The organism is Mesorhizobium sp. P2_H9, assembly GCF_056403215.1.
The window spans coordinates 113,693-222,759 of the sequence record NZ_JBFUFX010000011.1 but is presented as its reverse complement, the minus strand read 5'-3'; the positions used below and the strand labels follow the sequence as shown (position 1 = coordinate 222,759).

Sequence of the window (109,067 nt, the reverse complement as noted above, 5' to 3'; positions counted from 1 at the left end):
CCTGACCAAGTCGGGCGGCCGCAACAATTACGGTCGCATCACGGCTCGCTTCATCGGCGGCGGTCACAAGCGTTCGTACCGCATCATCGACTTCAAGCGCCGCAAGTTCGACGTCGTCGGCACGGTCGAGCGCATTGAATACGATCCGAACCGCACCGCTTTCATCGCGCTGATCAAGTATGACGATGGCGAGCTGTCCTACATCATCGCTCCGCAGCGTCTGGCTCCCGGCGACAAGATCATTGCCGGTGAATCGGTCGACGTGAAGCCGGGCAATGCGATGCCGCTGGCCTCGATGCCGGTCGGCACGATCGTCCACAACATCGAGCTGAAGCCCGGTAAGGGCGCTCAGGTCGCTCGTTCGGCCGGCGGCTACGGCCAGCTGGTCGGTCGCGACCAGGGCATGGCGATCCTTCGTCTCAACTCGGGCGAACAGCGTGTCGTGCACGGTTCGTGCATGGCCACTGTCGGCGCCGTGTCCAATCCGGACCACGGCAACATCAATGACGGCAAGGCCGGTCGCACCGTCTGGCGTGGCAAGCGCCCGCACAATCGCGGCGTGACCATGAACCCGGTCGACCATCCGCATGGCGGCGGCGAAGGCCGCACTTCGGGTGGCCGCCATCCGGTTTCGCCCTGGGGCAAGCCGACCAAGGGCAAGAAGACGCGGTCCAACAAGGCGACCGACAAGTTCATCCTGCGCTCGCGCCATCAGCGCAAGAGCTAAGAAGAGGTAACGCCAAGTGACTCGTTCGATTTGGAAAGGCCCCTTCATTGACGGCTACCTTCTCAAGAAGGTGGACAAGGTTCGTGAAGGTGGTCGCAATGAGGTGATCAAGATGTGGAGCCGTCGCTCCACCATCCTGCCGCAGTTCGTCGGCTTCACCTTCGGTGTCTACAACGGCCAGAAGCATGTTCCCGTTTCGGTGAACGAGGACATGGTCGGTCACAAGTTCGGTGAATTCGCTCCGACCCGGACCTATTACGGTCACGGCGCGGATAAGAAGGCGAAGAGGAAATAATCATGGGCAAGGCCAAAGCTCCGCGCAGGCTTGCTGACAACGAAGCGCGCGCCGTATTGCGCACGATCCGTATCAGCCCGCAGAAGCTGAACCTCGTTGCCGCGCTGATCCGCGGCAAGAAGGTCGCGACAGCGCTTTCCGATCTCGAATTCTCGGCCAAGCGGATTTCCGGCACGGTCAAGAAGACGCTGGAATCGGCGATCGCCAACGCGGAAAACAACCACGACCTCGACGTCGATGCACTGATCGTGGCGGAAGCCTATGTCGGCAAGTCGATCGTCATGAAGCGGTTCCATGCCCGTGGCCGTGGTCGCGCCAGCCGTATCGAGAAGCCGTTCTCGCACCTCACGATCGTCGTTCGTGAAGTCGAAGAAAAAGGGGAGGCCGCATAATGGGCCAGAAAGTCAATCCGATCGGTCTGCGCCTCGGCATCAACCGCACCTGGGATTCGCGCTGGTTCGCGAACACCGGCGAGTACGGCAAGCTGCTGCATGAGGACATCAAGATCCGCAAGTATCTCGAGAAGGAGCTCAAGCAGGCTGCCATCTCGAAGGTCGTGATCGAGCGTCCGCACAAGAAGTGCCGCGTCACCATCCATGCGGCGCGCCCGGGTCTGATCATCGGCAAGAAGGGCGCCGACATCGAGAAGCTTCGCAAGAAGCTGATGGAGATGACGAAGTCCGAGACGCACCTCAACATCGTTGAAGTGCGCAAGCCCGAGATCGACGCGACCCTCGTCGCCCAGTCGATCGCCCAGCAGCTCGAGCGCCGTATCGCGTTCCGTCGTGCCATGAAGCGTGCCGTTCAGTCGGCGATGCGTCTCGGTGCCGAAGGCATCCGCATCAACTGCGCCGGCCGTCTCGGCGGCGCCGAGATTGCGCGCATGGAATGGTACCGCGAAGGCCGCGTGCCGCTGCATACGCTGCGCGCCGATGTCGACTACGGCACGGCCGAGGCGCACACGGCTTACGGCATCTGCGGCGTCAAGGTCTGGGTGTTCAAGGGCGAAATCCTCGAGCACGACCCGATGGCTTCGGAACGTCGCGCGACCGAGGGCGATCATGCGCATGGCGGTGGTGGTGGTGAGCGCGAACGCGGTCGCCGTCGCGAAAACGCCTAAGACAGTTGAGAATTTGGAGTTAGAACGATGCTGCAGCCAAAGCGCACAAAGTTCCGCAAGCAGTTCAAGGGCCGCATCCACGGTACCGCCAAGGGCGGCACCAACCTGGATTTCGGCGGTTTCGGGCTGAAGGCGCTTGAGCCGAACCGCGTCACCGCGCGCGAGATCGAGGCGGCCCGCCGCGCGATCACTCGTGAGATGAAGCGTGCCGGCCGCGTGTGGATCCGTATTTTCCCGGATGTGCCGGTGACCTCGAAGCCGACCGAAGTCCGCATGGGCAAGGGCAAGGGCGCGGTCGATTACTGGGCAGCTCGCGTCAAGCCGGGCCGCATCATGTTCGAGATCGACGGCGTCAACGAAGAAACCGCCCGTGAGGCGCTGCGTCTCGGCGCGGCCAAGCTCTCGGTCAGGACGCGCTTCGTACAGCGCATCGCAGAATAAGGACGGGCTGATCATGAAAGCCGAAGATATCCGGACCAAGACCCAGGACCAGCTGACCGACGACCTGGCCAGCCTGAAGAAGGAGCAGTTCAACCTGCGCTTCCAGAAGGCCACCGGCCAGCTCGAGAAGACCGCGCGCGTGAGACAGGTCCGTAAGGACATTGCGCGTATCAAGACCATCGCTGCGGAAAAGTCCGCGGCTAAGAAGGCTTAAGGACGAAAACCATGCCAAAGCGCATTCTGCAGGGCACCGTCGTCAGCGACAAGAACGAGAAGACGGTTGTCGTCAAGGTCGAACGGCGCTTCACGCATCCCGTGATGAAGAAGACCGTGCGCATGACCAAGAAGTACAAGGCGCACGACGAGAACAACGCCCACAAGGTTGGCGATCAGGTGTTCATCCAGGAATCGAAGCCGATTTCCAAGGACAAGCGCTGGATCGTCGTATCTTCGGATCAGGCGTAAACAAACGAATTTTGGACAGACCGGGGAGGGGCTTTGAGCCCATCCCGTTAGAAGAGAAGAAGGCGGCCAGTCATGATTCAGATGCAAACAAACCTCGACGTCGCGGATAATTCCGGCGCCCGTCGTGTCATGTGCATCAAGGTGCTGGGCGGCTCGAAGCGGAAATACGCTTCCGTAGGCGACATCATCGTGGTGTCAATCAAGGAAGCCATTCCGCGCGGCCGCGTCAAGAAGGGCGATGTGATGAAGGCGGTCGTGGTTCGCACGGCCAAGGACATCCGCCGCCCGGACGGCAGCGTGATCCGTTTCGACAAGAACGCAGCCGTTCTCGTCGACAACAAGAAAGAGCCGATCGGCACGCGTATCTTCGGACCGGTTCCGCGCGAACTCCGCGCCAAGAACCACATGAAGATCATCTCGCTCGCGCCTGAAGTGCTGTAAGGAGCCGGACCAATGCAGAAGATTAGAAAAGGCGACAAGGTCGTCGTGCTGGCCGGCAAGGACAAGGGCCGTTCGGGCGAAGTCCTCTCGGTACAGCCGAAGGAAGACACCGCGCTGGTGCGCGGCGTCAACATGATCCGTCGTCACCAGAAGCAGTCCCAGTCCCAAGAGGGCGGGATCATCACCAAGGAAGCGCCGATCCAGCTGTCGAACATCGCGCTGGCCGACCCCAAGGATGGCAAGCCGACCCGCGTCGGCTTCATCTTCCAGAAGGACGGCAAGAAGGTGCGCGTCGCCAAGCGCTCGGGAGAAGTCATCAATGGCTAAGGCTCAAACCACGAAGCCCAAGGCTGAAAGCAAGCAGTCCAAGGCCCAGAACACGCCGCGTCTCAAGCAAGTCTACAACGAGACCATCCGCAAGGCGCTGCAGGAGCAGTTCGGCTACGAGAACGAGATGCAGGTTCCGCGCATCGACAAGATCGTGCTGAACATGGGCGTCGGCGAAGCGACCGGCGATTCGAAGAAGCCTTCGATCGCTGCCGAAGACCTGGCGATGATCGCCGGCCAGAAGGCCGTCGTCACCCGGGCCCGCAATTCGATCGCCGGCTTCAAGGTCCGCGAAAAGATGCCGATCGGCGCCAAGGTCACGCTGCGCAAGGAACGCATGTACGAGTTCCTCGACCGTCTCGTGAACATCGCGCTGCCGCGCGTCCGCGATTTTCGCGGACTGAATCCGAAGAGCTTCGATGGCCGTGGCAACTATGCCATGGGCATCAAGGAACACATCGTGTTTCCGGAGATCAACTACGACAAGGTTGATCAGATCTGGGGCATGGACGTCATCGTTTGTACGACTGCGAAGACGGACGACGAAGCCAGGGCATTGCTCAAGGCCTTCAACTTCCCCTTCCGCCAGTAACGGCAGCGAGAAAAGGAAAAATCTGAAATGGCAAAAACCAGCTCAGTCGAGAAGAACAACAGGCGCCGCAAGCTTGCCGACCAGTACGGTCCCAAGCGCGCTGCCCTCAAGGCGATCATCATGGATCAGTCCAAGCCGATGGAAGAGCGTTTTCGCGCTCAGCTCAAGCTTGCTGCCTTGCCGCGCAACTCGGCCAAGATCCGCATCCGCAACCGCTGCGAAGTTACCGGCCGTCCGCGCGCCTACTATCGCAAGCTCAAAGTATCGCGCATCGCGCTCCGTGATCTCGGCAATAACGGCCAGATTCCGGGCCTGGTCAAGTCGAGCTGGTAAGGAGGACATAACATGTCATTGAGCGATCCTCTCGGCGATATGCTGACCCGCATCCGCAACGCCTATGGCCGCAAGAAGTCGAGCGTTTCGACGCCGGCCTCGCGCCTGCGTACCCGCGTCCTCGACGTGCTGAAGGCTGAAGGCTATATCCGCGATTACAGCCAGACCGACTTCGACAACGGCAAGTCCGAGATCGAAATCGAGCTGAAGTATTTCGACGGTGCGCCGGTCGTGCGCGAAATCTCGCGTGTCTCGAAGCCGGGCCGCCGCGTTTACGTTTCGGCCAAGTCGATCCCGCACGTCGCCAACGGCCTCGGCATCGCCATCCTTTCGACACCGAAGGGCGTGATGGCCGACCACGAAGCGCGCGAACAGAATGTCGGCGGCGAGATCCTCTGCCAGATCTTCTGATCTGGCAGCTGACCGCAAAGTGGAATCCGGTCTTCGGATCGTTTCCGAAGACAGAGACCTGAAACAAGAGAAGTGACGAGGACAACAAAATGTCTCGTATTGGTAAGAAACCCGTTTCGCTGCCGCAGGGCGTGACCGCGACCGTCAACGGCCAGACCGTGACGGCGAAGGGCCCCAAGGGCGAGCTGAAGTTCGTGGTGAACGACGAAGTGCTGGTCAAGATGGAAGGCAGCGAAATCGCTGTGCAGCCGCGCGACCAGACCAAGACCGCCCGCTCCAAGTGGGGCATGTCGCGCACGCAGATCGTCAACATCCTGCAGGGCGTCAAGGACGGTTTCGAGAAGAAGCTCGAGATCACCGGCGTTGGCTATCGCGCAGCGCTTCAGGGCAAGAACCTGCAGTTGGCGCTCGGCTTCAGCCATGACGTCATCTACCAGACGCCGCAGGGCATCACGATCACCGTGCCTAAGCCGACCGAAATCACCGTGGCCGGCATCGACAAGCAGCAGGTCGGCCAGGTTGCCGCCGAGATCCGCGAATACCGCGGTCCCGAGCCTTACAAGGGCAAGGGCGTCCGTTACGCTGGCGAGAAGATCGTCCGCAAGGAAGGCAAGAAGAAGTAATTGTAACGCCGCGGGGAGCGGTCGCGGGAGGCGCTTTCGCCTACCGCATATGGCGGTCCCCGTTTTTTGAAGGCAGGGAAGACTATCATGGCTAACAAAGAATCCATCCAGCGCCGCGCGCAGCGCGTCCGCCGTCAGATCAAGAAGGTCGCCGGCGACCGTCCGCGCCTGTCGGTCCATCGCACGTCGAAGAACATCTACGTGCAGGTCATCGACGACGCCAAGGGCCACACCATCGTTGCCGCCTCGACGCTCGAGAAGGACCTCAAGGGTTCACTCAAGACCGGCGCCGACACCGCGGCTGCCGCTGCGATTGGCAAGCTGATCGCCGAGCGGGCTGCGAAGGCCGGCGTCAAGGAAGTCGTTTTCGACCGCGGCGCCTATATCTATCACGGCCGCGTCAAGGCGCTGGCCGAGGCTGCCCGTGAAGGTGGCCTGAGCTTCTAATTTTCGCCCCCGGCGACCCATAGAGGCGCGCCGGATCTTATCATCAACCGTGCTTCCGGAAAAAAACAAGGAACAGGATATGGCACAGGAACGTAGGGATGGCGGCCGCGGCCGTGATCGCGAAGAGCGCGACGATGGCATGGTGGACAAGCTCGTCCACATCAACCGCGTCGCCAAGGTCGTCAAGGGCGGCCGTCGCTTTGGTTTTGCAGCACTCGTCGTCGTCGGCGACCAGAAGGGCCGCGTCGGCTTTGGTCACGGCAAGGCGCGCGAAGTGCCTGAGGCGATCCGCAAGGCAACTGAATCGGCCAAGCGCGACATGATTTTCGTGCCGCTGCGTTCGGGCCGCACGCTGCACCACGACGTCGAAGGACGCTGGGGCGCCGGACGCGTGCTGCTGCGCGCTGCCAAGCAGGGTACCGGCATCATCGCCGGCGGCCCGATGCGCGCTGTCTTCGAGACGCTCGGCATGCATGACGTGGTCGCCAAGTCGATGGGTTCGTCGAACCCGTACAACATGGTTCGCGCCACTTTCGACGCGCTGAAGAGCCAGATGCATCCCAAGGATGTGGCTGCTGCGCGCGGCATCAAGTACTCGACCCTTCAGGCCCGCCGCGGCACCGCCGTTGCGGCTGAAGAATAGTCGACGCTGACCAGGGATTTTGACCATGGCCAAGAAAGCAACCAAGACCGTCACCGTTGAGCAGATCGGTTCGCCGATCCGCCGGCCGAAGGAGCAGCGCGCAACGCTGGTCGGCCTCGGCCTCAACAAGATGCACAAGCAGCGCACGCTGGAGGATACTCCTTCCGTGCGCGGCATGATCGCTGCCGTCCAGCATCTCGTCCGCGTCGTGGACGAGGGCTGAACAGAAGCGCAGGAGAACCCAGATGAAACTCAACGATCTGCGTGACAAGGACGGCGCGACGCACTCCAAGAAGCGTCTCGGCCGCGGCATCGGTTCCGGCTCGGGGAAGACCGCCGGTCGCGGCGTCAAGGGCCAGAAGGCGCGCTCCGGCGTTGCCATCAACGGCTTCGAGGGTGGCCAGATGCCGCTCTACAGGCGTCTGCCGAAGCGTGGCTTCAACAACATCTTTGCGAAGAGCTTCACGGTCGTGTCGCTGGCTCGCATCCAGGTTGCGCTCGACGCCAACAAGCTCGATGCCAAGGCGACCGTGACGGCTGAAGCGCTGGTCGCTGCCGGCGTTATCCGCCGCGTCAAGGACGGCGTGCGCATCCTCTCCGACGGCGAGATCAAGGCGAAGCTCGCCTTCGACGTTGCCGGCGCCTCCAAGGCCGCGATCGAGAAGATCGAAAAGGCTGGCGGTTCGGTGAAGCTGCCGGAAAAGGCAGCCGCCGAGTAACGACAATTTGAAGCGCGATCAGCAAGGATGTTTATCGTTTTTGCCTTCGATCGCACTTTGATCCAAGCAATATGGCGGCCGCGTCAACGCGGCCGCTTGCATGTTTACAGTCCGGAGCTTATCTCGTGAGCTTCGGTGACACGCGCCGCCTGAGCTGCGGGCATCGAGCGTGACCAAGCGGAGAATCAGGCATGGCTTCGGCTGCTGAACAACTAGCCTCGAATCTGAATTTCTCGGCCTTCGCCAAGGCGGAGGACCTGAAGAAGCGCATCTGGTTCACCATCGGCGCGCTGCTCGTCTATCGTCTCGGCACCTATATTCCGCTGCCCGGCATCAATCCCGACGCTTTTGCCCAGGCCTTCTCGTCGCAGAGCAAGGGCGTGCTTGGCATGTTCAACATGTTCGCCGGCGGCGCCGTGCAGCGCATGGCGATCTTTGCGCTCGGCATCATGCCCTACATCTCCGCCTCCATCATCATGCAGCTGATGACTTCGGTCATCCCGTCGCTGGAAGCGCTGAAGAAGGAAGGCGAGCAGGGCCGCAAGATCATCAACCAGTACACGCGCTACGGCACCGTGCTGCTGGCGCTGGTGCAGGCCTATGGCATTTCGGTCGGTCTGGAAGGCGGCAACGGCATCGTCAACGATCCCGGCGTGTTCTTCCGCATTTCGACCGTCGTGACGCTGGTTGGCGGCACCATGTTCCTGATGTGGCTGGGCGAGCAGATCACCGCGCGCGGCATCGGCAACGGCATTTCGCTGATCATCTTCTCCGGCATCGTCGCCGGCCTGCCGCGGGCTATCTCCGGCACGCTGGAGCTTGGTCGCACCGGCGCGCTGTCGACGGGCCTGATTCTCGCGATCATCGTGCTGGCGATCGTCGTTATCGCGCTCATCGTGTTCTTCGAGCGCGCCCAGCGCCGCCTGCTGATCCAGTATCCGAAGCGCCAGGTCGGCAACCGCATGTTCCAGGGCGATACCTCGCATCTGCCGCTGAAGCTCAACACCTCGGGCGTCATTCCGCCGATCTTCGCCTCGTCGCTGCTGTTGCTGCCGGCAACCGTCGCCGGCTTCTCGCAGACGACAAACATGCCGGCCTGGGCAAGCACCATCCTGGCTTCGCTCGGCCATGGCCAGCCGCTCTACATGGCGTTCTATGCGGCGATGATCGTGTTCTTCGCCTTCTTCTACACGGCAATCGTCTTCAACCCGAAGGACACGGCAGATCAGCTCAAGAAGCATTCCGGCTTCATCCCGGGCTACCGGCCGGGCGAGCGCACCGCGGACTACATCGATTACGTTCTCACCCGCATCACTGTCGTCGGCGCCGTCTATCTGGTGCTGGTGTGTCTGTTGCCCGAGTTCCTGATTTCAGCGACTGGCGTACCATTCTACCTTGGTGGCACTTCGCTTCTGATCGTGGTCAGTGTAACGCTCGATACGGTGGCGCAGATTCAGGGTCACCTGATCGCCCATCAGTATGAGGGCCTGATCAAGAAGTCGAAGCTGCGCGGGGGGAAGAAAGCCAGATGAGGTTGATATTGCTTGGGCCGCCGGGGGCGGGCAAGGGGACGCAAGCACAGAGACTGGTAGATAAACACGGCATACCCCAGCTTTCCACGGGTGACATGCTGCGTGCTGCCGTCCAGGCCGGCACGGAAGTCGGCAGGCGCGCCAAAGCGGTGATGGATGCCGGCGAACTGGTCTCCGACGCCATCGTCAACGCCATCGTGGCCGAGCGTATCGACCAGGCCGATTGCACAAAAGGTTTCATCCTTGACGGGTACCCGCGCACCCTGGTGCAGGCGGATGCGGTTGAATCGATGCTCGCGGATCGTGGTCAGGCTCTCGACGTCGTCATCGAGCTTGTCGTCGATGACAAGGCGCTGGTTGGTCGTATCGTCAAGCGCGCCGAAGAGGCAAACGCCGCGGGCCAGCCCGTGCGCAAGGACGACAATCCGGTGGTGTTCGAAGAGCGCCTGCGCGAGTATTACAAGAAAACGTCGCCGTTGATCGGCTACTACTACGCCAAGGGCAAGCTCCAGGGCGTGGACGGCATGGCGGACATCGATGCGGTGACCGGGCAGATCGAAGCGGTGCTGACGGCGGCCACACACGGAAAATAAACGATTGCGCTTGACTGGAGCGGTTCGCTGGGGTATGGCGGCCCGTCTTCCTATCAGGCATGAGGCTTGCTTGTCCGCAAGGGCAAGGCAGCCGCTTTGAACTGGAAACTCCCGCATGGGCCGGCCTCCACCGGACGCGGGGCAACTCAGACAGCGCCGGGCCTGCCTTTTTTCAAGGTTGGCCGGCCCACATGGAGAAGAGAAGAATATGGCTCGTATAGCCGGCGTCAACATTCCGACCAACAAGCGCGTCGTCATTGCGCTTCAGTACATTCACGGCATTGGCAAAAAGTTCGCCCAGGAGATCGTCGACAAGGTCGGCATCCCGGCCGAGCGTCGCGTCAACCAGTTGACCGACGCGGAAGTGCTGCAGATCCGCGAGACGATCGACCGCGATTACCAGGTCGAGGGCGACCTGCGCCGCGAAGTGTCGATGAACATCAAGCGGCTCATGGACCTCGGCTGCTACCGCGGCCTGCGTCACCGCCGCTCGCTGCCGGTTCGCGGCCAGCGCACGCATACCAATGCGCGCACCCGCAAGGGCCCGGCCAAGTCGATCGCCGGCAAGAAGAAGTAAGTCAGCGAATAGCGAGTAGCCATTAGCGAGTAGGGGTCCTATTCGCTAATCCCTACTCACTACTCGCTTTCAAAGGTGGAGCCGCTGGCATTACGGCGGTGTAGAGATCAACTGAAAGGACTATCATGGCCAAGGAAGCCGCTCGTGTTCGCCGTCGCGAACGCAAGAACATCTCGTCGGGCGTTGCCCACGTCAATTCGACCTTCAACAACACGATGATCACCATCACCGACGCGCAGGGCAATTCGATTGCCTGGTCGTCGGCCGGTGCCCAGGGCTTCAAGGGTTCGCGCAAGTCGACCCCGTTCGCTGCCCAGATGGCTGCCGAGGACGTTGCCAAGAAGGCCCAGGAACACGGCATGCGCATGCTGGAAGTCGAGGTCTGCGGACCTGGCTCCGGTCGTGAATCGGCGTTGCGCGCCCTGCAGGCGGCCGGCTTCACCATCACCTCGATCCGTGATGTGACGCCGATCCCGCACAATGGCTGCCGCCCGCGCAAGAAGCGCCGCGTCTAAAAAGAATTACCGAACGCCGCGCGAGCGCCCCATGGGCGCTCCTCCACGGCATTCCAGGTCGCCCGCCACGATTGGATGGTGGCGGGTAAACGGAAGGAAAGCATCATGATCCAGAAAAATTGGCAGGAACTGATCAAGCCAAACAAGATCGAATTCTCGTCGAAGAAGAAGACGCTGACCACGCTGGTCGCCGAGCCGCTCGAGCGCGGCTTTGGCCTGACGCTCGGCAACGCGCTGCGCCGCGTGCTCCTGTCTTCGCTGCGTGGCGCGGCTGTGACCGCCGTGCAGATCGACGGCGTCCTGCATGAATTCTCGTCCATCGCCGGCGTGCGCGAGGACGTGACCGACATCGTGCTCAACATCAAGGAAATCGCCATCCGCATGGAAGGCGACGGCCCCAAGCGCATGGTCGTGCGCAAACAGGGACCAGGTGCGGTTCTCGCCGGCGACATCCAGACGGTTGGCGACGTCGAGATTCTCAATCCCGACCACGTCATCTGCACGCTGGATGAAGGCGCTGAAATCCGCATGGAATTCACCGTCGACACCGGCAAGGGCTACGTGCCGGCTGACCGCAACCGCGCCGAAGACGCGCCGATCGGCCTGATTCCGGTCGACAGCCTCTACTCCCCGGTCAAGAAGGTCTCCTACAAGGTCGAGAACACCCGCGAGGGCCAGGTTCTCGACTATGACAAGCTGACCATGACGATCGAGACCGATGGTTCGATCACCGGCGAAGACGCGGTGGCTTTCGCCGCCCGCATCCTGCAGGACCAGCTTGGTCTGTTCGTCAACTTCGACGAGCCGCAGAAGGAAGTCGCTGCCGAGGCCGTCACCGAGCTCGCCTTCAACCCGGCGCTGCTCAAGAAGGTCGACGAGCTCGAGCTTTCGGTGCGTTCGGCCAACTGCCTGAAGAACGACAACATCGTCTATATCGGCGACCTGATCCAGAAGACCGAAGCCGAGATGCTGCGCACCCCGAACTTCGGCCGCAAGTCGCTGAACGAGATCAAGGAAGTTCTCGCGGCGATGGGCCTGCACCTCGGCATGGAAGTGCCGGATTGGCCGCCGGAAAACATCGAAGACCTCGCCAAGCGTTACGAAGACCAATATTGAGCATGAATTCCAAGGATCGGCGGCGTGGGCCGCTCGATCCGACGGTCATGCGGAAAACCATCAGAGGCTTTGGCCTCTTGAGCAACTGAAGAAGGAAAAGAGCCATGCGCCACGGTTTCAAAGGCCGCCGCTTCGCCCGAAGCATTAGCCATCGCAAGTCGATGTTCGCCAACCTCGCCGTGTCGCTGCTCGAGCACGAGCAGATCGTCACCACCCTGCCGAAGGCGAAGGATTTGCGTCCGATCGTCGAGAAGCTGGTGACGCTCGGCAAGCGTGGCGACCTGCACGCCCGCCGCCAGGTCATTGCCCAGATCGGCAATGAAGGCGTCGTCAAGCGTCTGTTCGACACCATCGCGCCGCGCTACGCCAACCGCAACGGCGGCTACCTGCGCATCATGAAGGCGGGCTTCCGCCACGGTGATAATGCAGCCATGGCTGTCATCGAGTTCGTCGACCGCGACACCTCGGCCAAGGGCGCCGGCGACCGCGCTCGCATTGAGGCCGAAGGCGCCGACGAGGAAGCCGCAGCTGCATAAGCTCGTCTATCCCAAGTGTTTCAAAAAGGGGCCTGCGGGCCCCTTTTCCTATTCTGGAAGCAGCAATGGGCGGCCGTGCCGAATTCGCGGTCCAAACCGTAGAGTTTTAGCCAAAATAATCGGATTTCAGCGGCTTAGCCTTTTATTTTGCACAATCGTCGGGACAGATGGCGCCCGACTTGGAGGATTCGGAATGCGCTTCAAACGGTTGTCCCTTGTTCTGCTCTGCGCCGTGATGGCGCTGGTGCCGGCGGCGAGGCAGGCGTTGGCCGAAGACGCCGCCAAGACGGATCCGGGCCTCTCCGATGTGCTGACCGACCTGCTGCACGGCGTCGAGGGCGAAAATTCCACCTCCGGTCCCGACAAGCGCGTGCCGTTCGGCCGCGAAGAGGTGCAGCTGTCCTTCGCGCCGCTGGTCAAGCAGACGGCACCGGCGGTGGTCAATGTCTATGCCTCGCAGACGGCCAAAGTGACGTCGCCTTTCGAAGGCGATCCTTTCTTCGAGGAGTTCTTCGGCCGGGCGCAGCCACGCGCACAGTCCTCACTGGGCTCTGGCGTGCTGGTCGATCCCAGTGGTGTCATCGTCACCAACTACCACGTCATCAAGGACGCCGACGAGGTCAAGGTGGCGACCGCGGACGGACGCGAATTCACCTCGAAGGTCATGCTCAAGGACGAGACGCTCGATCTTGCCGTGCTCAAGATCACCTCGGACAAGCCGTTTCCGGTGATAGCCATCGGTGATTCCGACGCGCTCGAGGTTGGCGATCTATTGCTGGCCATCGGCAATCCGTTCGGCGTCGGCCAGACCACCACCAGCGGCATCGTTTCAGCACTTGCCCGCAGCCATATCGGCGTTTCGGATTCGGGCTACTTCATCCAGACAGACGCCGCCATCAATCCCGGCAATTCCGGCGGCGCGCTGATCAACATGGGCGGCCAGCTGGTCGGCATCAACACGGCGATCTATAGCCGCAGCGGCGGCTCGATCGGCATCGGCTTTGCCATTCCTTCCAACATGGTGCGCGCCTTCGCCGACGCGGCCAAGGCCGGGCTCGATTTCTTCGAGCGGCCCTATATCGGCGCGGAATTCGAGGCAGTGACGCCGCAGATCGCCGAATCGCTCGCCATGGAGAAGCCGACCGGCGCGCTGGTTTCTTCGGTTGAAGAGGCCGGGCCGGCGGCCAAGGCAGGGCTGAAGCCCGGCGACGTCGTGCTGCAGCTCAACGGCACGCCTGTCGAGAGCATCGAGGCGCTGGATTACCGGATGGCGACGCTGTCGATCGGCACCAAGGCCAGCTTCGCGGTGCTGAGCAAGGGCCAGCAGGCGACGATGGACATCGCGCTGGAGCGCGCGCCGGAAGGCGCCAAGGCCTCGGAAGTGACGCTGCATGGCCGCAGCCCGTTCTCCGGCGCCAAGGTCGCGGAATTGTCGCCCCGGCTTGCCCAGCGGCTTGGCCTGCGCACGGACCTCAAGGGCGTCACCGTGGTCGACATCAACCGCGATTCGCCCGCCGCCGATTTTGGCTTCCAGCCAGGCGACATCGTGCGTGAAGTGAACGGCACCACCGTCGACACGGCAGCAACGCTGGCGCAGCTCGCCCAGCAGGATACGCGCTGGTGGCGCTTTACCGTCGAGCGCGGCGGGCAGATACTGCGCCAGGTGTTGCGTTACTGAGTTCGATCTCCGGCATTTCCGAAGAGGTCGCGCTCCAACCAAAAGAACTGCATGGCCGATCTGTTCAGCGTCGATGAACCGGAAAAGGCGCCGCCCGGGCGGCCGCTGGCCGACCGGCTGCGCCCGAAAAACCTTGGCGAGGTCGTCGGCCAGGAGCATCTGACCGGACCCGACGGTGCGCTGACACGGTTGATCGGGTCTGGCTCGCTCGGCTCGATGATTTTCTGGGGCCCGCCCGGCACCGGCAAGACCACGGTCGCCCGGCTGCTTGCCGGTGAGACCAGCCTTGCTTTTGAGCAGATATCGGCGGTTTTTTCCGGCGTTGCCGACCTGAAGAAGGTGTTCGAGGCGGCAAAGCTGCGCCGCTCCAATGGCCGCCAGACGCTGCTGTTCGTCGACGAGATCCATCGCTTCAACCGCGCCCAGCAGGATTCTTTTCTCCCCGTCATGGAGGACGGGACCGTCGTGCTGGTTGGCGCGACAACGGAAAACCCGTCCTTTGAGCTGAACGCCGCTCTGCTGTCTCGGGCGCGGGTGCTGGTCTTCCATTCGCTTGGCGAGGAGAGCATCGCAAAGCTCCTGGCGCGGGCTGAAGAGACCGAGGGCAGGGCGCTGCCGCTCGACGACGAGGCGAGGGCGATGCTGGTCCGCATGAGCGACGGCGACGGCCGTGCATCGCTGACGCTGGCCGAGGAAGTCTGGCGCGCCGCCAAGCCCGGCGAGGTGTTCGGTGCCGAGGGGCTGCAGCGCATCGTCCAGCGCCGCGCGCCGATCTACGACAAGGGCCAGGACGGCCACTACAATCTGATCTCGGCGCTGCACAAATCGGTGCGCGGTTCCGACCCCGACGCAGCGCTTTACTACCTGGCACGCATGTTCGATGCCGGCGAGGATCCGCTCTATCTCGGCCGCCGGCTGGTGCGCATGGCGATGGAGGATATCGGCCTCGCCGATCCGCAGGCGCTGGTCATCGCCAACGCCGCCAAGGACGCCTATGACTATCTGGGTTCGCCCGAGGGCGAACTGGCCTTCGCCGAGGCCACCGTCTATCTCGCCACGGCGCCGAAATCCAACGCCGTCTACACTGCCTTCAAGGCAGCCACGCAGGCTGCCAAGGAATTCGGCTCGCTGCTGCCGCCGAAGCACATCCTCAACGCGCCGACCAAGCTGATGAAAGAGGAAGATTACGGCTCGGGCTACCGCTATGACCATGACGAGCCCGACGCGTTTTCCGGGCAGGACTACTTTCCGGAAAAGATGGGACGGCAGACCTTCTACGATCCGCCGGAGCGCGGTTTTGAGCGCGATATCAGGAAGCGGCTGGACTATTGGGCAAAGCTGCGCGCCGAGCGAGCAAGGTAGGCTGCTTAGCTAGGCCGGGTCGGCAAACGGGGTATCCGCATCGCTGACGTAGAACAGAACCATGCGTGCCACCTGCCGCGCGTCCAGATTCCGCCCAGTCATCTTGACCAGGGGTGGTTCGACAAAAATCTCGCCAGCCTTGACCGTAACCGCTTCTTGCCCATCCAGTTCCAAGGTGAACGCTCCCTCCAGCATGTAGACCGTCACCGGAAATCGATGTGAATGATAAGGTGTGCGATCACCGGGTTCGAGCGTTGCCAGAAGCACGCGGATTTCCTGGTCGCGTGCGGTGGGTAGTGCCGCCGTTACCTGGCGGTGCAGCACTCTCAGCTTGGCGGCGCCGGTTTCCTGCGCCGAAGTGGTTATGCCGACCGTCAGGCCGGAGATCGCCGAGCTGACGTCCATGATCTTGTGCATTGTCGTTCTCCATTTCACCAGACGGCCGAGTTTAATCTGGGCCCTGCGCGTGCGGCAGCGGCAAGGTTGCGGAGCGAGCGTGCAAGGATGCATAACAGGCGATGTTCGATTGGAGCGACCTTCGCTATTTTCTGGCCGTGGCGCGCCATGGCAGCACGCTTGCCGCATCAAGGGCGCTCGGCGTGAACCAGTCGACGGTGCATCGGCGTATTGCCGAACTCGAGCGGCGCATTGGCGGTACGCTTATGTTGCGCCACCCCAGCGGTTACCGATTGACAGAGTTCGGCGAGGTGCTGCTTCCAACGGCCGAGGCCGTGGAGGCGTCCGTCATTGCACTCGAACGCCGGATCCTTGCCTATCGCAGCGATCTGGTCGGAACCATTCGGCTGACGGTACCCGAACCGCTTGTTTCACGCATCATGGGTTCGCCGCTGCTCGACCTGTTTCATGCGCGCTATCCAGCGTTGCGCATCGAATTCGTGATGAGCGACCGCTATCTTGACCTGTCGAAGGGCGAGGCCGATATCGCGCTCAGGTCCGGCGAGGCCGACGACGAAACCCTGGTCGGCCGAAAGATCGCCGACTCCGTCTGGGCCGTCTATGGAAGCCGCAACTATGTCCAGCAGCACGGTGCGCCGCAACGCATCGAGGATATCGGCCGTCACGCGATCGTCGGATTTGATGGCATGTTGGCCAATCACCGGGCGGCAAAATGGCTCGCAACCATAGCGCCAGGCGCCAATGTCGCGGCGAGCAACAACAGCGTGCTCGGTGTCCTGCATGCCGTCAAGTCGGGTATCGGTATTGCTCCGTTGCCGACGACCATCGCCGATATGCATGAGGATCTGGTTCGTATCCTGCCGCCGGTGCCGGAACTTGCAAGGGGCTGGTACCTACTGACCCATCCAGAGCTTCGGCAAACGCCACGCATCCGCGCTTTCTTCGATTTCGTCGTCGAGAAGCTGGACGTGGTCCGTCCAATCCTGATGGGCTGACGGACGAACTGGTCTGCCGGCGGTTAGCCGAGGCAGCACGATCAGCGTTGTGCGAGGAACCAAAAAATCTTATCAAGGCGCACGACCGGGCGGTGGTCGCTGCCAAGACCTCTGGCGAATCATTCGGAACAGGAATCGCGCCCGGCGCGAACAAAAAATGACAAAAACGCTTCGCAAATCCCTTCGCCAGCTGGTCATAGCGGTGCCGCTGCTGGCGCTCGGCTTCTACTTCATTCCGATCCTGACCACGATCTGGATCGTCTGTGGCCTAATCGACGTGCTGCGAAACGCCAACAAGGATTTGTCGCTGTTTCGCGGCTATTTCCTTGGCAACGGTATCTTCACCTGGCTGCTATCGCCCTTCAACCTTCTGGTCGACCTGCTTTGCTACAGGAACCCGGGCGTGTGGAAGCTGGAGCAGTTTCCTGAGGGCTACCAGCGCGAGGTCAACGAGGTTCTCGACGTCTTCAAGGCGCGCAAGGACGAGATCATTGCCGATATCGACGCCAATTTCGGCACCGGCCGGCGCGGCATGTATGTCTATCAATGGTACGGCAAGCACCAGATCGACAATGTCGCCGAGTTCAACAAGGATTTCAAATACATCAAGACGATTGCCGTATCGGTTTTCAGGGGACAGGAATCGACCTCCTGGCATTTCGGGCCGCTGCGGCTCAGCCTGCGCATTCTCTACAATCTGATCCCGGTGAAGGCCGAGGTTTTCGTCGAGTGCAACAACGTCAAGAACTACTGGCACGACAATCCACTGTACATTTTCGACGACACGCTGCTGCACCGCTCGGTCAACGAATATGATGGACGCCGTTATTGCGTGTTCATGGACATCATCCGGCCGTCGCCATTTCCGGGCCTGATCTCAGCCCTTCTGGCCATCGTTTCGGTCAGCGTCGAGCGCATCAATTCCATGTTCTACAAGAACTGGAAGATGATCGGCTCAAGCAAGGCGAAGAAGGTCGAGACGACCTGAACCTGACTGCAGGCGACATTGCTCTGAAGGCGAATAGGCTGCACTGCGCATCTCGGTTGCCCTTGAACCATTGTCTTATAGCGACATCGGCCACCGATCCCGTAGAACGCGGTGATGCGAGCACGGCGCCAGGGGATTGAAGCGCCATGCTCCGGGAGGATGAGGTGAGCGGACAGCCGGCCCATCATGCCGATGTCGTGCAGGCAGCGATCGCCACCAGCGATGCCGCCCGCTCGGCATTGATCGCTTCCTGGAGGCGCTCGCTTACATTGCATCGGCTCGACCCAGCCGAGCGCAAGGCGCCGAGACGTCTGACCGAAAGCGAGCTCAGGCAGGCGCGGCAGCGCATGGAGCCACTGCTGCGCGCCGCGGATGCAAGCCTCGATCGGCTCTATCTGGCGGTTGGAGGCATCGGCTGCTGCGTGATGCTTGCCGATCGCGAAGGCATTCCGCTAGAGCGCCGGGGTGCTTCCGCGGATGACGATACGTTCGACGAATGGGGTCTTTGGACCGGCACGGTGTGGAGTGAGGACAGCGAAGGCACCAACGGGATCGGTACCTGCCTTGCCGATCAGCGCGCCCTCACCATTCACCGCGACCAGCACTTCTTCTCGCGCAACACGCTGCTGAGCTGCACGACGGCGCCGATCTATGATCACGAGGGCAATCTGGCGGCTGCGCTCGATGTGTCATCTTGCCGGTCGGATTTGACCGAAGACTTCGTCAACCTGATCGCCATGGCGGTGGGTGAGGCCGCTCGCCGCATCGAGGCGGAGAATTTTCGCCTGGCTTTTTCAAGCGCCCGCATCCTGCTGGCACCGGTGGGCGAGCGCAGCGCCAGCGCGCTGATCGCCGTCGATGCCGACGATCTCGTGGTCGGTGCGACCCGCTCGGCGCGACAGGCTCTCGGCATCACGCAACAAACGCTGACCAGGGGATTGCCGGCCGCCGATGTCCTCGGCGACTGCGCGAAAGCCACCGAAGAGCTGGACGAGGCAGAGCGCGGTGTGGTCCAGCGCGCGCTCGCCCGCGCCGAAGGCAACGTCTCGGCCGCCGCACACAATCTCGGTATTTCCCGCGCCACGCTGCATCGAAAACTGGCGCGATTCGGCATTCGCCGCACGCATTGAGTTTTCGAACCCGAACCTGTCGCAGAACTGCGACAGTCGGCGCCGGCGACTGCCTGGCCGGGGCTGACAAGCGAGCCGCCATCCGCCAACTCTTCCTCATCACGTGCCGCATCCCGCGGCCGTTTCATGGGAGGAAGACAATGAACAAGGTTGAATTTTCTCGCACCGCCAAGATCCCCTTCGCCAAGCGCTACGACAACTTCATCGGCGGCAAATGGGTCGCGCCGAAATCCGGCAAGTACTTCGAGAACATCTCGCCGGTAAACGGCCAGCCGCTGGGCGAAATTGCCCGCTCCGACGCCAGCGATATCGAGGCTGCACTCGACGCTGCGCACAAGGCCAAGGATGCCTGGGGCAAGACAAGTGCCGCCGCCCGCGCGCTGATCCTCAACCGGATCGCCGATCGCATGGAGGACAATCTCGACCTCCTGGCGCTGGCCGAAACCTGGGACAATGGCAAGCCGATCCGCGAAACGACTGCTGCCGATCTGCCGCTCGCCATCGATCATTTCCGCTATTTCGCCGGGGCGGTGCGCGCCCAGGAGGGCGGCATTTCGGAAATCGACCACGACACCGTCGCCTACCACTTCCATGAGCCGCTCGGCGTCGTTGGCCTGATCATCCCGTGGAATTTCCCACTGCTGATGGCGGTGTGGAAGCTGGCTCCGGCGCTCGCCGCCGGCAACTGCGTCGTCCTGAAGCCGGCCGAACAGACGCCGGCGACCATCATGCTGTGGGCGGACCTGGTCGGTGACCTGTTGCCGGATGGCGTGCTCAACATCGTCAACGGCTTCGGCCTCGAAGCCGGCAAGCCGCTGGCCTCGTCGAACCGTATCGCCAAGATCGCCTTCACCGGCGAGACCACGACCGGCCGGCTGATCTCGCAATATGCCAGCCAGAATCTCATCCCGGTGACGCTCGAACTCGGCGGCAAGTCGCCCAACATCTTCTTCCAGGACGTGACATCGGAAGACGACGATTTCTTCGACAAGGCGATCGAGGGTTTTGTGATGTTCGCGCTCAACCAGGGCGAGGTCTGCACCTGTCCCAGCCGGGCGCTGGTGCATGAGAAGATCTACGACAAGTTCATGGAAAAGGCACTGAAGCGCGTCGAAGCGATCGTCCAGGGCGATCCGCTGGATCCGGCAACGATGATCGGTGCGCAGGCGTCGAGCGAACAGCTGGAGAAGATACTGAGCTACTTCGACATCGGCCGGAAAGAGGGGGCCGAGGTGCTGATCGGCGGCGAGCAGAACCATCTGCCGGGTGACCTTGCCGGCGGCTACTACGTCAAGCCGACCGTGTTCAAGGGCCACAACAAGATGCGTGTCTTCCAGGAGGAGATTTTTGGGCCGGTGGTTTCGGTGACGACCTTCAAGGACGACGACGAGGCTCTGTCGATCGCCAACGACACTCTCTACGGCCTCGGTGCCGGCATCTGGAGCCGTGACGCCAATCGCTGCTACCGCTTCGGCCGCGCCATCCAGGCCGGCCGCGTGTGGACCAACTGCTATCACGCCTATCCCGCGCATGCGGCATTTGGCGGCTACAAGCAGTCGGGCATCGGCCGCGAGACCCACAAGATGATGCTCGACCACTATCAGCAGACCAAGAACATGCTGGTCAGCTACAGCCCGAAGAAGCTCGGCTTCTTCTGATCGCCCGCAAAGGCGCACGATCAGGCGGTGCGGCCCACAGGCCGCGCCGCCGTACCGGCTTCCCGGGAGGATTTTTTGATGCTCGACAAGGTGTCCAAGGAAAAGGTTTCCGCAACGCCCGAAGCAGTGGCGTTTTTGGCCGAGATCATCGCCGATCACGGTCCGGTGCTGTTTCACCAGTCCGGTGGCTGTTGCGACGGCTCGTCGCCCATGTGCTATCCGCAAGGCGACTTCATCGTCGGCGACAATGACGTCATGCTGGGCGAGATCGGTGAGACGCCGGTCTATATCAGCGGCTCGCAATACGAAGTGTGGAAGCACACGGATCTCATCATCGACGTCGTGCCGGGCAGGGGTGGCATGTTCTCGCTCGACAATGGGCGCGAGAGACGGTTTTTGACGCGTTCCACGGTCTGTGTTGTCCCGGCAAACAATCGGGATTGACCGAACCGCCCTTGTGAGGGCAGTAAACTTCCATGTTCAATCTGCTTCTCGTTGTCGTCGGCGGTGGTATCGGCGCCGGCATTCGCCATCTCACCAACATGGGCGCACTGCGCCTTGCCGGGCCGAACTTCCCGTGGGGCACGATGGCGATCAATATTGTCGGCTCCTTTGCGATGGGCCTGTTCATCGCAGTGCTGGCGCGGCGCGGCGGATCGAATGAACTCAGGCTGTTCGTGGCCACCGGCATTCTTGGCGGCTTCACCACCTTCTCGGCCTTTTCGCTCGATTTCGCGACGCTGTGGGAGCGCGGCGCCACGCTGCCGGCATTCGGATATGCCCTTGCCAGTGTTATTGGCGCCATTATCGCCCTGTTTCTGGGACTTTGGCTCGCAAGAACCGTTTCATAGTGCTATTGCCGCGCTTCGAAATGGATAAGCGAAAAAAACATGGCAGGCGTTGAACAGATCACGGTGGAGGCCGGCGAGGCGGGCATGCGGCTCGATCGCTGGTTCAAGACCCATTTCCCGGGCCTTGGCTTCGGCCATCTGCAGAAGCTCTTGCGCTCCGGCCAGATCCGCGTCGATGGCGGCCGGGTGAAGGCCGATACGCGTGTCGAGCCGGGCCAGATGGTTCGTGTGCCGCCGCTGGAAGTGGACAAGAAAGGCGAGAGCGCGCTCACCGGTCACTCGATCCGCAACCAGGGCGACGCCGATGTGCTCGCCAAGATGCTGATCCATGAGGATCCAAAAGTCTTCGTCTTCAACAAGCCGGCGGGTCTGGCCGTGCAGGGCGGCTCCGGCGTTACCCGCAATGTCGACGACATGCTGGAGGCCTGGCGCAACCAGAAGGGCGAGAAGCCGCGCCTGGTGCACCGGCTCGACCGCGACACGTCAGGCGTGCTGGTCGTCGCCCGCACAAGACTGGCCGCCATGAAGCTTGCCGAAGCGTTCCGCGCCCGCGAGACCAAGAAGACCTACTGGGCGCTGGTCAAGGGCGTGCCGCCGAAGCGCGAGGACAAGATCTCGACCTGGCTGATCAAGGAGCCGACGCCGGACGGCGACCGGGTGCGCGTCGCCAAGCATGGCGAAAAGGGCGCTGATCACGCCGTGTCCTACTACCGTGTCATCGAGCAGGCTGCCCAGACGATGACCTGGCTGGAGATGGAGCCCTACACCGGCCGTACTCACCAGCTTCGTGTCCATGCCGCCTACATCGGCTGCCCGATCATCGGCGACCCCAAATATTTCGAGGCCGACACCAATTGGGACTTTCCGGGCGGCATGCAGAACCGCCTGCACCTGCATGCGCGCCGCATCATCATTCCGCACCCGGACAAGGGTGTCATCGATGTCACCGCGCCGATGCCGCCGCATATGCGCCAGAGCTGGAACCTGATCGGCTTCGACGACGCCAGTGCTGAGGATTAGGCGGCGCTACAGCAACACAACAGGACGTCAGCATGCGCGATATCCTCAACGACCTCGAAGCGGGAAAGCAGCTTTCCGACCCGGATCCGGTGCGCCGTGCCCAGATCCAGATGAAGACGCATCTGCCGAAACGCTTCTACAAAGCAGTGTCGATCGCACCGGTTGAGGATGGATTTGCCGTTCATCTCGACGGCAAGCCGGTACGCACGCCAGGCAAGGCGCTGCTGGCGCTGCCGACCGAAAAGGCGGCCAGCCTGGTCGCCGAGGAATTCGCCGCGCAAGGCGAAACCATCAACCCGGTGACGATGCCTGTGCTGCGGCTGGTCAATACGGCCATCGACGGCGTCGCCAGCGACCCGCAGGCGGTGCTGGAGGACATATTGCGCTTCGCCTCATCCGACCTTCTCTGCTACCGGGCCGACGCGCCGCAAGGGCTCGTCGACCGGCAGAACCAGCATTGGGACCCGCTGATCGACTGGGCGCGCGGCACGCTTGGCGCCCGCTTCAACCTCGCCGAGGGAATCATCCATGTCGAACAGCCGCGCGAGAGCATCGCCGTGCTCGGTATTCATCTTGCCCAGCGTGCCGAGCCGCTGCGGCTGGCCGCCATCCATGTCATGACCTCGCTGACAGGTTCGGCACTGCTGGCGCTGGCCGTCGATTTCGGCGAGCTCGACGGCGATGCGGCCTGGGCGGCCGGCCATGTCGACGAGGACTGGCAGATCGAGCAGTGGGGCCAGGATGCCGAGGCTATGGCGCGCCGCTCGGCCCGCAACCGCGACATGATGGCCGCCGTGAGCCTTCTCGAAGCGCTCAAAGGCTGACACCAATTCTCCATCGATTTCGCACTGCACATTAGACCAAAGTCATAATCCCAAAGGCTCTCTGCCTTTCCCGGGTGCTTTCTGTCATTTCTTGCGCCGATGGCAGCACCTGAGTCCGCGCTCGGAGGAGAACGCGGACGAGGACGTGCAGCCTCGAAGAGGACGGGATCTCACGGGAGGACATATCAATGGCAATGGCATCGACCGCCGGCAGAGCAAGCGGCGGCATGACGCGGGAAGAGAAGAAAGTCATCTTCGCTTCCTCGCTCGGCACCGTTTTCGAATGGTACGATTTCTATCTCTACGGTTCGCTGGCCGCCTTCATCGGCGCCACTTTCTTCAGCCAGTATCCGGAAGCGACGCGCAACATCTTCGCGCTGCTGGCTTTCGCCGCAGGCTTCCTGGTGCGCCCGTTCGGCGCGCTGGTGTTCGGCCGTATCGGCGATCTCGTCGGCCGCAAATACACCTTTCTTGTCACCATCCTGATCATGGGCAGTTCGACGTTCCTGGTCGGCCTGCTTCCCGGTTCGGCGAGCTGGGGCATCGCGGCGCCCATCATCCTGGTTGGGCTTCGCATGCTGCAGGGCCTGGCTCTCGGCGGCGAATATGGCGGTGCGGCAACCTATGTCGCCGAGCACGCGCCCGACGACCGCCGTGGCTTCTACACCTCGTGGATTCAGACGACGGCAACGCTCGGACTGTTCCTGTCACTGCTGATCATCCTCGGCGTTCAGGCGATGTTGAGCAAGGAAGACTTCGCCGCCTGGGGCTGGCGCATTCCGTTCCTCGTCTCGGTTATCCTGCTCGGCATATCGGTCTGGATTCGGCTGACGCTGAGTGAATCGCCAACCTTCCAGCGCATGAAAGACGAGGGCAAGGGTTCCAAGGCTCCGCTGACGGAAGCCTTCGGGCAGTGGAAGAATGCCAAGATTGCCATCCTGGCCCTTCTTGGCCTGACCGCCGGCCAGGCCGTGGTCTGGTATTCCGGCCAGTTCTACGCACTGTTCTTCCTGCAGAACGTGCTCAAGGTCGACCTGCAGACGGTCAACATCCTGATTGCCATCGCCTTAGGGCTCGGTTCCATCTTCTTTGTCGTCTTCGGCTGGCTCTCCGACAAGATCGGCCGCAAGCCGATCATCATGGCGGGGCTGGCTCTGGCGATCTTCACCTACTTCCCACTGTTCAAGGCATTGACCTGGGCGGCCAATCCGACGCTGGCAGCCGCGCAGCAGAACACGCGTGCGACGGTTACCGTGGCGCCCGGCGACTGCAAGTTCCAGTTCAATCCGGTCGGCACGGCCAAGTTCACCACGTCGTGTGACATCGCCACGTCGTTCCTGGCCAAGAGCTCGGTGCCGTATGACATCGTCACCAGCGCGGCGCCTGGGACCGCGGCAACGGTGAAGGTCGGCAATGAGACGGTCGAATCCTACGACGCCATCGCCGCCGGCGATCAGGCCAAGGCCAAGGACGGCGCCTTCACCAAGGCGGTCAACATGGCACTCAAGGATGGCGGCTATCCGCTGAAGCGCGCCGCTTCAAAGGTCGCCGATCAGAAGCTTGACGCCTTCGTCGCGGCCAATCCTGAACTGAAGCTCGATGCTGTCGCTATTCGCGCCGGCGAGAAGGCGACGGTTCCGGTCGCCCAGGCGGTCAAGGACAAGGTGCTGACGGCCGATGAAGCCGCTGGCGCCACCGACGTGACCGTCTACAGCATTCCAGCGTCCGGCGCGTTCGCCATGTTTGCCGACCCCGCGCAGGTCAACTGGACAAAGGTCGTCGGCATTCTGTTCATCCTGATCCTCTACGTGACCATGGTTTACGGACCGATCGCGGCGATCCTGGTCGAGATGTTCCCGACCCGCATCCGCTATACCGGCATGTCGCTGCCCTATCACATCGGCAATGGCTGGTTCGGCGGCCTGCTCCCGGCGACAGTCTTCGCCCTGAGCGCGGCCAAGGGCGACATCTACTATGGTCTCTGGTACCCGATCGTGATCGCGGCGATGACGCTGATCATCGGCATGATCTTCGTCAAAGATACGCTGGGAACCGACCTGCACGCCAAGCAGTAGTCGACAGCTCCAGAGACAAAGAAAAAGCCCGGCGCGAGCGATCGCGCCGGGCTTTCCGATTCATCGGAATCGAAGGAAGAGTTCAGCTCTTCCGATCGTGTTGCGCTTCCTCGATGGCGGCCTCGTGGTACCAGCCGCTGCCGAAATCTGAGAGATGATCGCGCATGGAGGCAAGCTCTGCCGCGAACTTAGCCTTTCCGCTTAAATTTGAGGCAGAAGGACGGGCTGCCACCGGGAACATCAGGATTTTGGCCGACGGACGGGCAGAAACGATTTCCATGGTCGGGCTCCTTTCTTTTGCCGAAGCTTGTCGATTCAGCTTTCCAGCAAGATAGGGCCTGCAATCCGTTTAGGCAAGATGCCTAAAGAAAGATCAGTATTTGCCTGTTATTTAAGCAGATTTGGCTTTTGATCGATCCCGGCGCATTGCTTAGACGGCTTGGCCGCATCGCCGGGATGAATGGGCACTTTTGACGCACCCCGCGCAGCGGAAATGGCACATGACTTGCATTTTATGGACCGGCAGCCGGCCTGCCGGATGGCTCGGCATGCGCCGGCGCTATCCAGCTTCGGTGATCAAGCAACGAGAGGCTCTAGAATGACGAAATACAAGCTCGAGTACATCTGGCTCGATGGATACACCCCGGTCCCCAATCTGCGCGGCAAGACCCAGATCAAGGAATTCGCCGAATTCCCGACGCTCGAGCAGCTGCCTCTGTGGGGCTTCGACGGCTCCTCGACCCAGCAGGCCGAAGGCCACAGCTCCGACTGCGTGCTGAAGCCGGTCGCGGTGTATCCGGACCCGGCCCGCACCAATGGCGTGCTGGTGATGTGCGAAGTCATGATGCCCGATGGCGTCACGCCGCATGCGTCCAACAAGCGCGCCACCATCCTCGATGACGAGGGCGCCTGGTTCGGCTTCGAACAGGAATATTTCTTCTACAAGGACGGCCGCCCGCTCGGCTTCCCCGAGAGCGGCTACCCCGCGCCCCAGGGTCCGTACTACACCGGCGTCGGCTACTCGAATGTCGGCTCCGTCGCCCGCCAGATCGTCGAGGAGCATCTCGACCAGTGCCTTGCGGCCGGCATCAACCACGAAGGCATCAACGCCGAAGTGGCCAAGGGCCAGTGGGAATTCCAGATTTTCGGCAAAGGCTCCAAGAAGGCCGCCGACCAGATGTGGATGGCCCGCTATCTGATGCAGCGCCTGACCGAGAAGTACGAAATCGACATCGAATACCACTGCAAGCCGCTCGGCGACACCGACTGGAACGGTTCGGGCATGCACGCCAACTTCTCGACCGCCTATATGCGCGAAGTCGGCGGCAAGGGGTATTTCGAAGCGCTGATGGCTGCCTTCGACAAGAACCTGATGGATCACATCGCCGTCTACGGCCCGGACAACGACAAGCGTCTGACCGGCAAGCACGAGACCGCGCCGTGGAACAAGTTCAGCTACGGCATCGCCGACCGCGGCGCCTCGATCCGCGTCCCGCACTCCTTCGTCAAGAACGACTACAAGGGCTATCTGGAAGACCGCCGTCCAAACTCGCAGGGTGACCCCTACCAGATCGCCTCGCAGATCCTGAAGACGATCGCCTCGGTGCCGGCCAGCGCGCAGGTTTCGGCGGCCGCGTAAGCATTCGACGCGGCGTAGATCTGAGTGTCTACGCCGTGGCCCGTTCTTCCCCCTATCAGCGGCTGATCAAAGAAAAACCCCGGCGTCTCCGCCGGGGTTTTTCTTTGTCGCTTAGGCGGTCCGCTCAGACCGAATAGTACATGTCGTATTCGACCGGATGCGGGGTCATTTCGAAGCGCATCACTTCGGCCATCTTGAGCTCGATATAGCTGTCGATCTGGTCGTCGTCGAAGACGCCGCCGGCTTTCAGGAAGCCGCGGTCCTTGTCGAGGCTCTGCAGGGCTTCGCGCAGCGAGCCGCAGACGGTCGGGATCTTCTTCAGCTCCTTCGGCGGCAGGTCGTAGAGATCCTTGTCCATCGGCTGTCCCGGGTGGATCTTGTTCTTGATGCCGTCGAGGCCGGCCATCAGCATGGCTGCAAAGGCGAGGTAGGGGTTCGCGCCCGGATCGGGGAAGCGGACCTCGACGCGCTTGGCCTTCGGCGACGAGCCGAACGGAATACGGCACGAGGCCGAGCGGTTGCGCGCGGAATAAGCCAGCAGCACCGGCGCTTCATAGCCTGGCACCAGGCGCTTGTAGGAGTTGGTCAGCGGGTTGGTGAAGGCATTGATCGCCTTGGCATGCTTGATGATACCGCCGATGTAGAACAGGCAGCTCTCCGACAGGCCGGCATATTCGTTGCCGGCGAAGGTCGGCTTGCCATTCTTCCAGATCGACTGGTGGACGTGCATGCCCGAGCCGTTGTCGCCGAAGATCGGCTTTGGCATGAAGGTGGCCGTCTTGCCATAGGCATTGGCAACCTGGTGGACGACGTATTTGTAGATCAGCATCTTGTCGGCGTTGCGCACCAGCGTGTCGAACTTGATGCCGAGCTCGTGCTGAGCGGCGGCGACTTCGTGATGGTGCTTTTCGACCCGCACGCCCATTTCGGCGAGCACGGTCAGCATCTCCGAGCGCATGTCCTGGGCGCTGTCGATCGGCGGCACCGGGAAATAGCCGCCCTTGATGCGCGGGCGGTGGCCAAGGTTGCCGGTCTCATAGTCGGTGTCGTCGTTGGACGGCAATTCGGTGGAGTCGAGCTTGAAGCCGGTGTTGTAGGGATCGGCCTTGTACTTGACGTCGTCGAAGACGAAGAACTCGGCTTCCGGGCCGACATAGATGGTGTCGCCGATGCCTTCAGCCTTCATGTAGGCCTCGGCCTTCTTGGCGGTGCCGCGCGGGTCGCGGTTGTAGGATTCGCCGGAAACCGGATCAAGGATGTCGCACAGGATGACCATGGTCGACTGCGCGAAGAACGGGTCCATGTGCACGGTATCAGGATCGGGCATCAGCACCATGTCGGACTCGTTGATCGCCTTCCAGCCGGCGATGGACGAGCCGTCGAACATCACGCCATCGGCGAACATGTCTTCCTCGACCTCGATGACATCCATCGTCACGTGCTGCAGCTTGCCCTTCGGATCGGTGAAGCGCAGATCGACGAACTTCACGTCGTTGTCCTTGATCTGCTTCATGATGTCTTTGGCTGTCGTCATGTCATTTCTTCCCTGTCTGATGACGTTTCGAGGAGTTATCGGAAATCAGATACCGAGATATCTGAAATCAGAAACCTCAGACGGCGTCCATCCCCGTTTCGCCAGTACGGATACGAACGACTTCCTCGATGTTGGAAACGAAGATCTTGCCGTCGCCGATGCGGCCGGTCTGGGCCGCCTTGCGGATGGCCTCGATCGCGCCTTCGACCGCGTCGTCGCCGAGCACGACTTCGATCTTCACCTTGGGCAGAAAGTCGACGACATATTCGGCGCCGCGATAGAGTTCGGTGTGGCCCTTCTGGCGACCGAAGCCCTTGGCCTCGGTCACGGTGATGCCCTGCAGTCCGGCCTCCTGAAGCGCTTCCTTCACTTCGTCGAGCTTGAACGGCTTGATGATCGCTTCGATCTTTTTCATGTAAAAAGTGGCCTCCACTGCCAGAAAGACGGGTTGTGCGCCCCGCTTGCGCCTCCATCAAGCACGAACTGTGCCAATTTCAGCTGAAACGAGGCGCTGTCACGCGATTTCAACGCCATACCACCCTGGGATGCACATTCACGTCATCCACTGCTTTGGATGCGGCACGGGTGTTTTGAGCCTACACATTGCCGGTCCTTGCGTCCGCACAAAAATTGGGCAGACCGCGCATTTTGCGGGCAGTTGCGGACTGCCCTGAAAGGATTGGCGGCTAACTGTACTGTTGTTCTCGCCGTTTGCTTCGAACCGAAAACTGGACAATGCTCGCCTGGGATGAGGGGAGACTGACCGAGATGCGGATCGGCAATCCATGAGCAACGAACTTCTGTCTCCGGCCGAAATGGCCGAGGCCGACCGGCTGGCAATTGCCACTGGGCCGCTCGATGGCATCGGCCTGATGCGGCGCGCCGGCGAGGCGGTCGCTGCCGTAGTGCTCGCGCATTATCCCCAGGCGAGCCGCGTGCATGTGCTGTGCGGCCCCGGCAACAATGGCGGCGACGGCTATGTCATTGCTCGCATCCTGGCAGCCAGTGGCGTCGACACGGCCATCTGGGCATCCGGTGCGCCAAGGCCGGGAACAGATGCCGCGCTTGCCGCGGCCGAATGTCCGATCAAACCTCGGCCCCTGTCGGAATTTGCCGCCGAGGTCGGCTCGATCGTGGTCGACGCGCTTTACGGAGCAGGGTTGTCCAAACCGCTGTCCGGCGAGGACGCCAGGGCGGTTGAAGTTGCGACAGAGCTAGGCCTGCCTGTCGTCGCCGTCGATTTGCCTTCAGGTGTTTCCGGCGAAAGCGGTGACATTCTTGGCCGGGCATTCCGGGCTCAGGTCACGGTGACGTTTGCGCGAAGAAAGCCGGGCCATCTGCTGTTGCCGGGACGCGAACGCTGCGGCCAAATCGTGCTCGCCGACATCGGCATTGGCGACGGGGTCATCGCGCAGCTCAAGTCGCAGACTTTCGAGAACAGGCCGGCGGTGTGGTTGAAGGAATTCCCGGTTCCGGCCATCGATGCCCACAAATACAAGCGTGGCCATGTCGGCGTCTTTTCCGGTGGACCGAGCGCGACGGGCGCTGCACGATTGTCGGCGATGGCCGCCGCCAGAAGCGGGGCAGGGGCGGTGACGGTGCTGTCGCCAGCCAATGCCATGCAGGTCAACGCCATGCATCTGACCTCGATCATGTTGCGCGAGGCCGATGCTATCGAGGACGTGCACGACTTTCTTGGCGATCGCCGGTCGTCTAGCTTCGTGCTTGGCCCGGGCTTTGGTGTCGGCGACAAAGCGCGCGATTTCGCCCTCGCCGTGCTTGCCCGAACACGGCGGGACGGCGGTGTCGAAGGGCTGGTGCTCGATGCCGACGGCATCACGTCCTTCCGCAACGCGAGCTCTACACTGTTCGAGGCAGCCAGCAGGCCGGATGCGCCAGCACTGATCATGACGCCGCATGAGGGTGAGTTCGGCCGACTGTTCCCCGAGATCACGGATGACAAAAGCCTGTCAAAACTCGCCAAGGCCCGCTCGGCAGCGGCGCGCGCCAATGCCACTGTCGTTTACAAGGGCGCCGACACGGTGATCGCGGCGCCAGACGGTCGAGCCGCGATCAACAGCAACGGCGCGCCCTGGCTCGCCACCGCCGGATCGGGGGACGTGCTGGCGGGCATTATTGCCGGGCTCCTGGCGCAAGGCATGCCAGCGTTCGAAGCGGCCTGCGCGGCGGTGTGGATCCATGCCGAGGCCGGCAGCCGGTTCGGGCCAGGCTTGATCGCCGAGGATCTGACGCTGGCGCTGCTGCCGGTGCTGCGCGAGCTTGTCGGCGGTGACGGTGGAGCTGTCGAATGAACCGCTGGCTCGCGCTGCTTGTCGCGCTCTTCGCTGCCGTCTTCATGGCGCATGCCGCTCGCGCCGAAGGCCCGGTGACCATCGTCGACGATCCCGCCGTTCTCACAGCACTGGACGCCAAGGGTTTTGGCTTCGCCGGCATTTTCGGCGTCGATGGCACCGGCGACCTGAAAACGCTCTACGACAAGGCGCCGGCCTATCATGCGATCACCGAAATGGTGGGCGCCGATATTGCCGCGCTGCGGGCTGAGATGAAGGCCGGCGGGCGGACGCGCTATGAGGTCACCGACGGCAATGTCGGCCGCATCATGGACATGCGCTGGCTGAAGACGGATGCCGCGCGCTTTCGTTTGGTCGGCGTCGTCAACCGGCTCGACCGGCGCGATTTCGCCGCGCTGAAGGGCGACAAGAGTTGCGGCGAGGTGCGTTTCATCTACCGCCTTGCCTACAGCTTCAAGAAAAGCGGCAAGGTTCTGGCCTCACGCCTGCCGTTCAATTTCAACGCCGTCTACAGTGTTGCACCCGATGCCGATGGCGGCTGCGTCGGCGTTGCCGGACGCTGGACACCGCAGCTCGACGAAAACGTCGATGCCGGCTGGCTGGCCGGTGGTCCGCTGGAACCGGAGGAACTCACCTTCAAGCAGCTTGAGCTTAACGCGCAAGTGGTGCGCTTTCCCTCGGGACAGGAGACCGAGTTCGGCGGGCAGGCGGCCTATCTCATGCGTATCTTCGGCATCGACGGCGAGACGGTCAGCGAGAAGCCGCTGGAAAACACGCCCGATGTGGCACGGCTTTCGGAAGATGCGGCGCTGAAGGCAAAGCTCGCCGCCTATGTCAGCGCCGATGTCGCGGCGGTCGATCTCGGCGTCTACGAAATCCCCGACGAATTTTTGGCGAAGAAGGTGATCTCTTGGTCGACCTTCGGCAGCGCCAGGCAGGCCAATCACCCCTTCACGCCGCTCTATCAGCCCGCGGATTTCGCCGGGCTCGACTATTCCACCTTGAAGCTGGTGCGCACACCGGAGGCATTGGTCGAGCGGCTGGACAATGGCGCCTGCCAGGGTTGCCATCAGGCCGGCTCCACCGCCGGCTTTCATTTCATCGGCCGCGACGACAAGACGACCTCGCCGCTCAACCGCATCGAGGTCGGCATCTCGCCGCATCTGCATGCTGAGATTCCGCGGCGCGAAGCCTGGCTGCGTGCCACGATCGACGGCAAGGAGCCGAACCGTTTTCGCCCACTGTCGTTTGCGCCACCGGCCGCATGGAAGGACGCCAGCGAGGTCGATTACGCGCCGGCCGGTATGGCGATGCCGTGCCTGATGCCGGAGGACGCAAAGCGCTTTGGCGCAACCTGGCAATGCGGCGGCGGCACCGTCTGCACGCCGCTGGCCACCGCGTCAGGCGTGCGGACCAAGCTGGCGCAATGCCTGCTGCCCAAGGACAGCAAGCAGATGTTTTCCGGCCATCCTTGCCTGACCGGCTCGATCGCCAGCGATGAGACGCAGCCTTTCAACGACCGCTACAAAATCACCGGTCAATTCGCGGCCTTCGCACCGGACGTTTCGCGCACCGCCTATACCTGCCGACCGCCGAAGATCGGCGTGCCGGCCGGCATCGCCTATCGCGGCTGCGACGACAAGGACCGCAGCTTCGCCGCCTTCAAGGCCGGCAAGCCGATGCCGAACGAGATTTGCGGGCTGGTCGGCGGCAAGAAGTTCGACACTTGCGTGGCGACCAACAATTTCGACCAGTGCCTCGGCGGTGCGGTCAATCGCGGCAACCGGCCGGCCTGCGATGCCGAGCATTTCTGCCGCGAGGATTATATGTGCCAGTCACTGCCGCCCGACACGCCCGGCATTTCAAAAGTGAAAGGCATCGGCTTCTGTTCGCCAACCTATTTCATTTTTCAGATGCGCATCGACAACCACGCGACACCGTGGGGCAGTGTCCGCCCGACCATGGGGGCAGGGTTCGGGGCGGCGGAAGAGGAATGAGTGTTCGATAGCTACCGCTGATTGACCGCCTCACAATGGGATGTTGTCGTGCTTCTTCCAGGGGTTCTGCATGTCCTTGTTGCGCAGCATGCGCAGCGCCCGCGCGATGCGGCGGCGGGTCGAGTGCGGCATGATCACCTCGTCGACATAGCCGCGCTCGGCGGCGACGAAGGGCGACAGGAAGCGATCCTCGTAAGCCTTTGTATGGGCTGCGATCTTTTCGGCGTCGCCAATGTCCTTGCGGTAGATGATCTCGACCGCGCCCCTGGCGCCCATCACTGCGATCTGTGCTGTCGGCCAGGCGTAGTTCATGTCGCCGCGCAGGTGCTTTGAGGCCATCACGTCATAGGCGCCGCCATAGGCCTTTCTGGTGATGACCGTGATCTTCGGCACGGTCGCCTCGGCATAGGCAAACAAGAGCTTGGCGCCGTGCTTGATCAGGCCGCCATATTCCTGCGCGGTGCCGGGCAGGAAGCCGGGGACGTCGACGAAGGTGACGAGGGGAATCGAAAAACAGTCGCAGAAGCGTACGAAGCGTGCGGCCTTGCGGCTGGCATCGGAATCGAGCACGCCGGCCAGCACCATCGGCTGGTTGGCGACGAAGCCGACGGTGCGGCCCTCGATGCGGCCAAAACCGGTGACGATGTTTTTGGCAAAGTTTTGCTGGATCTCGAAGAAGTCGCCTTCGTCGGCGACCTTCAGGATCAGCTCCTTGATGTCGTAGGGTTTGTTGGCGTTGTCGGGGATCAGCCGGTCGAGCGACAGGTCGTGATCGGTGACCGACTGGTAGCACTCGATCTCGGGCAGTTCAGACGTGTTGGAGGCTGGCAGCAGGTCGACCAGCCGGCGCATCTGCAGCAGCGCCTCGACATCGTTGTCATAGGCGCCGTCGGCGATCGAGGATTTGGTCGTGTGCACGGAAGCGCCGCCGAGGCTCTCGGCGGTCACCGTCTCGTTGGTGACGGTCTTCACCACATCCGGCCCGGTGACGAACATGTAGGAGGTGTCGCGGACCATGAAGATGAAGTCGGTCATGGCAGGTGAATAGACGTCACCGCCGGCGCAAGGGCCCATTATGAGCGAGATCTGCGGGATGACGCCGGACGCCAGAACATTGCGCTGAAAAATCTCGGCGTAGCCGCCAAGCGCCGCCACGCCTTCCTGGATGCGGGCGCCGCCGGCGTCGTAAAGGCCGATGATCGGCGCGCGGTTGCGCAGCGCCATCTCCTGCACCTTGATGACCTTTTCGGCGTGGGCCTCGGAGAGCGAGCCGCCGAACACGGTAAAGTCCTTGGCGAAGAGGTAGACTGGGCGGCCGTTGACCGTGCCCCAGCCGGTGACGACGCCATCGCCGGCGATCTTGGTCTTCTCCATGCCGAAATCGGTCGAGCGATGTTCGACATACATATCGAACTCCTCGAACGAGCCCTCGTCGAGAAACACTTCGATGCGTTCACGGGCGGTGAGCTTGCCCTTGCTGTGCTGGGCGTCGATGCGAGCCTGGCCGCCGCCCATCCGGGCGATCTCGCGGCGGCGCTCGAGTTCCTTCAGCACGTCCTTCATGGTCGGTCCCCCCAAACGGAAAGCTTGTGTTTTGTGGTAATGATGCCCGCAAGCGAGCGCAAGCGCCGCTTTCGCGGTCGATTTGCTGCGCTGCAGCATGACGCCCCTTGCATTCCGGGGCGAACTCAGCCATATGCAGCCCATAGGCGCTTGGGCCGGGAGATTCCGGCCTTCTCGACAAATGAGACTGGTTGCGTCTGTTTTCCCTCTTTCCGGTTGTTCGGCAAGGTGGCGGAAAAGCCCCGTGGCATGATGCCTGCGGGCACGACAGCGCAGCCGAGTGGACGTTAGCGTCCGCCCGCCTTGTCGTTTCATATCAATTTTTTCGACGGCAGGTTGCGCCCTGCCGCCATTGATGTTTGCGGCCAGGAGCCGCGTGAAAGAAGACTATTTTGACCAACGAAAACACTTTGGCCGGTAACACCGCTTTGACCGGCAACACTTCGGAACTCACCGGTTTCGCAGCACTTGGAATCACGGGCGCGCTGCTCAAGGCCACCCACGCCGCCGGCTTCACCGAACCGAAGCCGATCCAGACCCAGGCGATCCCGCCGCAGCTCGAAGGCCGCGACATTTTCGGTATCGCCCAGACCGGCTCCGGCAAGACCGCGGCGTTCGCGCTGCCGATCCTGTCGAAGATCATTGCGCTCGGCACCAAGCGCCGGCCGAAGACGGCGCGTGCGCTGATCCTGGCGCCGACCCGCGAACTCGCCGTACAGATCGAAGACATGATCAAGCTGCTCGCCAAGGGCGCGCATGTCTCGACCGCACTCGTGCTTGGCGGCGTCTCGCGCTTCAGCCAGGTGAAGAAGGTTGCGCCCGGCGTCGACATCCTGATCGCCACACCCGGCCGCCTGACCGACCTGGTGCGCGAAGGCGATCTCATTCTCTCCGACACCAAATGGCTGGTGCTGGACGAGGGCGACCGCATGCTCGACATGGGCTTCATCAATGACGTCAAGCGCATCGCCAAGGCGACCGCGCCGGACCGTCAGACGGTGCTGTTCTCGGCGACGATGCCGGCCGAAATCGCCGAACTGGCGAAAGGCCTGTTGAAGAACCCGATCCGCGTCGAAGTCGCCCCGCACAGCACTGCAGCGGCCGAGATCGTTCAGGGCGTTGTCTTTGCCCGCACCAAGCAGAAGCGCCAGGTGCTGTCGACAATGCTCGCCGACGAGGCAATGAAATCCGTCATCATCTTTTCGCGCACCAAGCATGGTGCCGACCGGGTGACCAAGGACCTCGAGCGCGACGGCTTCAAGGCCGCCGTCATCCACGGCAACAAGTCGCAGAATGCCCGCCAGAAGGCGCTCAACGATTTCCGCGAGGGCTCGGTGCGCATTCTGGTGGCGACCGATATCGCGGCGCGCGGCATCGATGTGCCCGGCATCAGCCATGTGGTGAATTTCGACCTGCCGGATGAAGCGGAAAGCTATGTCCACCGCATCGGCCGCACCGGCCGTAACGGCATGGACGGCATCGCGATCACGCTTTGCGATCCGTCCGAAAACAGCAAATTGCGCCAGGTCGAGCGCATCATCCGCACCAAGCTGCCGATCGTTGCCGACCATCTCGGCAACCCCGATCCGCAGCGCAATCCGGCTGAAAAGAACGAGCGCTTCGAGCCGGCCAATGATCGCAACGACCGCAACGGCCGTCGCGACGGCAGGCGACCCGGTGGCCACAGCAACGGCAAGCCGCGCTTTGGCGACAAGCCGGCCTTTGCCGGCGAGCGCAAGCCGGAAGGCGCCAAGCCCTTCAAGGGCAACAACAAGCGCCGCTTCGGCGGCAAGCGGCCCGCCGCGCGGGCTGCGTAAGCAGATTTGGGCTGCGTCCGAGCATCTGGTCTCGGCTTGCAGTCAAATTGAAATGAGGGCGACCGGAGCGATGCTTCGGTCGCCCTTTTCGTTTGGCGGGACGGGCATCATTCGACGTGTCGGATCGCTATTGCGTGATCGCCTCGACCCAAACGACGATCCGCTGCGCCAGGAAGGCCGTGGTCGATGGCGACAGCGCGTCGCCGGCAATGACGTGGTCGTCGGGGTCGCCGTTGTCGTCGACCGGCACCAGTTCGTGGGCGCCGCCCCAGCGCCCGGCGATTTCGCGGGTACGGTCTTCGCGCACCACCTTGTCGGAATCCGAAAAAATGAACAAAGCCGGGATGGCCGCCTTCTCCACCGGCGCGCTATAGGCAAGTTCGGTCAGCGCCTGCATCGGCAAGGTCGCTTCGATCGGGTAGCGGTAGGTCCAGAATTTTTCATGCAGCGCGTTTCGCGGCACGAAGGCGTGCTCCTTGCCGGCGACCAGCCGGGCGATCTGTTTCCCCCACGGCATAGTCAGGAGCTCGGCGCCCGACGCCTTGACGCCGAAGTTCGGTGAAATGAACGCAATCGCAGCAACGCCGTCAGACGCGCCTGGCTGCGTTGCAGCCCACACCGCCAGCGAGCCGCCGGTCGAGGTGCAGATGACGATCACCTTGTCGCCGATCGCCCGGCCGATGGCGAGCGCTTCCTCATAGTCGTTGATCCAGGCGTTGACACTGCCTTGCGTCATCGCGGCTCCGTCCTGTCCGTGACCGGTGAGGCGGGTGTAGAAAAGGTTGGCGTCGAGCTGGTCGGCGACGTCGTCGGGCAGCGGACGAACCTCGCCCTTCGACGCCGAAAAGCCGTGGATATAGACGATCGCCAGCGGCGTTTTGGCGTGAACCATCGGATTGGCCCAGATGATCTCTTTCTCCAGCCCGTCGCGAATTCCCGGCACGGCGGCCTCTTCGCGCGCCAGATACGCCTGCGGATCGTCGCCGATCCCCTTGGGATCGAAGCGGATCGTTGTGTCGACAGGGACGCGCGGGCCAAGCACGAAGGCCAAAGCGAGGACGACCAGCAGGCCCAGTACCGCAAGCACGATCCGTCGCCCCATCGCAGACTCCACGCAAGACTTGCCAACCTATGGCTGTGATTGCAAACAGACAATTGGCATCCCGCCGATGATGGGATCGCCAAATTTTACGAACGGCTCTATTCGCTCGGCGGCTTGCGGTCGTAATTGAGCGGTCGCGCCTGCCAGTGGGTCGCGGTGCTGATGAACCATCGGCAGAACGGCCTCGGCAGGATGCTGAGCAACTTCAGACCCCAGCTCAGCCGGCGCGGAAACGTGACTTCGAAGCCGCCGGATCTGATGCCTTTGGCCATACGCCGCGAAGCACGGTTCACCGGCATCAGGCCGGGCATCGGCAGCATGTTCTTTTCCGTCAGCGGCGTGTCGATGAAGCCCGGATTCATCACCTGGATGCGGACATTCATCTTGTCGAAATCGTATTTCAGCGATTCGGCCAGGATGTTGATCGCTGCCTTGGTGCCGCCATAGGCGGCCGTGGTCGGCCAGCCGAAATAGGCGGTGACGGAACCGACCAAGACGACATGGCCGCGGGCGCGGACGCGCATGCGTTCGATGACCGGCACCAGGCCGTTGATGATGCCGAAATAATTGACGTCGAAAGACCGGTGGAAATCGCGGATGGCGAGGTCTTCGCCGGGGGTCGCGATATAATTTCCGGCGTTGAACACGGCTAGCACGATTGGGCCGAGATCTTTCTCGATCGCCGCGACCGTCCTGGCCATGCGCTTCTCGTCGGTGACGTCGCAGGGGTAGGCCGTGACGCGACCCGGCATCTGCGCCGTCTCGACAACAAGTGTGTCGATCGGGTCGTCATCAAGCGCCGTCACCGCGACGGCGTAACCTTGCGCCGCGAGATCCTTGGCCAGGGAACGGCCGATGCCGCTGCTGCCGCCGGTGATCCAGGCGACGCCGTGTTTCGGGTTGGCCCGATAGAGTGTCATGCTGCGCCCTGCGAAACTGTTGCTAGTGCTCTAGCGGCGAAGGAATTGAATGAAAAGAGCGCTTTTCTGCACATGGTTGAAATGAATGCCGGGGCGCAGCCGCCGTTTCAGAAAATTGCAGTGCCCGAAATGCGACTGTGCCAGTCGATTCTTGCCTTGAAACCGAAGCTTCGGGTTTCTAGGGTTCCGCCGCACGCTACACAAGGAATCCTTGATGCCCCGTTCTGTGATCGACGCGATCGGCAACACACCCCTGATCCGCCTCAACAAGGCCTCGGAAGAGACCGGCTGCGAGATACTGGGCAAGGCCGAGTTCATGAACCCGGGCCAGTCGGTCAAGGACCGTGCCGGCCTGTTCATCATCCGCGATGCCGAACAGCGCGGGCTGCTGAAGCCGGGTGGCGTCATCGTCGAGGGAACCGCCGGCAATACCGGCATCGGCTTGACGCTGGTCGCCAAGGCACTCGGATATCGCACCGTCATCGTCATTCCCGATACACAGAGCCAGGAGAAGAAGGACACGATCAAACTGCTCGGCGCCGAGCTGATCGAAGTGCCCGCCGTGCCCTACAAGAACCCGAACAACTACGTGAAACTGTCGGGCCGCCTGGCCGAGCAGATGGCGCGGTCGGAGCCGAAGGGTGCGATCTGGGCCAACCAGTTCGACAATGTCGCCAATCGCGATGGCCATATCCGCACCACGGCGCAGGAGATCTGGAACCAGACTGGCGGCAAGGTCGATGGTTTCGTCTCGGCAGTCGGCTCCGGCGGTACGCTGGCCGGCGTCGCTTCCGGGCTCAAGGCCAAAAGCAAGAACGTCAAGATTGCGCTCGCCGATCCGCTCGGCGCCGCGCTCTACTCCTTCTACACCAGCGGCGAATTGAAGTCCGACGGCAGCTCGATCACCGAAGGCATAGGGCAGGGGCGCATCACGGCCAATCTCGAAGGGTTCACGCCTGACTTCTCGTTCCAGGTTCCGGATGAGGAAGCGCTGCCGATCGTCTTCGACCTGATCCAGGAAGAGGGCCTGTGTGTCGGCGGTTCAACCGGTATCAACATTGCCGGCGCGATCCGGCTGGCGCGCGAGCTTGGCCCGGGCCACACCATCGTGACCATCCTGGCCGACTACGGCACGCGTTATCAGTCGAAGCTGTTCAACCCGGACTTCCTGCGCGAGAAGAACCTGCCGGTGCCGGGCTGGATGGACGAGCGCAGCACGATTTCGGTGCCGTTCGAGAAGGACGTGTGATGGCGCACAAGACCGAAGCGCTGTTTCGCGACGACGCCTATCTCAGGACGGCTGAGGCAATGGTCGTCGCCGTCAACGACCGCGGCGGCATTATTTTGGACCATACGATCTTCTACGCCACGTCGGGTGGCCAGCCGGGTGACACCGGTACGCTGGAGCGCGCCGACGGCAGCCGCATCGCCATCGCCGCCACCATCACCGGCGAGACCAAGGACGAAATCATCCATGTGCCGGCGCCGGAGCAGACGGTTCCTGCCGTTGGCGAGCGGCTGAAACTCGTCATCGACTGGGAGCGGCGGCACCTCTTGATGCGCATGCATGCCGCCTGCCATTTGCTCACCGTCGTCTGCCCGTTCCCGATCACCGGCGCTTCGGTTTCCGAGGATGACAGCCGTGTCGACTTCGACGCTCCGGATGCCGGTTTCACCAAAGAGGATGTGACCGCAGGCCTGATGGAACTGGTGCGGGCCGATCATCCGATCTTTGTCAGGCTGATCACCGACGAAGAACTGGCAGCCAATCCCGGGCTGGTGAAATCCAAGAATGTCCGCCCGCCTGTCGGTACCGGCAAGATCCGCCTGGTCTGTATTGGCGAGAATGCTTCGATCGACAGCCAGCCTTGCGGCGGCACGCATGTGACAAGCACTGGCGAAGTCGGCGAGATCCATATCGGCAAGATCGAAAAGAAGGGCCGCGAGAACCGGCGCTTCCGCATACGCTTTGGACCGATGCCGGCGGGTTAAGGCAGGCTACAGCGGGCCTTTCGCAAACACCTCGTCTATAGTTCCACCCCAATGGAATCGGGATGGGGCTCTATCTTCTTGTTTGAGCATGATCTTTCCCGAAAACCGGATTCCGCTTTTCGGGATCATGCTCGATCAGGCAAGATGGCGGAAACTGGAAGGCGGTCGCGCCACCCACGCTTCGATCTGCTCTGTGACGAACTTGGCTGCCTGATGGTGGATGAAATGACCGGCGCCGGGCAACGCTATCAGTGAGCTCACGTTGTCGACCTCGCGGAACGTGCCGTCAAAGGCGCTGGCTGGAACATAGGGATCGTCGGTGCCGAACAGGACCAGGGTTGGCGCCTTTACGAGAGGCAGTTGCCCGATATCGGGCACTCTGCCAAGCGGTATGTTTGCCCTGTAGTAGCCCAGCATTGCTTCCGGATCGGATCGCCTGAGCGCGTCTATCAAGGCCTGCCTGTCCTGCGGATCGTTAACCCATGTGGCGAGTTCGTCTATGTTCAGCATCTGGGCCGCGCCGGGGACCTGGAAACGGCGTATGTACCCCGTGATCTCGGCATTGGCCGGATCGGCAATGGCACGCAGATGGTTGCGCGGGTGCGGCGTCGACAGCAGGATGAGATGGCGCACGACCTGCGGCACGCGTATGGCCAGCCACCACGCGATGATGCCGCCCCAGTCATGGCCGACAATCGCGGCCTGGGTCAGCTTTTCCGCTGCAAGAACGGCGAGCACGTCGTTGACCAGGTGTGTCAGCACATAGTTGCCGTGGCCCTGCGGCGCATCGCTTTGTCCGAAACCCCGCAGGTCCGGCGCGATCACGCGATAGCGGCCGCAAAGCGCTTGCATCTGCCGACGCCAGCCCATTCCGTGATCCGGGAAGCCGTGCAGAAAAACGATCGGCGGGCCAGAGCCCGCCGCCGTATAGTGCAATTTGACCCCGCCGTTGATCGCGATCCTGGCTTCGAACTCCGCCCCCAAGCTCACCGGATGCCGGCCGCCGCCGTCACATCTTGACTTCGAGGCGAAGGAACGGCCCGTGGAAGGTCTGGGTGCTGCTGTCCGCATTGATAAGCAGATTATGCCACTGCTCGATCTTGTACCCGGCCGTAAAGGTGGCGCCCTGGAGGGGCGTCCAGCTCAAGCCGGCAGAGGCGTCGACATTGGTGACCGTCTGGTTGGCGGACTCGCTCCCCAACGTGACAGAGCCATGTTCACCTGTTGTGAAGTCGTATCTGAATCCAGCGCCGTTTTCGCGGCGGCCCCACATGACGGAGCCGGAAACCGCGCCTGTCAGCCCCCAGCTTTCGCCCAGCGGGTAGTATGCCTCGGCGCCTACACGCGGGCCAATGCCCCAATATTCCGACGATCCAATCTTGTCGAAGGTACCGCCCTTGTCGGCCGGATCGTCCGGGGCGAAGCTTTCGGAAAGAACACCTCTTTCATCCGAATGCACCAGTCGCAGACCGCCAAAGAAGCGGATATCGGCAGACTGAACCTTGACGTGCTTGCCGACATCGAAATCGAACGCCTGGAAGCTGTAGTCGTCGCCGTAGCCTACCGTCAAAAACCCAGGATCGTTACCCGTTATCTGGCCACCCACGTCCCAGGAACGGTTCTTGCCCAGGTGAAACGCGCCTGCAAGGCGCCAGTCCATGTCCGAAGAAATCTGCTTGGTCAGCGCGATCGAACCTGAGAAGTCACCATTGCTGTTTCCAAGCTTGTCGGTGCCGCCGGTCTTGTCGTCCTGGTGGACGTTGTTTTGATAAAACGCTCCCTCGAAGGCGATCTTGACGCGTGAATCGATCACCGACGGGTCTGTGACCTTCGCATCCTCCGCGTGCGCGGCAACCACGCCTGCGGAAGTCACCGAAGCAGCGGATGCCGCGACAGTCGCCAACAATTTACCAGGTGCCCGAGCTCGCATACTTACCCCCGCCTAGAATCCTGCCCCAGATCCAACATTGCAGACATAACCTAACGGGACATTGCAGCAAGTCCGGCCAGCAACTTTGCGGCGTGGTGTTGCGGCCTTGCAACGGTGCCTCGGTAGCGCCGGTGGACAGATGTGGTAAGCGTCGCGCCAGGGCTGACCGAGCCTCGGCTGACAGGGGGTTTGGTGGACAATCCAGCGCAAATCGAAAGCGTGCTCAACAATCTTGTCTATGCGCTTTTCGCCCAGAGCGGGGAGGTGGGGCCGAATGGCAAGGTCCGAGATCTCGGCAATCTGACTGTCTTCGACAATCCGGAGGCCGTCGACGGCATCGTCAAGGCGCCGGAGCTCTTCCGAAAGAACTTCTCCCTGATCTCGGCCCTCGGGTTTAGCCGCTTCAACACCAACGACGAGGACTGGTCTGTCCGGCGCGCCATCACCCAAGATGTTTACCTGGCGGCCGCCAGGCCGGCGCAGCAGCATCCCGTGGCGGAAATCTTTGCTGCCAGTCTTTCCGGCGCCGACGCTACGCTACCTGCGATTCAGCAAGCCCTGTTCGCTGCGTCGATGACGATATTTTACCGGGCTTTCGGTCTTGTTCCCGACATGGCGGCTACACTCTTGCTGCTCGACAGGGTGCGCGATGTGTTGAGGCGTCTCCAATATTATTCCTGGGTGACCCCGACGACCGCCGAGCGCGCGAATGCTATCCAGGATGCCCGCGCGGTGATTGCCGATTTCGCATCGCTGCTGATGGCGGATTCCCGGGCGGCGGCCGAGATGGACCGCTTTAGAAGCGAGGCCCGCGACCTTGAAGGCTTTTCGCCAGTGGAGGAGTTCGTCATGAATTTCTTCGCCGGCGTCGAGACGACTGTAACGACCGTACTTTGGGTAATCGATCGGCTGGGGGCCAACCAGCAGGTGCAGGAGCGCATCCATGCCGAGGTTGCCGCGAACGCGGCCGAGACGCCCTATACCGACTGCTTCATCAACGAGACGATGCGCTATTTCCCTCCGATACCGTTTCTGACCCGCGAAGTCGGCGCCGACACGGCGCTCGACGGCCGCGACTTACGCGCCGGGCAGCTCATCATGGTGTCGATCATAGGCGTGCACCAGCATCCAGCCTTCTGGGAAAACCCACGCACCTTCGACGCCAGCAGGAAGGAATTCATCGAGAACAGCTTCGACCGACGGGCTTTTATTCCGTTTCTAACCGGGCCGCGCATGTGTGGTGGCGCGCGTCTTGGCCGGCTGGAAGTCAAAGAGGCTGTCCTCGCGGCAATCCGCCAGTTCGCGTTCAGCCGTGCCGACGATGTGATCCGGTTCGATTATGCGCTGGCACTGCGCCCGGCGGAGGGGAGTTCGGTCAGTGTTTCGCGTCGATGACGCGCAAGGTCAGGCATGTTCCTGCCAGAACCGCCGGATACAACCCCCGAATTGCCTTCCGATCATGGTCTTGAACTCGACATCATGCGCATAGCGCTTGCTTGTCGATATGGCTTTTGACTTCAGCGCCAAGCCCGGGAACCATGTGCTCATTGTGGCGGATGCGTTTTCCTGCTGGTCCGCGATAAAGTCCTCGTAGAAGACATGAGCCACCCTGCGGCGATCAACAGTGTTCAGGTAATTTTTCCACCTGATTTCGCTATCGAAAATATACTGCGCGGTGTCTCGAACAACTTTCTCGCTCAAAATTGTCACCATGGGAATCCCAGGCAGCTTCTCCTGACTGTCGAACGGCTGGCCCGTGTGGAGCACCGAGAGCAGGCTGATGGTCTGATCTATTTTGTTTCTTCTCGAGAGGAAAACGTAGAACGAGCTGTGGTCGTCATCGCCGATTGAACTGCGTGCGAATGGCAGGTTCTCATAGAAGATCTTGGCGCTGAAAACGCCGTTCTCAGCCCTTTTCTCCAGGAGATGGCGGCCGTAGGCCGGCGCCTGCTGATTGAGTTTTTCAAGGTCCATTGTACCGTCGATCGACCACCGTCTCATCAGCGGCAAGGCATACTGCCACTGAAAATACTCGGTGGGTATTCCCAGACCGAACTGCTGCAGTACCCGACAATAGGAATGGCCGGCGGTTCGCGGAGTCGTGCAAACCAGGATCTTGGCGGGATTTTCGACCAAGCTTTGGCGGTCGTAGGTCTCGGCGATGAACTTGCTGTATAAATCGTCGAATTGCATTTCCGGAATCATCCCCGCCACGACAGATCCAGTTTCAGACGGCAGACAGGAAACCCAGGATGAGCAGAGCCTGGTCCAGTGTCATCAGCGACGGCGGATTGCCCGCATCGATATTGTCGACAAGTCCCAGATCTGGCCGTATCGCCCGCGTGCGGTCAATGGCCGGCCTGTCAATGAAATGGCTGTCCCGGCCGTACATCAGCAGAATGCGGGCGTCGATCTTTGCCGCGATCGGAAAAAGGTCATATTCGCGTCCGGTCATGGCTCCGAAATTTCCAGTTGTGGCAGGGTCGTAAGCCAACCGGAAACCATCCTGACTGGCCGCGATCCTGTTCTCGACATAGCGGTTAAATACCGCTTCCTCGACCGGACCCATGACGGCCTTGGTGGCGCTCAGATAATCCTTCGCCACCGCGCGGGTCTCGAACGCAAGCGTACTTTCCTTCATGACTTCGTCTCTCATCGCGTCGACCTTCGGTCCGCCGAGCATTGGCACGTCGTTGAGAACGATCTTCGCGGCCTTGGAGCGCGTCATGTGCAGAAACAGAAGTAAGATCGTGCCGCCCCACGAAGTACCGATGAAGTGGTTCTCCGTACCAGCGAACTCACCGAGTGCACGCAGGCATTTGGAGTAGACGTTGATGTCGTATCCTGAACCCAGATAGGCGCTGCGCCCGCGTCCCAACAGGTCCGGGCAGATCACCAGGAAGCCGTTACGGCACAGGAAAGCGGCAAGGTAGTCAAAGTCGGCCCCGTTGCCGGTGAAGCCGTGCAGGCAGAAGACTGTCGCACGCGGTGTGCCGGCAGGCCGCCAGATGCGCACGAACATTGCGGCATAGCGGTCATCCAGCCGGATGAGAATCTCTTGCGTCAGCGCCTCGGCGGATTCGACCGATTGCATCAGACGTCGCGCTTGCGGACGGCTCGCTTGACCGAGCCGCGGTTGTCGATGAAGTCGCGTTTCCAGAATACTGATTTGTCGAGGTTGATGAGTTTGGCTTTTTTGATCAGCGGCAGGATATGGGACGAGGATCGCGTCGCCAGCACCGTCACCGCTGTAGCATCGCCGTCGGGGAAGGGATTAAGCGGCCCGCCATTTATCGCCCAGGCCTCGGCTATCTCGCGGCTGGTTTGGATCCAACCGACATAAGCGACGATGGCATCGTCGATCGAGCCGATCATGTGCGTCTGCTGATCCAGCTGGTAACGAAGCGTCTTCACCATCAGGCCGAACTCGTAGCCGTCGAAAGGCGGATAGTGCGCAACGAAGTTGCAGACAAGTCCGAGCGAAAGCGGATTGCTGGGAATACGGGAAAACAGAAGATTGCTCATGCCGAGATTATTGACCCCGCCCACCCCAGATCATAACGATCAATCCGTACTCGCCACGAAACACGAAAACAATCGGTATCAACGGACTGCGGCGACTGACTGTGTCGCGTATCCAAACCGAATGTCGCGCGCTCGGAACGCATCCAGGTTGTCAAGCCAAACAAGTTTTGCCGAGGGTGGAGCAGGAGAAAAAGAATGGCCGAAGACAGTCCCTTCACCGTCGACGCGGATTGGTTGCAGAAGCGTCTCGGCGAGCCGGGCCTGACGATCATCGATGCATCCTGGTATTTGCCGGCGCAGAAGCGCGACGCGCGCGCAGAATATGAGGCGGCGCACATTCCGGGCGCACGGTTCCTCGATCAGGACGCGATCTCGGACCCGGATTCGCCGCTGCCGCACACGCTGCCGTCGCCGCAGCATTTTGCCCAATATGTCGGCGCGATGGGTATTTCTGCCGACGACACCATCGTCATCTATGACGGTCCGGGGTTTTTCTCCGCGCCGCGGGGGTGGTGGATGTTCAGGGTGATGGGCGTCTTCCAGGTCTATATTCTGGATGGCGGTTTCGACCGCTGGAAAGCAGAAGGTCGGCCGGTGACGGCCGAGCCGACGAAAATGGCGCCAAACGTGTTTCATGCCGATTTCGATGCCGCACGTGTCGCCAGCCTTGCCGACATGCGCCGTATCGTCGAGACGAAAGAAAGCCAGATCGCCGACGCCCGCGGAGCGGGCCGCTTTACTGGCGCGGAGCCCGAGCCTCGCGCCGGCATCCGTTCCGGTCATATGCCGGGTGCGCGCAACGTGCCGGCGTCGGCGCTTTCCGAAAATGGCGAGTTTCTGTCCAAGGACCGGTTGCGCAAGGTGGTGGAGGACGCCGGCATCGACCTGTCGAAGCCTGTCGTCACCTCTTGCGGTTCAGGTATCACGGCCGCGGTGATCACGCTGGCGCTGGAAACGCTTGGCCATACCGACAACAGGCTCTACGACGGCTCATGGACGGAATGGGGCGGGCTTGGCGATACGCCGGTGGCGACGGGCAAGGAATGACTGTGATGGAAAACGGCGCGCTGGACGACATTGAGGTGACGGTGACGTTTCTCGAAATGCATGTGCCACCGGCCTATTCGCCGCCGGTGCCCTACAACAGGCAGATCGCGCTGTTGAAGACCAAGGACATTCCGCTGCACTTCTATCGCTATCTGATGGATCGGGTGGGGCGCAAATGGCACTGGGTCAACGTGCTCAGGCTGGACGATGACGAACTTGCGGCCGGCATCCATCGCGAGGACCGCGACATCAGGGTGCTTTATGTCGACGGTGCACCGGCCGGTTTCTTCGACCTCAAGCCGCATTTGCCGGAGGAAGTCGAGCTCGCCTATTTCGGCATGATGGAACACGCGACCGGGCAAGGCATCGGCCGCTGGTTCCTGGGCGCGGCGATCGCTGCCGCCTGGTCGCACGGGCCGAAGCGGGTGACGGTGCAGACCTGCACGCTGGATCATCCGGCAGCGTTGCCGCTCTACCAGAAACTCGGCTTTGCGCCGGTGGCGCAAAAGAAGGAAGTGGTGCATCCGCTGCCTTTCCTGGAGCGCTCGGCCAGCGTCATGCGACCTTGATGGAAGGATCGGAAGATGGCGATACGGGTGGTGATGGCCGGCGCGACGGGCTGGGTCGGCAAGGCACTGGTGCCTGCGATCGCGGCACAAGCCGATATGACGCTGGCGGGCGCCGTTTCGCGCAGTGGCGCTGGACAGGATTGCGGCCTGCTGGTTGGTGTGCCGGCCAACGGTGTGATCATTTCCGCTTCGCTGGCGCAAGCGCTGGAGGCGTCGTCCGATGTGCTGGTCGACTACACCAAGCCGGATGTGGTGAAAGGTCATGCGCTGCTGGCCATCGAAAAGGGACGCCATGTGGTGATCGGCACGTCGGGACTGGGGGCTGCCGACTATGCCGAGATCGATGCCGCAGCGCGCGCCAATCGGGTTGGCGTGATCGCCGCCGGCAATTTCTCGATCACCGCCACGCTGATGAAGCGCTTTGCGCTGATGGCGGCGAAATACGTGCCGGATGTCGAGGTCATCGACTATGCCAGCGCCAGAAAGCCGGACGCACCGTCCGGCACCGCGCGCGAGCTTGCGGAAGCGCTGGCCGAAATCCGCCAGGCATCGACCGCGCGGCCAATCGCCGAGGTCTCCGGCGTGCCGGGAACGCGCGGCGCGGCGGTCGGTGCCGGCGAGGGGGTGCAGGTGCATGCGCTTCGGCTGCCTTCCTACATCCTGTCCTGCGAGGCCCTGTTCGGCCTGCCCGACGAGCGGCTGACCATCCGCCATGACGCCGGCTCGTCGGCAGCTCCTTACGTGGCTGGCACGCTGCTTGCGATCAGGCGCGTGCAGGAGTTCACAGGACTGATCCGTAGTCTGGACGCTCTCATGGACTAGGGCGCGCTGATATTCAGGTGAGGCCGGCCTGCAAATGGCGGCTTCCTGCGCTTCCGGTGCTCACGTACGAAAAGTACGCTCCGCTCCGGTTCTCGGAATCCCACATTTTCGGCTCGGCCTGACCTGAATCTCAACACACCCTGGGGCTGTCACTTGGCAGGAATCGGGTGGGAAGCGCAGCAGTGGGAGCATAATTTCCGGTCAACGAACACCGGAGGTTTCGCCATGTCCATCCAGTTCAAAGCCTTGCCGACCGAAGATGTGAGGGCCTTCCAGCACGGTGCGGCCGATGCCTATGGCCGCACGCCAGAGCGGCAGATATCCGATGGCGATGGCGTGCCTTGCCGGCATTGCCTGAAGAACGTCGCTGCCGGCGCGCCCTATCTCGTTCTGGCCTACCGGCCGTTCCCGGCGTTGCAGCCCTATGCCGAGACCGGGCCGATCTTCCTGCATGCGCAGGAATGCGAACGCGCCGTCGAGGCTGACACGCTTCCCGAAATGCTCGAGAGCAGCGACTACATCGTGCGTGGCTATGGCAGTGATGACCGCATCGTCTATGGCAGCGGCGGCGTCATTCCGACAGATGCCATTGCGGCGCGGGCGGAAACCTTGTTCGAACGCGACGACATTGCCTATGTCCATGTCCGCTCGGCGCGCAACAATTGCTATCAGTGCCGTATCGAGCGTGGCTGAAGGCACGAAAAAAATGCCCGCCGATAGACTGGCGGGCAGTTGGGAAAAAATAGTTGCGACAGAAGCTGCGGCCGAAGCCGCCGGCAAAGCCTGGTATTCGCCAGCGTTTGGGAGGCGGCTCGAGCCGACAGGGAACGGCACTTGTGTAGGCATGGTTCTTGAGCTCTGAATGTGAAGCACTTCACACAGAGCCTATTTGGTCATGGCGGCGAAGCGAAAGGCCGGTGAGGGCTGTCGTACTCCCGTCGCATAGAACCGCTAGAAGGTAGTCGTCGATCGATTGCCGACCGCGGATGAACCGGCGGCACATCTCGACATCGAGGAAGCGGGGCTTTGGCTCCGCTTTTTTGTTGCGCGCTTTTTGCGGTCAAGAAAAAGCCCGCCGGAACGAACCGGCGGGCGAGACGGGAGGAAGCTCTTGCTTGCGCGTCAGGCGGCCAGGACCGCCTTGGGTTCGACCAACTCGTAGCCGAGCGCTTCGGCGACTGCGCGGTTGGTGATCTTGCCCCTGTGGACGTTGAGACCGTTGCGCAGATGGTGATCGTCGATCATCGCCTTCAGGCCCTTGTCGGCGAGCTGCAGGCCGTAATGCAACGTCGCGTTGTTGAGCGCATGCGCGGAGGTGACCGGCACGGCGCCCGGCATGTTGGCGACGCAGTAGTGGATGACGCCGTCGACTTCGTAGGTCGGATCGGCATGCGTGGTGGCATGCGAGGTCTCAAAACAGCCACCCTGGTCGATGGCGACGTCGACCAGCACCGCGCCCTTCTTCATGCCGGACAGCATTTCGCGCGAAACGAGTTTCGGCGCGGCAGCACCCGGGATCAGCACGGCGCCGACGATGATGTCGGCCGAAAAGCACTCTTCCTCGAGCGCCTCGACGGTCGAATAGCGGGTGTGGACGCGGCCGGCGAAGAGGTCGTCGAGCTGGCGCAGGCGCGGGATCGAGCGGTCGATGATGGTGACGTCGGCGCCAAGGCCGGCCGCCATGCGGGCAGCATGCAGGCCGACGACGCCGCCGCCGAGCACGGTGACCTTGCCGGGCAACACGCCGGGCACGCCGCCGAGCAATACGCCGCGGCCGCCATTGGCCTTCTGCAGCGCGGTGGCGCCGGCCTGGATCGACAGGCGGCCGGCAACTTCCGACATCGGCGCCAGCAACGGCAGGCCGCCTCGGTCGTCAGTGACGGTCTCGTAGGCGATTGCCGTGACGCCGGAGGCCAGCAGGCCCTTGGTCTGCTCCGGATCCGGAGCGAGATGGAGATAGGTGTAGAGTATCTGGCCGTCACGCAGCTGCACCCATTCGTTTGGCTGCGGCTCCTTCACCTTGACGATCATGTCGGACTTGGCAAACACGTCTGCCGCCGTCTTGGCGATGGTGGCGCCGGCGGCGCGGTAGGCGTTGTCATCGGCGCCGATACCGGCACCGGCGCCAGTCTCGACCAGTACTTCATGGCCGTGGGCGACATATTCGCGGACCGAGCCTGGCGTCAGGCCAACGCGGTATTCGTGGTTCTTGATTTCCCGGGGGCAGCCGACGCGCATCTTTTTATCTCCTGATCCGGCCCTTTGGGCTCGTTCCCTGTTGTTTTCGTGCATGTCGTTGTCCCAAAACCGCTGCACACTTTTGGGCGACATGCATTGAGAGCAGTGAACCACGAATCGTTCCGAAAGTGCTTGCGAATGCGCTTGCGTGGGAGGGGTGTTTTCGATAATTGTTGCGCAAAATGGCCGAATAATCGCAGGAATCACGAAAAATGCCGCTCGACAGGATTGATATCGCCATTCTTGAGACTTTGCAGAAGGATGGCCGGATCCCCAATGCAGCCCTTGCCGAGAAGGTCGGCCTGTCGCAGTCGGCCTGTTCGCGGCGGCTGGACAATCTGGAGAAATCCGGAACCATCCGCGGCTATCACGCCCGGCTTTCCAATGCCGCCCTTGGGCACCAGATGACAGCGATCGTGCATATATCGCTGTCGGGGCAGTTCGAGAAGACGCTGTCGGATTTCGAGGCGGCAATCAAGCGTTGTCCCAACGTGCTGTCGTGCCATCTGATGTCGGGCGAATACGACTATATCCTGCGCATCGCGGCCAAGGACCTCGTCGACTATGAGCGCATCCACAAGGAGTGGCTGTCGGCGATGCCGCATGTGACGAAGATCAATTCGTCATTCGCCTTGCGTGAGATCGTCGATCGCACGGCGATGGGCATGAAGCCGGAAATGGCTTAGCGCCAAAGGCACACCCGGACGTCCTTCCCTAGATAACATGCGCCTTCGCGGCGAAGTGCCTCCCAACGTTCGTCACCGTGAGTTTCGGAAATGTCCGAGTTCGCATAGCCGCTCCAAACATCACCGTCCTTGTAGACAACCGCCCAGTAATCTTCGGACCTTTCATCAGCCCCACTATGCGTATCGGGATAGTCGATGCCCGCAAAAACTTGCCGGGGTCCCTGGATATTAAAATCTCCGCCGGTCTCGATTTGATAGGAGCATTTTCCGGATATGCGGGTCTGACCGTCAACAACAAGCAGGCAGCGGCCCCATTTATAGCCGCTCGGCAAACGATGCCGTGGTTGCGCATGCGAAGGCGAAAAGCAAAACGCTATTGCAAGGGCAGCCGCTATAGTTCGTCCGATCATATTAACATCCGTTGTGAAGCAGCCGATCTAATGAGCGACCGGACACTGTTGGATCCGCCCACAGCGCATGTCGAAACGGTCCCCCGCAGCATGGTCCGCTCAAAGACTATTTATCGCCCAAGTCGGATTTTTGTCACGTGACATTTGCGCTTAGGCCTCGGTGACGATCCGATCCATCGGGATGTCGTGCGGCTGCGGATAGATGGTCGCGATGCGCTGCAGTTCGTAGCCGATGCCGATGACCAGCGGCTTGAACGGCATCGCGGCCAGCGTGCGATCGAAGAAGCCGCCGCCATAGCCCAGTCGGTAGTGACCGGGATCGATGCCGACGATCGGCGAAATGACGATATCGGGCAACACCGGGTCGCCTTGCGCCGGGATCGGGATGTTCCAGACGCCCTTTTCCAGCCGGTCGCCGGGCACGTAGGCGCGAAAGACTAGCGGTTGGCCTTTCTCGATGACCACAGGCAGCGCGGTGCGGCCGCCACGTTCGTTGATGGAAGCCATCCAGGGCCGCAGGTCCGGCTCGCCGCGAAATGGCCAATAGAGGCTGACCATGCGGCCGGCGATGTCGCCGATGACGGCGTCAAGACCTTCGGCTATGCGCTGCGACATGGCCGCCCGCGCGTCGGCGGAAACGGCGAGACGGGCCGCGATCAGCCGCTCGCGCTCGGCTTTGCGCCAGCGTTTCACGTCGGTCCAGTCGGTCAAGGGCATCCGAAACTCCGGATCGAATTCATGCATGAAGCAGGGTGGCGAAGCGTACTGCGCCGGACCTTCGTCGTCATGATCGTTGGCCATGCTTCATCCTCGGCATCCTGTTTCGGCAACGCTATACCCCGGCCTTGGTGTGCGGCATGTGCGTTCACGACATCGAACGGCGACTCCGGGCAGTCGTTCCAGGTCCAGATATTGTTGCGGTGCACAAAAATACCTAGATCAAGCTTGATGATCTTGCTCTCCTGAGGTGAATGAGATGAACGAAGCCAGCCATCATGTCGTCGTTGTCGGCGCAGGTTTCGGCGGTCTCGAATTCACCCGTGCGCTTGCTGGCGCGCCGGTGCGCATCACCATGATCGACAAGCGCAACCATCACCTGTTCCAGCCGCTGCTCTACCAGGTGGCGACGACGGCGCTGGCGACCTCGGAGGTCGCCTGGCCGATCCGGCACCTGTTGCGCAAGCGCAAGGACGTGACAACGCTGCTCGCCAATGTCAGTGGCGTCGACCGCGCCGGCAAGCGCGTGCTGCTCGATGACGGCAGTGCCGTCGCCTACGACACGCTGGTGCTGGCCACCGGAGCCCGCCACGCCTATTTCGGCCATGACGAATGGGAGCCTTTCGCGCCGGGGCTAAAGACGCTGGAGGACGCCACCACCATTCGGCGACGCATTCTGCTGGCGTTCGAGCAGGCCGAGCGCGAAACCGACCCTGCCAAACGCCAAGCGCTTCTGACCATTGCGATTGTCGGTGGCGGGCCGACCGGTGTGGAGCTTGCCGGCACCATCATCGAACTGGCGCATGACACGCTACGCGGCGAATTCCGCAACATCGATACGCGGCAAACGCGCGTGGTGCTGATCGAGGCCGGTGACCGCATCCTTGCCAATTTCGCGCCAAAACTCTCCGATTACGCTGGAAAGGCGCTCGAGCGGCTGGGCGTGACGATCGAGCTCGGCCGGGCCGTGACGCGCTGCGACGCCGAAGGCGTGGTCTTTGGTGACAGGCAACTGGCGGCCCGAACGATCCTCTGGGCAGCCGGCGTTGCCGCTTCGCCCGCCGCTGAATGGCTTGGAGCGAAGGCAGACCGGGCGGGCAGGGTGCTCGTCGAGCCTGACCTCAGCGTGCCCGGCAGCCCGGAGATTTTTGTCATCGGCGACGCTGCCCTCGTACTGCGGCCCGATGGACGGCCGGTGCCTGGCGTGGCGCCTTCCGCCAAACAGGAGGGCCGACATGTTGCGGCTACCATCAAGGTCCGGCTTGACGGTGACAGGACCGCGCGTCCTTTCCACTACAGCCATGCCGGCGATCTGGCGACGATCGGCAAACGCGCCGCCGCGATCGATTTCGGCTGGATCAAGCTCACCGGCTGGCTCGCCTGGTGGCTGTGGGGAATTGCGCACATCTATTTTCTGATCGGTTTCCGCAACCGGCTCGCGGTCTCGTTAAGCTGGCTATGGATCTATCTGACGGGCCAGCGCAGCGCGCGGCTGATCACGCAGGGCGATGAGGACAAGGGCTGACGTTTCGCTCCGGGAGGGTGTTTCATCCGCCCGTCACCTTTTCCTGATCGATTGACTTCGCGGTGGACATGGCCGGATTTCGGCGCGAAGCTTCTGCTTCGGGGTCTGGGCTTGTCACTTGTCGAAGTAGGAAGAAACAATGCCCCAACTGCTCCACCCCGTGTCCCGCCGCGGCTTTCTCGCCGGCGCCACTGCTGCAGGCGCGCTGATCATGCTCCACCCGTTCTCCGCTCGCGCGCAAGCCAACCAGGCGCATCTCAGGATCATGGAAACGACCGACATCCATGTGAATGTGCTGCCTTACGATTACTACGCCGACAAACCAAACGACACGATGGGGCTGTCGCGGACGGCGTCGCTGATTGCGGCGGTGCGCAAGGAAGCCACCAACGCGATGCTGATCGACAATGGCGACCTTCTGCAAGGCAATCCGATGGGCGACTACATCGCCTATGAAAAGGGGATGAAGGACGGCGACCTGCATCCGATCATGAAGGGCATGAACCTGCTCGGCTATGAATGCTCGACGCTCGGCAACCACGAGTTCAACTACGGCCTGTCGTTTCTGGATAAGGTGTTGGCCGGCGCCAATTTCCCGTTCGTCTGTGCAAACCTGATCCGCGGCACCGAGCTTGCGGCGAACCCGCGCGACGACAGGCTCTACCTCAAGCCCTATGTCATCCTCGACAAGAAGATCAAGGACGGGTCAGGCGCCGAGCAGCCGATCAAAATCGGCATCATCGGCTTCGTGCCGCCGCAGATCATGGTGTGGGACCTGAAGAACCTGGAGGGCAACGTCAAGACGCGCGACATCGTCGAAGCGGCCAAGGCCTGGGTGCCTGAGATGAAGGAGGCGGGCGCCGACATCGTCATTGCGCTCTCGCATTCCGGCATCGACATCAAGCAGGGCGACATGATGGAGAACGCCTCGTTCTTCGTAGCCGGCGTAGAGGGCATCGACGCGGTCTTCACCGGCCACCAGCATCTGGTCTTCCCCGGCAAGAAGGACTTTCAGTCGCTCGAGGCCGTCGATACGCAAAAGGGCAGGCTGCAAGGCAAGCCTGCCGTCATGGGCGGCTTCTGGGGCTCGCATATGGGCCTGATCGACCTGATGCTGGAGCGCGACGGCTCGAAATGGAAGGTCGTTTCGGCGACCTCCGAGGCGCGGCCGATCTACGAGCGGATCGACAAGGCGAACAAGCCGACGGTCGAAGACGACAAGCGCATTGTCGATGTTTTGAAAAAAGACCACGAGGCGACGCTTGCCTATGTGCGCCGGCCCGTCGGCAAGACTTCGGCGCCGCTCTATTCCTATTTTGCGCTGGTCGCCGACGACCCGTCGGTGCAGATCGTCAGCCAGGCGCAGACCTGGTATCTCAAGGACATCCTTAGGAATACGCAGTGGAAGGATGTGCCGCTGCTGTCGGCGGCGGCTCCCTTCAAGGCGGGCGGCCGCAATGGGGCCGACTACTATACCGACGTGCCGGTGGGCGACATCGCGATCAAAAATGTCGCCGACCTCTATCTCTATCCGAACACGGTGCGCGCCGTCGAAATCACCGGCGCCCAGGTCAAGGAATGGCTGGAAATGTCGGCCGGTATCTTCAACCGAATCGAGCCTGGCAAAGCCGACCAGGCGCTCATCAACACCGATTTCCCGTCCTACAATTTCGACGTCATCGATGGCGTCAGTTACAGGATCGACCTGTCACAGGCACCCAAATACGATGCCAAGGGCGGGCTGGCGAATGCTGGCTCAAACCGCATCGTCGACCTGATGTTCGACGGAAAACCAATCGATCCCGCAGGGAAATTTGTCGTCGCCACCAACAATTACCGCGCCGGTGGCGGCGGCAATTTCCCTGACATCAATGCCTCGAAGATCATCTATGAGGCGCCCGACACCAACCGTGATGTGATCGTCCGCTACATCATCAGCGAGGGCACCATCAATCCGTCGGCGGACGGCAACTGGTCGTTTGCGCCATTGCCAGGAGCCAGTGTCGTGTTCGAGACCGGCGCCAAGGCCAAGGATTTCATCGCGCAGGTGACGTCGCTGAAGATCGAACCGGCGGGCGAGGGCGAAGCGGGGTTTGCGAAGTACCGCATCATCCTCTGAAAATAGGTCTCGCGACACTTGCGCAAAGGGGCGAGGCGGCGCAGGCCGCCTTGCCGGGATTTCGTTGAGGCTGCCCTTACGCCTTGTAGACCACCTGACGGACGTCGATGTAGCTCGCCCTGAAGCCGGCTTCGCAATAGTGCAGGTAGAACTCCCAGAGTTTCTTGAAGCGGTCGTCGAAACCGAGCGGAACGATCTTTTCCCAGGACGCCCAGAAGCGCTGGCGCCATTCGGCGAGCGTGCGCGCATAGTCGTCGGGGAACACGCGCTCGCGCAGATGGGCAAGGCCGTGATCTGCGCCGAGCGATTTCAGGATCGACGGCGTCGGCAGCATGCCGCCGGGGAAAACATAGCGCTGGATGAAATCCGGTCGGGCGCGGTAGGTGTCGTAAGCGGCTTCGTTGATGGTGATGATCTGCAGGCCGGCGGTGCCGCCGGGCTTCAGACAAGCCTTCATCTTGGCGAAAAACACCGGCCAGTATTTTTCGCCGACCGCCTCGAACATCTCGATCGAGGCGATGCGATCATAGGTGCCGGTCTCGTCGCGATAGTCCTGCAGCTTGATGTCGACCTTGTCGGCAAGGCCTGCCTTCTGGATGCGTGCCTTGGCGAAATCGTGCTGCTCGCGGCTGATCGTCAGTCCGGTGACGCGGCAGCCGATTTCGCGCGCGGCAAATTCGGCAAAGCCACCCCATCCGCAGCCGATCTCCAGCACATGGTCCTTTTTGCCAATGCCGGTGTCCTTGGCCAGTGCGCGATATTTGGCGGCCTGCGCGCTTTCCAGGTCGTTGGCGCCGGTCGCGTAAAGCGCCGACGAATAGGTCATGCTTGGATCGAGCCATTCCTTGTAGAAGGCGTTGCCAAGATCGTAATGCGCCGAAATGTTGCGTTGCGAGCCGGTGCGGGTGTTTTCGTTGAACCAGTGGCGGATGCGCTGGACGGTGTTGATGAGCCAGCTGGCGCCGCCGGCGACACGTTCGCCGATGGCCGAGTTGATGACGAACAGTTCCAGGAAACTGGTGACGTCAGGGCTTTCCCAGTCGCCGTCCATGTAGGATTCGGCAACGCCGATGGTGCCGCCGGTAAAGGCGCGGCCGGGCAAGCGCCAGTTCTTTAGCACCAGTTCGGCGTCCGGACCGGGACCTTTGCCGCCGACGAGAACGGCGCGACCGTCAGGCATTCTCACCTTCAGCGAGCCGCGCGGCAGGTTCATCGCCGCCGACAGCACCATGCGCGCCTTGGCCGGCAGGCCTTTGACGATCTCGGCGAAATTGAATTCGTCGAGCTTGACCGCATCGCTCAACGCCATGCCGCCCAATGCTGCGCCCTTGTGTTCCTTGTATGCCATTTCACGTCCCTGCACTTCTGCGGGGCCGGCACAAAATCCACCGGCTTCCACACCCTCTCGCAGTTCATTCGCCAGGTTCGGCCGCTGCTGCCTGATCCCGGGTTGCTGGCCGGTTCGGGAGCGGGCGGGCTCGAACGAAAACGCGCGCCCTTTTGACCAGAGCTTCAGCGCTTCCCAGTGAATTCCCGCCACAATCTTCCACGTCATTAACGGGAACTTCAAGAGGCAAGCTGCGAGCCGGGCTGTGCCAAGCATTGGGCCTGGCCGGCAAAGGTCGCCGACAGCAGCGCTTCGCCCCTTTCCGTCTGGGGAATGCCAGGCGCTGGCCGGCGTTGAAAATCGCTATGGCAGCCGCCGCCTCCATGCGATAGTTTTAACCATGCGTTATGTTATCGTCATCTCCGCCATCACCTTTTTCCTGATCTGGGACGGCCTCTACAATCAGGGCCGCTATCTCGACACCACGGTCAGGGAGATGTCGCGCATCGTGCGCTATGTCACCGGCGTGGTCTAGTTTTTCACTCGACAACTCGCCTTTTGAGGTCGCCGGGCGCGACATCGTTGCCCGTTGACGCGACGGTTTTGTTGACACAAAACACGCGGCAAACCGATTGAGGAGGGCTGGGTTGATCCGGCACATCGTTTTCTTCAGCGCGCGACGCACAGAGGATGTCGAAGCCGTGCGTACGGGCTTGCTGGCGCTGGGCAACATCCCGCATTCCAGCCTCTTCGAAGTGACGCTCAACACCAAGGTCGATCCGCTTTCGGACGCGATCGACGTGGTTGTCTATGCCGAGTTCAGGGATGACGCGGCCCTTGCCGCCTACAAGGCCCACCCGCTCTATGCCGAGACGACCAGCAAGGTCAAACCACTGCGTGAATTGCGTTATTCGGCCGATGTGGTGTCGGCGGTCTGACTGAGCGCCTGCCTTTGCCGACGCCCCGCGAAATAGCCGGGCAGCACGCCAAGTCCTCCGGGCAGGTTGCCGGCCTTGCGCCAGGCTCTCATCTCCGCCAGGGCAATGCCGAAATGACCCTGAGCCACCGCCTTCACGACACCGCGAACCGTCAGGTAGCTGAGAATGGAGCGGTAGGCGGCCGTCTGATAATCCGGGCAGCGGGCGACAAAATCATCCAGCCCTTCGATGTAGCCGGCATGAGCGCGCGACATCGAGTTGGCTTCCCGGTATTTCAGGACATCGGCCGCATTGCCGAAGGCGATGCGATGCTGCTTGCTTAGCCTTATCAGGAACTCGCGGTCCTGATGGCGATTGAGATCCGGATCGTATCCGCCGACCGACGCAAAGGCGGTCCGGCGGACGGTGACGGTCGAGTTGGTCAGGGGGATGCAATGGCAGAACAAGAGCTGCCGTAGCCGTTCTCCGTCGGGTGTGCGGCCCGGCATTTTATGCAGACGTCGATATTCGTCCGCAACGTCGCTGAAGCCGTCGATGGTGCAGGCGATGTCGGGATTGGCATCGAAGAAAGCGATCAGCCTGTCCATGCGTCCGGGGCAGAAGGCATCGTCGGAATCGAGAAAGGCAATGAGCGGCGCGCTGCTCAGCGCAGCCCCTTGGTTGCGCGCCCGGTTGGCGCCGCCCGGGACCGACAGGCGATGCCAGGCCAGGCGCGGATCATCCAGCGAAGCCAGATAGCTTTCGGTGCCATCCAGCGAACCGTCGTCGACGACGATCAGTTCGATGTCGGCTCTTGGGCTGGACAGAACCGATGCCAGCGTGCGGGGCAGGCTTTCCCGCCGATCCCTCGCCGGAACCACGACGGCAAGCCGGGGCCTCGGGAAGCCCTCGGCTGCGGTGGGAAAGGAGGTTGGCAAGACTGTCACAGGGCAAACTCATACATGCTTGTGCGGGTGCAGCCAAACCCGGCCTTGAACGCCTCATCACCGATGGTGAAATCGAACATCGTACCGCCCTCGGCGGCCCAGGCCGCCATGACACGGTCGATTGCGACACGGCCTGGAGAAAATCGGGCATAGGCGGCGTAGTCGCAGGCGAGCAAAATGTAGCAAAAGCGCGCGCCGTCGATCAGGCCGAAGACGATGGCGACGGTGCCATTGCGGGAGGCGAGGCGCCAGGTGCGCGCCAGCTCGGAACGGGCGCCGACCGCGTTGGCAATCACCGTCACCCGACCACGATCCAGTCCCATCTCGGTGTCCGCGTTCCTCCCATATCCGTCCGTCAGCGCGACGACCCGGTCGGCGGACCGCAAGGCTGCCCGTTCCAGCCAGCGGGTGAGGTCATAGGGTTTGCCCTTGAGCCGCAATGCTTCCTGAAACCCCGACCACAGCGGTGTGTTCATCCCCCGCGCGGGGGATGCCCTACGTCAAATCCCTTGGCGGCAGAAGCGAAAATCAGGGCCATTTCTGGGCGTAATAGCGCCGTCGCCGGCGGCCGGGATTGCGATCAAGTCTTGAACCGGTTTGCGGAATGATGCACATCGCGCCTGCATGATCCGAACCATAGAAGCCGGCCCGCTCGATCATTTGGTGCTGCCTACGCAGAGCCTCGATGTGGCGCGAGCCCGGCTCACCTCGCTCGGCTTCGTCGTTGCGCCGACCGGCATCCATCCTTTCGGGACGGAAAACTGCTGTGTTTTCCTCGCCGATGGCACCTATCTCGAACCGCTCGCGGTCGGCAATGAACAGGCAGCGGTGAAGGCCATTGCCGGGGGCAACGTCTTTGTCACCCGCGATCGTCTCTATCGCGAAAATTGCGGCAATGAGGGGATTTCCGCCATTGTTCTGGGCACCGCCAATGCCGACGCGGACCACGCGCGCTTTGTCGAGGCGGGCCTGTCGGCTGGCGACGAGCTGAGCTTTTCGCGGGTCTTCACCGATACCTCGGGAAAAAGCGAAACGGCATCGTTCAAACTGGCCTTCGCAGCTGGCAGCAAGGCGACGGATGCCTTCCTGTTCGCCTGCGAGCGGATCAATGCGCCTGATATCGACCGCACCGCGCTGCAAGCCCACGCCAATGGCGTGACCGGCATCGTCGAAATCGCGGCGGTCAGCGAGGCTCCTTCGCAACAACGCCGCTTGATTTCGATCGTGGCGGGCACCGAGGCGGGGAGCGGCACGGCGTTTGAGCTGTCGAATGCGACCTTGACGGTGCTCGAGCCGGCAGATTTTGCGGCGCGCTTCGGCATTTCGGCCGGCGCGCCGTCAGAACTGCGCTTTGCTGCAATCGTCTACTCGGTCCGCAATGCCGGCGCCGTTGCCAGGCAGCTTGCAGCCGGCGCCATCGAACACGACATACGCGGCAATCAGATTGTCGTGCCGCCGGCGCCCGGACAGGGCGCGGGTTTCATTTTCCGGGAGATCGCATGAGCAAGCCCAATTCGTCCGTAAGTGCCGGCAAGGTCGTCTTCGACAACACCGCGCCGCTGTCGCTGATCGCCGGGCCGTGCCAGCTCGAATCGCGCCAGCATGCTTTCGACATGGCCGGTGCGCTGAAGGAACTGACCGAGAAGCTCGGCATCGGGCTTGTCTACAAGACCAGCTACGACAAGGCCAACCGGACGTCACTTGGCGGGACGCGCGGCGCCGGGCTCGAGGCGGCGCTGCCGGTCTTCGACGATTTGCGCAAGGCGTTTTCGCTGCCGATCCTGACCGACGTTCACACCGAGGAGCAGTGTGCAATCGTCGCGCCGCATGTCGACATTTTGCAGATACCGGCCTTTCTCAGCCGCCAGACCGATCTGCTGACCGCCGCGGCAAGGACCGGAAAGGTGGTCAATGTGAAGAAGGGCCAGTTCCTGGCCCCCTGGGACATGAAGAATGTCGTCGCCAAGATCACCGACTCCGGCAATGCCAATGTGCTTGTCACGGAGCGAGGCGCGTCCTTCGGCTACAACACGCTGGTGTCGGACATGCGCGCGCTGCCGATCATGGCCGAGATCGGCGCGCCGGTGATTTTCGATGCCACCCATTCTGTGCAGCAGCCTGGCGGGCAGGGCGGTTCCACCGGCGGCGATCGGCGTTTTGTCGAGACGCTGGCGCGGGCTGCGGTGGCGGTCGGCGTCGCCGGCGTCTTCATCGAAACCCATCAGGATCCAGACAACGCCCCTTCCGACGGCCCCAACATGGTGCCGCTGAAAGATCTTCCGGCACTGCTCGAAAGGCTGATGGCGTTCGACCGCGTGGCCAAAGCGCGCTAAGCCATCAGTCGTCGTCGTCCTCGCCGGGCCTTCTCATGGTGACCGCGAAGACCGCATAGTAGTCCACGCCAGGCATCGGTGCTGTGACGGTCAGAATCCAGCGCACATTGCCATGCTGGTGTTCGAAAATCGGCGGTCCCACCGACGGCAGTGCGTCGGCCGGGATGGCAAAGGCGAAAGGAATGCCGGCGCTCGATTGCACCGAACCGCGCGGCACAACGATCTTGTCCTGCCACTTGAGTTCGTCCTTGTAGGTGGATTTGGTCCCGGCCGTCGCATTCACGATCGGTCCCCCGACGCGATAGGTGCGGATGCATCGGAGCAGCACGGTGTAGTCTCCGGCGGGATCCAGGTCGCGGCTCGAGCGAATCAGCCCTTCGAAGCGCGTTCCCGGGTTGGCGGGGCCGGCCTGCAGCGTGGTGGTGCCGAATTTGCGAACGCGCAGCGTGTCGCGGATCGCCCTCAGCAACGCGTAAAAACCGATGACGGCGAATACGACCGGAACGAAGACGAGCGGATTGAATGCGCGGTCAGTGACGTCGAAATTGAGCGGCAGCTCGAAATACCAGGGCAGCAGGACCGCGATCAGGCCCATGGCGCCGGCAAAGAAATAACCGCTGGAAGCGTTGGCGGCATTGGCGTCGACCACCGGCGCTGGCAGTTCCGCGACAGTCTCACGCCTATCGGGCTGTTCGGTCATTGCCACCCCCCATGAAACGATCGGACTGCTATTCAATGCCACGCAGGGCTACAGGGTGACAATGGCCGCCGGGGCTGTCCGGCTTGTGGTCGGCAAAAGCCGGCTGTACGCTTGCCCCGTAAAATAAGCGTCTTGGCAGGAGGAAGCCCATGTCTGTCGCCCGCGTCACCGAGATCACGTCGTCATCCAAGAAAAGCTTTCAGGACGCCATCGAGAAGGGAATTGCGCGCGCCTCGAAGACCTTGAAAAACGTCGAAGGCGCCTGGATCCAGGACCAGAAGATCGTCGTCGAGGATGGCAAGATCGCCGCTTACCGCGTCAACATGAAGGTCACGTTCATCCTCGCGGAATGAGCGCCTGCCAACTCCTTGTTCGAGCATGATCTTTTCCGAAAACCGGTCACCACTTTTCGGGATCATGCTCTAAAAAAGTCGGGAACTTTCGCCCGCGCCCCTCATTGTCAAAGTACGATCAACGACAAAGAGGAGCATCGTCATGACCACCCAGACAGGACACACCGAAGCTATCGCCGCTTCGCGGGTCATCGGCACGTCGGTCTACAACACCGAAGGCAAGAGCATTGGCGCCATCGAGGACATCATGCTCGACAAGACGTCGAACGGCATCATGTTCGCGGTGATCGGCTTTGGCGGTTTTCTCGGCATCGGCGAGAAATACCATGCCATTCCGTGGGCGAGTCTCGACTATGACGAGGACAAGGGCGGCTATGTCGTACCCTTCTCCAAGGATCAGCTGAAGGCAGCTCCCGCCTATTCGATCAACGAACTCGCTGGGGCCGACGGCGAGACCGCGCGTGACGCCTCCTATGACTACTACAAGGTCACGCCTTACTGGCATTGAGCGGTTGGACTGACCGAAAGCCGGAATCGAAAAGGCCCCCGGTTTGAACCGGGGGCCTTTCTCTGTGCGGGGAAACTCTACTCAGCCGCCCGAAGGGTTGATAGCTGCATGGCGCCCTGCGGCGACTGCTGATTGTCGCACGACGTCAGGAATGCCGCCGCGATCAGGAACAAACTCACGATACCGCTCAACTGGGACATGGCGAAACTCCTCCTGTTTCGCCCCGCGCAGCTGCGAGCTTAGACCACAAACCAGCCTGCCATGCATGACTTATGATGACAGCGATTTGCGCTTCGTGAATCGGTCGAGCAAACGTGACGGCAATATTTGCGAGTGCCCGATTGCGTTTTGCGGTGCTTTGGCTAAGAGGGGCGCGACGCTTTCAATCGATCAATCGGGGACATCGCAATGACCGCCATCATCGACATTGTCGGGCGTGAAATCCTGGATAGCCGTGGTAATCCGACCGTCGAGGTCGACGTCGTGCTCGAAGACGGCTCGATGGGCCGTGCGGCTGTACCGTCGGGCGCCTCCACCGGCGCGCATGAAGCCGTTGAACTTCGCGACGGCGGCGCCCGCTATCTCGGCAAGGGTGTGCTGAGGGCTGTCGAGGCGGTCAATGGCGAGCTGTTCGAGGCGATCGGCGGCATGGAAGCCGAAAACCAGATCCATATTGACCAGACGATGATCGAGCTCGACGGTACGCCTAACAAGAGCCGGCTCGGCGCCAACGCCATTCTCGGCGTTTCGCTGGCGGTGGCCAAGGCGGCGGCGGTAGCCTCCGGCCTGCCGCTGTATCGCTATGTCGGCGGTGCCAAGGCGCATATCCTGCCGGTGCCGATGATGAACATCATCAATGGCGGCGCGCATGCCGACAATCCGATCGACTTCCAGGAATTCATGATCATGCCGATCGGCGCGCCGACGCTGCGCGAGGGTGTGCGCTGGGGATCGGAGATCTTCCACACGCTGCGCAAGAAGCTGAAGGATGCCGGCCACAACACCAATGTCGGCGACGAAGGCGGCTTTGCTCCCAATCTGAAGAGCGCGCCGGTGGCGCTCGATTTCATCATGGAATCGATCGAAAAGGCTGGCTTCAAGCCGGGCGAGGAAATCGCGCTCGGCCTCGACTGCGCCGCGACCGAGTTCTTCAAGGACGGCAATTACGTCTATGAAGGCGAAAAGAAGAGCCGCGATCCGAAGGCGCAGGCCAAGTACCTGGCCAAGCTCGCCGCCGACTATCCGATCATCTCGATCGAGGACGGGCTGGCCGAGGACGATTGGGAAGGCTGGAAATACCTGACCGACCTAATCGGCAAGAAGACCCAGCTGGTCGGCGACGATTTGTTCGTCACCAACACGGCGCGGCTTCGCGACGGCATCCGCATGGGTGTCGCCAATTCGATCCTGGTCAAGGTCAACCAGATCGGCTCGCTGACCGAGACGCTCGACGCCGTCGAGACCGCGCACAAGGCCGGCTACACCGCCGTCATGTCGCATCGCTCGGGCGAGACCGAGGATTCGACCATCGCCGATCTCGCCGTCGCCACCAATTGCGGGCAGATCAAGACCGGTTCGCTGTCGCGCTCCGACCGCATGGCCAAGTACAACCAGCTGATCCGCATCGAGGAAGAGCTCGGCAAGCAGGCGCGCTATGCCGGCAAGTCGGTTGTGAAAAGCTGATCCCTGGAAATATCAGGAATGACGAGGGCGGGAACATTCCCGCCCTCTTTCGTTTCTGCCCCCACCAAATTCCTCCGTCCGTAACCGTCCATTAAGCACAATCGGGCGAGATGGGGTGGCAGAGGATTGGGATCATGTGGACACGCCAGCACAAGCAGAGAAACACCGGCCGGCTGATCATCCCCTCGCTGTGCGTGGCGTTCCTGGCCTATTTCGGCTTCCATGCCTATCATGGCGAGTTCGGCATCTACTCCAAATATCAGCTGGAAGCGCAGACCGTCGAACTGCAGGCCAAACTCGACGCCATCAAGGCGCGCCGGGTCGATCTGGAGCGGCGCGTGCAGCTGATGCATGAGGGGACGCTGGAGAAGGACATGCTCGACGAGCAGGCGCGCAAGGCGCTCAATCTATCCCAGGCCGACGAAATCACCATCATGTTGCCGGCTTCCTCGAAATAACTCAATTCCAGTTAATCACCGTTATATCAAATGATTTTAATTGCTTAGACGCATGACAGCCATGCATTTTTCTGCATGGCGAAACGCTTTCTCGCGTGTTAGCTTCACTCAAATCGGTGGGGAGAACTGATCTCCCCCGGAGCAGATTTCATTGTGCTCCAGTGTCCACAAAGAGACGCCAACAGGGAGTGATGCATGGCCACCGCCGCCAGAAAAGCGCCTGCCAAATCCACAAAAACCTCGGGGCTTTCCGCCCCCAAGCCCGCTGATTTCAGCAAGGACGAGGAGCTTGCCGCCTACCGGCACATGCTGCTCATCCGCCGCTTCGAGGAAAAGGCCGGCCAGCTTTACGGCATGGGCTTCATCGGCGGCTTCTGCCACCTCTATATCGGCCAGGAAGCGGTCGTCACCGGCATGAAGATGGCGCTGATCGACGGCGACCAGATGATCACCGCCTATCGCGACCACGGCCATATGCTGGCGATGGAACTGTCGCCACGCGGCGTCATGGCCGAGCTGACCGGGCGCCGTGGCGGCCTGTCGCGCGGCAAGGGCGGCTCCATGCACATGTTCTCCAAGGAGAAGCATTTTTACGGCGGCCACGGCATTGTCGGCGCACAGGTGTCGCTCGGCACGGGCCTGGCCTTCGCCAACCGCTACCGCGACAACAACAATGTGTCGCTGACCTATTTCGGCGATGGCGCGGCCAACCAGGGCCAGGTCTATGAAAGCTTCAACATGGCCTCGCTGTGGAAGCTGCCGGTGATCTTCATCATCGAGAACAACCGCTACGCCATGGGTACCTCGGTGTCGCGCTCGTCGGCCGAGACCGATTTCTCGCATCGTGGCGCCTCGTTCAAGATTCCCGGCATCCAGGTCGACGGCATGGATGTACGCGCGGTCAAGGCCGCCGCCGACCTCGCCACCGAATGGTGTCGCGCCGGCAACGGCCCGCTGATCCTCGAGATGCAGACCTATCGCTATCGCGGCCACTCGATGTCCGACCCGGCAAAGTACCGCTCCAAGGAGGAAGTGCAGAAGATGCGCTCCGAGCATGACCCGATCGAGCAGGTCAAGGCGCGGCTGATCGACAAGAAGTGGGCCAGCGAGGACGACCTCAAGACCATCGACAAGGAGGTCCGCGACATCGTCGCCGACGCCGCCGAATTTGCCCAGAACGACGCAGAGCCGGATCCGTCCGAGCTCTGGACCGACATCGTATTGTAACGGGAGGGCAAGGACATGCCGATCGAAATTCTCATGCCCGCTCTCTCGCCGACCATGGAAGAGGGCAATCTTTCCAAGTGGTTGAAGAACGAAGGCGACAAGGTCGTCGCCGGCGACGTCATCGCCGAGATCGAGACCGACAAGGCGACGATGGAAGTCGAAGCCGTCGATGAAGGTACGATCGGCAAGATCGTGGTTCCCGCCGGCACCGAAGGCGTCAAGGTCAACGCGGTGATCGCCATCTTGCTGCAGGAGGGCGAAAGTGCCGCCGATGCCGGCAAGTCTGCGGCGCCCGCCAAAGCGGAAGCCCCGGCAAAGGCGGAAGCCCCGGCCGCGGCTGAAGACACTGCTCCGGCCGCCAAGGCGGCTCCCGTTGCTGCCGCACCGAAAACAGAAGCTGCCGCCGATCCCGACATTCCGGCCGGCACCGAAATGGTCTCGACCACGGTTCGCGAGGCCCTGCGGGATGCGATGGCCGAGGAAATGCGCCGCGATGGCGACGTCTTCGTCATGGGCGAGGAGGTGGCCGAATATCAGGGCGCCTACAAGATCACCCAAGGGCTGCTGCAGGAGTTCGGACCACGGCGGGTCGTCGATACGCCGATCACCGAACACGGCTTTGCCGGCGTCGGCGTGGGCGCGGCGATGGCAGGCCTCAGGCCGATCGTCGAGTTCATGACCTTCAACTTCGCTATGCAGGCGATCGACCAGATCATCAACTCCGCCGCCAAGACGCTCTATATGTCCGGCGGCCAGATGGGTGCGCCGATCGTCTTCCGTGGACCGAACGGTGCGGCTGCCCGTGTCGCTGCCCAGCACTCACAGTGCTACGCCGCCTGGTACAGCCACATTCCCGGCCTGAAAGTCGTGATGCCCTACACGGCGGCTGACGCCAAGGGCTTGCTCAAGGCTGCGATCCGCGACCCGAACCCGGTCATCTTCCTCGAGAACGAAATCCTCTACGGCCAGTCCTTCGACGTGCCGAAGCTGGACGATTTCGTGCTGCCGATCGGCAAGGCGCGTGTGCACAAGACCGGCAAGGATGTCACCATCGTCTCGTTCGGCATCGGCATGACTTATGCGATCAAGGCGGAAGCCGAATTGCGCGCCATGGGCATCGACGTCGAGATCATCGATCTGAGGACCATCCGCCCGCTTGATCTCGACACGATCATCGCCTCGGTCAAGAAGACCAATCGCCTGGTGGTGGTGGAAGAGGGCTATCCGCAGAGTTCGGTCGGCGACCACATCGCCAATCAGGTGTCGCAGCGCGCTTTCGATTTCCTCGATGCGCCGGTGATCACCATCGCCGGCAAGGACGTGCCGATGCCTTATGCGGCCAACCTCGAGAAGCTGGCCTTGCCCAATATTGGCGAGGTCATCGAGGCGGTCAAAGCCGTCACGTATCGCTGAGCCGGTCGGGAGGACAAGAAGATGCCGATCAACATCACCATGCCGGCCCTGTCGCCCACGATGGAAGAGGGCAATCTTTCCAAGTGGCTCGTGAAAGAGGGTGACAAGGTTTCGCCGGGCGACGTGATCGCCGAGATCGAGACCGACAAGGCGACGATGGAAGTCGAAGCCGTCGATGAGGGCATTGTCGCCAAGCTGGTCGTTCCGGCCGGCACCGAAGGCGTCAAGGTCAATTCGCTGATCGCGGTGCTTGCCGCTGAAGGCGAGGATGCGGGAGCGGCGGCGAAAAGCGGTGGCGCTGCTGCGCCAGCAAAGGCCGAAGCGCCGAAAGCTGAGGCTCCCAAGACTGAAGCGCCGAAGCCGGAAGCTGCTGCGGCTGCGCTTGCGCCGGCCAAGGCAGCGGCGGCTCCGGCTGCCAACGGCCATGCAGGCGGTGAGCGCTCCTTCGCCTCGCCACTGGCCCGTCGCATCGCCAAGGATGCCGGTGTCGATGTCTCGGCAGTGACGGGCTCCGGCCCACATGGCCGTGTCGTCAAGGCCGATGTCGAGGCGGCGATTGCCGGTGGTGGCGCCAAGGCGGCTCCGGCTGCGAAAGCGGCGCCTGCCGGCGCTCCGGCTGCTGCGGCACCCGCGCCAAAGGCGATGTCGGACGAGCAGGTGCTGAAACTGTTTGCCGAGGGCTCCTACGATCTCGTCCCGCACGACAATATGCGCAAGACGATTGCGCGGCGGCTGGTCGAGGCCAAGACCACCATTCCGCATTTCTACCTGACGCTTGATTGCGAGCTCGATGCGCTTCTGGCGCTGCGCACGCAGCTCAACGCGGCAGCCCCAGTGAAGAAGACCGAAAAGGGCGAGGTTCCTGCCTACAAGCTGTCGGTCAACGACATGGTGATCAAGGCGATGGCGCTGGCGCTGAAGGCGGTGCCGGATGCCAATGCGTCATGGACTGACAGCGCCATGGTCAAGCACAAGCATGCAGATGTCGGCGTTGCCGTATCGATCCCCGGCGGCCTGATCACGCCGATCATCCGGCACGCCGACGAAAAGACGCTGTCCGTGATTTCCAACGAGATGAAGGACCTGGCCAGCCGCGCCCGCAGCCGCAAGCTGAAGCCCGAGGAATATCAGGGCGGCACGACGGCGGTGTCCAATCTCGGCATGTTCGGCATCAAGGACTTTGCCGCCGTCATCAACCCACCGCATGCGACGATCCTGGCGGTGGGTGCCGGCGAGCAGCGCGCCGTGGTCAGGAATGGCGAGATCAAGGTCGCCACCGTGATGTCGGTGACGCTGTCGACCGATCACCGCGCCGTCGACGGCGCGCTCGGCGCCGAACTGCTGGTAGCCTTCAAGCGGCTGATCGAAAACCCGATGGGCATGCTGGTCTAGGAAGGAAAGGGCGGTGCGGAAATTCGTCACCAGCCTTTTTGCTCTGATCCTTTCCGGTCTGGCCGGCGGGCTGGTGGCGCAGGAACTGGCCGTCATCACCAATGCGCAGGAAGAATACATCCTCGTCTTCATGGCTTCGGTGTTGGTGACCTTCATTGTCACCTTTGTCTTCTTCGTGGCGCAGCTCATGACCGATCCGGTCGCGGCCGTGGCAAGGACGGGCAAGTGGTCGCTGATCGTCTTCGCGGTATTGATTGCCCTGCTGGTCGCCTTGATCCTCTATGCCGACAGCAGTGCGGCGGTGGTGAGCAAAGACATTCCGATGGTTGCCGGCCTTGGCCTGCCGGGGCTGGTGACAATCGTGGTGCAATGGCTGTTCGTACGCTGGCGGGTAAGCCGCGAGCTGGTCAAGGCAGAGGCAAGCGCATGAAAACCATCCTTTGCTATGGCGACTCGCTGACATGGGGCTATGACGCGGCGAGCCTCGGCCGCCATGCGCTGGAGGACCGCTGGCCGAGCGTGCTGCAGGCTGCGTTGGGCGACGATGTCGAAATTATCGCCGAAGGCCTGAACGGCCGTACCACGGCTTTCGACGATCATCTGGCGGGAGCCGACCGCAACGGCGCAAGAGTGTTGCCGACTGTGCTGACGACGCATGCGCCGCTCGACCTGATCGTCATTATGCTCGGCGCCAACGACATGAAGCCCTGGATCCACGGCAATCCGCTCGCGGCCAAGCAAGGCATGCAGCGGCTGATCGACATCGTGCGCGGCCATGACTACCCGTTCGGCTGTGCCGCGCCGCAGATCCTCATCGTCGCGCCGCCCGCGGTCAGCTGCACCGACAATGCCGAATTCAAGGAAATGTTTGCCGGCGGCGATGAAGCCTCGAAGCGGCTGGCGCCGCAATATTCCGCGCTTGCCGACGAGGCCGGCTGCGGCTTTTTCGACGCCGGCACGGTGGCCGTGACCACGCCGCTCGACGGGGTCCATCTCGATGCGGAAAACACGCGGAATATCGGCAACGCGCTGGCGCCGTTGGTGCGTGTGATGCTGGAACTCTAGAGAAAGAAAATCAGGGAGAAAACCCGTGGCTGAATCCTACGACGTCATCATCATCGGCTCCGGTCCCGGCGGCTATGTCACGGCGGTGCGTTCCGCCCAGCTCGGCTTCAAGACGGCGATCGTCGAGCGCGAGCATCTCGGCGGCATCTGCCTCAACTGGGGTTGCATACCGACCAAGGCGCTGCTGCGCTCGGCCGAGATCATGCATTATTCGGATCACCTGAAGGACTATGGGCTGAAGCTCGACGGCAAGGTCAGCGTCGACACCGCTGCCGTGGTCGACCGCTCGCGCAAGGTTTCGCTGCGGCTGAACGGCGGTGTTTCCTTCCTGATGAAGAAGAACAAGGTCGACGTGATCTGGGGCGAGGCAAAGCTCTCCAAGCCGGGCGAGATCGTGGTGTCCAAGACGGTCAAGAAGCCGATGGAACCGCAGCCGCCGGTGCCGAAGGGCGTCAAGGGCGAGGGCACCTACACGGCCAAGCACATCATTCTGGCGACTGGCGCCAGGCCGCGCGCGCTGCCCGGCATCGAGCCGGACGGCAAGCTCATCTGGACCTATTTTGAGGCGATGGTGCCGAAGGAGATGCCGAAATCGCTGCTGGTGATGGGTTCGGGCGCCATCGGCATCGAATTCGCTTCGTTCTATCGCACCATGGGCGCCGAGGTGACGGTGGTCGAGCTTCTGCCGGCGGTGATGCCGGTCGAGGACGCCGAGGTTTCGAAGTTCGCGCAGAAGCAGTTCGAGAAGCAAGGCATGAAGATCATCCTCGAAGCCAAGGTGACCAAGGTCGAGAAAGGTGCCAACTCGGTCACCGCGCATGTCGAGATGAAGGACGGCAAGGTCGAGAAGATCACCGCCGACCGCATGATCTCGGCCGTTGGCGTGCAAGGCAACATCGAGGGCCTCGGGCTGGAAACGCTCGGCGTGAAGACCGATCGCGGCTGCGTCGTCGTCGACGGCTATGGCAAGACCAACGTTCCCGGCATCTACGCCATCGGCGATGTCGCGGGACCGCCGATGCTCGCCCACAAGGCCGAGCATGAGGGCGTGATCTGCGTCGAAAAGATCGCCAATGTCCCCGGCGTGCATGCCATCGACAAGCTGAAGATCCCGGGCTGCACCTATTGCAACCCGCAGGTCGCCTCCGTCGGCCTGACCGAAGCCAAGGCAAAGGCCGAGGGCAAGGACATCCGCGTCGGCCGCTTCCAGTTCGCCGCCAATGGCAAGGCGATCGCGCTCGGCGAGGACCAGGGGTTCATCAAGACCATTTTTGACAAGAAGACCGGCCAGCTGCTCGGCGCGCATATGGTCGGCGCCGAAGTGACCGAGCTGATCCAGGGTTTTGTCGTGGCGATGAACCTCGAAACCACCGAGGAAGAGCTGATGCACACGATCTTCCCGCATCCGACTCTGTCGGAGATGATGAAAGAGAGCGTGCTCGATGCCTATGGCCGCGCGCTCAACGCATGATAAATTGGCGGCGTGAGACTCACACGCCGGAGCCAAGGAACCCAACGGCAAGGTAATTCGTTTCCGGATGCATTTTCACCCGTTACCAGAGGAGAGAGCATATGGACGTGAATGGCGTGGGCTGGGTCGCAGCCATCATCATCGGAGGGCTGGCGGGGTGGTTCGCCGAGATGTTCATGAAGAGCAACACCGGCATCCTGATGAACATCGTTCTCGGCATTGTCGGCGCGATCGTGCTCAATGCCATCCTGCAAGCGCTGCATTTCGGCCCCTTCGGTGTCGGCTGGTTCGCTTTCCTGATCACCGGCTTCATCGGCGCCTGCCTGCTGATCGCGGTCGGACGCATGGTGCGCCGTTAGTCCGCACCAACTGCTGCAATGCGAAAAGGGCTGTGGCGGCATGCGCCGCCACGGTCTTTTTCTTTGTGCCGAAAAGTCCTAGATGATCTTTGAAAAGCGAAAGCCGGAAAGGCGATCGCCAACCAACCGGGTTCAAGATGGTCACTGTCCTCGACACGATCGCCAACGCGCCGCGCCTGCGGCACCCTGAAAAGGCGCACAAGCCTGACCAGGACGTGCTGCGCAAACCCGACTGGATCCGCGTCAAGGCGCCAATGTCGAAGGGCTATGCCGAGACGCGTGAGATCGTGAAGTCGCACAAGCTGGTGACGGTCTGCGAAGAGGCGGGCTGCCCCAATATCGGCGAGTGCTGGGAGAAGAAGCACGCCACCTTCATGATCATGGGCGAGATCTGCACACGCGCCTGCGCCTTCTGCAACGTCGCCACCGGCATTCCGACCGCACTTGATGCCGACGAGCCGGCGCGTGTCGCGCACGCCGTCAAGCAGATGGGGCTGAGCCATGTGGTCATCACCTCCGTCGACCGCGACGATCTAGCTGATGGCGGTGCCCAGCATTTCGCCGAAGTCATCCGCGCCATCCGGGCAGCGACGCCTTTGACGACCATCGAAATCCTGACGCCTGACTTCCTGCGCAAGGAGGGTGCACTGGAGATCGTCGTGGCGGCCAAGCCCGACGTCTTCAACCACAATCTGGAGACGGTGCCGTCGAACTATCTGACGGTGCGGCCTGGCGCGCGCTACTTCCACTCGATCAGGCTGCTGCAGCGGGTCAAGGAACTCGATCCGTCGATCTTCACCAAATCCGGCATCATGGTTGGCCTCGGTGAGGAGCGGAACGAGATCCTGCAGTTGATGGACGATCTGCGCTCGGCCAATGTCGACTTCATGACCATCGGCCAGTATCTGCAGCCGTCGAAAAAGCACCATCCGGTGATCCGCTTCGTCACGCCGGAGGAATTCAAGTCCTTCGAGACGATCGGCCGGACCAAGGGTTTCCTGCTGGTGGCGTCGAGCCCGCTGACGCGTTCGTCGCATCACGCCGGCGACGATTTCGCCAGGCTGCGCGCGGCGCGTGAAGCGCTGTTCAAGAAATCAGCCTAACACGCTGGTTTCATGCCTAAATTCGAAGCCACTCGCCGCGTCGCCCATACGCCGGAGCAGATGTTCGCGCTGGTCGCGGATGTCGAGACCTATCCTCAATTTCTGCCGCTTTGCGAAGCGCTGACGGTGCGTTCGCGCAAGGAGCGCGACGGCCGGACGATTCTCGTTGCCGACATGACCATCGGCTACAAGGCGATCCGCGAGACGTTCTCGACGCAGGTGCTGTTGAAGCCGGATGAGAACGCCATCGACGTCAAATACATCGATGGCCCGTTCAAATATCTGAGCAATGTCTGGCGCTTCGAGCCGGCCGAGGGCGGCTGTACCGTCCGTTTCTTCATCGACTACGAGTTCAAGAGCCGCATTCTGGGCGCGGTGATGGGAACCATGTTCGACCGCGCCTTCCGCATGTTCGCCGAGGCGTTCGAGAAGCGCGCCGACGTCATTTATGGAAAGCCGGCCTAATTAGCGCCCAGCGCGCGCAGCCCGAGTTGCAGCGCGTGCCTCACCGTCTCGTGGCGGATGAATTCGCGACCCTTGTGGCCAAACAGCTGGCGCTCGGCGACAACCGGCTGGCCGGCGAGCGCCAGGCCGAACCAGACGAGGCCGACCGGCTTGTCGGCCGAACCGCCGCCTGGGCCGGCTATGCCGGTAACGGCAAGAGAAAGGCTCGCGCGCGAATGCGCCAGCGCGCCGGCCGCCATCTCCAGCACCGTTTCGCGCGAGACGGCGCCATGCGCGTCGAGTGTAGCGGCGGAGACGCCGAGCATCTCCATCTTGGCCTCGTTGGAATAGGTGATGAAACCGCGATCGACGACGGCCGATGAGCCGGCGATGTCGGTCAGCGCGGCGATGATCAGGCCGCCGGTGCAGCTTTCGGCCGTTGCCAGCATGATGCCGCGTTGCTGACAGGCCAGGAGCAAGGCGTTGGCGAGCTCGGCGTTGCTCATGCGGGGACCTCGCCCGGAAAAACGACGCTAGCGGTCGCAATCGCCGCTATGCCTTCCTCGCGGCCGACAAAGCCGAGCTTTTCGTTGGTTGTCGCCTTGATCGAGATGCGATCCGGGGAAATGCCGAGCATTGCCGAAAGCGCCGCGGTCATCGCGTCGCGATGCGGGCCGACGCGCGGCGCCTCGCAGATCAGCGTTATGTCGGCATTGGCGATGCGCCCGCCGCGCCCGCGCACCAGCTTCGCCGCGTGTTCGACGAAGATTTTTGAAGCCGCGCCCTTCCATTGCGGGTCGGAGGGCGGGAAATGCGTGCCGATATCGCCGGCGCCACAGGTGGCGAGCAGGGCATCGGTCAAGGCATGCAGGCCGACATCGGCGTCCGAATGTCCCGACAGTTTCTTGCCGTGCGGGATGGCAATGCCGCACAAAGTGACATGGTCGCCGGGCTCAAACGCGTGCACGTCATAGCCGTTGCCGGTGCGGATGTCGGGAAAACGCTGATGTTCGCCGGAAAGCCGCTGATCCGCCATCGCGATGTCCCTTGCCCAGGTCAGTTTGACATTGTCCGGTGATCCCTGAACGATTTTTACCGGAATATGCGCCCATTCGGCGATCGCGGCGTCGTCGGTGAAATCCGTCTTGCCCAGATGATGGGCCTTTTCGTGCGCAGCCAGGATCGGCCAGAACGGAAAGCCTTGCGGTGTCTGCGCGGCATGAAGCCCGTTTCTGGAAACCGTCTCTTCGATCATGCCGGCGGCCGACTCGCGCTTCAGCGTGTCGGCGACGGGCAGAGCCGGCAGCGCGCCCTGGCGCTCGCCGATGGCCTCAATCGTGCGGTCTATCAGGCCGGCGTCCACGAAGGGACGCACGGCGTCATGAACGAGAACCCGGCTCGGCGCATGTTCCCGCAGCGCAAGCAGGCCAAGCCGGACCGAGGCCTGCCTCGATTCGCCGCCGATCACGGCTGTGACCCGGTCGGCATTTGCGCCAGCCGCGCGGCGGAAGAGCGCGCGGTCGTCGGCATGAATGGCGACGATGACGGGACCGGTTCTCGGGTGCGAAAGAAACATATCCAGCGTGCGCGCAATGACCGCGCTGCCGCCGATGCTCTGGTACTGCTTCGGGCCATCGGCCTGGCCGGCACGCGCACCACGGCCGGCGGCGACGATAACCACGCCAACCTTGTCGCCCGCAGCCACTTGTTTTTCGCTTGCATCTGTCATTGTGAGTGCCTTAGTCGCGGCTATCGTCGAAGGCCAGCATTTTCCCGAATGCGTCTTGATGTGGCGTCATTCCGCGTTGCACATTGCCAGCATTCTGGCTAGAGAATGTGCAGCAATTGAACATGCTTGGTTTTTGTGCATGCCTGATGTGACCAAATTGGCTTCGCCGCTGGACGTGGGCGGCGTGAAAATCCGCAATCGCGTCTTTCTCGCGCCGATGTCGGGGATTACCGACGAACCCTTCCGGCAGCGCGCCCATGCGCACGGTGCGGGCCTGGTCGTATCCGAAATGGTGGCCAGCGGTGAGCTTGCCAAGGGCAGGGCAGGTTGCGACCTGCGCATCCGTCACTCCGGCCTGCCGGTACACATGGTCCAGCTTGCCGGCCGCGAGGCCGCGCATATGGCCGAAGGCGCGCGAATCGCCGCCGGTGAGGGCGCCGACATCATCGACATCAACATGGGCTGCCCGGCCAAGAAGGTGACGGGCGGCTATGCCGGTTCGGCGCTGATGCGCGATCTCGACCACGCATTGTCGCTGATCGAGGCCGTGGTTGGTGCCGTCGAGGTGCCGGTCACGGTCAAGATGCGGCTCGGCTGGGATGAAAGTGCGCTCAATGCACCTATGCTGGCGCGCCGCGCCGAACAAGCCGGCGTCAGGATGGTGACGGTGCATGGCCGCACGCGTTGCCAGTTTTATCAAGGCAAGGCGGACTGGCGCGCCATCGCGCGCATCAAGGACGCCGTGTCGATCCCGGTTGTCGCCAATGGCGATGTCGGCTCGCCGGCGGAGGCCGCCGATATCCTTGACCAGTCGGGCGCCGATGCGGTGATGATCGGCCGCGCCCATTACGGCGCGCCATGGACGGCCGGCAGAATCGCTGCGGCCGCAGCGGGCAATCCAGCCTCCGGCATCCCGGAAAGCCCGGCAGCCATGGCCGACTACATCGCCTCCCACTACGAGGACATGCTGACCCTTTACGGCGTCGAAAGCGGCCTACGCCAGGCACGCAAGCACCTCGGCTGGTACCTCGACCGCAACGCCGCCGGCGTTGCCGACGACCGGCGCAAGGCGATCCTGACCTCGTTCGAACCCGCCCGTGTGATCGCTGAGCTGCGCGATCTGTTTTCAAGCGCTGCCGGTGCGATGAACCTGCGGAGCGCGGCATGAACGCCACCGTTACACAGGGCACCGACATGGCGAAAGCCGCCCACATCGTGCTTAACACCATCCGCCGACCGGTGATCATGGTGGATACGGACGGGTTCATCACCTACGCCAATGCCGATGCCGAAGACTTTTTTCGCTCGAGTGCGACCATGCTCGCCCGCAACACGCTGCCAAAACTCATTCCCTTCGGCAGCCCGCTGTTGACGCTGGTCGACCAGGTGCGCGAGCGCCGCGCGCCGGTCAACGAGTACCGCGTTGATGTGTCGTCGCCCCGTCTCGGCATCGAAAAGGTCGTCGACCTCTATGTGGCGCCGGTGCCGGAATTCCCAGGCTCGGTCGTGGTGATGTTCCAGGAGCGGTCAATGGCCGACAAGATCGACCGGCAAATGACGCATCGCGGTGCGGCGCGCTCAGTCACTGGCCTTGCCGCCATGCTTGCCCACGAGATCAAGAACCCGCTGTCGGGCATACGCGGTGCTGCCCAGTTGCTCGAACTCTCAGCTTCCGACGAAGACCGCGCGCTGACGCGGCTCATCACCGACGAGACCGACCGCATCGTCTCGCTGGTCGATCGCATGGAGGTGTTTACCGACGAGCGGCCGATCGACCGCTACCCGGTCAACATCCATGTCGTGCTCGACCACGTGAAGGCGCTTGCCAAGAACGGTTTTGCCAAACGAATCAAGATATTGGAGGACTATGATCCATCATTGCCTCCGGTGTTCGCCAACCGCGACCAGCTGATCCAGGTGTTCCTCAACCTGGTCAAGAACGCCGCTGAGGCGATCGGCAGCGACCCGCACGGCGAGATCATCCTGTCGACCGCGTTCCGGCCAGGCATCCGCGTTTCGGTGCCGGGGACGCAGGATCGCGTCTCGTTGCCGCTGGAATTCTGCGTGCGCGACAATGGTTCGGGTGTTTCGGAAGACATCCTGCCGATCCTGTTCGACCCGTTCATCACCACCAAGCCGAATGGTTCAGGCCTCGGCCTGGCGCTGGTGGCAAAAATCGTCGGCGAGCATGGCGGCATCATCGAATGCGATTCAACGCCGCGCGGAACCACCTTCCGCATCCTGATGCCGGCCTGGAAAGAAACACCGTACGACACTGCCGATGATGAAGGCGAAGGAGACCGCAAATGACGGTTCGCGGCAATATTCTCGTCGCCGACGACGATGCGGCCATCCGCACCGTGCTCAATCAGGCGCTGTCGCGCGTCGGCCATGAGGTGCGCGTGACCTCCAACGCCTCGACGCTGTGGCGCTGGGTGGCTGCGGGCGAGGGCGATCTGGTGATCACTGACGTAGTCATGCCGGACGAGAACGCTTTCGACATGCTGCCGCGCATCAAGAAGGCACGGCCGGAACTGCCAGTTATCGTCATGAGTGCGCAAAACACCTTCATGACCGCGATTCGCGCTTCTGAAACCGGCGCTTACGAATATCTGCCGAAGCCGTTCGACCTGACCGAGCTGCTCAACATCGTCAATCGGGCGCTTTCCGAGCCAAGGCGGCCTAAGATCGATACGGGTCCGGCCGAGCAGCCGGAAACGATGCCGCTGGTCGGCCGCTCGGCGGCCATGCAGGACATCTACCGCATGCTGGCGCGCATGATGCAGACCGATCTGACGGTGATGATCTCGGGCGAATCGGGGACCGGCAAGGAACTCGTCGCCCGTGCATTGCACGAATATGGCCGCCGCCGTGGCGGCCCGTTCGTCGCGATCAACATGGCGGCAATCCCGCGCGATCTGATCGAATCGGAACTGTTCGGCCATGAGAAGGGCGCCTTCACCGGCGCGCAGAACCGCTCCACCGGCCGTTTCGAACAGGCTGAAGGCGGCACGCTGTTCCTCGACGAGATCGGCGACATGCCGATGGAAGCGCAGACGCGGCTTCTGCGCGTGCTGCAGCAAGGCGAATACACCACGGTCGGCGGACGCACGCCGATCAAGACGGATGTGCGCATCGTTGCCGCCACCAACAAGGATTTGCGCACGCTGATCAACCAGGGGCTGTTTCGCGAGGACCTTTTCTATCGCCTGAACGTCGTGCCGCTCAGGCTGCCGGCGTTGCGCGAGCGGTCCGAGGACGTTCCGGATTTGGTGCGCCACTTCTTCAAGCTTGGCGCCATGGAAGGCCTGCAGACCAAGCGCATTTCCACTGGCGGCATCGAGCTGATGAAGCGCTATCCGTGGCCCGGCAATGTGCGCGAACTGGAAAACCTGGTTCGCCGGCTTGCCGCCCTCTACTCCCAGGACGAGATTTCGGCCGAGATCATCGAAGCCGAACTGAAGACCGGCGAGAGGCCGGTGGTTCCGGGCGGCGGCAATCTCATTCCGGACGACCTGTCCATCGGCCAGGCGGTGGAGCATTTCCTGCAGCGCTATTTTACGTCATTTGCCGGCGAATTGCCGCCTGCCGGCCTCTACCAGCGCATTCTGTCCGAGGTCGAATATCCGCTGGTGCTGGCCTCGATGACGGCAACGCGCGGCAACCAGATCAAGGCCGCGGAACTGCTGGGCTTGAACCGCAATACGCTGCGCAAGAAGATTCGCGAGCTCGGCGTCAACGTCTACAAATCGTCGAGGTCTTGAAATCACAAATCCGGACGAAAGGGTGTAGGCCCGCCGTTTTTCCGGGGATCGAGCGCCGAAAGATTTCCGTCTCGGCCACACTTGTTGCATAATCGCCACAATGCGTTGCATACATCCGACGCAATCAATGGCTCCAGACGGCGACATGGCTCCGCAGGCTCCGACACTGAACGAACCGCTTTTCAGCGAACCCGGCGCAAGGGATGGGCGCCGGCTGCTTGCGTTGCCCGGCGTGGTTGCAATTGCCGGTGCGCTGATTACGGCCGCGATCTCGTTTGCCATTCTCGTCGGCGCCACGCCGATCACACCGGACGAGAAGACGACGCTGGCGCTTATTGCGCTCAATGCCACCTTCGTCCTGTTCCTGATCGCGTTGGTTGGCCGCGAGGTGCATCGCATCGCGATGGCGCGCCGGCACGGCAAGGCGGCGTCGCGGTTGCATGTGCGCATCGTGGCGATGTTTGCGTTGGTCGCTGCCATTCCCGCCATCATGGTGGCCATCATCGCCTCGATCACGCTCGATATCGGCCTCGACCGCTGGTTCGAGATCCGCACCAAGACGATCGTCAATTCGTCGCTGTCGATCGCCGATGCCTATGTGCAGGAAAACGCCCGCAATCTGCAGGGTACGACACTGTCGATGGCCTATGACCTCGATGCGTCGCGCACGCTCTACGGCCTCGATAGGACTGGCTTTCTCGACCTCATGAACAAGGAAGCCGTCGGACGAACATTGGCCCATGCGGCGCTGATCAAGCCTGACGGCTCGTTCGTCATGAGCGCCAAGACCGACACGGATTTCGCCATGCCCGAGCCGCCGGAAGGTGCCGTAGCCAGCGCTGCCGACGGCAAGCCGGTGCTGATCGAACCAAAGACCCGCAACATCATGGGCGCCATCGTCAAGTTGCGCGAGATCGAAGGGCTCTATCTCTACACCATTCGCCTCGTCGATCCCGAAGTCATCAAGGCGCGGCAGATCGTCCAGTCCAACACCGCAGAATATCGCGGCCTGGAAGAAAATCGCCGCACGTCACAGGTGGCGTTTGCGCTTCCCTATCTGTCCTTGACGCTGATCATCATCCTGTCGGCCATCTGGACCGGCATTGCGGTCGCCGACCGCCTGGTGCGGCCAATCCGCCAGCTGATCGGTGCGGCTGACGAGGTTGCGACCGGCAATCTCGACGTCGCCGTCGCCGTTCGACCTTCCGACGGCGATGTCGCATCGCTCGGCGATACGTTCAACAAGATGCTGCTGGAGCTGAAATCGCAGCGCAACGAGATCCTCTCCGCCAAGGATTTGATCGACGAGCGCCGGCGCTTTTCGGAAGCGGTGCTTGCCGGCGTTACCGCCGGCGTCATCGGCGTCGACCCTTACGGCATCGTCACCATCGTCAACAAATCAGCCGAGACGATGCTGGCCATATCGGCAACCGGAGCGCTCGGGCAGAACCTTTCCGCGGTGCTGCCGCATGTCGGCCGCGTTTTCGAGATCGGCCGCAAGTCGGGCAAGCCGGTCTACCGCGAGCAGGTGACCTTCTATCGCGCCGGTGCCGAGCGGACCTTCAACGTGCAGATCACCATCGAGGCCGGCGACGACGGGTCGGAAGAAAAATCCTATGTGGTGACGGTCGACGACATCACCGACCTGGTCCAGGCGCAGCGTTCGTCGGCCTGGGCCGACGTGGCGCGGCGCATCGCCCACGAGATCAAGAATCCGCTGACGCCGATCCAGCTTTCGGCCGAGCGCATCAAACGCCGCTTCGGCAAGGTCATCACCGAGGACCGCGAAATTTTCGACCAGTGCACCGACACGATCATCCGGCAGGTCGAGGACATCGGTCGCATGGTCGACGAATTCTCGGCTTTTGCCCGCATGCCGAAGCCCGAGATGAAGGCTATCGACTTGCGCGAATCGTTGCGTGAGGCTTCGTTCCTGGTCGAGGTGAGCCGTGCCGACATCGCTTTCGAACGCGTCTTCGGCAACGAGCCGCTGAAGGGCACGTTCGACAGCCGCCTGATGGCGCAGGCTTTCGGCAACGTCATCAAGAACGCCGCCGAGGCCATTGACGGACTTGATCAAAATGACCGCCCGCACGGCATAATCCGGATTCAAGCCGGGCGCCAGAATGGCGCAATCAGAATCGATGTCATCGACAATGGCAAAGGTTTGCCGCGCGAGAATCGCCAACGGCTGCTCGAGCCCTATATGACGACACGCGAGAAGGGCACCGGGCTCGGTCTGGCAATCGTCAAGAAGATCGTGGAGGACCATGGCGGACGGCTCGAACTGCATGACGCTCCAAAGGATTTCCACGAAGGGCGCGGCGCGATGATCAGCATCATCCTGCCGCCCGCCGCCGCCGCCACTGCTGCCGCGCCGTCGCGTGGCGAGGGCAGGGCGGAACACGAAAGAGAAACTGAAAAGGTCGGTAATGGCGTCTGATATTCTCATCGTCGATGACGAGGAAGACATCCGTGAACTCGTCGCGGGCATTTTGAGCGACGAAGGTCATGAAACCCGCACGGCATTCGATGCCGACAGCGCGCTGGCGGCGATCGCCGACCGGGCGCCACGGTTGATTTTCCTCGACATCTGGCTGCAGGGCTCGCGTCTCGACGGCCTTGCATTGCTTGACGAGATCAAGACCATGCACCCGACCTTGCCGGTGGTGATGATCTCCGGCCATGGCAACATCGAAACGGCGGTGTCCGCCATTCGCCGTGGCGCCTACGATTTCATCGAGAAACCGTTCAAGGCCGACAGGCTGATCCTGATTGCCGAACGCGCGCTCGAGACCTCCAAATTGAGACGCGAGGTTTCGGATCTCAAGCAGCGCAGCGGCGAAACCTTCGACCTGATCGGCATGTCGTCGGCGATGAGCCAGTTGCGGCAGACCATCGAGCGCGTCGCGCCGACCAACAGCCGCGTCATGATCATCGGCCCCTCCGGTTCGGGCAAGGAACTGGCGGCGCGTGCCATCCACACGCTGTCGGCGCGCAAGGGCGCACCGTTCGTGACGCTGAGTGCCGCCAACATCACGCCCGAGCGCATGGAAATCGAGCTGTTCGGCACCGAATCCAACGGTGTCGAGCGCAAGGTCGGGGCGCTGGAAGAAGCGCATCGCGGTATCCTCTATATCGACGAAGTGGCCGACATGCCGCGCGAGACGCAGAACAAGATCCTGCGCGTGCTGGTCGAGCAGCAATTCGAGCGGGTAGGCGGGACCAAGCGGGTCAAGGTCGATGTCCGCATCATTTCGTCGACCTCGCAGAACCTGGAGGCGATGATCGCCGACGGCCGTTTCCGCGAGGATCTCTATCATCGCCTGGCGGTGGTTCCGGTCATGGTGCCGGGGCTGGCCGAGCGGCGCGAGGACATCCCCTATCTGGTCGACAATTTCATGAAGCAGATTGCGCGCCAGGCCGGCATCCGGCCTCGTCGCATCGGCGATGATGCGCTGGCGGTGCTGCAGGCGCACAACTGGCCCGGCAACGTCCGCCAGCTGCGCAACAATGTCGAGCGGCTGATGATCCTGGCGCGTGGCGACGATGTCGATGCGCCGATCACCGCCGACCTTTTGCCGGCTGAAATCGGCGATGTCATGCCACGCACGCCAAACCAGTCGGATCAGCACATCATGGCACTGCCGCTGCGTGAAGCACGCGAACAGTTCGAGAAGGACTATCTGATCGCCCAGATCAACCGTTTTGGCGGCAACATCTCGAAGACGGCCGAGTTCATCGGCATGGAGCGTTCCGCACTTCACCGCAAGTTGAAGTCGCTGGGCGTCTGATCGGCCCAGCTCGCCGTGGCCCACGCAATTGTCGGTTACGGCGGCGGCGGAATCGCCTAAAGACAGCCGGGACTATTCTCGAGGGTTTCTGAATGCCGCGCATTGCCTATGTGAACGGACGCTACGTCGCCCATGCCGACGCTGCCGTGCATATTGAAGACCGTGGCTATCAGTTCGCCGACGGCGTCTACGAGGTCTGCGAGGTGGCACGCGGCTTCATCGTCGACATGCCGCGCCATCTCGCACGGCTGAACCGCTCGCTTAGCGAATTGTCGATTGCCTGGCCGGTCACCCAAGGTGTGCTGCCGCTCATCCTGCGCGAAGTGGTCAACCGCAACCACGTCACCAACGGCCTGGTTTATGTCCAGGTGACGCGCGGCGTCGCCAGCCGCGACTTTGTCTTCCCGTCGGCTGACACCAAGCCGTCCCTGGTGGTGACCGCCAGGAAGGCCGATCCGGCGGCTGGAGCAAAGCGAGGCGAGACCGGCATCGCCGTCATCACCGTGCCCGAGAACCGGTGGGACAGGGTCGACATCAAGACGGTCGGGCTGCTGCCCAATGTATTGGCCAAGCAGAAGGCCAAGGAAGCCGGCGCCCAGGAAGCGTGGTTTGTCGACACCGATGGCAACGTCAAGGAAGGCGGCTCATCGAACGCCTGGATCGTCACGCGGGATGGTGTTCTGGTCACCAGGCCGGCCGAGCATGGCATCCTGCGCGGCATCACCCGCACGACGCTGTTCGAGGTGGCAGCCAAGCTCGGCTTAAAGATCGAGGAACGGGGTTTTTCGGTCACTGAGGCCAAGGCCGCGCGCGAGGCTTTCATCAGTTCAGCGACGACAATTGCCATGCCTGTCGTGGTCATCGATGGCGATCCGGTCGCCAACGGACATCCCGGTTCTGTGACACTTTCGTTGCGGCAGGCCTTTTTTGACATTGCGGAAAAAAGTCCAGCCTGATAACCGCACAGGTGGAATGCACATCAATATATCTCGTTCTGCTTGTCGTTACTGACGGCAAGAGGGGGTTTGCGCGCTTGACATGTGCCGTTTAGTTTGGCGCACTGGGCTGCAAACCGAAGGGGATCGGCGAAAGACAAGAACAATGGCGGAACGATCGCAAAACCTTCAGGACCTGTTCCTGAACTCAGTTCGCAAGAGCAAGAACCCACTCACCATCTTCCTGATCAACGGCGTCAAGCTGACCGGCGTGGTCACTTCGTTCGACAATTTCTGTGTCCTGCTGCGGCGTGACGGTCATTCTCAACTCGTCTACAAGCACGCCATTTCCACGATCATGCCGAGCCAGCCGGTTCAGATGTTCGATGGCGAGGAAAGCCAGGGCGCCTGATTGGCACGTGAGAAAGACGCGGACGCTACAGTTCGCGGAAAACCAACGCATCATCCCGGGACGGAAGCCAAGGGCCCGACCCGGGCCGTTGTCATTGTGCCCGTCCTTACCCGCCACCAGCGCAATGACGACGAGACGAACCGTCCACGGCTGACGCGTTCGGCCGAGGCCCGCCATGACGAAGCGGTCGGCCTTGCGCGCGCCATCAACCTCGATCTGATCCACACGGCTGTGGTGACCGTCAACGATCCACGCCCGGCGACCTTGCTCGGCAGCGGCAAGGTCGCGGAGTTCGCCGAGATCGTCAAAGAGGGGCATGCGGAAGTGGTCATCGTCGACCATCCGCTGACGCCGGTGCAGCAGCGCAATCTCGAAAAAGAGATGAACGCCAAGGTGTTGGACCGCACCGGGCTGATCCTCGAGATCTTCGGCGAGCGCGCGCGGACCAAGGAAGGCACGCTGCAGGTCGAGCTTGCACATCTCAACTACCAGAAGGGCCGGCTCGTACGCAGCTGGACCCACCTGGAACGCCAGCGCGGTGGCGCCGGCTTCCTCGGCGGCCCCGGCGAAACGCAGATCGAGTCCGACCGGCGGCAGTTGCAGGAAAAGATCATAAAGCTGAAGCACGAGCTGGAAACGGTGCGGCGCACGCGTGACCTGCACCGCGCCAAGCGCAGGAAGGTGCCGTTCCCGGTGGTTGCGATCGTCGGCTACACCAATGCCGGCAAGTCGACGCTGTTCAACAAGGTGACCGGAGCAGACGTGCTGGCGGAGGATATGCTGTTCGCCACGCTAGACCCGACGCTGCGCCGGGTGCGCCTGCCTCATGGCACGCCGATCATCCTTTCGGACACGGTCGGTTTCATCTCGGATCTGCCGACGCATCTGGTCGCCGCCTTCCGGGCAACGCTGGAAGAGGTGGTCGAGGCCGACCTCGTCATCCATCTGCGCGACATCTCCGATCCCGACACCGCCGCGCAGGCGGAGGATGTCGAGCGCATCCTGGCCGATCTCGGTGTCGATGCCGGCGACGCCAAGCGCGTCATCGAAGTCTGGAACAAGATCGACCGGCTCGACGAAGGCAACCGGGCGAGGCTGCTTGCCGACGGTGCTGACGGCAAGGCGCCGCCGGTCGCCATATCGGCGGTTACCGGTGAGGGCATCGATGCGCTGAAGGCGATCATCGAGACACGGATGTCGGGCGAACTGGAGGAGTTGACCGTGACGATCAAACCGGCGCAGTTCGGGCTTGTCGACTGGCTCTACCGCAATGGCGACATCGTATCGCGCGCCGACAACGAGGATGGCAGCACAACCATCTCGCTCATGGCCACGCACAGCGCCAAACAAGAGATCGAAAGCCGTTTGCACCGTAAAAACAACGGTTAGCGGCTTTTATTTAGCGCTCTTGGCTTGCTGCCAGAGTGCTTCCATTTCGTCCAGAGTCGCCTTTTCCAGCGTGCTGCCGGAGCTTTCCAGCGCGCGCTCGACATAGTGGAAGCGCGAGCGGAATTTTTCATTGGTGCCGCTGAGCGCCGCTTCGGAATCGAGCTTGAGGTGGCGGCCGAGATTGACGACCGCAAACAGCATGTCGCCGAATTCGTCCTTGATCGAGGCGGTGTCGCCCTTGGCCAGCGCCTCGCGCAATTCACCGATTTCCTCCTCGATCTTGTCGAGGATCGGTGCTGCCTCGCTCCAGTCAAAGCCGACGCGGGCCGCCTTCTCCTGAAGTTTGAGCGCGCGGGTCAGCGCGGGCAGGGCGACCGGCACGCTGTCCAGAAAGCCTTTGCCGTTATCCTCGGGGTCGAGCCCGCGGGCAAGGCGGGCGCTTCGCTTTTCCGCCTTCTCTTGCGCCTTGATCTTTTCCCACATGCCCTTGGCCATACCGGCGCTGCGCGCCTCTTCGTCGCCGAAGACATGCGGATGGCGGCGGATCATCTTTGTGGTGATGGCCTGTACGACATCGCCGAAGGCGAACTCCCCAACTTCCTCAGCCATTTGCGCGTGATAGACGACCTGTAGTAGGAGGTCGCCGAGCTCGTCGCGCAGGTCGTCGAGATCGCCGCGCGCGATGGCATCCGCGACCTCATAGGCTTCCTCGATCGTGTAGGGCGCGATGGTTGAGAAATCCTGCTCGATGTCCCACGGACAGCCGGTCTTCGGCGCCCGCAACGCCGCCATGATCTCGATCAGCCGGGAAATGTCTTGCGAAGGTTTCATCGGCCGGATGCTATCCTGCACCCGGTCGCGCGGCCAATGCCGTCAGCCGGCGAGGGCGCATTGTCCACAGTTGAGCAGGACGAGCCGTGTCAGTCGAGGACGGAGACGATCGCCTTGGCCAGGTCATCCATGCCGTCCTCCGGCAGGCCGGCGACGTTGATGCGGCTGTCGCCGACCATGTAGACGCCATGTTCGGCGCGCAACCGCTCGACCTGCGCTTCGCTGAGGCCAAGCCGGGAAAACATGCCGCGATGGCTGGCGACGAAATCGAAGCGGTCTGAATTGGACTGCCGCCGCAGCGCCTCAGCGAACGCCACGCGAAGCCTGAGCATGCGCAGGCGCATGTCTTCCAGCTCCGCTTCCCAGTCGGCGCGCAGCGTGTCGTCTTCAAGCACGATGCGCACCGCGGCAGCGCCGTGGTCCGGCGGCATCGAATACATGGCGCGCGCCGCTGACAGCATCTGGCTCATCGCCACATCGGCTTGCGCGCCGTTCTTGGCCAGGACCATCGCCGCGCCGACGCGGTCGCGATAGACGGCAAAGTTCTTCGAGCAGCTCGAGGCGACGACCATTTCCGGAACTTTTGTGGCCAGCAGGCGCAGGCCGGCGGCGTCGGCATCGAGGCCCTCGCCAAAGCCCTGATAGGCAATGTCGACAAAGGGCAGCAGGCCGCGCTCGACCAAGAGATCGGCGATCTCGGCCCACTGCGTGATGTCGAGATTGGCGCCAGTCGGGTTGTGGCAGCAACCGTGCAGCAGCACGACGTCGCTGCTCTTTGCGGTGCGTAGCGCAGCCAGCATGTCGGCGAAGCGCACGGCACCGGTGGCGGCGTCAAAATAGGGATACTCGCGGATCTGCAGGCCAGCGGCACGCATCACCGGCATGTGGTTCGGCCATGTCGGGTCCGACAGCCAGATCGTGGCATCGGAGCGCGTGCGCTTCAGCAATTCGGCCACCAGCCGCAACGCGCCGGAGCCGCCCGGCGCCTGCGCGGCGCGAATGCGCGTCAGGTCGGCCGCGGGGCCAAAGGCCAGCTTCGCCATCACCGTGTTGAAAGCGGTGTCGCCGGCAAGGCCGAGATAGGTCTTGGTGTCCTGGCTTTGCAGCAGCCGCTTTTCAGCCTCGCGCACGGCGCGCATGACCGGCGTCTTGCCGTCGCGATCCTTGTAGACGCCAACGCCGAGGTCGACCTTGCCGGGGCGTGGATCGGCGCGATAGAGGCCGATCAGGGCAAGGATCTTGTCCGTGGGGGCAGGCTGAAGGTCTTCGAACATCGGCGCGGTTCCGTTGGCGGCGGAGTGATACGCAAATCGGCCGCGCTTCGCCAGTGCTTTCATGTGCGCCAGGCCGAACGACCAGACGAGTCGCTTCCGAACTGCAGCAAACTATCTGTACTGTTTGAGTCCCTTGAGGCTTTTGCTAACCTGCCGGCCACACCAACCAACAGATCTGCCGCGCGAGGGAAAGTGTCACAGGACAGTCAAACACTGGAGGCCGACGGCATCTCGGCGACCATAGTCGCGCAGGGCGCCGAACTGGTTTCGCTTCGAAACACTGAAGTGGTCGAGTTCCTTTGGCAGGCGGGTCCGGCCTGGCGGCGTCATTCGCCAGTGCTGTTTCCGATCGTCGGCCGGCTGAAGGGAGATCAACTGCGCCACCAAGGCCAAGTCTATCCGATGACGCAACACGGATTTGCTCGTGACAACCGGTTTGTCTGGGCGGAGAGGGGGTCTCGATCCTGCACGCTGGTTCTGACCGATGACGCCGATAGCCGCGCACGCTATCCGTTCGCCTTTCGCCTTGCCGTGACCTATACGCTCGAGCCCCGGCAACTTGGTGTGACCTTCGACATCACCAACACCGGCGACGAGCCGCTGCCGGCGTCGATCGGGGCGCATCCGGCGTTCAACTGGCCATTGCTGCCGGAACTGCCCAAGGAAGCCTACCGGCTGGACTTTGCCAATGCCGAGCCTGCGCCGATCCGCCGGCTGAAAGACGGCTTGCTGCTGGCCGCGCCACAGCCGACGCCTGTCGAAGGCAAGGTTCTCGCGCTGTCCGAACGGCTGTTTGACGAGGATGCCGTCATCATGGATCGACCGGCCAGCAGCAGCGTGCGCTACGCCGCCAACCACGGCCCGGCGATCGAGGTGTCGTGGCAGGGATTTCAGGAACTCGGCATCTGGTCCAAGCCGGGCGGTGCGCCGTTCCTGTGCATCGAACCCTGGCACGGCATCGCAAGCCCGGCGGATTTCGATGGCGCGTTCACCGACAAGCCGGGCATCATGCTGATTGCGCCGGCCGAGAAGCGCGTGCTGAGCTATCAAATCCATCTGCGATAGACGCGGTACACAGCGCGGTCGGGCGCTCCCGTGTGGTTGCAGCATTCGCCTTATGCTTGCCAGAAGCGCTTGGCGATCTCCGCCTCGACCTGCCGTTTCGTCAGGCCGATATCGTCGATCAGATGCGGATTGTCCTTGGCCATTTGCCTGAGTTGCCAGCGAAAGTATATCCGCTCGCGCCAGCTCCCATCGCGCCAGGTCGCGATAAGGCTTCGCAGGGTCGTCAGCTGCCGACGCGACGCCGGCGTTGCCGGCTGCGCCGCCTGACAGACAACTGATGTACAGGTATTGGTCATGGCAACCTCCATATGGGTTGAGAGTCCGGAGGGCCCTCGACCTGAATGAGGCTGAATTCTGCCGGATACGGACGGCGCGGTACTTAAGCCCTCCCAAATAGTTCTCAAAAGTTCCAAACCGGCTATAGATGCGCCTTATGCAGGGATCGCGCTTTGCCTTTGGTCCGTTCGTGTTTGATCCGGTTGCGGGAACGCTGCTTCGGGACAATGTTCCCGTTGCCGTTGGCTACCGCGGGCTGAGGCTGCTTGCGGCGCTCGTCGGACGGCCGGGTGAAATCCTTGGCAAGGCCGAGTTGATGGATGCGGCGTGGCCGGGCACGGCCGTCGAGGAAGGCAACCTCACCGTCCAGATCGCGCAGCTGCGCAAGCTGCTGGGTCCGGCCGCCGAAGGCGAATGGATCTCCACGGTTCCGCGCGTCGGCTACCGCTTCACGGGGGCCGTCGAACAGCTTGCTGGCGTGAAGCGAAAACCCTTGCCGCTGCCCGACAAGCCATCGATAGCCGTGCTGCCCTTCGTCAATTTCAGCAACGATCCCGAGCAGGGGGCCTTCGCGGATGGGTTGACCGAAGACCTGATCACCGACCTGTCGAGGATCTCCGGCCTGTTCGTCATCGCGCGCAACTCGACCTTTGCCTACAAGGGAAAGGCGATGGACGTGCGTCAGATCGCTGAGGATCTTGGTGTGCGCTATCTGCTGGAGGGTAGCGCAAGACGCGCCGCGGGGCGCGTGCGCATCAACGCCCAGCTGGTCGACGCGAAGAGCGGCGAGCATCTTTGGGCGGAACGCTTCGATCGCAGCCTGGAAGACATCTTTGCCGTCCAGGACGAGGTGACGGCCAAGATCGTGGAGGCGTTGCTCGGCCGGCTGCGCGCGCCGCCGCCGCGCAATCGACCCCAAAATCTCGAGGCCTACGACCTCTGCGTGCGGGCGCGCAAGCTGATCGATGACTCGCCGCAGACGGCACGGGAGGCGCATCTGATGCTCACGCGCGCGGTTTCACTCGATCCCGACTACGCCGAAGCCTATCGCTGGCTCGCCATGAACCACTGGATGGGATGGGTGCATTGGGGCGAACCCATTGAACCCAACCGCAGCATTGCCCTGGAGTTGGCGCGCAAAGCCGTGGCGATCGACCCCAACGATGCCGGCTGCCATTGGGTGCTGGGCAACCTGCTTGCCTATGAACGCCGCTTCGCCGAGGCGGATACGGAGTTCGCCAAGGCCTTCGAGCTCGACCCCAACGAGGCCGACGCCTGGGCGACATTGTCCGACATCACGATCCTGGGCGGGCGGGTGGAGGAGGGGCTCGAGCAGATTCGCAAGGCGTTCCGGCTGAACCCGTTTCCGGCAAGCTGGTACTATCTGACGCTCGGCCAGGCGCAATATGCGGCGCGCGATTACGAGGCCGCGGTCGAGACATTGCGCAGGGACGAGACCTATCGTACCAGCTCACGCCGTTTCCTGGCGGCAAGCCTTGCGCAACTCGGCCGGCTCGATGAGGCGCGCGCGGAAGTTGAAATGTTCCTCGTCAGCAACCCGCATTTCACAACCCGCCACTGGGTGGCGACGGAGCCGTTCCGTGACGACGCTATGCTCGAGCATTTCGTTGATGGCTTCCGCAAGGCTGGCCTGCCGGCGTGACGCGCCGGCGCATGAAGGCGCTGTCCGTGCGAACTACTCCTCAGAGCGGCCCGTGGCGTCACGACCGCGCTCGTATCGTCTCGTAAGCGGAAACGGCGGCAACCAGGACTCGCGACGGACGGTCCAGCTTTCGTAGGTTGGTATCAATTGGTCAGGAGCATCCAGGGATCCCAGATGCACTTCGATTTCGTCGGCGCTGCGTGCGAAGACGGACGAGCCGCAATGGGGGCAGAAAAATCGCCCGAGGTAGTCGCGTGTTTCGCCCTCGATGGTCACCGCATTCTGGGGGAACACCGCCGCAGCGTAGAAGAGGGCGCCATGATGCTTGCGGCAGTCGAGACAGTGACAAATGCCGACCCGGTACGGGGCGCCAGACGCCACAAGTCGGACGTTGCCGCACAGGCAACCGCCGGTGAACCGCTCCATGCTCCCGTCTCCTCTGAAATCAAACGGCCTGATGGCTACGACGAACGGTACTGCCAATGCAAATGGACCGGTCGGGGAAATGAGGGGTTCAAACCTGCCTGACGATGCGCCCGATCACATTGACGAGAATTCGCGCGGCGGTGAGCGCCGTAATGCCGTCTATATCAGCAAGCGTTTGGAATTCGATGAGGTCGAAGCCGGCAAGGCGCCCACGCTGGCTCACTCCCTCGATCAGTCCGATCGCCTGCTGATAGGTCAGCCCGCCGGGCGTGCGACCGGCGACGCCCGGCATCACGCTGGGATCGAGCCCGTCGCAATCGAGGGTCACGAGCACGCGCGCGCCCTCAGGTATGTGCTTGAGGGCGGCTTCGATACCCTTCGTGTTTATCTCCTGCGCGGTGACGAGGTGTGCGCCCCAACGCCTGGCGGTCTCGACCTCCAGGGACCGGGCACTGCCAAGCCCGCGGATACCCGCCTGCACGCTGCCGACGACATGGGGCATCTCGCTCGCCCGGCGCATGGTACTGGAATAGCCCAWSGGCTCRCCAWAACGCTCGTCGCGCCAGTCRATATGCGCRTCGATCTGCARGATCCAGATYGGRCCRYKATCGGCAAARCCGGCGAWGAAGGGRATKGGCACGGAATCRTCGCCGCCGATCATCAGAGGTGCGGCGCCGGCGGCAAGGATGGCTCGCGTCTTCTGTTCGATCAGCTGGCGGTTTCCGGCACTGTCTAGGACCGACGTCGGCAGATCGCCGGCATCGACGCAGCACGTCTCACGGCCTTCGAAGAGCGGGCCGCCAAGGTCGAAGTCCCAACTGTCGAGGAACTGCACATCGCCCTGGCTGGCGGCGCGGATGGCGGCTGCCGCGCCGGCGAAACCCTGGGGATCGGCGCCGGGATAAGTGCTGCCATGCGGCGCGCCGAACAGCACGATGCGCGGTTGCGCGCCACCGGACAGATGTTCGGGGAAATCGAGAAAGCTGGGATGCGGAGGCATGTCGGAGTTCCTGGCTGCAGAGTTCGGAAGGAGAACTGCGAAAGAGCCGCAACCTTGTTCGCTCTGATGTTGGATTTAAAGGGTCTGACCGCAATTTCTCGTCCAGCCGTCCTCACATCGGAAAGTCGCATAAGATAGATTATGGAACTGATGCATTGGCCTGCAGCTGGGAATTGCTGCGGATTTTCATAGGCTTGGCACGATCGATCCATGTTGCCTTGAACTGATGGCCGAGGCTACGCTGCACGGATGACGACAGCAAAGCGTGAGATCGAAGCGGCTATCGAGGTGTTCGTGCACGGCTACAGCATCGGCAAAAGCCGCACCTTTCCGTACGAGGCCAACCGCGTCGGGCCATTGTGGCTGATGCGCGATGCCGAGCGCAAGAATGCGCGCTACTACCGCAGCGAAGAATGGGTCGTCCATGACGTCGCTGCTCAGGCAGCCGATACAATCGTGCGGCAGTATGCGCGGCCGAGCTTTGCTGTTTCCGTGGTGATCGCGAACGACGAGCCGGATCAGCCGGTGCGAACCGCCTACAAGGCTCTCGGTTACCGGCTTTTGCGGACGGAAGGCTTCTTCGTCCAGCGATTGCGCCAGATTCCAAGCCCACCCGCGGTCGTTTCGATCGAACGCGTGCGCACAGCCGAGCGCGCGGCGCAATTGGGAAAGATCATACGCAGACGGCCGATCGCCGACGATCTGCTCGGCGACGGCGCGCCGTTTCGCCAGTATGTGGCCGTCGATGGCGACGCCATTGTCGGGCGCGTGCGCAGCGTGGATGCCGTCGGCGCCACTTGGTGCGAGGCCATGTTTGTCGAACCTTCGCACCGGCGCCGCGGCATTGGCCAGGCACTGATGTCTAAAATGCTGCACGACGACCAGGCTCATGGGTCGCGGTGCTCTGTGCTGATGGCGACGCATGCCGGGGCGCTGCTCTATCCCCGCATGGGCTATGAAAGGATTGGAACGCTGCTGATATTCGGGCCGAAAAGCCGAACGCCCTCATGAAGCGCTATTCGTATCACACTGACTCATAAGGGATTTCGATCACCATGCCATCATAGGCCGGCTCGACGTTGTCAGCTGTCTCGGCCATCACCGTGGCGTAGTCGAGCGGCACGTGCATATGCGTCAGCACGGCATTCTTCGGCACCAGTTTCTCGATCCAGCCGAGCGCCTGGCCAAGCGACAGATGGCTTGGATGCGTGTTGTACTGCAGCGCATCGATGACCAGCACGTCCAGCCCGCGCAGGCGCTCGACGGTGGTGTCGGGGAAGTCGCTGATGTCAGGGCAATAGGCCAGCCCGCCGATGCGAAAACCCAGCGATATGATGTCGCCATGGATCTGCGGCAGCGGCTCGAGGGTGAGGGCACCGCCCTCGCCTTCGATCACCACCGGCGTGGCATGATCGATGATGTGCGCTCGCACGATCGGCGGATAGGAGCTGCCCGGCGGCGTCTCGAAGCAATAACCGAACGCCTGCCGCAGGCGCTGCATCGTCGGCTGGTCGGCGTGGACGTCGATCAGGTGGCGCTGCTCGAGCACGTAGCCGCGCAGATCGTCTATGCCATGGATGTGGTCGGCATGCGGATGCGTGTAGATGACAGCGTCGATGCGTTTGACCGACGCCAGCAGCATCTGCTCGCGGAAATCCGGTCCGGTGTCGATGACGACCGTGGTCTTGCCGCCATTCGCCGCGATGCGCTCGACCAGTGCCGCCGTGCGCATGCGCCGGTTGCGTGGATTGGCCGGATCGCAATTGCCCCAGTCGCCGGTGATGCGCGGCGTGCCGGGCGACGAGCCACAGCCGAGAATGGTAAGGCGCAGCCGGTCGCTCATGCGTCAGGCGCTCCGCATATCCGGCATTTTCCGGAACAGGCGGAAGACATTGTCCGTGGTGATGGCGGCAATCTCGGCCTCGCTGACGCCGATCGTCTCGGCCAGCACCCTGGCGGTGTTGGCGACATAGGCAGGCTCGTTGCGCTTGCCGCGAAACGGCATCGGCGCCAGATACGGCGCGTCGGTTTCGACCAGCAGCCGGTCACGCGGCACATCGGCGGCGATGGCGCGCAGCTCAGCCGAGTTCTTGAAGGTCAGGATGCCGGAGAAGGAGACATAGCCGCCCAGCGCCACACCGATCTCGGCCAGCCGGCGCCCTGAGGAAAAACAATGCAGAATGAAGGGGAAGGCGCCCTTCCCTGTTTCGTCCTCGAGGATTGCGGCCATGTCGTCGTCGGCATCGCGCGAATGGATGACCAGCGGTAGGCCGGTCTGGCGGGCGGCTGATATGTGGGTGCGAAAGCCCTGCGCCTGCGCATCGCGCGGCGCGTGATCGTAGAAGTAATCCAGCCCGGCCTCGCCGATGGCCACCACTTTCGGGTGCGCCGACAGCCGGACAAGATCCTCCACCGTCACATCCAGCTCTTCGGCGGCATTGTGCGGATGGGTGCCGACGGAGCAATAGACTTCGTCGAAAGTTTCAGCGATCTCAAGCACTTGTGGAAACCGCTTCACGCGCGTTGAGATCGTCACCATGCGGCCGATGCCGGCCGCCTTGGCGCGGGCGACGATGGCCGCCCGCTCCTCGGCGAAATCAGGAAAATCCAGATGGCAGTGACTGTCGACCAGCATCAGGCGTTCGCGTCCGGCTGCTCGACATAGCGCGGAAACACCCCCTCAGGCGCGGGCAATGTCGTGCCGGGCGTCAGCGCATAGTCGGCATGGACATGTGCGAACTGGCGCGTGTCGGTCGGCACCGCCAGCAGGTCGAGCAGCTTCGCCGCCGACCCCGGAATGTAGGGCTGGCACAGCAGCGCCACGCGCCGCACGAGCTCGGCGGTCGTCCACAGCACCGTTTCCATACGCGCCGGGTCGGTCTTCTTCAGCGCCCAGGGCGCCTGCGAGGCGAAGTAGCGATCGGCTTCCGCCACCACGTTGAAGATCCCCGCCAGCGCCAAATGGATGCCCTGCTCCGACATCGTCTTGCGCGCTGTGCCGAGCGCGTCCACCGCCTGATCGAGGATGGCGCTGTCGGCATCAGTCAGTTCGCCGCGCTGCGGCACCACGCCGCCGCAGTTCTTGGCGATCATCGACAGCGAACGCTGCGCCAGATTGCCGAGACCATTGGCGAGGTCGGCATTGGTGCGGTTGACGATCGCATCATGGCTGTAGCTGCCGTCCTGGCCGAACGGCACCTCGCGCAGGAAGAAGTAACGCACCTGGTCGAGGCCATAGTGCTCGACCATGGTGAACGGGTCGACGACGTTGCCGACCGATTTCGACATTTTCTCGCCGCGGTTGAACAGGAAACCGTGGGCGAACACGCGCTTCGGCAGCTCGATGCCGGCCGACATCAGGAAGGCCGGCCAGTAGACCGCGTGGAAGCGGACGATGTCCTTGCCGATGATGTGCGTGGCCGGCCAGTAGCGCCATTGCTCGGATTTTGTGTCGGGATAGCCGGCGGCGGTGATGTAGTTGGTCAAGGCATCGACCCAGACATACATGACGTGCTTGTCGTCGCCGGGCACCGGCACGCCCCAATTGAATGTGGTGCGCGAGATCGAGATATCCTTGAGGCCGGATTTGACGAAGCTCGCGACCTCGTTGCGGCGCTCGGACGGACCGATGAAATCGGGCTGGTTTTCATACAGCGCCAGCAATTTGTCCTGATAGGCGGAAAGCCGGAAGAAATAGCTTTCTTCCTCATTCCATTCGACAGGCGAGCCGAGCGGCTCGCGGCGCACGCCGTCATCGCCGAGCGTGGTTTCGCTCTCTTCGAAATAGGCTTCCTGGCGAACCGAATACCAGCCGCTGTAGCGGTCGAGATAGATGTCGCCATTGGCCGCCATCGCCTTCCAGATCGCCTGGCAGGATGCGTAGTGGCGTGGTTCCGTCGTGCGGATGTACTCATCGTTCGAGCCACCGACCGTCTCGGTCATCGAACGGAAGATCGCCGAATTGCGGTCGGCGAGCGCCAGCGGCGTGATGCCTTCCTTCTCGGCCGTCTGCTGCATCTTGAGACCGTGTTCGTCGGTGCCAGTGAGGAAGAACACGTCCTTGCCGTCAAGGCGCTGGAAGCGAGCCAGCGCATCGGTTGCAATGACCGTATAGGCGTGGCCGATATGCGGCTTGCCGTTGGGATAGAAAATCGGTGTCGTCAGATAGGCTTTTTCGCGTGACATGAATGACCGTCATGAATGTCTGAATGAAGGTGTGGCGGTGGATATCGCATCGAGACGGCGATTGCCATCCCGGGTCAATGCATGCCGCCCAAAAGTGGCCCCGGTTTTGGGGCACCGGCATGCATCAAAGAAACCGTCACATTCGCATCGCAGAATTCAGGCGGTCGATCATGGTCAAGGCGTGCTGCTTCTTGTCGAGATTGTAGGTATCGGTCTCAGATATAGCGTTCAGCGCCTCGTGCCAAGCATCCGACAGCGTTTTTGCCCGCGCCAGATCGCCGGCCAAGGCTGCCTCGCTGGCGCTGGTCGACAGCAGATCGAGCGCCCGGCGGTTGAAGATGTCGAACTGGATCGCCTGGTCGCGGCCGGCGACCGCCTCGGCAAGGCGATATGCGCCAGTGACATCGGTCTTCCTCGCCGCCACGAGGGCGTCGAGCGTGCCGGCGATCTCCAGCCCGCCATATTGCGTCAACAGGATCGCGTTGCGGGCGCTGCCCCCTGCCCGTTCGGCCAGTGCCGCACGCGCCGCCGGATCCCTAGGTGGTGGCGGCTCGACACTTTCCAGCACGGTCATCAAATCCTCGGCGCCGAGCGGCGTCAGCCGCACCATCTGGCAGCGCGAACGGATTGTCGGCAACAGACTGCCCGGAGCATGAACGATGAGGATGAACAGAGTGCGTGCCGGCGGCTCCTCAAGATTCTTCAGCAAGGCATTGGCGGCATTGGTATTCATGTCGTCGGCGGGATCGACGATCACGACGCGGTAGCTGCCGTCATGCGAGGTCAGCGACAGGAAGCGGCTGACCTTGCGGATCTCATCGACGGTGACGACCGTCTTGAAGCTCTTGGTCTTGTCGTTCGCCGGCCGGGTCAGATGCAGCACCGAAGGATGCGCGCCGATGGCGATCTGGCGAAACAGCGATGAGGCCGGATCGGGAACGGTAAAGGTCTCGGGCGCATATTCGAAGGCCGGGTGCTTCAAAAGGTGGTGCGCCAGGTGAAAGGCGAGCGTCGCCTTTCCGATGCCAACCGGCCCGGCAAAGATCAGCGCATGCGGCAGTTTTCCGGAGCGATAGGCGGCGGCGAGCATGTTAGCCACGTTGAGATGGCCGACCAGACGCGGCGTTTCCGACGGCTCCGGCACGCCGTCCAGCGTGTCATGCTGTTCAGGGGCGATGCGTTCGAAGATCATGCCGGCGCCGCCTGTCGCTTGTGCGCCGGCGATATTGTCTCGAGCGCTGCGAACACGGCTGATGTGACGACATTTTCCACCGTATCGGGATCGGCGGACGCATCGATGACGATGCAGCGTTGCGGTTCCGCTGCGGCGATCGCCAGAAAGGCTTCGCGGCGGCGCTGGTGGATAGCAAGCGTTTCCTTTTCGAAACGGTCCGGACCGTCGTCCGCGCCGCGCCTTGCAGTGGCGCGCCGCAGGCCCTCGGTCGGATCGATGTCGAAGATCAGTGTCATGTCGGGCACCATACCGTTGATGGCGACCTGTTCCAGCGCCTCCATGAACGCCGGATCGAGGTTGCCGGTGACGCCCTGGTAGACGCGCGAGGAATCCAGGAAGCGATCGCAAAGCACGATCGAGCCGCGCTCGACCGCCGGCCGGATGACCTGCTCGACATGGTCGGAACGGGCGGCAGCGAAAAGCAGCGCCTCCATCTTGGGCCCGAACGGCTCGGCAGCGCCGGAAAGCAGGACATGCCTGACCGCCTCGGCGCCCGGCGATCCCCCCGGTTCGCGGGTGACGACGACATCGTATTTCTTGGCGCGCATTTTCCTGGCCAGCCGCTCGATCTGCGTCGACTTGCCTGCTCCTTCGCCGCCTTCGAAGGTAATGAAAAATCCGCGCGCCAATCGAAAACCTTTGTCCATGCTTGCGGCAACCGTATTAGTCCCGGTTGGAGGGAAGGTCCACCAGAACGCTGCTAACGCAGCCAGCCGACGGCCAGTTCCTTGGCGGCATCCAGCGCCCGTTGCGGCAGCGTGCCAACGCCAACCGACTCGGCGGCAAAAAGCGGCGTCTCCTGGCTCAGCGTGTCACCGATCCAGACGCGCAGCGCACCAACCGGTTGCCCCTCCTCTATCGGTGCGGCGACCGGCCCGCTATAGACGATCTTCGCCGTCAGCTTGTCGCGATTGGTGATAGGCAGGAAGATGTCGACCGGCCCCTTGGCCTTCAGCGCCACGCCGGACTTGGCGCCGCCGAAAACCTGGGCCTCGCCGACCACTTCGTCCTTGGCGAAAATCTCGGTCTTCTCGAAGGAGCGAATGCCCCAGTCGAGCAGCTTTCGCGCTTCCTCGGAGCGCTCGCGGTCGCTCGCTAGCCCGCTCATTGCCGCGATCACCCGCTTGCCATCGTGGCTGACCGAGCCGACGATCCCAAAGCCTGACGCCTCGCTCATGCCGACCGCCAGCCCGTCGGCGCCGATACCCATCGCCAGCAACGGGTTGCGGTTCCTCTGCGCGATCTTGTTCCATGTGAAATCCGCCTGGCCATAGTAGCGGTAGAGGTCCGGATAATCGCGCCAGAGATGCAAAGCAAGCTGCGCAAGCTCGCGCACGGTCGTCTGCTGGCCGTCGGCCGGCAGGCCGGTCGAGTTGACGAAGGTCGATTTCTGCAGGCCGATCTGGCGGGCGCGCTCGGTCATCTGCGCCGCGAAATTCTCTTCCGATCCGGCCATGCCTTCGGCCAGCACCATGCAGCCATCATTGGCGGCCTGGACGGTGATACCCTGGATCAGGTCCTCGACCCGGATCGAGGATTTCAGTTTTGCGAACATCGTCGACGTGCCCGACGGCGCGCCGCCCTTGCGCCAGGCATTCTCTGAGACCACGAATGTATCCTCGAGCCCCATGCGCCCGGACTTGATGGCGTTGAAAACCACTTCCATGGTCATCAGCTTGGCCATCGACGCCGGCGGCATCAATTTGTCGGCATCCTTGGCAAACAGCACCGTGCCGGTTTCGGCGTCGATCATGAAGGCTTGTGCCGCCTTGGTCTCGAAAAGCTGCGCGTCCGCAGGGACCAGCGAAAGCAGCAGAAGACCAAGACCCAGGAGCCCGGCGAGAGGCTGAGATAAGCGAAATCGCATGAGAGATTCGACCCGTTAGCCGGCGTGGCGCCAGCTTTGCAAGGCTATCAGGCTTTTTCCCGGCGGATCAACCGCCGATCGGGAAACCGGCCGGCTTTCGGATCAGTTGCGCACCACGAGCGCGTCAGGCGCGCCATGCGACCATGCCGCCTGCAGCATCTCGTCCAGGCTGCGGTGGCCGTCGGGATAGAGATTGACCGAATACCAGTCCTTGCCGTCGAGCTCGGAGCGCTGGATTTCGGTCTTGCCGAAGCCGGCAAGCTCAGCCGCCACGCGCTTCGCCTCCGCGGCATCCTCGAACGAACCCGCCGCGACATAGTCCGTCGCCGAAGCGGCTGGCAGGGCTTGCCGCTTCCACGACTGCAGCACGTCGGCGGGCGACATGCCGTCGCCGTCGAGCGCGGCAAAGACGTCGGAGGCGCGATGCACGCGCTCGTCCGCATACCCCAGTGACGCCACCGCAAACGGCGATTGGCGCGGCATGTTGATTTCCGGACGCTCCGGCACGATCGGCCCGAACTCAGGCAGCGTCACATCGTCGAACGCCGGCGTCTGAGCCGACAGGGCCGGCTGCGCCTCGAATGCCTGTCCGGTGTTCGTCAACTCGCCGGGAAACGCCACGGCCGTGGCGTCTACGGGCAGGCTCGGCGACGGGCCGTTCATGGCGACCATGACGCCGGTCGGCAGGCCGTCGGACGGATCCGGCGCCCTGTTGCCGGGGTGGTAGGAAGCCATCAGGTACTGGTCGTCATCGCCGTCGAGTGGCGCGCGGCCAATATATTCCACTTTGACCCTGGCCGTGCCGACCTTGGCATAGTCGAGCATTTCGGCGGCGCGTTCCGAGACATCGATGATGCGCCCCTCATGGTAGGGGCCGCGGTCGTTGACGCGCACGATGACCGAGCTTCCGGTCTCGGTGTTGGTGACGCGGGCATAACTCGGCAGCGGCATGGTCGGATGCGCCGCCGTCAGATGGGTCATGTCGTAGACTTCGCCATTGGCGGTCAGCCGGCCATGGAATGCGTCACCATACCAGGAGGCCAGACCGACCTTGGCGTAGTGCTTGTCTTCCTTGGGATAATACCACTTGCCGCGCACCTGATAGGGCTTGCCCAACTGGTCGCGGCCGCCGCCGCGCCGCATGTATTGGACGCGCGGGCTGGCTTTCACGCCATACTCGGTCTCGGCAAAATATTCCTTGGAGCGGGGTTTCCTGTCGACCATGGCTTTCGGTTGCGGCTGCGATGCGCAAGCGGCCAACAAGGCAGCCGACGCCGCGAACAGCACGAAAGTGGAAGCGCGACGAAGACGCAGGCGCGCCGTGGTCTGCATTTTTTCTGACGTCCCCTACAGTCTCGACACAGGCGCTGCATTTGCGCGTCCAAAGACGCCAGAGCACTTATCCGACAAATGTCGTAACGCCCTGATCCCCAATCCCTTTGTGCGCAGGAATTGTTTATCAGCGTATTAACCGATTATGTCCGGAACCGGGCGAGATTGTGGCGCACCCCTGCCCGGCCTGCCGGTTGATGATGGCTTTCCATTTCGCGATGTGTTGATGTGCGACACGACGGAGACGCGCCAATGCCGCCGCAGAAAATGTACGGCCTCTACCCAGCCATCGTCGTTGACGACCAGGATCCCGACGCGTTGTTCCGCATAAAGGTGCGTAGGCCCGACATAGGCGCCGACCAGGGCAGTTGGGCTGCCGCCTGCCTGTCAGTCGCCGAGCTTGCCACCCAAGCAGTCGCGCTTCCTCCCAAGCAATCGCAGGTCTGGATAATGTACGCCGCCGGCGACCCAATGCGACCAGTCTGGATCGGATGTGGATTTTCGGCGCTCGACCGGCGATAGACCGAGCATGCGGCATGCACATCACGGCCGTTCCTCGATCGGCATTACGCTGGATCTCTTCCGTATCTCATGCCAGGAATGCAGCCAAATGCCGCAGAACAGGTTGACGCTGCAATCCGGCGCGCGGTAAAGGCCAAGGCACCAAAGGCCATTCAGTAGCAAACGGGTACAGAGATCAAAGAAAGGTCGCTGCAAAACCGGAAAAGCCAACGAAGCCTTGGAGGGATGGCCGAGCGGTTTAAGGCACCGGTCTTGAAAACCGGCGTGGGTGCAAGCTCACCGTGGGTTCGAATCCCACTCCCTCCGCCACATGCCATTGAATTGCTTGCATAATCTGTCATTTTACTAGCGACAGACAGCCCCAGGAGGGGCGGCCCCGCGTGTGCAAGTCGCATCAAATTCGGAATCCGCCGGATCGACGTCATGCAGTCTGGGTTGGGCGCGGCCAACTCAACGAAAGCCGGCGGTACCTTAGTTGGCGACCAGCGGGACGGTGACGGTTGTTGAGTAATTAATGGGGTATTGATCGAAATACGGGAACGCGATCACATAGGCGTAGTCGGCGGTAAGATGAGCCATGCGGAAACCTCCGCTGGCGGCATCAATTACGATCGTGACCGCGACATCCTTCAATCCTAACGTCAACAGTTTTTGCGTAGCGATGGCTTGAATGTCGCTCTGTGTAAGCGAATTGTTCATCTGCAGCGCACGTGAGGACGCCTCCAGCGTGTAGCGAACGCTGGACTCCGCATTCAAGGACCACCCGAAAGCAAAAATCCCGAACAAAAGCATCACCAGAATAGGCGCGATCAGCGCAAACTCCAGCGCCGCCCCGCCGGATCGGTCTCGATGCAATCCACGCGCGGTCTGTCTAGCGGACACGGATCACCTCTTGATGGCTGATCGTGCGGGGATCCATGAAACTGCCAAAGACGAAAGGTGGTGCCCAGGTGGCCGTCGCCTGAATCTGAACGAGAATCGTCGGCACCTTTGGCCCGGCGCAGAGGCTCGTCGCATCCACCACCGTACTGCCGCACATATATTGCCGCGCCATGGTGACCTGTGCGTCGTTAGGATGGTTTTCCCAACTCGAAAGGGCAATCGCCTGTGTGGCCGTGTCGTTGGCCGCGCCGGCCATCAGGAGATTTGCCGCCGTCTTGACGCCGGCGCGCATCGACAAGGAGCTCGTGACGAAAGACCAGCCGTCGATGATACCGAGCAGAACAAGACACAGGATGGGCAGCACCATCGCGAATTCCACGGCGGCAATACCGGACTTGTTCCGCAAAATTAGGGCGGCATGCCGGCCCATCTTGCTACTCGACAAGCCGCACGGACTGCGTCGCCGGAATGTCTTTCATTCCGAGGCTGGTGCAGTCCTGTTTGATGGTGCTGTTGCCGGACCACTGTATTGTGTCGGCGACGACCTGTGTGCAACCACCCGTGCCTGAAAAATTGCCGAGATAGTTGACTTGTCGCGATGGAAAATAGAGAGCGCCGGTTAGCAAGGAACTCGCAGTTCCATTAAACGTGTCCTGTCCACCAAGGTTGGTCCTGTCTCCGTAAAACAGCACTCCCGAATAGATGCCAGTGGTCGGGGCGCTGAGTTTGACCGTGGCGGTGCCGTTCAGGCTGACACGCGAGCTTCCGGCGAGATAAATTATGACGCCGTCACCAGAAATCTGGGCGTTCGCGTTCACTTTGAAATCACCGGCCTGAATTACATAGACCCCGGGTTTGAGGGTCACATTGCCGCTCAAACTGAGTCCGTTGCAATAGGTTCCGGGCTGCAGGGTCGACGGCTTGGTGTTCTGACAGGGGTTTGTGGCTGCTGGCGCCGGCAAATTGGCGAAAGGATCGGCGGCAGGCAACGCCTGGGTGATCGGCGCGGCGCAGACGGTCGTTATGGGGTTGCTCAGAGAGACGCCACCTGCCGATATCAGGCAATCGGCGTTCAGACTTGCCGATCCTTGCAGCTTGATGGCGTCCGCGGCTATCGAATCCGACATGACGGAGCAGCCTGTCAGTGTTGTAGTGGCACTGCCCGAAAAAAGTGCCGCCTTTGACGCGGAGGGATTGAGCGCCAGAATGCAGGCTTTTGAAGCGTCGGTGATGAGAGCCACCGCTCTTGCCTGTTCGGGAACGGGCCCCTGGTTGAATATCGCGGTGAAATATCGATCCAGGTCCTGGTGAACGATGACCTCGACCGCCTTGTTTGCGACGTTTGGACCGGATGATGGCGGTGTGAAAACGCTAATTGTCCCTGGTGGCGCCGCAAAACCATTGGACGTTGCCGAAAGCGTCGCGGCGGAGACGATCGTGGGCGTATTGGAGCCGGAAATCTTTTCCAGGGCGCCAGCATAGGCTGCGGCATCCGCGACTGCCTGCAGTTTGAGGCTGCTGTAATACCAATAGGAGGTCTCGACCCCGAAACCCGCGCCGCCTACCACAACCGGCAAGGTGAACGCAAAGATGATGGCAACATTCGCGTTCGTGGCCCGTTTTAGGCGGCCCAGACCAAACCGGATTCGGGTGAAGGCGCTGAATGACATAGCTTATTAGAAAGCATGCACATGTGAATGAACGGCTAAAAATTCCATTCCGATTCTTTGCAATGACGGAAGTAGCCGGCAATTTGTTTTCGCGCCGATAAACAACAGCAAGAAAAGATCCTTGTGCCGATCGCCTGGCGCGAGCTGAAATCAAGGAACTATGGAAGGCCCACCCAGAGTTCCGCAGGTGCCGGCTACTCCAATCTCTAAGTTGAGCGGTTCTCCTCCAGAGCGCAAAGCGCCTTCCGGTGCCTTCTGGATCGTCATTCGCAGAAGGATCGCGTATCCGCGCCGCCGCGGCAAACCGTCTGCAAAGACTTGGGCTATCTGGCCGATCTGTTCAGGATGAACACGAAAGCTGCGGCGGTGATGTAGGCAATCAGGGCGTAGATGGCCGGCGGCACGCCCATCTCGGGATTGTTGAGCAGGAATTCGCTGAGCGCGAGCGTGATGACGAAGGCGGCGTTGTGGATGCCGGTGGCCATGGCGACGGCGACCGCTTGCCGCCTTTCGAGGTGCAGTAGCACCGGTATGCCATAGCCGATCGTCATGCTTGCGAGGTTGAAGGCCAGGGCGGCAAGGCCGACGACCGGCCCCCAGGTGACGATCACGTCCCATTGGCTGACCGCCGCAAAGATAACGACTGCCGCCAGGAAAAGCGTCGCCAGCAGTTTGACCGGGCGCTCAAGGCGGTCCGCCAGCGTGGGATAACGGTGCTGAACCGCAATTCCGATCGCAGCCGGAACCAGGACAATGGCGAAAAACTGCAGGAACTTGTCGACCGGCAATGGCAGGATCTGTCCGGCGCCATAAAAATGCTGCAGCGAAAAATTGGTGATCAGCGGCACTGAAACCAACGCCACCAGCGAGGTGATCGCCGTCAGCGTCAGGCTGAGCGCCGTGTCGCCCTTGGCAAGGTGGGTATAGAGCACGGCCGTCGGTCCGCCGGGGCTGGCCGCGAGCAGCATCATTCCGACCGAGATTGCCGGCGGCAGTGCTGAAACGGAGACGATGCCGAAGCAGACGACCGGCAGCACGAGGATCTGCACGACAAGGGCGACCAGCAAGGTTTTCGGCCGCAAAAGGACTTGCGAAAAATCCTGGAGTTTCAGCGACAGGCCAAGCCCCAGCATGATGATGACGAGCGCCACCGGCAGGAAGATGTTGAAGGTGGCGCTGTGCTGCATGCTGGTGCTCCCCCGCTGACCAGCCAAGGTCCGCGAACGGATCTATTAGCGCAAAATAATGAATACGGAATTATTCGCCATTCCGGCCCGCCGCATCGGCACGCGCCGTCGGCAATCTGGCGTGCTGCCCCTGAGGCTGGATTGAGAAGCAGGTCACAGACGCTCGATCGCCTAGATGTCACAGATGAGGGCCGAGGCTGATCGGACTTCAGCGGTTGGCCTGGCCAAGGAGGGACAGTGTCATGGCCTGCCGTGAAGTGTCGACATGGGTCACCGAGAATGTCCTTGCTCCCGTGGAGCGGTTCATCACCGAGGCGCGCGAAGCCTGCGAGAATGTGACCACCTGGGTCGAGGAGCAGGTGCAGCAGCCGGTTGAGAACTGGGTCAGCAAGCAGGAAAAGCGCTGCCGCGAGCAGGATTGCGACTGGTGGTGCGCCTGCTGCAACAAGTGGTTCTGCTGGCTGGTTACCGTCGTGGTCCGGGTCGTCACCTGGGTCGTCGTCACCATCGGCAAATGGGTCACGCATCTGGTTTGCAAGATCGTCACCACGGTTGTCGGCATCGTCGTCGAACTGGTGCTGAAGGTGATCACCCGGCTCGTCACCTTCTTCGTCTGCCTGTTCGAGGATCCGGTGAAGGCGTTCTCGGCCCTTTGGGACCTGGTCAACGACGTCGTCGACGCGGTCGACGATGTGTTCGAACTGGTGGTGTCGCTGCTCGATGACGTGGCCGAAATCCTGCACGAGGTCGGCGACCTTCTGGGCTCGCTGGGCCGCACCTTCTGCATTTTCGGCGACGGCGCCTGCGCCTTCTTCGGCGCGATCTTCGGCGCCCTCGAAGGCCTGCTGGACTGGGCGGCCGATGTGGTCGACTGGGTGCGCGATACCGTCGAAGGCATCCGCGATCTGGTCATCGGCATCCTCAGTCTGGACTGGTGCCGCATCCAGAAAGGACTGGGCATCTTCAATGTCCTGCGGGTGATCACCAGTGTTACGCGCCTGCTCGGCATGGTGTTTTATGTCGGCCCGAGCGAGCTCATCGACAAACGCGGTCTTGAAACCATCATCGACGACGCCCTGTCGGCGGCACTGGCCAGGGATCCGGACCGGCTGGCGCGCTCGAAAGAAAGAGCACGCCTGGGCGGCGCTCCGATCGGCGTGCCCATGGAACTGGCGCCGCGTCGCATGGCAATTCACTCCAGCGAGTTCCTGCGTGAATTGCACCGTTCCGGCGCCCTCAATCTTTACGCTGTCGCCGGGCGCTTCACCGACTGCCAGGGTAAGGCGGCTTGGGAACAATTCGAGGGCGAGGTCGTCTACACCGGCACCAGGACGACGGTGACGAAAACCGATCTCGACGATTTCCTCGAACTCGGCGCCGGCGCCGTGCCTTCCTTCACCGCCTACCCGATCAAGCGGGATGCGTTCCGCAATCGACTGGAGCTTGCCCAGCGCAAGGGTTTTCAGGTCGGCATCAACTTCACATGGCCGTCGATCGGCGAGGTCGCGGTGACCGAGTCCCGCTTCGTCCCGCTCGCCAGTGACGAAAACGACGATGCCGTGCAGCAAGACCTGTTGCGGCTGATGGGTCGCCCCGACCGTGACGAGGACCTGCGTGTGGTGCCGGTGATTGCCCATTTCGGTTACGTCAGCACCAGTCTGCACGGCCTGACTTCATGGTTTCGACCGGCCCTGGGCGACGGCAGCCCGACCGGCACCACCTTCCGCGACCGCTTCCCGGAAGTCGTCTTTCAGTATGTCGCGATCCACGAGATCGGGCACTATGTCGGACTGAACCATGACGGGCACACCAGCCCGGCCGAGATCATGTGGAAGCCGGCGCTCGGCACCAATTGGGGTGAGACGATCGGCAATTACGGTTTTGGCAGCGGCGAGGCCAACTTCACCCGTGCCGACGCCGAGGCGGTGTGGCAGTGGATCACCACCACGCCCGAAGCGCTCGACAAGATCTTTCCTTGATGCAGGTCGCCCGAAAGCGCGCAGCGGTTTTGGGACGACATGCATGAAAACAAGGGCTTGAAGCGCGCCGCCGTCTGCACGCGGCGTGCTTTGGGGAGAAGACCACCATGGAGTACATAGTAGACAGCCTCGCCAGCCTGGAGCAGCTGCGTAGCGGCAAGCCGGCTATCCGGCGCATCCGGCTGGCCGGCCCGCTCGCCGATGAAGGCACCGAGCGCGCGTTGAACCGCGCTTACTTCGCCTGCGGCTGCGAACAGGGCTCGGTCACCGTCATGGCCGTCCTTGTCGGATCCATACTGCTCGGGCTACTCAGGGGGTTCGACGGCGCCCTCGCCTGGTGGTGCATCCTGCTCTATCTCGCCGCTGCCGCACTCATCGGCAAAGCCGCTGGGTTGACCCTTGCTCGTCTGCGGCTTGCCCGGCTCTACAGCCGGTTGAAGTCGCGTGCTGCCCCGTTTCCTGATCTGATCATGAGCCGGCCCCTTCCCCACGAACACGATGGTTTGACCGGATCGGACGCGCCCCAGAACGGCACATAGTTGATTTCTCCGACAAAATATGATGCTTCTCGCGCCCATGAAAAAGCTCTGCCTTATGGTCCTGGCGTCGGTGACGCTGGGTTTTCCGGCTTTCGCGATGGACAGTGCGCTACGCGCCGGCCTGCTGAAGCTAGACCCGCAAACCCGCCTCGAACAGCGATGTGACGCCGAAGTTCTGGATCGGATCACGCATGACGACAGCAAATTCAAAGCCGATCGTGTCGTCGCTTACGCCTTTTCGACGCCCGAAATGGGCGCCGACGCAATCAAGAGCCCAGGGGCTGCCTTTCGCAGCAAGGGGCAGTGGTACCGGCTGAAATTCAAATGCGAAACGGCGCCGGACCATATGGAAGTGCTACAGCTCCGTTACCGGATCGGCGACGAGATCCCGGAAACCGATTGGGCGAAATACAACCTCTACGACTAGAATTCGCCCTCTACGATTGGATTTGCCGGGATGAAGCGGTATTTCACCCGCTGTCGGCGATCGTCGTAGTCCGCCGCTTTGCCGCCGCAAAAGCCTGACGCGCTGATGTTGTTTCCGGCGGTGTCTTGACGCGCAGGAAGTATCCACGTTAGGGCGTCGGGATATCCGACGACGCACACTCGGCCAACGAGCAAGGGACTTCCAGTCGATGGACATTTTCAGCGCTGCCAGCCTGACCGCCCTGCTTCAGGTCATTGCCATCGACCTTGTGCTCGCTGGCGACAATGCCATCGTCATCGGCCTGGCCGCCGCCGGCTTGCCGGCCGAACAGCGCAAGAAGGCTATCCTCGTCGGCGTGCTGGCGGCAACGGTGCTGCGCATCGGCTTTGCCGCCATCACCGTCAAGCTGCTGGCGGTCGTCGGACTGCTGCTTGCCGGCGGCATCCTGCTTTTGTGGGTGTGCTGGAAGATGTATCGCGAGCTGCGCACGTCCCATGCCGATGAGCTGGAGGCGACCGAGGCGCTGTCTGATTCCGACCTCAACAGCGACAGAATGGTGGCCGGCAAAGCGCCGCGCAAGACGCTTGGCCAGGCGGCGCTGCAGATCGTCGTCGCCGATGTGTCGATGTCGCTCGACAATGTGCTGGCGGTCGCGGGTGCGGCGCGCGATCATTTTCCGGTGCTGGTCATAGGCCTTGTGCTGTCGATTGCCTTGATGGGCTTGGCTGCAAGCTTTATCGCCAAGCTGCTGCATCGCCACCGCTGGATCGCCTATATCGGCCTGGCGATCATCCTCTATGTCGCCGTCGACATGGTCTATCGCGGCGTGGTGGAAGTGTTGCCGCATGTGAACGCCGCGGTGGGCTGAAGCCACCGGCTCCGCGGTTTCGATAGATTCGTTTCGAAGGCAGATGCCGTGCGTTTCGCCGCATCTGCGGCGCGCCCATACCAATGCCGCAATAAGTGTGGTACTGCGCCGCCAATCCTGAAAACCCGGAAAACCGCTATGTCTGCCCCTCGCGTCAGTTTCGTCAGCCTTGGATGCCCGAAGGCCCTCGTGGATTCGGAGC

General features: G+C 62.2%; 119 protein-coding genes, 1 tRNA gene and 1 pseudogene (2 of these 121 running past the window's edge). 83 read left to right on the top strand and 38 right to left on the bottom strand.

Annotated elements, in window-relative coordinates; translation table 11 throughout:
* The 25 genes from rplB to AC1DXN_RS22140 form a co-directional block, all read left to right on the top strand.
* Positions 1-727 carry the 3' portion of a 50S ribosomal protein L2 gene (rplB, locus tag AC1DXN_RS22260; protein ID WP_477246642.1) on the top strand. The gene continues 107 nt to the left of window position 1, outside the view, so only the last 727 of its 834 coding nucleotides appear in the window; the start codon falls outside the window, past its left edge; it ends in the stop codon at positions 725-727.
* 16 nt (positions 728-743) lie between these two features.
* Positions 744-1,022: a 30S ribosomal protein S19 gene (gene rpsS, locus AC1DXN_RS22255; RefSeq protein WP_006205463.1), complete on the top strand. Its 279-nt coding sequence runs from the start codon at positions 744-746 to the stop codon at positions 1,020-1,022.
* Positions 1,023-1,024: 2 nt separating this feature from the next.
* Positions 1,025-1,414, top strand: coding sequence for a 50S ribosomal protein L22 (gene rplV / locus AC1DXN_RS22250; protein WP_006205462.1), 390 nt, complete (start codon positions 1,025-1,027; stop codon positions 1,412-1,414).
* Positions 1,414-2,142, top strand: coding sequence for a 30S ribosomal protein S3 (rpsC, locus tag AC1DXN_RS22245; RefSeq protein WP_258601606.1), 729 nt, complete (start codon positions 1,414-1,416; stop codon positions 2,140-2,142). Before rplV ends, rpsC begins: the two co-directional genes overlap by 1 nt.
* 27 nt (positions 2,143-2,169) lie before the next feature.
* Positions 2,170-2,583 (top strand): 50S ribosomal protein L16, encoded by a 414-nt coding sequence (gene rplP / locus AC1DXN_RS22240; RefSeq protein ID WP_006205460.1) that lies wholly within the window; start codon positions 2,170-2,172, stop codon positions 2,581-2,583.
* 13 nt (positions 2,584-2,596) lie between these two features.
* A complete protein-coding gene (rpmC, locus tag AC1DXN_RS22235) occupies positions 2,597-2,797 on the top strand; it encodes a 50S ribosomal protein L29 (protein ID WP_006205459.1) in 201 nt (66 codons plus the stop codon).
* Positions 2,798-2,808: 11 nt separating this feature from the next.
* The gene (rpsQ, locus tag AC1DXN_RS22230) at positions 2,809-3,048 is read left to right on the top strand and encodes a 30S ribosomal protein S17 (RefSeq protein ID WP_010909280.1); all 240 of its coding nucleotides are present in this window, start codon (positions 2,809-2,811) and stop codon (positions 3,046-3,048) included.
* A gap of 72 nt (positions 3,049-3,120) precedes the next feature.
* Positions 3,121-3,489, top strand: a complete 369-nt coding sequence (gene rplN / locus AC1DXN_RS22225) for a 50S ribosomal protein L14 (protein WP_006205457.1) — start codon at positions 3,121-3,123, stop codon at positions 3,487-3,489.
* 12 nt (positions 3,490-3,501) lie between these two features.
* Positions 3,502-3,816 (top strand): 50S ribosomal protein L24, encoded by a 315-nt coding sequence (rplX, locus tag AC1DXN_RS22220; protein ID WP_013531428.1) that lies wholly within the window; start codon positions 3,502-3,504, stop codon positions 3,814-3,816.
* Entirely contained in the window at positions 3,809-4,408 is a 600-nt protein-coding gene (gene rplE, locus AC1DXN_RS22215) for a 50S ribosomal protein L5 (protein ID WP_111548980.1), read from the top strand. The genes rplX and rplE overlap by 8 nt, the downstream gene beginning before the upstream one ends.
* A 27-nt stretch (positions 4,409-4,435) precedes the next feature.
* Positions 4,436-4,741, top strand: coding sequence for a 30S ribosomal protein S14 (gene rpsN, locus AC1DXN_RS22210; protein ID WP_010909282.1), 306 nt, complete (start codon positions 4,436-4,438; stop codon positions 4,739-4,741).
* 12 nt (positions 4,742-4,753) lie between these two features.
* On the top strand, positions 4,754-5,152 hold the full coding sequence (gene rpsH, locus AC1DXN_RS22205; protein WP_477246647.1) for a 30S ribosomal protein S8: 399 nt from the start codon (positions 4,754-4,756) through the stop codon (positions 5,150-5,152).
* 89 nt (positions 5,153-5,241) lie between these two features.
* Positions 5,242-5,775, top strand: a complete 534-nt coding sequence (gene rplF / locus AC1DXN_RS22200; RefSeq protein WP_477246649.1) for a 50S ribosomal protein L6 — start codon at positions 5,242-5,244, stop codon at positions 5,773-5,775.
* A gap of 87 nt (positions 5,776-5,862) precedes the next feature.
* Positions 5,863-6,222 carry a 50S ribosomal protein L18 gene (gene rplR, locus AC1DXN_RS22195; RefSeq protein ID WP_477246650.1) on the top strand — a complete coding sequence of 120 codons (360 nt, stop codon included), beginning with the start codon at positions 5,863-5,865 and terminating at the stop codon, positions 6,220-6,222.
* A 79-nt stretch (positions 6,223-6,301) separates the two neighbouring features.
* The gene (gene rpsE, locus AC1DXN_RS22190; protein ID WP_006333394.1) at positions 6,302-6,865 is read left to right on the top strand and encodes a 30S ribosomal protein S5; all 564 of its coding nucleotides are present in this window, start codon (positions 6,302-6,304) and stop codon (positions 6,863-6,865) included.
* 25 nt (positions 6,866-6,890) lie between these two features.
* Complete coding sequence (gene rpmD, locus AC1DXN_RS22185) at positions 6,891-7,088, top strand: 50S ribosomal protein L30 (RefSeq protein WP_023736690.1); 198 nt, start codon at positions 6,891-6,893, stop codon at positions 7,086-7,088.
* 22 nt (positions 7,089-7,110) lie between these two features.
* Positions 7,111-7,584 (top strand): 50S ribosomal protein L15, encoded by a 474-nt coding sequence (gene rplO, locus AC1DXN_RS22180; protein WP_477275969.1) that lies wholly within the window; start codon positions 7,111-7,113, stop codon positions 7,582-7,584.
* 191 nt (positions 7,585-7,775) lie between these two features.
* The gene (secY, locus tag AC1DXN_RS22175; protein WP_477246654.1) at positions 7,776-9,116 is read left to right on the top strand and encodes a preprotein translocase subunit SecY; all 1,341 of its coding nucleotides are present in this window, start codon (positions 7,776-7,778) and stop codon (positions 9,114-9,116) included.
* Entirely contained in the window at positions 9,113-9,709 is a 597-nt protein-coding gene (locus AC1DXN_RS22170) for an adenylate kinase (protein WP_477275971.1), read from the top strand. The genes secY and AC1DXN_RS22170 overlap by 4 nt, the downstream gene beginning before the upstream one ends.
* A 208-nt stretch (positions 9,710-9,917) precedes the next feature.
* Complete coding sequence (gene rpsM, locus AC1DXN_RS22165; RefSeq protein ID WP_006205445.1) at positions 9,918-10,286, top strand: 30S ribosomal protein S13; 369 nt, start codon at positions 9,918-9,920, stop codon at positions 10,284-10,286.
* Positions 10,287-10,411: 125 nt separating this feature from the next.
* Positions 10,412-10,801, top strand: coding sequence for a 30S ribosomal protein S11 (gene rpsK / locus AC1DXN_RS22160; RefSeq protein ID WP_006205444.1), 390 nt, complete (start codon positions 10,412-10,414; stop codon positions 10,799-10,801).
* Between the two features lie 105 nt (positions 10,802-10,906).
* Complete coding sequence (locus AC1DXN_RS22155; protein ID WP_013531438.1) at positions 10,907-11,917, top strand: DNA-directed RNA polymerase subunit alpha; 1,011 nt, start codon at positions 10,907-10,909, stop codon at positions 11,915-11,917.
* A gap of 104 nt (positions 11,918-12,021) precedes the next feature.
* Positions 12,022-12,453 (top strand): 50S ribosomal protein L17, encoded by a 432-nt coding sequence (gene rplQ, locus AC1DXN_RS22150; protein ID WP_477275973.1) that lies wholly within the window; start codon positions 12,022-12,024, stop codon positions 12,451-12,453.
* A 193-nt stretch (positions 12,454-12,646) separates the two neighbouring features.
* The gene (locus tag AC1DXN_RS22145) at positions 12,647-14,131 is read left to right on the top strand and encodes a DegQ family serine endoprotease (RefSeq protein WP_477246658.1); all 1,485 of its coding nucleotides are present in this window, start codon (positions 12,647-12,649) and stop codon (positions 14,129-14,131) included.
* Positions 14,132-14,182: 51 nt separating this feature from the next.
* A complete protein-coding gene (locus tag AC1DXN_RS22140) occupies positions 14,183-15,493 on the top strand; it encodes a replication-associated recombination protein A (RefSeq protein WP_477246659.1) in 1,311 nt (436 codons plus the stop codon).
* 9 nt (positions 15,494-15,502) lie between these two features.
* Here AC1DXN_RS22140 and AC1DXN_RS22135 read toward each other — a convergent pair whose 3' ends face one another.
* Positions 15,503-15,910 carry a cupin domain-containing protein gene (locus AC1DXN_RS22135; protein WP_477246661.1) on the bottom strand — a complete coding sequence of 136 codons (408 nt, stop codon included), beginning with the start codon at positions 15,908-15,910 and terminating at the stop codon, positions 15,503-15,505.
* 101 nt (positions 15,911-16,011) lie between these two features.
* Here AC1DXN_RS22135 and AC1DXN_RS22130 point away from each other — a divergent pair, with 101 nt between their 5' ends.
* From AC1DXN_RS22130 to AC1DXN_RS22090, 9 genes are all read left to right on the top strand, one after another.
* Positions 16,012-16,905 carry a LysR family transcriptional regulator gene (locus tag AC1DXN_RS22130; RefSeq protein WP_477275975.1) on the top strand — a complete coding sequence of 298 codons (894 nt, stop codon included), beginning with the start codon at positions 16,012-16,014 and terminating at the stop codon, positions 16,903-16,905.
* A 157-nt stretch (positions 16,906-17,062) separates the two neighbouring features.
* The gene (locus AC1DXN_RS22125; protein WP_477275976.1) at positions 17,063-17,893 is read left to right on the top strand and encodes an aspartyl/asparaginyl beta-hydroxylase domain-containing protein; all 831 of its coding nucleotides are present in this window, start codon (positions 17,063-17,065) and stop codon (positions 17,891-17,893) included.
* A gap of 146 nt (positions 17,894-18,039) precedes the next feature.
* Positions 18,040-19,023: a helix-turn-helix domain-containing protein gene (locus tag AC1DXN_RS22120; protein WP_477275978.1), complete on the top strand. Its 984-nt coding sequence runs from the start codon at positions 18,040-18,042 to the stop codon at positions 19,021-19,023.
* Between the two features lie 140 nt (positions 19,024-19,163).
* Positions 19,164-20,681: an aldehyde dehydrogenase gene (gene adh / locus AC1DXN_RS22115; protein WP_477246668.1), complete on the top strand. Its 1,518-nt coding sequence runs from the start codon at positions 19,164-19,166 to the stop codon at positions 20,679-20,681.
* Between the two features lie 78 nt (positions 20,682-20,759).
* Positions 20,760-21,125, top strand: coding sequence for a DUF779 domain-containing protein (locus AC1DXN_RS22110; protein WP_477275980.1), 366 nt, complete (start codon positions 20,760-20,762; stop codon positions 21,123-21,125).
* A gap of 32 nt (positions 21,126-21,157) precedes the next feature.
* Positions 21,158-21,532 carry a fluoride efflux transporter CrcB gene (crcB, locus tag AC1DXN_RS22105; protein WP_477246672.1) on the top strand — a complete coding sequence of 125 codons (375 nt, stop codon included), beginning with the start codon at positions 21,158-21,160 and terminating at the stop codon, positions 21,530-21,532.
* A gap of 39 nt (positions 21,533-21,571) precedes the next feature.
* A complete protein-coding gene (locus tag AC1DXN_RS22100; protein WP_477246674.1) occupies positions 21,572-22,552 on the top strand; it encodes an RluA family pseudouridine synthase in 981 nt (326 codons plus the stop codon).
* A 32-nt stretch (positions 22,553-22,584) separates the two neighbouring features.
* Positions 22,585-23,376 (top strand): ATP12 family chaperone protein, encoded by a 792-nt coding sequence (locus AC1DXN_RS22095; RefSeq protein WP_477275982.1) that lies wholly within the window; start codon positions 22,585-22,587, stop codon positions 23,374-23,376.
* A gap of 188 nt (positions 23,377-23,564) precedes the next feature.
* Positions 23,565-25,451: an MFS transporter gene (locus tag AC1DXN_RS22090; protein ID WP_477275984.1), complete on the top strand. Its 1,887-nt coding sequence runs from the start codon at positions 23,565-23,567 to the stop codon at positions 25,449-25,451.
* 82 nt (positions 25,452-25,533) lie between these two features.
* Here the strand turns inward: AC1DXN_RS22090 and AC1DXN_RS22085 are convergent, their stop codons facing one another.
* Complete coding sequence (locus AC1DXN_RS22085) at positions 25,534-25,731, bottom strand: DUF2735 domain-containing protein (protein ID WP_477275986.1); 198 nt, start codon at positions 25,729-25,731, stop codon at positions 25,534-25,536.
* Positions 25,732-26,049: 318 nt separating this feature from the next.
* On the opposite strand from AC1DXN_RS22085, the gene AC1DXN_RS22080 reads away from it, so the two are divergent.
* Complete coding sequence (locus AC1DXN_RS22080) at positions 26,050-27,090, top strand: glutamine synthetase beta-grasp domain-containing protein (RefSeq protein WP_477275988.1); 1,041 nt, start codon at positions 26,050-26,052, stop codon at positions 27,088-27,090.
* A gap of 124 nt (positions 27,091-27,214) precedes the next feature.
* Here AC1DXN_RS22080 and glnA read toward each other — a convergent pair whose 3' ends face one another.
* Together glnA and AC1DXN_RS22070 are read right to left on the bottom strand one after the other, a co-directional pair.
* The gene (gene glnA, locus AC1DXN_RS22075; RefSeq protein WP_258601625.1) at positions 27,215-28,624 is read right to left on the bottom strand and encodes a type I glutamate--ammonia ligase; all 1,410 of its coding nucleotides are present in this window, start codon (positions 28,622-28,624) and stop codon (positions 27,215-27,217) included.
* A gap of 76 nt (positions 28,625-28,700) precedes the next feature.
* Entirely contained in the window at positions 28,701-29,039 is a 339-nt protein-coding gene (locus tag AC1DXN_RS22070) for a P-II family nitrogen regulator (RefSeq protein WP_006205430.1), read from the bottom strand.
* Positions 29,040-29,409: 370 nt separating this feature from the next.
* On the opposite strand from AC1DXN_RS22070, the gene AC1DXN_RS22065 reads away from it, so the two are divergent.
* Positions 29,410-30,936 (top strand): NAD(P)H-hydrate dehydratase, encoded by a 1,527-nt coding sequence (locus tag AC1DXN_RS22065; protein WP_477275990.1) that lies wholly within the window; start codon positions 29,410-29,412, stop codon positions 30,934-30,936.
* A complete protein-coding gene (locus AC1DXN_RS22060; RefSeq protein WP_477275992.1) occupies positions 30,933-32,933 on the top strand; it encodes a hypothetical protein in 2,001 nt (666 codons plus the stop codon). The genes AC1DXN_RS22065 and AC1DXN_RS22060 overlap by 4 nt, the downstream gene beginning before the upstream one ends.
* A 30-nt stretch (positions 32,934-32,963) precedes the next feature.
* Here the strand turns inward: AC1DXN_RS22060 and AC1DXN_RS22055 are convergent, their stop codons facing one another.
* Entirely contained in the window at positions 32,964-34,496 is a 1,533-nt protein-coding gene (locus tag AC1DXN_RS22055) for an acyl-CoA carboxylase subunit beta (protein WP_477275994.1), read from the bottom strand.
* Positions 34,497-34,888: 392 nt separating this feature from the next.
* Between AC1DXN_RS22055 and AC1DXN_RS22050 the strand changes: the two genes are divergently transcribed.
* A complete protein-coding gene (locus AC1DXN_RS22050; RefSeq protein WP_477275997.1) occupies positions 34,889-36,313 on the top strand; it encodes a DEAD/DEAH box helicase in 1,425 nt (474 codons plus the stop codon).
* A gap of 127 nt (positions 36,314-36,440) precedes the next feature.
* Here AC1DXN_RS22050 and AC1DXN_RS22045 read toward each other — a convergent pair whose 3' ends face one another.
* Positions 36,441-37,415 (bottom strand): alpha/beta hydrolase, encoded by a 975-nt coding sequence (locus tag AC1DXN_RS22045; RefSeq protein WP_477275999.1) that lies wholly within the window; start codon positions 37,413-37,415, stop codon positions 36,441-36,443.
* A gap of 98 nt (positions 37,416-37,513) precedes the next feature.
* Positions 37,514-38,335: an SDR family oxidoreductase gene (locus AC1DXN_RS22040; protein ID WP_477246694.1), complete on the bottom strand. Its 822-nt coding sequence runs from the start codon at positions 38,333-38,335 to the stop codon at positions 37,514-37,516.
* Between the two features lie 214 nt (positions 38,336-38,549).
* On the opposite strand from AC1DXN_RS22040, the gene AC1DXN_RS22035 reads away from it, so the two are divergent.
* Both AC1DXN_RS22035 and AC1DXN_RS22030 read left to right on the top strand, forming a co-directional pair.
* Entirely contained in the window at positions 38,550-39,584 is a 1,035-nt protein-coding gene (locus tag AC1DXN_RS22035) for a cysteine synthase A (protein WP_477276001.1), read from the top strand.
* Positions 39,584-40,327, top strand: coding sequence for an alanyl-tRNA editing protein (locus AC1DXN_RS22030; protein ID WP_477276003.1), 744 nt, complete (start codon positions 39,584-39,586; stop codon positions 40,325-40,327). The genes AC1DXN_RS22035 and AC1DXN_RS22030 overlap by 1 nt, the downstream gene beginning before the upstream one ends.
* A 135-nt stretch (positions 40,328-40,462) precedes the next feature.
* Here the strand turns inward: AC1DXN_RS22030 and AC1DXN_RS22025 are convergent, their stop codons facing one another.
* Both AC1DXN_RS22025 and AC1DXN_RS22020 read right to left on the bottom strand, forming a co-directional pair.
* Positions 40,463-41,398 carry an alpha/beta fold hydrolase gene (locus tag AC1DXN_RS22025; RefSeq protein ID WP_477246700.1) on the bottom strand — a complete coding sequence of 312 codons (936 nt, stop codon included), beginning with the start codon at positions 41,396-41,398 and terminating at the stop codon, positions 40,463-40,465.
* Positions 41,337-42,230, bottom strand: a complete 894-nt coding sequence (locus tag AC1DXN_RS22020) for an Lpg1974 family pore-forming outer membrane protein (protein ID WP_477276005.1) — start codon at positions 42,228-42,230, stop codon at positions 41,337-41,339. Before AC1DXN_RS22020 ends, AC1DXN_RS22025 begins: the two co-directional genes overlap by 62 nt.
* Positions 42,231-42,449: 219 nt before the next feature.
* On the opposite strand from AC1DXN_RS22020, the gene AC1DXN_RS22015 reads away from it, so the two are divergent.
* A complete protein-coding gene (locus AC1DXN_RS22015) occupies positions 42,450-43,652 on the top strand; it encodes a cytochrome P450 (protein WP_477276007.1) in 1,203 nt (400 codons plus the stop codon).
* A gap of 9 nt (positions 43,653-43,661) precedes the next feature.
* Here AC1DXN_RS22015 and AC1DXN_RS22010 read toward each other — a convergent pair whose 3' ends face one another.
* From AC1DXN_RS22010 to AC1DXN_RS22000, 3 genes are read right to left on the bottom strand one after another with little or no spacing between them, the layout of a single operon-like run.
* On the bottom strand, positions 43,662-44,471 hold the full coding sequence (locus AC1DXN_RS22010; protein ID WP_477276009.1) for a hypothetical protein: 810 nt from the start codon (positions 44,469-44,471) through the stop codon (positions 43,662-43,664).
* 13 nt (positions 44,472-44,484) lie between these two features.
* Entirely contained in the window at positions 44,485-45,351 is an 867-nt protein-coding gene (locus AC1DXN_RS22005) for an alpha/beta hydrolase (RefSeq protein WP_477276011.1), read from the bottom strand.
* The gene (locus AC1DXN_RS22000; protein WP_477276013.1) at positions 45,351-45,674 is read right to left on the bottom strand and encodes a hypothetical protein; all 324 of its coding nucleotides are present in this window, start codon (positions 45,672-45,674) and stop codon (positions 45,351-45,353) included. The genes AC1DXN_RS22005 and AC1DXN_RS22000 overlap by 1 nt, the downstream gene beginning before the upstream one ends.
* 303 nt (positions 45,675-45,977) lie before the next feature.
* Here AC1DXN_RS22000 and sseA point away from each other — a divergent pair, with 303 nt between their 5' ends.
* The 4 genes from sseA (at position 45,978) to AC1DXN_RS21980 (ending at position 48,913) form a co-directional block, all read left to right on the top strand.
* Positions 45,978-46,829, top strand: coding sequence for a 3-mercaptopyruvate sulfurtransferase (gene sseA / locus AC1DXN_RS21995; RefSeq protein ID WP_477276015.1), 852 nt, complete (start codon positions 45,978-45,980; stop codon positions 46,827-46,829).
* A 5-nt stretch (positions 46,830-46,834) separates the two neighbouring features.
* Positions 46,835-47,398, top strand: a complete 564-nt coding sequence (locus AC1DXN_RS21990; protein WP_477246712.1) for a GNAT family N-acetyltransferase — start codon at positions 46,835-46,837, stop codon at positions 47,396-47,398.
* A 15-nt stretch (positions 47,399-47,413) separates the two neighbouring features.
* Positions 47,414-48,220 carry a 4-hydroxy-tetrahydrodipicolinate reductase gene (gene dapB / locus AC1DXN_RS21985; protein ID WP_477276017.1) on the top strand — a complete coding sequence of 269 codons (807 nt, stop codon included), beginning with the start codon at positions 47,414-47,416 and terminating at the stop codon, positions 48,218-48,220.
* A 225-nt stretch (positions 48,221-48,445) separates the two neighbouring features.
* Complete coding sequence (locus tag AC1DXN_RS21980; RefSeq protein WP_477246715.1) at positions 48,446-48,913, top strand: DUF1203 domain-containing protein; 468 nt, start codon at positions 48,446-48,448, stop codon at positions 48,911-48,913.
* 429 nt (positions 48,914-49,342) lie between these two features.
* Here the strand turns inward: AC1DXN_RS21980 and ald are convergent, their stop codons facing one another.
* Positions 49,343-50,458: an alanine dehydrogenase gene (gene ald / locus AC1DXN_RS21975; RefSeq protein WP_477276019.1), complete on the bottom strand. Its 1,116-nt coding sequence runs from the start codon at positions 50,456-50,458 to the stop codon at positions 49,343-49,345.
* Positions 50,459-50,670: 212 nt separating this feature from the next.
* Here ald and AC1DXN_RS21970 point away from each other — a divergent pair, with 212 nt between their 5' ends.
* Positions 50,671-51,144: an Lrp/AsnC family transcriptional regulator gene (locus tag AC1DXN_RS21970; RefSeq protein ID WP_010909317.1), complete on the top strand. Its 474-nt coding sequence runs from the start codon at positions 50,671-50,673 to the stop codon at positions 51,142-51,144.
* 560 nt (positions 51,145-51,704) lie between these two features.
* Here AC1DXN_RS21970 and AC1DXN_RS21965 read toward each other — a convergent pair.
* Positions 51,705-52,355, bottom strand: coding sequence for a 5-formyltetrahydrofolate cyclo-ligase (locus AC1DXN_RS21965; protein WP_477276021.1), 651 nt, complete (start codon positions 52,353-52,355; stop codon positions 51,705-51,707).
* Between the two features lie 175 nt (positions 52,356-52,530).
* Here AC1DXN_RS21965 and AC1DXN_RS21960 point away from each other — a divergent pair, with 175 nt between their 5' ends.
* Together AC1DXN_RS21960 and AC1DXN_RS21955 are read left to right on the top strand one after the other, a co-directional pair.
* On the top strand, positions 52,531-53,796 hold the full coding sequence (locus AC1DXN_RS21960; protein ID WP_477276023.1) for an NAD(P)/FAD-dependent oxidoreductase: 1,266 nt from the start codon (positions 52,531-52,533) through the stop codon (positions 53,794-53,796).
* Between the two features lie 139 nt (positions 53,797-53,935).
* Complete coding sequence (locus AC1DXN_RS21955) at positions 53,936-55,915, top strand: bifunctional 2',3'-cyclic-nucleotide 2'-phosphodiesterase/3'-nucleotidase (protein ID WP_477276025.1); 1,980 nt, start codon at positions 53,936-53,938, stop codon at positions 55,913-55,915.
* 76 nt (positions 55,916-55,991) lie between these two features.
* Here AC1DXN_RS21955 and AC1DXN_RS21950 read toward each other — a convergent pair whose 3' ends face one another.
* Positions 55,992-57,263: a class I SAM-dependent methyltransferase gene (locus AC1DXN_RS21950; RefSeq protein WP_477276264.1), complete on the bottom strand. Its 1,272-nt coding sequence runs from the start codon at positions 57,261-57,263 to the stop codon at positions 55,992-55,994.
* Positions 57,264-57,401: 138 nt separating this feature from the next.
* Positions 57,402-57,518: pseudogene (locus AC1DXN_RS21945) on the bottom strand (DUF1365 family protein); the annotation flags it as partial.
* A gap of 124 nt (positions 57,519-57,642) precedes the next feature.
* Between AC1DXN_RS21945 and AC1DXN_RS21940 the strand changes: the two are divergent.
* Together AC1DXN_RS21940 and AC1DXN_RS21935 are read left to right on the top strand one after the other, a co-directional pair.
* On the top strand, positions 57,643-57,777 hold the full coding sequence (locus AC1DXN_RS21940) for a hypothetical protein (RefSeq protein WP_477276027.1): 135 nt from the start codon (positions 57,643-57,645) through the stop codon (positions 57,775-57,777).
* Between the two features lie 112 nt (positions 57,778-57,889).
* Entirely contained in the window at positions 57,890-58,180 is a 291-nt protein-coding gene (locus AC1DXN_RS21935) for a Dabb family protein (RefSeq protein ID WP_477276029.1), read from the top strand.
* Here the strand turns inward: AC1DXN_RS21935 and AC1DXN_RS21930 are convergent.
* Positions 58,150-59,106, bottom strand: a complete 957-nt coding sequence (locus tag AC1DXN_RS21930) for a glycosyltransferase family 2 protein (RefSeq protein WP_477276031.1) — start codon at positions 59,104-59,106, stop codon at positions 58,150-58,152. The genes AC1DXN_RS21935 and AC1DXN_RS21930 overlap by 31 nt on opposite strands.
* Positions 59,103-59,582 (bottom strand): glycosyltransferase, encoded by a 480-nt coding sequence (locus AC1DXN_RS21925; RefSeq protein ID WP_477276033.1) that lies wholly within the window; start codon positions 59,580-59,582, stop codon positions 59,103-59,105. Before AC1DXN_RS21925 ends, AC1DXN_RS21930 begins: the two co-directional genes overlap by 4 nt.
* A 148-nt stretch (positions 59,583-59,730) precedes the next feature.
* Between AC1DXN_RS21925 and AC1DXN_RS21920 the strand changes: the two genes are divergently transcribed.
* Both AC1DXN_RS21920 and kdsA read left to right on the top strand, forming a co-directional pair.
* Positions 59,731-60,609 (top strand): VOC family protein, encoded by an 879-nt coding sequence (locus AC1DXN_RS21920; protein ID WP_477276035.1) that lies wholly within the window; start codon positions 59,731-59,733, stop codon positions 60,607-60,609.
* The gene (gene kdsA / locus AC1DXN_RS21915) at positions 60,606-61,439 is read left to right on the top strand and encodes a 3-deoxy-8-phosphooctulonate synthase (RefSeq protein ID WP_477276037.1); all 834 of its coding nucleotides are present in this window, start codon (positions 60,606-60,608) and stop codon (positions 61,437-61,439) included. The genes AC1DXN_RS21920 and kdsA overlap by 4 nt, the downstream gene beginning before the upstream one ends.
* A gap of 4 nt (positions 61,440-61,443) precedes the next feature.
* On the opposite strand, the gene AC1DXN_RS21910 is transcribed toward kdsA, so the two are convergent.
* Entirely contained in the window at positions 61,444-62,139 is a 696-nt protein-coding gene (locus AC1DXN_RS21910) for a hypothetical protein (RefSeq protein ID WP_477276039.1), read from the bottom strand.
* A gap of 149 nt (positions 62,140-62,288) precedes the next feature.
* Here AC1DXN_RS21910 and AC1DXN_RS21905 point away from each other — a divergent pair, with 149 nt between their 5' ends.
* Both AC1DXN_RS21905 and AC1DXN_RS21900 read left to right on the top strand, forming a co-directional pair.
* Entirely contained in the window at positions 62,289-62,492 is a 204-nt protein-coding gene (locus tag AC1DXN_RS21905; RefSeq protein WP_027045027.1) for a dodecin family protein, read from the top strand.
* Positions 62,493-62,634: 142 nt separating this feature from the next.
* Entirely contained in the window at positions 62,635-63,000 is a 366-nt protein-coding gene (locus AC1DXN_RS21900; protein ID WP_477246737.1) for a PRC-barrel domain-containing protein, read from the top strand.
* Between the two features lie 77 nt (positions 63,001-63,077).
* On the opposite strand, the gene AC1DXN_RS21895 is transcribed toward AC1DXN_RS21900, so the two are convergent.
* The gene (locus tag AC1DXN_RS21895; RefSeq protein WP_477246739.1) at positions 63,078-63,200 is read right to left on the bottom strand and encodes a hypothetical protein; all 123 of its coding nucleotides are present in this window, start codon (positions 63,198-63,200) and stop codon (positions 63,078-63,080) included.
* Positions 63,201-63,408: 208 nt separating this feature from the next.
* Here AC1DXN_RS21895 and eno point away from each other — a divergent pair, with 208 nt between their 5' ends.
* The 11 genes from eno (at position 63,409) to AC1DXN_RS21840 (ending at position 73,636) form a co-directional block, all read left to right on the top strand.
* Entirely contained in the window at positions 63,409-64,683 is a 1,275-nt protein-coding gene (eno, locus tag AC1DXN_RS21890) for a phosphopyruvate hydratase (RefSeq protein WP_477276041.1), read from the top strand.
* A gap of 134 nt (positions 64,684-64,817) precedes the next feature.
* Positions 64,818-65,141 (top strand): FtsB family cell division protein, encoded by a 324-nt coding sequence (locus tag AC1DXN_RS21885; RefSeq protein WP_477276043.1) that lies wholly within the window; start codon positions 64,818-64,820, stop codon positions 65,139-65,141.
* A gap of 195 nt (positions 65,142-65,336) precedes the next feature.
* On the top strand, positions 65,337-66,368 hold the full coding sequence (pdhA, locus tag AC1DXN_RS21880) for a pyruvate dehydrogenase (acetyl-transferring) E1 component subunit alpha (protein ID WP_477246746.1): 1,032 nt from the start codon (positions 65,337-65,339) through the stop codon (positions 66,366-66,368).
* Positions 66,369-66,383: 15 nt separating this feature from the next.
* Entirely contained in the window at positions 66,384-67,781 is a 1,398-nt protein-coding gene (locus tag AC1DXN_RS21875; protein WP_477276045.1) for a pyruvate dehydrogenase complex E1 component subunit beta, read from the top strand.
* Between the two features lie 21 nt (positions 67,782-67,802).
* Complete coding sequence (locus AC1DXN_RS21870) at positions 67,803-69,173, top strand: pyruvate dehydrogenase complex dihydrolipoamide acetyltransferase (RefSeq protein ID WP_477276047.1); 1,371 nt, start codon at positions 67,803-67,805, stop codon at positions 69,171-69,173.
* Positions 69,174-69,186: 13 nt separating this feature from the next.
* Positions 69,187-69,603 (top strand): hypothetical protein, encoded by a 417-nt coding sequence (locus tag AC1DXN_RS21865; RefSeq protein WP_477276049.1) that lies wholly within the window; start codon positions 69,187-69,189, stop codon positions 69,601-69,603.
* Positions 69,600-70,238: an SGNH/GDSL hydrolase family protein gene (locus AC1DXN_RS21860; RefSeq protein ID WP_477276051.1), complete on the top strand. Its 639-nt coding sequence runs from the start codon at positions 69,600-69,602 to the stop codon at positions 70,236-70,238. The genes AC1DXN_RS21865 and AC1DXN_RS21860 overlap by 4 nt, the downstream gene beginning before the upstream one ends.
* Before the next feature lie 25 nt (positions 70,239-70,263).
* Positions 70,264-71,709 carry a dihydrolipoyl dehydrogenase gene (gene lpdA, locus AC1DXN_RS21855; RefSeq protein ID WP_477276053.1) on the top strand — a complete coding sequence of 482 codons (1,446 nt, stop codon included), beginning with the start codon at positions 70,264-70,266 and terminating at the stop codon, positions 71,707-71,709.
* A 101-nt stretch (positions 71,710-71,810) separates the two neighbouring features.
* Entirely contained in the window at positions 71,811-72,068 is a 258-nt protein-coding gene (locus tag AC1DXN_RS21850; protein WP_477246759.1) for a GlsB/YeaQ/YmgE family stress response membrane protein, read from the top strand.
* A gap of 137 nt (positions 72,069-72,205) precedes the next feature.
* On the top strand, positions 72,206-73,171 hold the full coding sequence (lipA, locus tag AC1DXN_RS21845; RefSeq protein ID WP_477276055.1) for a lipoyl synthase: 966 nt from the start codon (positions 72,206-72,208) through the stop codon (positions 73,169-73,171).
* 12 nt (positions 73,172-73,183) lie between these two features.
* Positions 73,184-73,636 (top strand): type II toxin-antitoxin system RatA family toxin, encoded by a 453-nt coding sequence (locus tag AC1DXN_RS21840; protein ID WP_477276058.1) that lies wholly within the window; start codon positions 73,184-73,186, stop codon positions 73,634-73,636.
* Here the strand turns inward: AC1DXN_RS21840 and AC1DXN_RS21835 are convergent.
* Complete coding sequence (locus tag AC1DXN_RS21835; RefSeq protein ID WP_477276061.1) at positions 73,633-74,121, bottom strand: CinA family protein; 489 nt, start codon at positions 74,119-74,121, stop codon at positions 73,633-73,635. The genes AC1DXN_RS21840 and AC1DXN_RS21835 overlap by 4 nt on opposite strands.
* Positions 74,118-75,344 carry a bifunctional 2-C-methyl-D-erythritol 4-phosphate cytidylyltransferase/2-C-methyl-D-erythritol 2,4-cyclodiphosphate synthase gene (locus AC1DXN_RS21830; RefSeq protein ID WP_477276063.1) on the bottom strand — a complete coding sequence of 409 codons (1,227 nt, stop codon included), beginning with the start codon at positions 75,342-75,344 and terminating at the stop codon, positions 74,118-74,120. The genes AC1DXN_RS21835 and AC1DXN_RS21830 overlap by 4 nt, the downstream gene beginning before the upstream one ends.
* Before the next feature lie 139 nt (positions 75,345-75,483).
* On the opposite strand from AC1DXN_RS21830, the gene dusB reads away from it, so the two are divergent.
* The 8 genes from dusB (at position 75,484) to hflX (ending at position 85,638) form a co-directional block, all read left to right on the top strand.
* Positions 75,484-76,512 carry a tRNA dihydrouridine synthase DusB gene (gene dusB / locus AC1DXN_RS21825; protein ID WP_477276064.1) on the top strand — a complete coding sequence of 343 codons (1,029 nt, stop codon included), beginning with the start codon at positions 75,484-75,486 and terminating at the stop codon, positions 76,510-76,512.
* Positions 76,509-77,654 carry a two-component system sensor histidine kinase NtrB gene (locus tag AC1DXN_RS21820; protein ID WP_477276066.1) on the top strand — a complete coding sequence of 382 codons (1,146 nt, stop codon included), beginning with the start codon at positions 76,509-76,511 and terminating at the stop codon, positions 77,652-77,654. Before dusB ends, AC1DXN_RS21820 begins: the two co-directional genes overlap by 4 nt.
* Entirely contained in the window at positions 77,651-79,108 is a 1,458-nt protein-coding gene (gene ntrC / locus AC1DXN_RS21815) for a nitrogen regulation protein NR(I) (protein ID WP_477246773.1), read from the top strand. The genes AC1DXN_RS21820 and ntrC overlap by 4 nt, the downstream gene beginning before the upstream one ends.
* A gap of 145 nt (positions 79,109-79,253) precedes the next feature.
* Positions 79,254-81,551 (top strand): sensor histidine kinase NtrY-like, encoded by a 2,298-nt coding sequence (locus tag AC1DXN_RS21810; RefSeq protein ID WP_477246775.1) that lies wholly within the window; start codon positions 79,254-79,256, stop codon positions 81,549-81,551.
* Positions 81,541-82,902, top strand: coding sequence for a nitrogen assimilation response regulator NtrX (gene ntrX, locus AC1DXN_RS21805; RefSeq protein WP_477246777.1), 1,362 nt, complete (start codon positions 81,541-81,543; stop codon positions 82,900-82,902). Before AC1DXN_RS21810 ends, ntrX begins: the two co-directional genes overlap by 11 nt.
* 92 nt (positions 82,903-82,994) lie before the next feature.
* On the top strand, positions 82,995-83,858 hold the full coding sequence (locus AC1DXN_RS21800) for a D-amino-acid transaminase (protein WP_477276068.1): 864 nt from the start codon (positions 82,995-82,997) through the stop codon (positions 83,856-83,858).
* Positions 83,859-84,003: 145 nt separating this feature from the next.
* Positions 84,004-84,249, top strand: a complete 246-nt coding sequence (gene hfq / locus AC1DXN_RS21795; RefSeq protein WP_006202172.1) for an RNA chaperone Hfq — start codon at positions 84,004-84,006, stop codon at positions 84,247-84,249.
* Positions 84,250-85,638 carry a GTPase HflX gene (gene hflX, locus AC1DXN_RS21790; RefSeq protein WP_477246780.1) on the top strand — a complete coding sequence of 463 codons (1,389 nt, stop codon included), beginning with the start codon at positions 84,250-84,252 and terminating at the stop codon, positions 85,636-85,638.
* A gap of 6 nt (positions 85,639-85,644) precedes the next feature.
* Here hflX and mazG read toward each other — a convergent pair whose 3' ends face one another.
* Positions 85,645-86,469, bottom strand: coding sequence for a nucleoside triphosphate pyrophosphohydrolase (mazG, locus tag AC1DXN_RS21785; RefSeq protein ID WP_477276070.1), 825 nt, complete (start codon positions 86,467-86,469; stop codon positions 85,645-85,647).
* Positions 86,470-86,558: 89 nt separating this feature from the next.
* Positions 86,559-87,743 carry an amino acid aminotransferase gene (locus AC1DXN_RS21780; RefSeq protein ID WP_477276072.1) on the bottom strand — a complete coding sequence of 395 codons (1,185 nt, stop codon included), beginning with the start codon at positions 87,741-87,743 and terminating at the stop codon, positions 86,559-86,561.
* 192 nt (positions 87,744-87,935) lie between these two features.
* Between AC1DXN_RS21780 and AC1DXN_RS21775 the strand changes: the two genes are divergently transcribed.
* Positions 87,936-88,808, top strand: coding sequence for an aldose 1-epimerase family protein (locus AC1DXN_RS21775; protein WP_477276266.1), 873 nt, complete (start codon positions 87,936-87,938; stop codon positions 88,806-88,808).
* A gap of 50 nt (positions 88,809-88,858) precedes the next feature.
* Here AC1DXN_RS21775 and AC1DXN_RS21770 read toward each other — a convergent pair whose 3' ends face one another.
* Positions 88,859-89,104 carry a DUF1127 domain-containing protein gene (locus tag AC1DXN_RS21770; RefSeq protein ID WP_477276074.1) on the bottom strand — a complete coding sequence of 82 codons (246 nt, stop codon included), beginning with the start codon at positions 89,102-89,104 and terminating at the stop codon, positions 88,859-88,861.
* A 128-nt stretch (positions 89,105-89,232) separates the two neighbouring features.
* On the opposite strand from AC1DXN_RS21770, the gene AC1DXN_RS21765 reads away from it, so the two are divergent.
* Positions 89,233-90,747, top strand: coding sequence for a winged helix-turn-helix domain-containing tetratricopeptide repeat protein (locus AC1DXN_RS21765; RefSeq protein WP_477276076.1), 1,515 nt, complete (start codon positions 89,233-89,235; stop codon positions 90,745-90,747).
* Between the two features lie 33 nt (positions 90,748-90,780).
* Here AC1DXN_RS21765 and AC1DXN_RS21760 read toward each other — a convergent pair whose 3' ends face one another.
* Both AC1DXN_RS21760 and AC1DXN_RS21755 read right to left on the bottom strand, forming a co-directional pair.
* A complete protein-coding gene (locus AC1DXN_RS21760; protein ID WP_477276078.1) occupies positions 90,781-91,173 on the bottom strand; it encodes a GFA family protein in 393 nt (130 codons plus the stop codon).
* Positions 91,174-91,261: 88 nt separating this feature from the next.
* Positions 91,262-92,173, bottom strand: coding sequence for an arginase family protein (locus tag AC1DXN_RS21755; RefSeq protein ID WP_477421656.1), 912 nt, complete (start codon positions 92,171-92,173; stop codon positions 91,262-91,264).
* A gap of 249 nt (positions 92,174-92,422) precedes the next feature.
* Here AC1DXN_RS21755 and AC1DXN_RS21750 point away from each other — a divergent pair, with 249 nt between their 5' ends.
* Positions 92,423-93,184: a GNAT family N-acetyltransferase gene (locus AC1DXN_RS21750; RefSeq protein WP_477276082.1), complete on the top strand. Its 762-nt coding sequence runs from the start codon at positions 92,423-92,425 to the stop codon at positions 93,182-93,184.
* 13 nt (positions 93,185-93,197) lie between these two features.
* On the opposite strand, the gene AC1DXN_RS21745 is transcribed toward AC1DXN_RS21750, so the two are convergent.
* From AC1DXN_RS21745 to AC1DXN_RS21715, 7 genes are all read right to left on the bottom strand, one after another.
* Positions 93,198-94,016, bottom strand: a complete 819-nt coding sequence (locus AC1DXN_RS21745) for an MBL fold metallo-hydrolase (protein ID WP_477276084.1) — start codon at positions 94,014-94,016, stop codon at positions 93,198-93,200.
* Positions 94,017-94,019: 3 nt separating this feature from the next.
* Positions 94,020-94,808 (bottom strand): TatD family hydrolase, encoded by a 789-nt coding sequence (locus AC1DXN_RS21740; protein WP_477276086.1) that lies wholly within the window; start codon positions 94,806-94,808, stop codon positions 94,020-94,022.
* The gene (gene metG, locus AC1DXN_RS21735) at positions 94,808-96,358 is read right to left on the bottom strand and encodes a methionine--tRNA ligase (RefSeq protein WP_477276088.1); all 1,551 of its coding nucleotides are present in this window, start codon (positions 96,356-96,358) and stop codon (positions 94,808-94,810) included. The genes AC1DXN_RS21740 and metG overlap by 1 nt, the downstream gene beginning before the upstream one ends.
* Positions 96,359-96,494: 136 nt before the next feature.
* The gene (locus AC1DXN_RS21730) at positions 96,495-97,550 is read right to left on the bottom strand and encodes a DNA polymerase III subunit delta' (RefSeq protein ID WP_477276090.1); all 1,056 of its coding nucleotides are present in this window, start codon (positions 97,548-97,550) and stop codon (positions 96,495-96,497) included.
* Positions 97,547-98,221 (bottom strand): dTMP kinase, encoded by a 675-nt coding sequence (gene tmk / locus AC1DXN_RS21725; protein ID WP_477276268.1) that lies wholly within the window; start codon positions 98,219-98,221, stop codon positions 97,547-97,549. Before tmk ends, AC1DXN_RS21730 begins: the two co-directional genes overlap by 4 nt.
* A 71-nt stretch (positions 98,222-98,292) precedes the next feature.
* Positions 98,293-99,459, bottom strand: coding sequence for a D-alanyl-D-alanine carboxypeptidase family protein (locus AC1DXN_RS21720; RefSeq protein ID WP_477246803.1), 1,167 nt, complete (start codon positions 99,457-99,459; stop codon positions 98,293-98,295).
* A gap of 102 nt (positions 99,460-99,561) precedes the next feature.
* The gene (locus AC1DXN_RS21715) at positions 99,562-100,791 is read right to left on the bottom strand and encodes a septal ring lytic transglycosylase RlpA family protein (RefSeq protein ID WP_477276092.1); all 1,230 of its coding nucleotides are present in this window, start codon (positions 100,789-100,791) and stop codon (positions 99,562-99,564) included.
* 252 nt (positions 100,792-101,043) lie between these two features.
* Between AC1DXN_RS21715 and AC1DXN_RS21710 the strand changes: the two genes are divergently transcribed.
* Positions 101,044-101,313 carry a phage baseplate assembly protein V gene (locus tag AC1DXN_RS21710; RefSeq protein ID WP_477246807.1) on the top strand — a complete coding sequence of 90 codons (270 nt, stop codon included), beginning with the start codon at positions 101,044-101,046 and terminating at the stop codon, positions 101,311-101,313.
* Positions 101,314-101,532: 219 nt separating this feature from the next.
* Positions 101,533-101,622: transfer RNA gene (locus tag AC1DXN_RS21705), tRNA-Ser, on the top strand.
* 162 nt (positions 101,623-101,784) lie between these two features.
* Here the strand turns inward: AC1DXN_RS21705 and AC1DXN_RS21700 are convergent.
* The 4 genes from AC1DXN_RS21700 to AC1DXN_RS21685 all read right to left on the bottom strand — a co-directional run bounded on the left by AC1DXN_RS21700 (position 101,785) and on the right by AC1DXN_RS21685 (position 105,052).
* Entirely contained in the window at positions 101,785-102,195 is a 411-nt protein-coding gene (locus tag AC1DXN_RS21700; RefSeq protein WP_477276094.1) for a TadE/TadG family type IV pilus assembly protein, read from the bottom strand.
* The gene (locus tag AC1DXN_RS21695) at positions 102,185-102,625 is read right to left on the bottom strand and encodes a TadE/TadG family type IV pilus assembly protein (protein WP_477276096.1); all 441 of its coding nucleotides are present in this window, start codon (positions 102,623-102,625) and stop codon (positions 102,185-102,187) included. The genes AC1DXN_RS21700 and AC1DXN_RS21695 overlap by 11 nt, the downstream gene beginning before the upstream one ends.
* A gap of 4 nt (positions 102,626-102,629) precedes the next feature.
* Positions 102,630-103,865: a pilus assembly protein TadG-related protein gene (locus tag AC1DXN_RS21690; RefSeq protein ID WP_477276098.1), complete on the bottom strand. Its 1,236-nt coding sequence runs from the start codon at positions 103,863-103,865 to the stop codon at positions 102,630-102,632.
* 323 nt (positions 103,866-104,188) lie between these two features.
* Positions 104,189-105,052, bottom strand: coding sequence for a bile acid:sodium symporter family protein (locus tag AC1DXN_RS21685; protein ID WP_477276100.1), 864 nt, complete (start codon positions 105,050-105,052; stop codon positions 104,189-104,191).
* A gap of 242 nt (positions 105,053-105,294) precedes the next feature.
* Between AC1DXN_RS21685 and AC1DXN_RS21680 the strand changes: the two genes are divergently transcribed.
* From AC1DXN_RS21680 to rimO, 5 genes are all read left to right on the top strand, one after another.
* A complete protein-coding gene (locus AC1DXN_RS21680) occupies positions 105,295-107,031 on the top strand; it encodes a hypothetical protein (protein WP_477276102.1) in 1,737 nt (578 codons plus the stop codon).
* 107 nt (positions 107,032-107,138) lie between these two features.
* Positions 107,139-107,570: a hypothetical protein gene (locus tag AC1DXN_RS21675; protein WP_477276104.1), complete on the top strand. Its 432-nt coding sequence runs from the start codon at positions 107,139-107,141 to the stop codon at positions 107,568-107,570.
* Between the two features lie 19 nt (positions 107,571-107,589).
* Positions 107,590-107,997: a DUF930 domain-containing protein gene (locus AC1DXN_RS21670; protein WP_477246927.1), complete on the top strand. Its 408-nt coding sequence runs from the start codon at positions 107,590-107,592 to the stop codon at positions 107,995-107,997.
* A 208-nt stretch (positions 107,998-108,205) separates the two neighbouring features.
* Complete coding sequence (locus AC1DXN_RS21665) at positions 108,206-108,865, top strand: TerC family protein (RefSeq protein ID WP_477246929.1); 660 nt, start codon at positions 108,206-108,208, stop codon at positions 108,863-108,865.
* Positions 108,866-109,003: 138 nt separating this feature from the next.
* Positions 109,004-109,067, top strand: the beginning of a protein-coding gene (rimO, locus tag AC1DXN_RS21660) for a 30S ribosomal protein S12 methylthiotransferase RimO (RefSeq protein ID WP_477246931.1). It continues 1,250 nt past the right edge of the window; 64 of the gene's 1,314 nt are visible here — the first part of the coding sequence; the start codon lies at positions 109,004-109,006; the stop codon falls past the right edge of the window.

What these genes read in the sequence shown, in the direction of transcription:
- rplV (WP_006205462.1), top strand. Translation starts at nt 1,025, where the DNA reads ATGGGCAAGGCCAAAGCTCCGCGCAGGCTTGCTGACAACGAAGCGCGC.
- rpsC (WP_258601606.1), top strand. Translation starts at nt 1,414, where the DNA reads ATGGGCCAGAAAGTCAATCCGATCGGTCTGCGCCTCGGCATCAACCGC.
- rplP (WP_006205460.1), top strand. Translation starts at nt 2,170, where the DNA reads ATGCTGCAGCCAAAGCGCACAAAGTTCCGCAAGCAGTTCAAGGGCCGC.
- rpmC (WP_006205459.1), top strand. Translation starts at nt 2,597, where the DNA reads ATGAAAGCCGAAGATATCCGGACCAAGACCCAGGACCAGCTGACCGAC.
- rpsQ (WP_010909280.1), top strand. Translation starts at nt 2,809, where the DNA reads ATGCCAAAGCGCATTCTGCAGGGCACCGTCGTCAGCGACAAGAACGAG.
- rplN (WP_006205457.1), top strand. Translation starts at nt 3,121, where the DNA reads ATGATTCAGATGCAAACAAACCTCGACGTCGCGGATAATTCCGGCGCC.
- rplX (WP_013531428.1), top strand. Translation starts at nt 3,502, where the DNA reads ATGCAGAAGATTAGAAAAGGCGACAAGGTCGTCGTGCTGGCCGGCAAG.
- rplE (WP_111548980.1), top strand. Translation starts at nt 3,809, where the DNA reads ATGGCTAAGGCTCAAACCACGAAGCCCAAGGCTGAAAGCAAGCAGTCC.
- rpsN (WP_010909282.1), top strand. Translation starts at nt 4,436, where the DNA reads ATGGCAAAAACCAGCTCAGTCGAGAAGAACAACAGGCGCCGCAAGCTT.
- rpsH (WP_477246647.1), top strand. Translation starts at nt 4,754, where the DNA reads ATGTCATTGAGCGATCCTCTCGGCGATATGCTGACCCGCATCCGCAAC.
- rplF (WP_477246649.1), top strand. Translation starts at nt 5,242, where the DNA reads ATGTCTCGTATTGGTAAGAAACCCGTTTCGCTGCCGCAGGGCGTGACC.
- rplR (WP_477246650.1), top strand. Translation starts at nt 5,863, where the DNA reads ATGGCTAACAAAGAATCCATCCAGCGCCGCGCGCAGCGCGTCCGCCGT.
- rpsE (WP_006333394.1), top strand. Translation starts at nt 6,302, where the DNA reads ATGGCACAGGAACGTAGGGATGGCGGCCGCGGCCGTGATCGCGAAGAG.
- rpmD (WP_023736690.1), top strand. Translation starts at nt 6,891, where the DNA reads ATGGCCAAGAAAGCAACCAAGACCGTCACCGTTGAGCAGATCGGTTCG.
- rplO (WP_477275969.1), top strand. Translation starts at nt 7,111, where the DNA reads ATGAAACTCAACGATCTGCGTGACAAGGACGGCGCGACGCACTCCAAG.
- secY (WP_477246654.1), top strand. Translation starts at nt 7,776, where the DNA reads ATGGCTTCGGCTGCTGAACAACTAGCCTCGAATCTGAATTTCTCGGCC.
- AC1DXN_RS22170 (WP_477275971.1), top strand. Translation starts at nt 9,113, where the DNA reads ATGAGGTTGATATTGCTTGGGCCGCCGGGGGCGGGCAAGGGGACGCAA.
- rpsM (WP_006205445.1), top strand. Translation starts at nt 9,918, where the DNA reads ATGGCTCGTATAGCCGGCGTCAACATTCCGACCAACAAGCGCGTCGTC.
- rpsK (WP_006205444.1), top strand. Translation starts at nt 10,412, where the DNA reads ATGGCCAAGGAAGCCGCTCGTGTTCGCCGTCGCGAACGCAAGAACATC.
- AC1DXN_RS22155 (WP_013531438.1), top strand. Translation starts at nt 10,907, where the DNA reads ATGATCCAGAAAAATTGGCAGGAACTGATCAAGCCAAACAAGATCGAA.
- rplQ (WP_477275973.1), top strand. Translation starts at nt 12,022, where the DNA reads ATGCGCCACGGTTTCAAAGGCCGCCGCTTCGCCCGAAGCATTAGCCAT.
- AC1DXN_RS22145 (WP_477246658.1), top strand. Translation starts at nt 12,647, where the DNA reads ATGCGCTTCAAACGGTTGTCCCTTGTTCTGCTCTGCGCCGTGATGGCG.
- AC1DXN_RS22140 (WP_477246659.1), top strand. Translation starts at nt 14,183, where the DNA reads ATGGCCGATCTGTTCAGCGTCGATGAACCGGAAAAGGCGCCGCCCGGG.
- AC1DXN_RS22135 (WP_477246661.1), bottom strand. Translation starts at nt 15,910, where the DNA reads ATGCACAAGATCATGGACGTCAGCTCGGCGATCTCCGGCCTGACGGTC.
- AC1DXN_RS22130 (WP_477275975.1), top strand. Translation starts at nt 16,012, where the DNA reads ATGTTCGATTGGAGCGACCTTCGCTATTTTCTGGCCGTGGCGCGCCAT.
- AC1DXN_RS22125 (WP_477275976.1), top strand. Translation starts at nt 17,063, where the DNA reads ATGACAAAAACGCTTCGCAAATCCCTTCGCCAGCTGGTCATAGCGGTG.
- AC1DXN_RS22120 (WP_477275978.1), top strand. Translation starts at nt 18,040, where the DNA reads ATGCTCCGGGAGGATGAGGTGAGCGGACAGCCGGCCCATCATGCCGAT.
- adh (WP_477246668.1), top strand. Translation starts at nt 19,164, where the DNA reads ATGAACAAGGTTGAATTTTCTCGCACCGCCAAGATCCCCTTCGCCAAG.
- AC1DXN_RS22110 (WP_477275980.1), top strand. Translation starts at nt 20,760, where the DNA reads ATGCTCGACAAGGTGTCCAAGGAAAAGGTTTCCGCAACGCCCGAAGCA.
- crcB (WP_477246672.1), top strand. Translation starts at nt 21,158, where the DNA reads ATGTTCAATCTGCTTCTCGTTGTCGTCGGCGGTGGTATCGGCGCCGGC.
- AC1DXN_RS22100 (WP_477246674.1), top strand. Translation starts at nt 21,572, where the DNA reads ATGGCAGGCGTTGAACAGATCACGGTGGAGGCCGGCGAGGCGGGCATG.
- AC1DXN_RS22095 (WP_477275982.1), top strand. Translation starts at nt 22,585, where the DNA reads ATGCGCGATATCCTCAACGACCTCGAAGCGGGAAAGCAGCTTTCCGAC.
- AC1DXN_RS22090 (WP_477275984.1), top strand. Translation starts at nt 23,565, where the DNA reads ATGGCAATGGCATCGACCGCCGGCAGAGCAAGCGGCGGCATGACGCGG.
- AC1DXN_RS22085 (WP_477275986.1), bottom strand. Translation starts at nt 25,731, where the DNA reads ATGGAAATCGTTTCTGCCCGTCCGTCGGCCAAAATCCTGATGTTCCCG.
- AC1DXN_RS22080 (WP_477275988.1), top strand. Translation starts at nt 26,050, where the DNA reads ATGACGAAATACAAGCTCGAGTACATCTGGCTCGATGGATACACCCCG.
- glnA (WP_258601625.1), bottom strand. Translation starts at nt 28,624, where the DNA reads ATGACGACAGCCAAAGACATCATGAAGCAGATCAAGGACAACGACGTG.
- AC1DXN_RS22070 (WP_006205430.1), bottom strand. Translation starts at nt 29,039, where the DNA reads ATGAAAAAGATCGAAGCGATCATCAAGCCGTTCAAGCTCGACGAAGTG.
- AC1DXN_RS22065 (WP_477275990.1), top strand. Translation starts at nt 29,410, where the DNA reads ATGAGCAACGAACTTCTGTCTCCGGCCGAAATGGCCGAGGCCGACCGG.
- AC1DXN_RS22060 (WP_477275992.1), top strand. Translation starts at nt 30,933, where the DNA reads ATGAACCGCTGGCTCGCGCTGCTTGTCGCGCTCTTCGCTGCCGTCTTC.
- AC1DXN_RS22055 (WP_477275994.1), bottom strand. Translation starts at nt 34,496, where the DNA reads ATGAAGGACGTGCTGAAGGAACTCGAGCGCCGCCGCGAGATCGCCCGG.
- AC1DXN_RS22045 (WP_477275999.1), bottom strand. Translation starts at nt 37,415, where the DNA reads ATGGGGCGACGGATCGTGCTTGCGGTACTGGGCCTGCTGGTCGTCCTC.
- AC1DXN_RS22040 (WP_477246694.1), bottom strand. Translation starts at nt 38,335, where the DNA reads ATGACACTCTATCGGGCCAACCCGAAACACGGCGTCGCCTGGATCACC.
- AC1DXN_RS22035 (WP_477276001.1), top strand. Translation starts at nt 38,550, where the DNA reads ATGCCCCGTTCTGTGATCGACGCGATCGGCAACACACCCCTGATCCGC.
- AC1DXN_RS22030 (WP_477276003.1), top strand. Translation starts at nt 39,584, where the DNA reads ATGGCGCACAAGACCGAAGCGCTGTTTCGCGACGACGCCTATCTCAGG.
- AC1DXN_RS22025 (WP_477246700.1), bottom strand. Translation starts at nt 41,398, where the DNA reads ATGCGGACAGCAGCACCCAGACCTTCCACGGGCCGTTCCTTCGCCTCG.
- AC1DXN_RS22005 (WP_477276011.1), bottom strand. Translation starts at nt 45,351, where the DNA reads ATGCAATCGGTCGAATCCGCCGAGGCGCTGACGCAAGAGATTCTCATC.
- AC1DXN_RS22000 (WP_477276013.1), bottom strand. Translation starts at nt 45,674, where the DNA reads ATGGTGAAGACGCTTCGTTACCAGCTGGATCAGCAGACGCACATGATC.
- sseA (WP_477276015.1), top strand. Translation starts at nt 45,978, where the DNA reads ATGGCCGAAGACAGTCCCTTCACCGTCGACGCGGATTGGTTGCAGAAG.
- AC1DXN_RS21990 (WP_477246712.1), top strand. Translation starts at nt 46,835, where the DNA reads ATGGAAAACGGCGCGCTGGACGACATTGAGGTGACGGTGACGTTTCTC.
- dapB (WP_477276017.1), top strand. Translation starts at nt 47,414, where the DNA reads ATGGCGATACGGGTGGTGATGGCCGGCGCGACGGGCTGGGTCGGCAAG.
- AC1DXN_RS21980 (WP_477246715.1), top strand. Translation starts at nt 48,446, where the DNA reads ATGTCCATCCAGTTCAAAGCCTTGCCGACCGAAGATGTGAGGGCCTTC.
- ald (WP_477276019.1), bottom strand. Translation starts at nt 50,458, where the DNA reads ATGCGCGTCGGCTGCCCCCGGGAAATCAAGAACCACGAATACCGCGTT.
- AC1DXN_RS21970 (WP_010909317.1), top strand. Translation starts at nt 50,671, where the DNA reads ATGCCGCTCGACAGGATTGATATCGCCATTCTTGAGACTTTGCAGAAG.
- AC1DXN_RS21965 (WP_477276021.1), bottom strand. Translation starts at nt 52,355, where the DNA reads ATGGCCAACGATCATGACGACGAAGGTCCGGCGCAGTACGCTTCGCCA.
- AC1DXN_RS21960 (WP_477276023.1), top strand. Translation starts at nt 52,531, where the DNA reads ATGAACGAAGCCAGCCATCATGTCGTCGTTGTCGGCGCAGGTTTCGGC.
- AC1DXN_RS21955 (WP_477276025.1), top strand. Translation starts at nt 53,936, where the DNA reads ATGCCCCAACTGCTCCACCCCGTGTCCCGCCGCGGCTTTCTCGCCGGC.
- AC1DXN_RS21950 (WP_477276264.1), bottom strand. Translation starts at nt 57,263, where the DNA reads ATGGCATACAAGGAACACAAGGGCGCAGCATTGGGCGGCATGGCGTTG.
- AC1DXN_RS21940 (WP_477276027.1), top strand. Translation starts at nt 57,643, where the DNA reads ATGCGTTATGTTATCGTCATCTCCGCCATCACCTTTTTCCTGATCTGG.
- AC1DXN_RS21925 (WP_477276033.1), bottom strand. Translation starts at nt 59,582, where the DNA reads ATGAACACACCGCTGTGGTCGGGGTTTCAGGAAGCATTGCGGCTCAAG.
- AC1DXN_RS21920 (WP_477276035.1), top strand. Translation starts at nt 59,731, where the DNA reads ATGATCCGAACCATAGAAGCCGGCCCGCTCGATCATTTGGTGCTGCCT.
- kdsA (WP_477276037.1), top strand. Translation starts at nt 60,606, where the DNA reads ATGAGCAAGCCCAATTCGTCCGTAAGTGCCGGCAAGGTCGTCTTCGAC.
- AC1DXN_RS21910 (WP_477276039.1), bottom strand. Translation starts at nt 62,139, where the DNA reads ATGACCGAACAGCCCGATAGGCGTGAGACTGTCGCGGAACTGCCAGCG.
- AC1DXN_RS21905 (WP_027045027.1), top strand. Translation starts at nt 62,289, where the DNA reads ATGTCTGTCGCCCGCGTCACCGAGATCACGTCGTCATCCAAGAAAAGC.
- AC1DXN_RS21900 (WP_477246737.1), top strand. Translation starts at nt 62,635, where the DNA reads ATGACCACCCAGACAGGACACACCGAAGCTATCGCCGCTTCGCGGGTC.
- AC1DXN_RS21895 (WP_477246739.1), bottom strand. Translation starts at nt 63,200, where the DNA reads ATGTCCCAGTTGAGCGGTATCGTGAGTTTGTTCCTGATCGCGGCGGCA.
- eno (WP_477276041.1), top strand. Translation starts at nt 63,409, where the DNA reads ATGACCGCCATCATCGACATTGTCGGGCGTGAAATCCTGGATAGCCGT.
- AC1DXN_RS21885 (WP_477276043.1), top strand. Translation starts at nt 64,818, where the DNA reads ATGTGGACACGCCAGCACAAGCAGAGAAACACCGGCCGGCTGATCATC.
- pdhA (WP_477246746.1), top strand. Translation starts at nt 65,337, where the DNA reads ATGGCCACCGCCGCCAGAAAAGCGCCTGCCAAATCCACAAAAACCTCG.
- AC1DXN_RS21875 (WP_477276045.1), top strand. Translation starts at nt 66,384, where the DNA reads ATGCCGATCGAAATTCTCATGCCCGCTCTCTCGCCGACCATGGAAGAG.
- AC1DXN_RS21870 (WP_477276047.1), top strand. Translation starts at nt 67,803, where the DNA reads ATGCCGATCAACATCACCATGCCGGCCCTGTCGCCCACGATGGAAGAG.
- AC1DXN_RS21860 (WP_477276051.1), top strand. Translation starts at nt 69,600, where the DNA reads ATGAAAACCATCCTTTGCTATGGCGACTCGCTGACATGGGGCTATGAC.
- AC1DXN_RS21850 (WP_477246759.1), top strand. Translation starts at nt 71,811, where the DNA reads ATGGACGTGAATGGCGTGGGCTGGGTCGCAGCCATCATCATCGGAGGG.
- lipA (WP_477276055.1), top strand. Translation starts at nt 72,206, where the DNA reads ATGGTCACTGTCCTCGACACGATCGCCAACGCGCCGCGCCTGCGGCAC.
- AC1DXN_RS21840 (WP_477276058.1), top strand. Translation starts at nt 73,184, where the DNA reads ATGCCTAAATTCGAAGCCACTCGCCGCGTCGCCCATACGCCGGAGCAG.
- AC1DXN_RS21835 (WP_477276061.1), bottom strand. Translation starts at nt 74,121, where the DNA reads ATGAGCAACGCCGAGCTCGCCAACGCCTTGCTCCTGGCCTGTCAGCAA.
- AC1DXN_RS21830 (WP_477276063.1), bottom strand. Translation starts at nt 75,344, where the DNA reads ATGACAGATGCAAGCGAAAAACAAGTGGCTGCGGGCGACAAGGTTGGC.
- dusB (WP_477276064.1), top strand. Translation starts at nt 75,484, where the DNA reads ATGCCTGATGTGACCAAATTGGCTTCGCCGCTGGACGTGGGCGGCGTG.
- AC1DXN_RS21820 (WP_477276066.1), top strand. Translation starts at nt 76,509, where the DNA reads ATGAACGCCACCGTTACACAGGGCACCGACATGGCGAAAGCCGCCCAC.
- ntrC (WP_477246773.1), top strand. Translation starts at nt 77,651, where the DNA reads ATGACGGTTCGCGGCAATATTCTCGTCGCCGACGACGATGCGGCCATC.
- AC1DXN_RS21810 (WP_477246775.1), top strand. Translation starts at nt 79,254, where the DNA reads ATGGCTCCGCAGGCTCCGACACTGAACGAACCGCTTTTCAGCGAACCC.
- ntrX (WP_477246777.1), top strand. Translation starts at nt 81,541, where the DNA reads ATGGCGTCTGATATTCTCATCGTCGATGACGAGGAAGACATCCGTGAA.
- AC1DXN_RS21800 (WP_477276068.1), top strand. Translation starts at nt 82,995, where the DNA reads ATGCCGCGCATTGCCTATGTGAACGGACGCTACGTCGCCCATGCCGAC.
- hfq (WP_006202172.1), top strand. Translation starts at nt 84,004, where the DNA reads ATGGCGGAACGATCGCAAAACCTTCAGGACCTGTTCCTGAACTCAGTT.
- mazG (WP_477276070.1), bottom strand. Translation starts at nt 86,469, where the DNA reads ATGAAACCTTCGCAAGACATTTCCCGGCTGATCGAGATCATGGCGGCG.
- AC1DXN_RS21780 (WP_477276072.1), bottom strand. Translation starts at nt 87,743, where the DNA reads ATGTTCGAAGACCTTCAGCCTGCCCCCACGGACAAGATCCTTGCCCTG.
- AC1DXN_RS21770 (WP_477276074.1), bottom strand. Translation starts at nt 89,104, where the DNA reads ATGACCAATACCTGTACATCAGTTGTCTGTCAGGCGGCGCAGCCGGCA.
- AC1DXN_RS21765 (WP_477276076.1), top strand. Translation starts at nt 89,233, where the DNA reads ATGCGCCTTATGCAGGGATCGCGCTTTGCCTTTGGTCCGTTCGTGTTT.
- AC1DXN_RS21760 (WP_477276078.1), bottom strand. Translation starts at nt 91,173, where the DNA reads ATGGAGCGGTTCACCGGCGGTTGCCTGTGCGGCAACGTCCGACTTGTG.
- AC1DXN_RS21750 (WP_477276082.1), top strand. Translation starts at nt 92,423, where the DNA reads ATGACGACAGCAAAGCGTGAGATCGAAGCGGCTATCGAGGTGTTCGTG.
- AC1DXN_RS21745 (WP_477276084.1), bottom strand. Translation starts at nt 94,016, where the DNA reads ATGAGCGACCGGCTGCGCCTTACCATTCTCGGCTGTGGCTCGTCGCCC.
- AC1DXN_RS21740 (WP_477276086.1), bottom strand. Translation starts at nt 94,808, where the DNA reads ATGCTGGTCGACAGTCACTGCCATCTGGATTTTCCTGATTTCGCCGAG.
- metG (WP_477276088.1), bottom strand. Translation starts at nt 96,358, where the DNA reads ATGTCACGCGAAAAAGCCTATCTGACGACACCGATTTTCTATCCCAAC.
- AC1DXN_RS21730 (WP_477276090.1), bottom strand. Translation starts at nt 97,550, where the DNA reads ATGATCTTCGAACGCATCGCCCCTGAACAGCATGACACGCTGGACGGC.
- AC1DXN_RS21720 (WP_477246803.1), bottom strand. Translation starts at nt 99,459, where the DNA reads ATGCGATTTCGCTTATCTCAGCCTCTCGCCGGGCTCCTGGGTCTTGGT.
- AC1DXN_RS21715 (WP_477276092.1), bottom strand. Translation starts at nt 100,791, where the DNA reads ATGCAGACCACGGCGCGCCTGCGTCTTCGTCGCGCTTCCACTTTCGTG.
- AC1DXN_RS21710 (WP_477246807.1), top strand. Translation starts at nt 101,044, where the DNA reads ATGCCGCCGCAGAAAATGTACGGCCTCTACCCAGCCATCGTCGTTGAC.
- AC1DXN_RS21695 (WP_477276096.1), bottom strand. Translation starts at nt 102,625, where the DNA reads ATGGGCCGGCATGCCGCCCTAATTTTGCGGAACAAGTCCGGTATTGCC.
- AC1DXN_RS21690 (WP_477276098.1), bottom strand. Translation starts at nt 103,865, where the DNA reads ATGTCATTCAGCGCCTTCACCCGAATCCGGTTTGGTCTGGGCCGCCTA.
- AC1DXN_RS21685 (WP_477276100.1), bottom strand. Translation starts at nt 105,052, where the DNA reads ATGCAGCACAGCGCCACCTTCAACATCTTCCTGCCGGTGGCGCTCGTC.
- AC1DXN_RS21680 (WP_477276102.1), top strand. Translation starts at nt 105,295, where the DNA reads ATGGCCTGCCGTGAAGTGTCGACATGGGTCACCGAGAATGTCCTTGCT.
- AC1DXN_RS21675 (WP_477276104.1), top strand. Translation starts at nt 107,139, where the DNA reads ATGGAGTACATAGTAGACAGCCTCGCCAGCCTGGAGCAGCTGCGTAGC.
- AC1DXN_RS21670 (WP_477246927.1), top strand. Translation starts at nt 107,590, where the DNA reads ATGATGCTTCTCGCGCCCATGAAAAAGCTCTGCCTTATGGTCCTGGCG.
- AC1DXN_RS21665 (WP_477246929.1), top strand. Translation starts at nt 108,206, where the DNA reads ATGGACATTTTCAGCGCTGCCAGCCTGACCGCCCTGCTTCAGGTCATT.